The 113,535-nt window shown below is 60.2% G+C and carries 104 protein-coding genes and 6 tRNA genes (2 of these 110 only partly in view); 53 read left to right on the top strand and 57 right to left on the bottom strand.

What is annotated here, in order from left to right:
• Nucleotides 1–987 carry the 5' portion of a DUF5784 family protein gene (locus G6M89_RS06320; RefSeq protein WP_165160951.1) on the bottom strand. The gene continues 21 nt to the left of window position 1, outside the view, so the window shows 987 of its 1,008 coding nt (coding positions 1–987); it begins with the start codon at nt 985–987; the stop codon falls past the left edge of the window.
• Between the two features lie 108 nt (nt 988–1,095).
• On the opposite strand from G6M89_RS06320, the gene G6M89_RS06315 reads away from it, so the two are divergent.
• Both G6M89_RS06315 and G6M89_RS06310 read left to right on the top strand, forming a co-directional pair.
• Complete coding sequence (locus tag G6M89_RS06315; RefSeq protein WP_165160950.1) at nt 1,096–1,269, top strand: DUF5786 family protein; 174 nt, start codon at nt 1,096–1,098, stop codon at nt 1,267–1,269.
• 140 nt (nt 1,270–1,409) lie between these two features.
• Nucleotides 1,410–2,345, top strand: a complete 936-nt coding sequence (locus tag G6M89_RS06310; RefSeq protein ID WP_165160949.1) for an alpha/beta hydrolase — start codon at nt 1,410–1,412, stop codon at nt 2,343–2,345.
• 9 nt (nt 2,346–2,354) lie between these two features.
• On the opposite strand, the gene G6M89_RS06305 is transcribed toward G6M89_RS06310, so the two are convergent.
• Nucleotides 2,355–3,269: a YkgJ family cysteine cluster protein gene (locus G6M89_RS06305; RefSeq protein ID WP_165160948.1), complete on the bottom strand. Its 915-nt coding sequence runs from the start codon at nt 3,267–3,269 to the stop codon at nt 2,355–2,357.
• 118 nt (nt 3,270–3,387) lie between these two features.
• Between G6M89_RS06305 and G6M89_RS06300 the strand changes: the two genes are divergently transcribed.
• Complete coding sequence (locus G6M89_RS06300) at nt 3,388–3,633, top strand: hypothetical protein (RefSeq protein WP_165160947.1); 246 nt, start codon at nt 3,388–3,390, stop codon at nt 3,631–3,633.
• Nucleotides 3,634–3,885: 252 nt separating this feature from the next.
• On the opposite strand, the gene G6M89_RS06295 is transcribed toward G6M89_RS06300, so the two are convergent.
• Nucleotides 3,886–3,974 (bottom strand) — tRNA-Gly (locus G6M89_RS06295).
• Between the two features lie 205 nt (nt 3,975–4,179).
• Here G6M89_RS06295 and G6M89_RS06290 point away from each other — a divergent pair.
• Nucleotides 4,180–6,051: an ATP-dependent DNA helicase gene (locus G6M89_RS06290; RefSeq protein WP_165160946.1), complete on the top strand. Its 1,872-nt coding sequence runs from the start codon at nt 4,180–4,182 to the stop codon at nt 6,049–6,051.
• Nucleotides 6,052–6,252: 201 nt separating this feature from the next.
• Here G6M89_RS06290 and G6M89_RS06285 read toward each other — a convergent pair whose 3' ends face one another.
• Together G6M89_RS06285 and G6M89_RS06280 are read right to left on the bottom strand one after the other, a co-directional pair.
• Nucleotides 6,253–7,458: a class I SAM-dependent methyltransferase family protein gene (locus tag G6M89_RS06285; protein ID WP_165160945.1), complete on the bottom strand. Its 1,206-nt coding sequence runs from the start codon at nt 7,456–7,458 to the stop codon at nt 6,253–6,255.
• Nucleotides 7,451–8,647 carry a 60S ribosomal export protein NMD3 gene (locus tag G6M89_RS06280; RefSeq protein ID WP_165160944.1) on the bottom strand — a complete coding sequence of 399 codons (1,197 nt, stop codon included), beginning with the start codon at nt 8,645–8,647 and terminating at the stop codon, nt 7,451–7,453. Before G6M89_RS06280 ends, G6M89_RS06285 begins: the two co-directional genes overlap by 8 nt.
• Nucleotides 8,648–9,010: 363 nt before the next feature.
• Between G6M89_RS06280 and htpX the strand changes: the two genes are divergently transcribed.
• The 3 genes from htpX (at nt 9,011) to G6M89_RS06265 (ending at nt 10,769) form a co-directional block, all read left to right on the top strand.
• Entirely contained in the window at nt 9,011–9,901 is an 891-nt protein-coding gene (gene htpX / locus G6M89_RS06275; protein WP_165160943.1) for a zinc metalloprotease HtpX, read from the top strand.
• A 55-nt stretch (nt 9,902–9,956) separates the two neighbouring features.
• Nucleotides 9,957–10,223, top strand: a complete 267-nt coding sequence (locus G6M89_RS06270) for a hypothetical protein (protein ID WP_165160942.1) — start codon at nt 9,957–9,959, stop codon at nt 10,221–10,223.
• A 69-nt stretch (nt 10,224–10,292) separates the two neighbouring features.
• Entirely contained in the window at nt 10,293–10,769 is a 477-nt protein-coding gene (locus G6M89_RS06265; protein ID WP_165160941.1) for a hypothetical protein, read from the top strand.
• A gap of 17 nt (nt 10,770–10,786) precedes the next feature.
• Here G6M89_RS06265 and priL read toward each other — a convergent pair whose 3' ends face one another.
• Nucleotides 10,787–11,902, bottom strand: a complete 1,116-nt coding sequence (gene priL, locus G6M89_RS06260) for a DNA primase regulatory subunit PriL (protein WP_165160940.1) — start codon at nt 11,900–11,902, stop codon at nt 10,787–10,789.
• Between the two features lie 145 nt (nt 11,903–12,047).
• On the opposite strand from priL, the gene G6M89_RS06255 reads away from it, so the two are divergent.
• Nucleotides 12,048–12,962: an alpha/beta fold hydrolase gene (locus tag G6M89_RS06255; protein WP_165160939.1), complete on the top strand. Its 915-nt coding sequence runs from the start codon at nt 12,048–12,050 to the stop codon at nt 12,960–12,962.
• Nucleotides 12,963–12,973: 11 nt separating this feature from the next.
• Here G6M89_RS06255 and G6M89_RS06250 read toward each other — a convergent pair whose 3' ends face one another.
• The 7 genes from G6M89_RS06250 to G6M89_RS06220 all read right to left on the bottom strand — a co-directional run bounded on the left by G6M89_RS06250 (nt 12,974) and on the right by G6M89_RS06220 (nt 21,252).
• On the bottom strand, nt 12,974–13,273 hold the full coding sequence (locus tag G6M89_RS06250; RefSeq protein ID WP_394352360.1) for a HalOD1 output domain-containing protein: 300 nt from the start codon (nt 13,271–13,273) through the stop codon (nt 12,974–12,976).
• Nucleotides 13,274–13,447: 174 nt separating this feature from the next.
• Nucleotides 13,448–14,131 carry a helix-turn-helix domain-containing protein gene (locus tag G6M89_RS06245; protein WP_165160937.1) on the bottom strand — a complete coding sequence of 228 codons (684 nt, stop codon included), beginning with the start codon at nt 14,129–14,131 and terminating at the stop codon, nt 13,448–13,450.
• Between the two features lie 126 nt (nt 14,132–14,257).
• Nucleotides 14,258–15,001 carry a DNA polymerase sliding clamp gene (locus tag G6M89_RS06240; RefSeq protein ID WP_165160936.1) on the bottom strand — a complete coding sequence of 248 codons (744 nt, stop codon included), beginning with the start codon at nt 14,999–15,001 and terminating at the stop codon, nt 14,258–14,260.
• Between the two features lie 102 nt (nt 15,002–15,103).
• Nucleotides 15,104–16,261 (bottom strand): hybrid sensor histidine kinase/response regulator, encoded by a 1,158-nt coding sequence (locus G6M89_RS06235; protein ID WP_165160935.1) that lies wholly within the window; start codon nt 16,259–16,261, stop codon nt 15,104–15,106.
• Nucleotides 16,262–16,353: 92 nt separating this feature from the next.
• Nucleotides 16,354–16,836 (bottom strand): response regulator, encoded by a 483-nt coding sequence (locus G6M89_RS06230; protein ID WP_165160934.1) that lies wholly within the window; start codon nt 16,834–16,836, stop codon nt 16,354–16,356.
• Nucleotides 16,837–16,838: 2 nt separating this feature from the next.
• Nucleotides 16,839–17,777: a winged helix-turn-helix transcriptional regulator gene (locus G6M89_RS06225; protein ID WP_165160933.1), complete on the bottom strand. Its 939-nt coding sequence runs from the start codon at nt 17,775–17,777 to the stop codon at nt 16,839–16,841.
• 79 nt (nt 17,778–17,856) lie between these two features.
• The gene (locus tag G6M89_RS06220; RefSeq protein WP_165160932.1) at nt 17,857–21,252 is read right to left on the bottom strand and encodes a PAS domain S-box protein; all 3,396 of its coding nucleotides are present in this window, start codon (nt 21,250–21,252) and stop codon (nt 17,857–17,859) included.
• A 213-nt stretch (nt 21,253–21,465) separates the two neighbouring features.
• Here G6M89_RS06220 and G6M89_RS06215 point away from each other — a divergent pair, with 213 nt between their 5' ends.
• Entirely contained in the window at nt 21,466–22,884 is a 1,419-nt protein-coding gene (locus G6M89_RS06215) for a DUF2334 domain-containing protein (RefSeq protein ID WP_165160931.1), read from the top strand.
• On the top strand, nt 22,884–24,452 hold the full coding sequence (locus G6M89_RS06210) for a glycosyltransferase family 2 protein (RefSeq protein WP_206335482.1): 1,569 nt from the start codon (nt 22,884–22,886) through the stop codon (nt 24,450–24,452). Before G6M89_RS06215 ends, G6M89_RS06210 begins: the two co-directional genes overlap by 1 nt.
• Nucleotides 24,453–24,491: 39 nt before the next feature.
• Here the strand turns inward: G6M89_RS06210 and G6M89_RS06205 are convergent, their stop codons facing one another.
• The gene (locus G6M89_RS06205; RefSeq protein WP_165160929.1) at nt 24,492–24,794 is read right to left on the bottom strand and encodes a hypothetical protein; all 303 of its coding nucleotides are present in this window, start codon (nt 24,792–24,794) and stop codon (nt 24,492–24,494) included.
• A 201-nt stretch (nt 24,795–24,995) separates the two neighbouring features.
• Here G6M89_RS06205 and G6M89_RS06200 point away from each other — a divergent pair, with 201 nt between their 5' ends.
• From G6M89_RS06200 to G6M89_RS06185, 4 genes are all read left to right on the top strand, one after another.
• A complete protein-coding gene (locus G6M89_RS06200) occupies nt 24,996–26,012 on the top strand; it encodes a Vms1/Ankzf1 family peptidyl-tRNA hydrolase (protein ID WP_165160928.1) in 1,017 nt (338 codons plus the stop codon).
• 75 nt (nt 26,013–26,087) lie between these two features.
• A complete protein-coding gene (locus G6M89_RS06195; RefSeq protein WP_165160927.1) occupies nt 26,088–27,107 on the top strand; it encodes a DUF1611 domain-containing protein in 1,020 nt (339 codons plus the stop codon).
• 2 nt (nt 27,108–27,109) lie between these two features.
• Nucleotides 27,110–28,147, top strand: coding sequence for a dipeptide epimerase (locus G6M89_RS06190; RefSeq protein ID WP_165160926.1), 1,038 nt, complete (start codon nt 27,110–27,112; stop codon nt 28,145–28,147).
• A gap of 86 nt (nt 28,148–28,233) precedes the next feature.
• The gene (locus G6M89_RS06185; RefSeq protein WP_165160925.1) at nt 28,234–29,274 is read left to right on the top strand and encodes a hypothetical protein; all 1,041 of its coding nucleotides are present in this window, start codon (nt 28,234–28,236) and stop codon (nt 29,272–29,274) included.
• Nucleotides 29,275–29,288: 14 nt separating this feature from the next.
• Here G6M89_RS06185 and G6M89_RS06180 read toward each other — a convergent pair whose 3' ends face one another.
• Entirely contained in the window at nt 29,289–29,780 is a 492-nt protein-coding gene (locus tag G6M89_RS06180) for an AAA family ATPase (protein ID WP_165160924.1), read from the bottom strand.
• A 131-nt stretch (nt 29,781–29,911) separates the two neighbouring features.
• Between G6M89_RS06180 and G6M89_RS06175 the strand changes: the two genes are divergently transcribed.
• Nucleotides 29,912–32,704, top strand: a complete 2,793-nt coding sequence (locus G6M89_RS06175; RefSeq protein WP_165160923.1) for a bacterio-opsin activator domain-containing protein — start codon at nt 29,912–29,914, stop codon at nt 32,702–32,704.
• Nucleotides 32,705–33,200: 496 nt separating this feature from the next.
• Nucleotides 33,201–33,539, top strand: coding sequence for an ArsR family transcriptional regulator (locus tag G6M89_RS06170; RefSeq protein WP_165160922.1), 339 nt, complete (start codon nt 33,201–33,203; stop codon nt 33,537–33,539).
• Nucleotides 33,540–33,723: 184 nt separating this feature from the next.
• On the opposite strand, the gene G6M89_RS06165 is transcribed toward G6M89_RS06170, so the two are convergent.
• From G6M89_RS06165 to G6M89_RS06155, 3 genes are all read right to left on the bottom strand, one after another.
• Nucleotides 33,724–33,795, bottom strand: a tRNA-Thr gene (locus G6M89_RS06165).
• An 87-nt stretch (nt 33,796–33,882) separates the two neighbouring features.
• The gene (locus tag G6M89_RS06160) at nt 33,883–34,800 is read right to left on the bottom strand and encodes a hypothetical protein (protein WP_165160921.1); all 918 of its coding nucleotides are present in this window, start codon (nt 34,798–34,800) and stop codon (nt 33,883–33,885) included.
• A 96-nt stretch (nt 34,801–34,896) separates the two neighbouring features.
• On the bottom strand, nt 34,897–35,691 hold the full coding sequence (locus G6M89_RS06155) for an NAD+ synthase (protein ID WP_165160920.1): 795 nt from the start codon (nt 35,689–35,691) through the stop codon (nt 34,897–34,899).
• A 188-nt stretch (nt 35,692–35,879) separates the two neighbouring features.
• On the opposite strand from G6M89_RS06155, the gene G6M89_RS06150 reads away from it, so the two are divergent.
• From G6M89_RS06150 to G6M89_RS06130, 5 genes are all read left to right on the top strand, one after another.
• Nucleotides 35,880–35,950 (top strand) — tRNA-Gly (locus tag G6M89_RS06150).
• Nucleotides 35,951–36,197: 247 nt separating this feature from the next.
• Nucleotides 36,198–36,270: transfer RNA gene (locus tag G6M89_RS06145), tRNA-Asp, on the top strand.
• 344 nt (nt 36,271–36,614) lie between these two features.
• Nucleotides 36,615–39,011, top strand: coding sequence for a methyl-accepting chemotaxis protein (locus G6M89_RS06140; protein ID WP_165160919.1), 2,397 nt, complete (start codon nt 36,615–36,617; stop codon nt 39,009–39,011).
• Between the two features lie 178 nt (nt 39,012–39,189).
• Nucleotides 39,190–39,262, top strand: a tRNA-Asp gene (locus tag G6M89_RS06135).
• A gap of 406 nt (nt 39,263–39,668) precedes the next feature.
• Nucleotides 39,669–41,864, top strand: coding sequence for a bacterio-opsin activator domain-containing protein (locus tag G6M89_RS06130; RefSeq protein WP_165160918.1), 2,196 nt, complete (start codon nt 39,669–39,671; stop codon nt 41,862–41,864).
• Between the two features lie 188 nt (nt 41,865–42,052).
• On the opposite strand, the gene G6M89_RS06125 is transcribed toward G6M89_RS06130, so the two are convergent.
• The 6 genes from G6M89_RS06125 to gap all read right to left on the bottom strand — a co-directional run bounded on the left by G6M89_RS06125 (nt 42,053) and on the right by gap (nt 47,799).
• Complete coding sequence (locus tag G6M89_RS06125; protein WP_165160917.1) at nt 42,053–42,811, bottom strand: protein-L-isoaspartate O-methyltransferase; 759 nt, start codon at nt 42,809–42,811, stop codon at nt 42,053–42,055.
• A 93-nt stretch (nt 42,812–42,904) separates the two neighbouring features.
• Nucleotides 42,905–43,585, bottom strand: coding sequence for a protein-L-isoaspartate(D-aspartate) O-methyltransferase (locus G6M89_RS06120; RefSeq protein WP_165160916.1), 681 nt, complete (start codon nt 43,583–43,585; stop codon nt 42,905–42,907).
• Nucleotides 43,586–43,660: 75 nt separating this feature from the next.
• Nucleotides 43,661–44,320, bottom strand: a complete 660-nt coding sequence (locus G6M89_RS06115) for an HVO_0476 family zinc finger protein (protein ID WP_165160915.1) — start codon at nt 44,318–44,320, stop codon at nt 43,661–43,663.
• Nucleotides 44,321–44,395: 75 nt separating this feature from the next.
• The gene (locus G6M89_RS06110; RefSeq protein ID WP_165160914.1) at nt 44,396–45,343 is read right to left on the bottom strand and encodes an aminopeptidase; all 948 of its coding nucleotides are present in this window, start codon (nt 45,341–45,343) and stop codon (nt 44,396–44,398) included.
• A gap of 102 nt (nt 45,344–45,445) precedes the next feature.
• The gene (locus tag G6M89_RS06105; RefSeq protein ID WP_165160913.1) at nt 45,446–46,675 is read right to left on the bottom strand and encodes a phosphoglycerate kinase; all 1,230 of its coding nucleotides are present in this window, start codon (nt 46,673–46,675) and stop codon (nt 45,446–45,448) included.
• A gap of 50 nt (nt 46,676–46,725) precedes the next feature.
• On the bottom strand, nt 46,726–47,799 hold the full coding sequence (gene gap / locus G6M89_RS06100) for a type I glyceraldehyde-3-phosphate dehydrogenase (RefSeq protein ID WP_165160912.1): 1,074 nt from the start codon (nt 47,797–47,799) through the stop codon (nt 46,726–46,728).
• 257 nt (nt 47,800–48,056) lie between these two features.
• Here gap and G6M89_RS06095 point away from each other — a divergent pair, with 257 nt between their 5' ends.
• Nucleotides 48,057–49,124 (top strand): type II glyceraldehyde-3-phosphate dehydrogenase, encoded by a 1,068-nt coding sequence (locus G6M89_RS06095; protein ID WP_165160911.1) that lies wholly within the window; start codon nt 48,057–48,059, stop codon nt 49,122–49,124.
• A 95-nt stretch (nt 49,125–49,219) separates the two neighbouring features.
• Nucleotides 49,220–49,621, top strand: a complete 402-nt coding sequence (locus G6M89_RS06090; RefSeq protein ID WP_165160910.1) for an Hsp20/alpha crystallin family protein — start codon at nt 49,220–49,222, stop codon at nt 49,619–49,621.
• Between the two features lie 65 nt (nt 49,622–49,686).
• On the opposite strand, the gene G6M89_RS06085 is transcribed toward G6M89_RS06090, so the two are convergent.
• The gene (locus G6M89_RS06085; RefSeq protein ID WP_165160909.1) at nt 49,687–50,562 is read right to left on the bottom strand and encodes a RimK family alpha-L-glutamate ligase; all 876 of its coding nucleotides are present in this window, start codon (nt 50,560–50,562) and stop codon (nt 49,687–49,689) included.
• 120 nt (nt 50,563–50,682) lie between these two features.
• Complete coding sequence (locus tag G6M89_RS06080) at nt 50,683–51,213, bottom strand: 50S ribosomal protein L16 (RefSeq protein WP_165160908.1); 531 nt, start codon at nt 51,211–51,213, stop codon at nt 50,683–50,685.
• Between the two features lie 304 nt (nt 51,214–51,517).
• Between G6M89_RS06080 and G6M89_RS06075 the strand changes: the two genes are divergently transcribed.
• From G6M89_RS06075 to G6M89_RS06065, 3 genes are all read left to right on the top strand, one after another.
• Nucleotides 51,518–52,699 carry a CBS domain-containing protein gene (locus G6M89_RS06075; protein ID WP_165160907.1) on the top strand — a complete coding sequence of 394 codons (1,182 nt, stop codon included), beginning with the start codon at nt 51,518–51,520 and terminating at the stop codon, nt 52,697–52,699.
• 111 nt (nt 52,700–52,810) lie between these two features.
• A complete protein-coding gene (locus tag G6M89_RS06070) occupies nt 52,811–53,824 on the top strand; it encodes an ABC transporter ATP-binding protein (protein ID WP_165160906.1) in 1,014 nt (337 codons plus the stop codon).
• The gene (locus G6M89_RS06065; RefSeq protein ID WP_165160905.1) at nt 53,824–54,636 is read left to right on the top strand and encodes an ABC transporter permease; all 813 of its coding nucleotides are present in this window, start codon (nt 53,824–53,826) and stop codon (nt 54,634–54,636) included. Before G6M89_RS06070 ends, G6M89_RS06065 begins: the two co-directional genes overlap by 1 nt.
• Before the next feature lie 5 nt (nt 54,637–54,641).
• On the opposite strand, the gene G6M89_RS06060 is transcribed toward G6M89_RS06065, so the two are convergent.
• On the bottom strand, nt 54,642–55,541 hold the full coding sequence (locus G6M89_RS06060) for an alpha/beta fold hydrolase (protein WP_165160904.1): 900 nt from the start codon (nt 55,539–55,541) through the stop codon (nt 54,642–54,644).
• 130 nt (nt 55,542–55,671) lie between these two features.
• Complete coding sequence (locus G6M89_RS06055; RefSeq protein WP_165160903.1) at nt 55,672–56,688, bottom strand: NADP-dependent oxidoreductase; 1,017 nt, start codon at nt 56,686–56,688, stop codon at nt 55,672–55,674.
• Between the two features lie 128 nt (nt 56,689–56,816).
• On the opposite strand from G6M89_RS06055, the gene G6M89_RS06050 reads away from it, so the two are divergent.
• Nucleotides 56,817–57,566, top strand: a complete 750-nt coding sequence (locus tag G6M89_RS06050; RefSeq protein ID WP_165160902.1) for a carbonic anhydrase — start codon at nt 56,817–56,819, stop codon at nt 57,564–57,566.
• A gap of 74 nt (nt 57,567–57,640) precedes the next feature.
• Nucleotides 57,641–57,859, top strand: coding sequence for a hypothetical protein (locus G6M89_RS06045; RefSeq protein WP_165160901.1), 219 nt, complete (start codon nt 57,641–57,643; stop codon nt 57,857–57,859).
• A gap of 4 nt (nt 57,860–57,863) precedes the next feature.
• Here G6M89_RS06045 and G6M89_RS06040 read toward each other — a convergent pair whose 3' ends face one another.
• The 3 genes from G6M89_RS06040 to G6M89_RS06030 all read right to left on the bottom strand — a co-directional run bounded on the left by G6M89_RS06040 (nt 57,864) and on the right by G6M89_RS06030 (nt 62,768).
• A complete protein-coding gene (locus G6M89_RS06040; protein WP_165160900.1) occupies nt 57,864–60,371 on the bottom strand; it encodes a DUF2309 domain-containing protein in 2,508 nt (835 codons plus the stop codon).
• Nucleotides 60,364–61,860 (bottom strand): proton-conducting transporter membrane subunit, encoded by a 1,497-nt coding sequence (locus G6M89_RS06035; RefSeq protein WP_165160899.1) that lies wholly within the window; start codon nt 61,858–61,860, stop codon nt 60,364–60,366. The genes G6M89_RS06040 and G6M89_RS06035 overlap by 8 nt, the downstream gene beginning before the upstream one ends.
• A gap of 443 nt (nt 61,861–62,303) precedes the next feature.
• Nucleotides 62,304–62,768, bottom strand: a complete 465-nt coding sequence (locus tag G6M89_RS06030) for an Lrp/AsnC family transcriptional regulator (protein ID WP_165160898.1) — start codon at nt 62,766–62,768, stop codon at nt 62,304–62,306.
• 145 nt (nt 62,769–62,913) lie between these two features.
• On the opposite strand from G6M89_RS06030, the gene G6M89_RS06025 reads away from it, so the two are divergent.
• Nucleotides 62,914–63,108: a cold-shock protein gene (locus tag G6M89_RS06025; RefSeq protein ID WP_005554588.1), complete on the top strand. Its 195-nt coding sequence runs from the start codon at nt 62,914–62,916 to the stop codon at nt 63,106–63,108.
• A gap of 161 nt (nt 63,109–63,269) precedes the next feature.
• On the opposite strand, the gene G6M89_RS06020 is transcribed toward G6M89_RS06025, so the two are convergent.
• Nucleotides 63,270–64,598, bottom strand: coding sequence for a sensor histidine kinase KdpD (locus tag G6M89_RS06020; protein WP_165160897.1), 1,329 nt, complete (start codon nt 64,596–64,598; stop codon nt 63,270–63,272).
• Nucleotides 64,599–64,894: 296 nt separating this feature from the next.
• On the opposite strand from G6M89_RS06020, the gene G6M89_RS06015 reads away from it, so the two are divergent.
• Nucleotides 64,895–65,854 (top strand): glycosyltransferase family 2 protein, encoded by a 960-nt coding sequence (locus tag G6M89_RS06015; RefSeq protein ID WP_165160896.1) that lies wholly within the window; start codon nt 64,895–64,897, stop codon nt 65,852–65,854.
• Between the two features lie 341 nt (nt 65,855–66,195).
• Here G6M89_RS06015 and G6M89_RS06010 read toward each other — a convergent pair whose 3' ends face one another.
• Together G6M89_RS06010 and G6M89_RS06005 are read right to left on the bottom strand one after the other, a co-directional pair.
• Complete coding sequence (locus G6M89_RS06010; protein ID WP_165160895.1) at nt 66,196–66,543, bottom strand: helix-turn-helix transcriptional regulator; 348 nt, start codon at nt 66,541–66,543, stop codon at nt 66,196–66,198.
• A 446-nt stretch (nt 66,544–66,989) separates the two neighbouring features.
• Entirely contained in the window at nt 66,990–68,777 is a 1,788-nt protein-coding gene (locus tag G6M89_RS06005; RefSeq protein WP_165160894.1) for an ABC transporter ATP-binding protein, read from the bottom strand.
• A gap of 163 nt (nt 68,778–68,940) precedes the next feature.
• Between G6M89_RS06005 and G6M89_RS06000 the strand changes: the two genes are divergently transcribed.
• Nucleotides 68,941–69,849, top strand: coding sequence for a hypothetical protein (locus G6M89_RS06000; protein ID WP_206335454.1), 909 nt, complete (start codon nt 68,941–68,943; stop codon nt 69,847–69,849).
• Nucleotides 69,850–69,872: 23 nt separating this feature from the next.
• Nucleotides 69,873–70,751, top strand: a complete 879-nt coding sequence (locus G6M89_RS05995) for a hypothetical protein (protein ID WP_165160893.1) — start codon at nt 69,873–69,875, stop codon at nt 70,749–70,751.
• A gap of 49 nt (nt 70,752–70,800) precedes the next feature.
• Here G6M89_RS05995 and G6M89_RS05990 read toward each other — a convergent pair whose 3' ends face one another.
• The gene (locus G6M89_RS05990; RefSeq protein WP_165160892.1) at nt 70,801–71,784 is read right to left on the bottom strand and encodes a glycosyltransferase family A protein; all 984 of its coding nucleotides are present in this window, start codon (nt 71,782–71,784) and stop codon (nt 70,801–70,803) included.
• A 207-nt stretch (nt 71,785–71,991) separates the two neighbouring features.
• On the opposite strand from G6M89_RS05990, the gene G6M89_RS05985 reads away from it, so the two are divergent.
• Together G6M89_RS05985 and G6M89_RS05980 are read left to right on the top strand one after the other, a co-directional pair.
• Nucleotides 71,992–74,058, top strand: a complete 2,067-nt coding sequence (locus G6M89_RS05985) for a DEAD/DEAH box helicase (RefSeq protein WP_165160891.1) — start codon at nt 71,992–71,994, stop codon at nt 74,056–74,058.
• Between the two features lie 210 nt (nt 74,059–74,268).
• Entirely contained in the window at nt 74,269–74,967 is a 699-nt protein-coding gene (locus G6M89_RS05980; RefSeq protein WP_165160890.1) for a DUF2071 domain-containing protein, read from the top strand.
• Nucleotides 74,968–75,075: 108 nt separating this feature from the next.
• Here the strand turns inward: G6M89_RS05980 and G6M89_RS05975 are convergent, their stop codons facing one another.
• The gene (locus G6M89_RS05975) at nt 75,076–76,065 is read right to left on the bottom strand and encodes an ornithine cyclodeaminase family protein (RefSeq protein WP_165160889.1); all 990 of its coding nucleotides are present in this window, start codon (nt 76,063–76,065) and stop codon (nt 75,076–75,078) included.
• A 176-nt stretch (nt 76,066–76,241) separates the two neighbouring features.
• Here G6M89_RS05975 and G6M89_RS05970 point away from each other — a divergent pair, with 176 nt between their 5' ends.
• The 3 genes from G6M89_RS05970 to G6M89_RS05960 all read left to right on the top strand — a co-directional run bounded on the left by G6M89_RS05970 (nt 76,242) and on the right by G6M89_RS05960 (nt 79,812).
• Nucleotides 76,242–76,889 carry a helix-turn-helix domain-containing protein gene (locus G6M89_RS05970; protein ID WP_165160888.1) on the top strand — a complete coding sequence of 216 codons (648 nt, stop codon included), beginning with the start codon at nt 76,242–76,244 and terminating at the stop codon, nt 76,887–76,889.
• Nucleotides 76,890–77,019: 130 nt separating this feature from the next.
• Nucleotides 77,020–79,437: a bacterio-opsin activator domain-containing protein gene (locus tag G6M89_RS05965; protein ID WP_165160887.1), complete on the top strand. Its 2,418-nt coding sequence runs from the start codon at nt 77,020–77,022 to the stop codon at nt 79,435–79,437.
• Nucleotides 79,438–79,530: 93 nt separating this feature from the next.
• The gene (locus tag G6M89_RS05960) at nt 79,531–79,812 is read left to right on the top strand and encodes a HalOD1 output domain-containing protein (RefSeq protein ID WP_165160886.1); all 282 of its coding nucleotides are present in this window, start codon (nt 79,531–79,533) and stop codon (nt 79,810–79,812) included.
• 168 nt (nt 79,813–79,980) lie between these two features.
• Here the strand turns inward: G6M89_RS05960 and G6M89_RS05955 are convergent, their stop codons facing one another.
• Nucleotides 79,981–80,166, bottom strand: a complete 186-nt coding sequence (locus tag G6M89_RS05955; protein ID WP_165160885.1) for a hypothetical protein — start codon at nt 80,164–80,166, stop codon at nt 79,981–79,983.
• A gap of 221 nt (nt 80,167–80,387) precedes the next feature.
• On the opposite strand from G6M89_RS05955, the gene G6M89_RS05950 reads away from it, so the two are divergent.
• A complete protein-coding gene (locus G6M89_RS05950; protein WP_165160884.1) occupies nt 80,388–80,663 on the top strand; it encodes a HalOD1 output domain-containing protein in 276 nt (91 codons plus the stop codon).
• A 249-nt stretch (nt 80,664–80,912) separates the two neighbouring features.
• Here the strand turns inward: G6M89_RS05950 and G6M89_RS05945 are convergent.
• Nucleotides 80,913–80,985, bottom strand: a tRNA-Pro gene (locus tag G6M89_RS05945).
• Between the two features lie 242 nt (nt 80,986–81,227).
• On the opposite strand from G6M89_RS05945, the gene G6M89_RS05940 reads away from it, so the two are divergent.
• Nucleotides 81,228–81,485, top strand: a complete 258-nt coding sequence (locus G6M89_RS05940; RefSeq protein ID WP_165160883.1) for a pro-sigmaK processing inhibitor BofA family protein — start codon at nt 81,228–81,230, stop codon at nt 81,483–81,485.
• A gap of 179 nt (nt 81,486–81,664) precedes the next feature.
• Nucleotides 81,665–82,570, top strand: a complete 906-nt coding sequence (locus G6M89_RS05935) for a transcription initiation factor IIB family protein (RefSeq protein WP_165160882.1) — start codon at nt 81,665–81,667, stop codon at nt 82,568–82,570.
• Between the two features lie 67 nt (nt 82,571–82,637).
• Here the strand turns inward: G6M89_RS05935 and G6M89_RS05930 are convergent, their stop codons facing one another.
• Both G6M89_RS05930 and G6M89_RS05925 read right to left on the bottom strand, forming a co-directional pair.
• Entirely contained in the window at nt 82,638–86,666 is a 4,029-nt protein-coding gene (locus tag G6M89_RS05930; protein WP_165160881.1) for an LAGLIDADG family homing endonuclease, read from the bottom strand.
• Nucleotides 86,667–86,955: 289 nt separating this feature from the next.
• Nucleotides 86,956–87,633 (bottom strand): DUF502 domain-containing protein, encoded by a 678-nt coding sequence (locus G6M89_RS05925; protein ID WP_165160880.1) that lies wholly within the window; start codon nt 87,631–87,633, stop codon nt 86,956–86,958.
• Between the two features lie 98 nt (nt 87,634–87,731).
• Here G6M89_RS05925 and G6M89_RS05920 point away from each other — a divergent pair, with 98 nt between their 5' ends.
• Nucleotides 87,732–88,715 carry an asparaginase gene (locus G6M89_RS05920; protein ID WP_165160879.1) on the top strand — a complete coding sequence of 328 codons (984 nt, stop codon included), beginning with the start codon at nt 87,732–87,734 and terminating at the stop codon, nt 88,713–88,715.
• A 138-nt stretch (nt 88,716–88,853) separates the two neighbouring features.
• Here G6M89_RS05920 and thsA read toward each other — a convergent pair whose 3' ends face one another.
• From thsA to rio1, 7 genes are all read right to left on the bottom strand, one after another.
• On the bottom strand, nt 88,854–90,512 hold the full coding sequence (gene thsA, locus G6M89_RS05915; RefSeq protein ID WP_165161306.1) for a thermosome subunit alpha: 1,659 nt from the start codon (nt 90,510–90,512) through the stop codon (nt 88,854–88,856).
• Nucleotides 90,513–90,729: 217 nt separating this feature from the next.
• A complete protein-coding gene (locus G6M89_RS05910) occupies nt 90,730–91,296 on the bottom strand; it encodes a pre-rRNA-processing protein PNO1 (RefSeq protein ID WP_165160878.1) in 567 nt (188 codons plus the stop codon).
• Between the two features lie 118 nt (nt 91,297–91,414).
• Nucleotides 91,415–91,987, bottom strand: coding sequence for a hypothetical protein (locus tag G6M89_RS05905; RefSeq protein ID WP_165160877.1), 573 nt, complete (start codon nt 91,985–91,987; stop codon nt 91,415–91,417).
• 201 nt (nt 91,988–92,188) lie between these two features.
• Entirely contained in the window at nt 92,189–92,692 is a 504-nt protein-coding gene (locus G6M89_RS05900) for a metallophosphoesterase (RefSeq protein ID WP_165160876.1), read from the bottom strand.
• 55 nt (nt 92,693–92,747) lie between these two features.
• Complete coding sequence (locus G6M89_RS05895; protein WP_165160875.1) at nt 92,748–93,983, bottom strand: tryptophan--tRNA ligase; 1,236 nt, start codon at nt 93,981–93,983, stop codon at nt 92,748–92,750.
• Between the two features lie 225 nt (nt 93,984–94,208).
• Nucleotides 94,209–95,060: an RNA ligase family protein gene (locus tag G6M89_RS05890; RefSeq protein WP_165160874.1), complete on the bottom strand. Its 852-nt coding sequence runs from the start codon at nt 95,058–95,060 to the stop codon at nt 94,209–94,211.
• Nucleotides 95,061–95,062: 2 nt separating this feature from the next.
• Complete coding sequence (gene rio1, locus G6M89_RS05885) at nt 95,063–95,929, bottom strand: serine/threonine-protein kinase Rio1 (protein WP_165160873.1); 867 nt, start codon at nt 95,927–95,929, stop codon at nt 95,063–95,065.
• Between the two features lie 174 nt (nt 95,930–96,103).
• Between rio1 and G6M89_RS05880 the strand changes: the two genes are divergently transcribed.
• From G6M89_RS05880 to ligA, 3 genes are all read left to right on the top strand, one after another.
• Nucleotides 96,104–96,484, top strand: a complete 381-nt coding sequence (locus tag G6M89_RS05880) for a 2Fe-2S iron-sulfur cluster-binding protein (protein ID WP_165160872.1) — start codon at nt 96,104–96,106, stop codon at nt 96,482–96,484.
• Between the two features lie 215 nt (nt 96,485–96,699).
• The gene (locus tag G6M89_RS05875) at nt 96,700–98,325 is read left to right on the top strand and encodes a TrkA family potassium uptake protein (RefSeq protein ID WP_165160871.1); all 1,626 of its coding nucleotides are present in this window, start codon (nt 96,700–96,702) and stop codon (nt 98,323–98,325) included.
• A 277-nt stretch (nt 98,326–98,602) separates the two neighbouring features.
• Nucleotides 98,603–100,684 carry an NAD-dependent DNA ligase LigA gene (gene ligA, locus G6M89_RS05870; protein ID WP_165160870.1) on the top strand — a complete coding sequence of 694 codons (2,082 nt, stop codon included), beginning with the start codon at nt 98,603–98,605 and terminating at the stop codon, nt 100,682–100,684.
• A 32-nt stretch (nt 100,685–100,716) separates the two neighbouring features.
• On the opposite strand, the gene G6M89_RS05865 is transcribed toward ligA, so the two are convergent.
• The 7 genes from G6M89_RS05865 to G6M89_RS05835 form a co-directional block, all read right to left on the bottom strand.
• Nucleotides 100,717–100,968, bottom strand: coding sequence for a type II toxin-antitoxin system HicA family toxin (locus tag G6M89_RS05865; protein WP_165160869.1), 252 nt, complete (start codon nt 100,966–100,968; stop codon nt 100,717–100,719).
• A 1-nt stretch (nt 100,969) separates the two neighbouring features.
• Nucleotides 100,970–101,239 (bottom strand): type II toxin-antitoxin system HicB family antitoxin, encoded by a 270-nt coding sequence (locus tag G6M89_RS05860; protein ID WP_165160868.1) that lies wholly within the window; start codon nt 101,237–101,239, stop codon nt 100,970–100,972.
• Nucleotides 101,214–101,411 (bottom strand): hypothetical protein, encoded by a 198-nt coding sequence (locus G6M89_RS05855; RefSeq protein WP_165160867.1) that lies wholly within the window; start codon nt 101,409–101,411, stop codon nt 101,214–101,216. Before G6M89_RS05855 ends, G6M89_RS05860 begins: the two co-directional genes overlap by 26 nt.
• Before the next feature lie 25 nt (nt 101,412–101,436).
• Nucleotides 101,437–101,589 carry a hypothetical protein gene (locus tag G6M89_RS05850; RefSeq protein ID WP_165160866.1) on the bottom strand — a complete coding sequence of 51 codons (153 nt, stop codon included), beginning with the start codon at nt 101,587–101,589 and terminating at the stop codon, nt 101,437–101,439.
• 69 nt (nt 101,590–101,658) lie between these two features.
• Nucleotides 101,659–102,603 (bottom strand): ABC transporter permease, encoded by a 945-nt coding sequence (locus tag G6M89_RS05845; protein ID WP_165160865.1) that lies wholly within the window; start codon nt 102,601–102,603, stop codon nt 101,659–101,661.
• Nucleotides 102,600–103,532 (bottom strand): ABC transporter ATP-binding protein, encoded by a 933-nt coding sequence (locus G6M89_RS05840; protein WP_165160864.1) that lies wholly within the window; start codon nt 103,530–103,532, stop codon nt 102,600–102,602. The genes G6M89_RS05845 and G6M89_RS05840 overlap by 4 nt, the downstream gene beginning before the upstream one ends.
• A gap of 59 nt (nt 103,533–103,591) precedes the next feature.
• Nucleotides 103,592–103,861 carry a hypothetical protein gene (locus G6M89_RS05835; RefSeq protein ID WP_165160863.1) on the bottom strand — a complete coding sequence of 90 codons (270 nt, stop codon included), beginning with the start codon at nt 103,859–103,861 and terminating at the stop codon, nt 103,592–103,594.
• A 118-nt stretch (nt 103,862–103,979) separates the two neighbouring features.
• On the opposite strand from G6M89_RS05835, the gene G6M89_RS05830 reads away from it, so the two are divergent.
• The 7 genes from G6M89_RS05830 to G6M89_RS05800 all read left to right on the top strand — a co-directional run bounded on the left by G6M89_RS05830 (nt 103,980) and on the right by G6M89_RS05800 (nt 109,417).
• Nucleotides 103,980–104,702 carry a hypothetical protein gene (locus tag G6M89_RS05830; RefSeq protein ID WP_165160862.1) on the top strand — a complete coding sequence of 241 codons (723 nt, stop codon included), beginning with the start codon at nt 103,980–103,982 and terminating at the stop codon, nt 104,700–104,702.
• A gap of 26 nt (nt 104,703–104,728) precedes the next feature.
• Entirely contained in the window at nt 104,729–106,519 is a 1,791-nt protein-coding gene (locus G6M89_RS05825; protein ID WP_165160861.1) for an excinuclease ABC subunit C, read from the top strand.
• A gap of 319 nt (nt 106,520–106,838) precedes the next feature.
• Nucleotides 106,839–106,997: a hypothetical protein gene (locus G6M89_RS05820; RefSeq protein WP_165160860.1), complete on the top strand. Its 159-nt coding sequence runs from the start codon at nt 106,839–106,841 to the stop codon at nt 106,995–106,997.
• A 34-nt stretch (nt 106,998–107,031) separates the two neighbouring features.
• Complete coding sequence (locus G6M89_RS05815) at nt 107,032–107,151, top strand: hypothetical protein (RefSeq protein WP_165160859.1); 120 nt, start codon at nt 107,032–107,034, stop codon at nt 107,149–107,151.
• A gap of 117 nt (nt 107,152–107,268) precedes the next feature.
• Entirely contained in the window at nt 107,269–108,318 is a 1,050-nt protein-coding gene (locus tag G6M89_RS05810; protein ID WP_165160858.1) for a phosphotransferase family protein, read from the top strand.
• Nucleotides 108,319–108,442: 124 nt separating this feature from the next.
• Nucleotides 108,443–109,048, top strand: coding sequence for a DUF192 domain-containing protein (locus G6M89_RS05805; RefSeq protein WP_165160857.1), 606 nt, complete (start codon nt 108,443–108,445; stop codon nt 109,046–109,048).
• A 72-nt stretch (nt 109,049–109,120) separates the two neighbouring features.
• A complete protein-coding gene (locus G6M89_RS05800; protein ID WP_165160856.1) occupies nt 109,121–109,417 on the top strand; it encodes a translation initiation factor in 297 nt (98 codons plus the stop codon).
• Nucleotides 109,418–109,428: 11 nt separating this feature from the next.
• On the opposite strand, the gene G6M89_RS05795 is transcribed toward G6M89_RS05800, so the two are convergent.
• Together G6M89_RS05795 and uvrB are read right to left on the bottom strand one after the other, a co-directional pair.
• Nucleotides 109,429–109,968 (bottom strand): hypothetical protein, encoded by a 540-nt coding sequence (locus G6M89_RS05795; protein WP_165160855.1) that lies wholly within the window; start codon nt 109,966–109,968, stop codon nt 109,429–109,431.
• 167 nt (nt 109,969–110,135) lie between these two features.
• Complete coding sequence (gene uvrB, locus G6M89_RS05790; RefSeq protein WP_165160854.1) at nt 110,136–112,199, bottom strand: excinuclease ABC subunit UvrB; 2,064 nt, start codon at nt 112,197–112,199, stop codon at nt 110,136–110,138.
• Between the two features lie 479 nt (nt 112,200–112,678).
• Here uvrB and G6M89_RS05785 point away from each other — a divergent pair, with 479 nt between their 5' ends.
• Nucleotides 112,679–112,945, top strand: a complete 267-nt coding sequence (locus G6M89_RS05785) for a hypothetical protein (protein WP_165160853.1) — start codon at nt 112,679–112,681, stop codon at nt 112,943–112,945.
• A 64-nt stretch (nt 112,946–113,009) separates the two neighbouring features.
• A complete protein-coding gene (locus G6M89_RS05780) occupies nt 113,010–113,363 on the top strand; it encodes a hypothetical protein (RefSeq protein WP_165160852.1) in 354 nt (117 codons plus the stop codon).
• A 68-nt stretch (nt 113,364–113,431) separates the two neighbouring features.
• On the opposite strand, the gene G6M89_RS05775 is transcribed toward G6M89_RS05780, so the two are convergent.
• Nucleotides 113,432–113,535, bottom strand: the end of a protein-coding gene (locus G6M89_RS05775; protein WP_165160851.1) for a hypothetical protein. The gene runs 424 nt beyond the window's last position; only the last 104 of its 528 coding nucleotides appear in the window; its start codon lies off the right edge, out of view — the gene reads right to left on this strand; the stop codon is at nt 113,432–113,434.

Below are 113,535 nucleotides of genomic sequence, written 5' to 3'. Positions count from 1 at the left end.
GTCTCCGAACTCGAGCGGGACTGACCCCTTCCGATAGGCTTCGACGTGGCCGTTCGGACGGGCGCGGTAGACGACGGCCGGGCGGTGGCGCACGTCGGGTTGCTCGCCGCGGACGGCCGCCCAGGAGTCATCACGGAAACTCGAGCAGTCGACGAACAACACTGCGCCGCCGCCGTGGTTGGCGAGTTGGCCGTTGGCTTTCGTCTCAGCGGTGTCGCGGACGGCGGCAACCGGACCCTCGGCGGCGCGGTTCATCGGCGGCTGTGGCCGGGTAACCTCGACGAGGGTGTTCGTCTCGTCGTCTTTCGCACGATAGTCGAGTGAGTGACCCGTCGTCACCTCGATTTCGGGGACGACTTCGTAGTCGGCGTCGGTGAGGATCTTCGCGGCGATGAACTCACCCATCGTTGCGCTCATGCGAACCCGGTCGACGTGGTTGCTCGTGCCCAGTTTCCCCGACATCGTGTGTCGGTACTCATCGAGCGCACCGGTTGCGAGAAACTCTTCGAAGTACTGCGTCGTTTCACGTCGACCGGCATCCGGAAAGCCAGCGGCGTGCTGTCGGAAAAACGCGCGCGTCGATTCACGTCCATCCTTGGACATGAATACAGGCAGGAAAAACCACGAAATGTGGGGGTAGTCGGCAAGCCACGGATCGTCCTCGTGTAACGTCTCGAGGAGTTCTCGCTGGGCCCAGCGGGAGACGTGATACGGAATTTCGTCCCAGCCGTGTTTGTCAGTACGCCACAACGACGACGGGGTTTCCGTATTGCCCATCCAGTAGGCTTCCGAATCGTCGTGTGCGAACAGTGCAAGGTCGCCGTTTTGCATCTCGAAACGGTGTGTCGTCCAGTGTGCGCCAATCTCGTACGTCGGCGTCACGGCTCGAGCCCCGATATTCGACCTGAGCGGCTGTAAAATGTCCTGTCGAACTCGTTGCTCGCTCCAGGTCTCGGGCGAGTACCGAAAGCGAAGCGGCTGTGCCACATGTCTGCTATGAAGTGGCCGGACATACGTCTTACGTGCCCGTATGAAGTGTGGTATGGGTAACCGTTACATTGATGTGTGGTACTGACCTACATGTGTGTACCTACCATGTCAATGGGTGCCTATGACGAAGATGAACACGAGCGACGGGAAGCCCAATCCTCGAGAGTGGATGCCGATTTCGACGACGAGCGGACGATCTATCACGGTGAGGTGGAGTACGATTCCGGTGAGTCGACCGAGGATCTGTTGAGTCAGTTCGAACAGATCAAATCCAAATAGCAGATTCGAGCGACGCACAACTCACGCCCGCGGGCATCCTTTTCGCGGCTGTGTCGTCCCACCTGTACAGCAACTGGTCCGTGCAGTGAGCGAGCCCTCGAGTCCGGAACGCTTAGCGTCGGACCGGCGAACGATAGTGTATGCAGGCCAACGAGATCGATCCGCAGGCTACGGACGCAATGGAGCGCCAGGGGCGGTTCTCGCTGCCTCACAGCCGCTACGGACTGAAACTGCTCCGGCTGCTCAGCCGGGCGTCAATGTGGTTTCAGAATCGAACTGTTCCGAGCGTTGGCGCAACTGTCGACCGGACGATTCCCGGTCCCGCGGGCGACATCGACGCTCGGCTCTACCTTCCCAAGACGACCGGCCCGTTCCCGACGATTGTCTTCTTCCACGGTGGTGGGTTCGTGCTGGGGAGTATTGCGACGCACGACTGGCTCTGCCGGCATCTCACCCGAGAGAGCGGCTGTGCCGTCCTCTCCGTCGACTACCGACTCGCTCCCGAACACCCCTTCCCCGCGGCGGTCGACGACGCCTACACTGCTCTCGAGTGGGCGGCGTCGAACCCCGGTGCAGTCGCCGGGAACGGGCACGTCGCGGTCGCAGGCGACTCTGCCGGTGGGACGCTCGCCGCTGTGACCGCACTGATGGCTGCCGAACGCGACGGCCCCGAGATCGACTATCAGGCGCTGGTGTACCCCGCAATCGGTGTCGAGGAGGGCCAGCCCTCGGTCGAGGAACACGCAGGACTCGTCCTCGAGAAGGAGGATATGCGCTGGTTTGAGGCGTGTTACTACGGCAACGAGATCCATCGTCGCAATCCCTACGCTGATCCGTCCAACGCCTGCGATCTGTCCGGTGTCGCGCCAGCGACTGTCGTCACCGCGGGCTTCGATCCGCTTCGCGACGGTGGCCGGGCCTACGCCGAACAGCTCGTTCAGGACGGTGTCGCCACGCGCTATGAGAACTACGAGGCCATGGTTCACGGCTTCATCACGATGCGCGAGGTTGACCGCGCCCGCGAAGCCATCGCGGATATTGCTGGCGACCTCGCGGACGCACTCGAGTCCAACTAAGCGAATCGACTACTCGAGCGAATCCCAGCCCGGCGTTTCGGGTGCACCACGATCCGTTTCGACGGCATCGGCGACGGCCGCCGCTGGCACAGTTGTCGAATTTTCGTGGCGCGACTCCCACTCCTCGAGCACTCCCGTAACCCACGAATCGCTCTCCTCGAGTGCCTGCTCTCTGCCCCACTCGTAGTGGTACTCTGAAATCGCCATCGTACCGGCGCTCGAGGCCGCGGCGATGGCGAGACAGTCGGCGCGGTCCTCGCGGGTTAGCTCGCCGCTCGCGGTGCGTTCGATGACGCCCTCGAGTTTTTCGGGCTCCGGATGGCAGAACAGTTTCTCGCCGAGGGCCTGCGAGCCAAGCAGGAGGCCATCGAGATCCTCGGGAACGGAGTCATCGACGAGTCGGTCGCCGCCAAATGCCGCCTCGACGCGTTCGCATTCGGTTTCCTGCTCGAGGGCGATATTGTGCGCTGGGTACGCGCTACACTCGTCGGGAAGCAGGTCGCTGTCGTGGATGCGACACTGCAGCGTCGTCGGATTGAGAAAGACGCAGGCTGGCAGCCAGGATTCGGCCTCGAGATCGAAGGGTGCGACCGGCTTCGGTGGCTTTCGGAGGCCGACGAAAAAGACTGGCCGGTCGGCGACGGAGGCAATCTCATAGCCGTCGATTTCGACGGCTTCATGCTCGTCTGCAGCCCGCCAGAACCGCGGCGTCAGGGCGTCGGCCATCCCGGCCTCGAGAAACGCACGGACCTCGTCGCGGGTGAGCGGAACGAAGTTGGTGTCGCCATCAAGGGGCGCTCGAGTAGCGTCGTCGCGCAGTGGCGCAGCGCGTCGCTTGTTGGCGCTCTCGTCGTCGCCAGCCTCTGCGAGCAGCGGTCGCCAGTCCATACAACAGCCTGCACAGCCCTCGCAGTTGACCTCCATATGCGAGGGTATCGTGTCAGGACGGATAACCGCTCGCCCGGCGGCAGGCAGTGTGACCCCTCGAGTCGGTCTCTCCGCTTGGGGGAACGACTTTCACCGTTCGATTCCCAGGCCACGTATGGGCAAGACCTCCTGTGACGGCTGTGGCCGAACGGTCTCGGTTGCTGGCGGCATCGCCAACATCTGGACGTTCGGCGAGAACGACGGCAGCGACGGCACCGCGATGACCCTCGAGTTCGAGGACGGCACGGAGCACCTGCTCTGTTATCCCTGTATCGAGGCGCTGCCGGATAATCCGACGGCTGAAGACGTCGAGCGACTCGAGCAGGTGGACGGGGAGACCTCTCGCGTGGGTGCGTTGTAGACGGTGCTGTCTGGTGTCTGAGGTACCTTCAAAAAATTCGTCGTGGGCGGTGGCGACCGCTGAAACCTGACCATGAACTGGGGCGGTGGGGAGTCCGCCCTGTATCACAGCATCGTGATGGGGAGCCACGATGGAGCGTGTTGCGTGCTGTGATACTGCCACTGCGACCGCATCGCGACCACAACCACAATCACAACCATGACGGTGCCCGCAGCCAGTGCGGGACCGTAACCGCAAGCCGCAGACCGCAAGCGGAAGGGGTGGGATTTGAACGCCACGAGGCTGTGAGGCCGCCGCGGGCCAGATGGCACCGCGGTACTCTACCGCTGAGCGACCCTTCCGCATTGATTCCTGAAGACCGATTTCGTATTTGTAATCGGCCAGCTACCTGCTGGTAGCCGCCACCTGTGCGCTGTGATGCCCTCCCTGATCTCTCGGTAGCAGGTGATTTCTCCCCGGCTACAACCAGCCCTCGAGTGTCGAATCCGGCTCGCTGTCGGAGACGGTTCGTAGCCTTTAGGGAGTCGCCGGTCGGTGGACTGAACGGTGAACCCCGAGCGGATCTTCGAGTCGTTTCCCGCGCCGAGCTATCGTGGGAATCAGGAGCAGGCCCTCCGTGACATTCGTGACGCCTTTGCGGCCGGCAACGACGTCGTGTTAGTGCGCGCGCCGACCGGCAGCGGAAAGTCACTGCTCGCGCGCGCAATCGCGGGCTGTGCGCGCACAATTGACGAGGCCGACCCGGTCGAGGCCTCGGGCGCGTACTACACGACGCCACAGGTCTCGCAGTTAGACGACGTTGCCTCCGACGACCTGCTGTCCGATCTCAACGTGATCCGCGGGAAATCGAACTACACCTGCATTCTCCCCCAAGAGCGCAATACCCCGGTCAATCAGGCCCCCTGCGTCCGCGAGCGTGGCTACGACTGTTCCGTCAAACACCGCTGTCCGTACTTTTCCGACCGCGCAATTGCCTCGAATCGTTCGATTGCAGCGATGACGCTCGCATATTTCATGCAGACCGCGGGCAGCGAGGTGTTTCGCAAACGCGACGTCGTCGTCGTCGATGAAGCCCACGGCCTCGCCGAGTGGGCCGAAATGTATGCGACGATCCAGTTGGGGCCGCGAACGGTGCCGTTCTGGGATGACCTACGCGTTCCCGACTTCGAGGACGAAGGCATCGACCGCGCGGTTCGCTACGCAGAGAACCTCGCGGGCACCTGCGAACGACGCAAGGACGACCTGCTCGCCCAGGAGGCGTTTTCCCCCGCAGAGGTGCGCGAACGCGACCGCTTGCAGGAACTCATCGGCGAACTCGAGTGGTTTGTGTCCGATTATCGCGACCCACAGAGCCCGACGACGTGGCTGGTCGATCAGTCCGAGCCGTCGGCGAGCACCCGCGAAAACAATGACAGCGACGAACCGGCGGGCGGGCCGCTGACGATCAAGCCGATGAATCCCGAAAAGTACCTCCAGCATACGGTCTGGGACCGCGGGAACAAGTTCGCACTTCTGTCGGCGACGATTTTGAACAAAGCAGCGTTCTGCCGGCAGGTTGGACTCAATCCGGACGACGTTGCACTGGTCGATGTCGGCCACACCTTCCCCGTCGAAAATCGCCCGTTGTACGACGTGACGCAGGGGAAGATGACCTACGAGCACCGCGATGATACCACGCCGAAAATCGCACGCACAATCGTCCGTATCATGCAGGAACACCCCGACGAGAAGGGGTTAATCCACGCTCACTCCTACGCGATTCAGGAGCAACTCGCCGACCTCCTCCGGGATTTTGGCGTCGGCGAACGCATCCGTGTCCACGACCGCGACAGTCGCGACGCTGACTTAGAGGAGTGGAAAGCCTGTGACGACCCCGACGTCTTCATCTCCGTGAAAATGGAGGAAGCGCTCGACCTGAAAGGCGACCTCTGTCGCTGGCAGGTCCTCTGCAAAGCGCCGTTTCTCAACACGGGTGACTCGAGAGTCGCCCACCGACTCGAGGAGGGCCAGTGGGCGTGGTACTACCGCTCGTCTCTGCGAACCGTCATCCAGGCCTGCGGCCGGGTGATTCGTGCGCCCGAGGACTACGGCTCGACGTATATCGCCGACTCGAGTCTGGTCGATCTGTTCGACCGCGCACGGACGGATATGCCCGACTGGTTCGAAGCGCAGGTCGACCGGATGAGCGACCCCCAGTTGCCCGCCTTCGAGCCACGGGCAGCACTGACCGAGACTGCCACGACCGGCCACTCCTCGAGTGCGAGCAGTACACGTACTCAGTCATCGGAGTCGACCTCGAACTCGCACGCTTCCTCGAGCGACGGGTCATCTGGCAGTGGCGGGTCCCGTCGCTCGCGGCGGACTCGGTCGGGCGGCGACTCCTCGCCGCTTGCAGACGTCTGGGATACGGAACGGTAGGCTCGAGTCACCACGCTCGAGTCACCACGCTCGAGCGCTCGGCCGAAAAGATGTCCTAAAACGCCGCCAGTGCGCCCCAGGCGACCATCGATGTCACCATGAGGAGCGCAAAGAAAAGCGCGATAAACTGATTCTTGTCCATATATACGGATCTCACTGCGTCGGTATGAATGTCACGACCGTCGCCGGGAGACATCCTGGTTACTCGAATCGCACGTCGATCACGATGTGGGTAACCCCTGCGCTGTGGCTTTTCACCCGCCGTTTCTCGAGAATCTCGAAATCGCGACCGGCCGCTTCGCCGGCGCGTTCGAGGCGCTCGAGCGGGCGATCCCAGAGACGCGATTCGGGCGTTGCCTCGTGATAGTGGACGACACCACCGGGGACGAGCGCCTCGAGTGCGGCGGGCAGGAACTCGTGGGCTTCATCCGCACGAGACGGCGAGTTTGCTGTTTGCTCGTCGTCGCCGCGGTCGCTGTCGTCACCGCCGTTGCTGTGGCTATCGCCGCCATCGTTGTCGCCCGCAGCCATCGAACTGCCATAGTAGCCCATCACGACGCGGTCTGCGTCAACCTCTCCGGCGAGGTCTCTGCAGTCCGCCATGTAAGCCTCAAGGCGATCATCGACCTTGTTGAGCACGGCGTTCTCGAGCAAGTAGCGGAAAGCGGTCGGGTTGATCTCGGTCGCGCTGACTCGCGCGCCGGCGCGGGCCATCGGCAGGGTGAAGTAGCCGATGCCGGCGAACATATCGAAGACGTGTTCGTCTCCGTCCGTGATGCTGCCCATCCGCGCGCGTTCGGCCTGATTCCCCGGTGAAAACATGACTGTCGCGGGATCGAGTCCGTACCGGGTGCCATGTTCCGTGTGAATCGTTTCAGTGTCTGACTCGCCTGCGAGCAGTCGCGTCCGTGGCTCGCGGTACGTTCCCGCCTCGCCGGTGTTTGTGATTCCCTCGTCTGCCAGCACGCTATCTGCCTCGCCGTGAATCTCGAGGAGTGCCTCTGCGACGGCGGTTTCGTCCGGATACTCTGTTGGCATCGTCACAAGAATCACCGAGCCGATAACTGCCCACGAACTCGGAGCCATCTCGATTTCGGCCTCGCTCCAGCCGCGTTCGGCGAGGACATCCTCGAGATCCGTCGTCCGAAACTCGGGGTCGAACTGGCGGACGACCTCGAGAACGCGCGTTTCCGTCGGCGGTTCGGTGATCGGGAGCGCAATTCGCGCAGGGTCGTCGGCGTCCTCGCGTCCGGCTTCACCACGGTCCGTCCGGACGCGCCTCGAGTCGTCGTAGACGCCTTCGGCCCGCAGTGATTCGATTGCAGTTTCGGCCCGCTGTGTCTCGACGATGACTGCAAGTGGCGCATCGGCTGCCTCGAGGTCGGGGTGGTCGAACTCCTCAGGCATCAGTTTGGGAGTACGGGTCGTAGGGCTCGGCGCTTTCCTCGCCGGTGTCGGGGTCCGGATCGGGGAGGATGTGTAGCCCGGCGCGACTCTTCATAACGGGCACCGTCTCGGCCTCAGGCTCGAAGTACTCCGGGCGCGAGACCGTCGTCGCCTGAAACGTTTCGGGGTCGAGCACCTGCACGGCGTTTTCGTCTTCGACGGTGACGACCGTCGTTTTCTCGCCGTCCTCGAGTCGACCGAGCCTGCGCGCTTCAGGTGAGTTCCCTTCCTCGTAACTCGCTTCGTAGCGTTCGCCCGTCGTGATGCGGGTGCCTTTGAGGTTGCCGTGGGCGCTGCGGACGAGGACGGGGCCGCCGTCGTCGTCGGTGAGGTCGATGATGTCGCCGGGAATGTACGGCGGGAGCCGAACGGCGAAGGTCACGCGGTAGACCTCGTTGCCGTCTTCGTCTTCCGTAACGAGGGTTTCGGCGTCGTTGACCGAGCCGCCGAACTCCTCGATCATCTTGTTCGAGATTTTCTTTCCGATCTTGTTGGTCGAGACCCTGATATTCAGCCCGTCTGCGTCCTCGCTGATTTCCGTGACGAAGGCGTTGCGGTCACCCGTCGCCTCCATATCCGCGACCGTCTGGTGAGCAATTTCTTTTGCGCGCTCGAGTTCTTCACTCGTTGGTGTTCGGTCTTCGGCGCGGATCTGGACGATGCTGGCGTAGTAGTCGCCGGCGATTCGACCGCAGCGCTGGCAGGTCTGGCGGGCGATTTTGACCGGGATCATCACCTGCTCTTCGACGGGCATATCCCGGACGACACCCGTGAAATAGGCGTACATCCGGATCGTGTTCTCGCCGACCTGTTCGGGTTCGACCTGCCAGGCGACATCGTCGACGTCGACGTGCACTGATAGGGCTTCACTGACTCGCTCGATGGCAATATCGGTGTAATCTTCCGCGCCGATATCGACCCAGCGATTTCCTTTGTGAACTGCGCCACAGCGGGCACAGACCTGTACGTCGATCCGATCTGGGGCGTCGATAAAGTCGAAGTCGTCGAAGTAACACGAATCACAGAGTTCGACCTCCGCGCCGGGTCGCAACGGATCCCGTGCCGATTCCCCACCTGCTGAATCATCGCCGTCCGTTCGCTCGGGGACGGGGTCCCCACAGCGCGGACAAAATGCTCGAGAGTCACTCATTAGCCCTCCTTACGGACTGAGCGAGTTAAACGGCCCGCTCCGTTCGCCACCGATGTACAGTGCCATCAACTCGCACGAATTGAGAACTCCATGCGAAACGAGGGGGTTCCGTTGCAGATGCGTCTCTGATGCTCGAGTGGATTCGGTTGTAAGAGGTAACATGGCCACCCCTCAAACACGGAGCGCTGTGTCAGCCACCCGTCAGACACGGGTCAGATAGAGCGTGTCAGACAGCCCCGTGTCCCGTGGTCTCCATGCGAAACGAAGGGGTTGTCCATCATCGCCTCGAGAATATTCAATTATCGCACATATGAAGAGCGTTCCGTTGGTGACACTTATTCCGCCTGAGCACGTACACGAACTATGAACTGGCAGGCGGACTGGGGGCTTCGGTTCCGAATGTTTCTGACGATGTTTCTGCTGTTTGCACTGTACATCGTCTTTGCAGGTGTCCTGACGGGCTATCTGACTGGAGGTCCGAATCTGCTCGTCTTCGGCGTGCTGTTTGGCGGCATGTCCCTCGTGCAGTACTACTTCAGCGACTCGCTCGCGCTGCGCAGTATGGGCGCACAGAAGGTCTCAGCCGATGAGTACCCGCAACTGCACGGCTCGGTCGAACGCCTGTCACAGCAAGCCGATGTGCCGAAACCCCAAGTTGCAGTCATCGACTCGAACGTTCCGAACGCGTTTGCAACCGGTCGAAATCAGAAAAACGCCGTCGTCGCCGTCACCACCGGGCTGATGGATACCCTCGAGCGAGATGAACTCGACGGCGTCATCGCCCACGAACTCGCCCACGTGAAAAATCGCGATATGATGGTGATGACCATCGCGTCGTTCCTCTCGACAATTGCGTTCATGATCGTCCGCTGGGGTGCGTTCTTTGGCGGCGGTGGCAACCGTGGCGGCAAAGGCGGCGGTGGCATCGTCGTCGCCATCCTCGTCTCGCTGGTCGTCTGGATCATCAGCTACCTGCTGATCCGGGCGCTCTCCCGATACCGCGAGTACGCCGCAGACCGCGGTGCCGCAGCGATCACGGGCAACCCCGGTGCGCTCGCCTCCGCGCTCATGAAAATCTCCGGGAAGATGGATCAGGTGCCAAAAGACGACATGCGAGAGGAAGCCGAGATGAACGCCTTCTTCATCATCCCGATCAAATCTGGTATCGTCGGGCAACTGTTCAGCACGCACCCCGCGACCGAAAACCGAATCGAGCAACTGCGCGACCTCGAGAAACAGATGGCAGCGGTCTAGAACCGCTCGAGCGCTTCGAAGCGTTTTTGGCCTGGCCGACAAAAGCGACGTCATAATGCTCGACCGAGAGCAACTCATTGAAATCGTCGTCTCCGTTGGTGCCGTCCTCGGAATGCTCGGCACGATGATCTGGATCGGCACGACCTACGGCGACGAAAGCGGCGTCCTCCAGCCTGAGGGCGGCGAACTCCTCGTCTACACCATCATCGGATTTATTATTCTCATGACCGTCATCGGGATCTTGCTCGCGTTCGTCCTGAACGATCCGAGCAACGAGATCGAAGACGATAGCGACGATCTCGAGGCACAGAACGCGTACTAACTGATCCTGTTGTTTCACTGCCAGTAACGGTGCCCCGCTCTTTTTTACCATCGCTACTCGAACGTGACTATGTCACCTCCGGCGTCCGATACTGACCCTCCCGGTGAGACTCGCACTGCGGCAAGTCCTGATTCCGACGCTGACAGCGCAGCTACCGCTTCGCCACGGCGCTCGTGGTTCCGTCGCGTCGGACTCGCCGCTGTCGCCGTCTTGCTCGTTACCTCGGTGCTCATGCGCTCGTCGGTCATCGACAGCGGGTCACTAAGCGACCCTGCGTCGGTCCTGCTCGCTGGCACTGCCGTACTCGTCTTGCTTGCAGTCCTCTGGTCGTCCCGCTCGAGCAGCGACGAGACTCCGGATCAGGATCAGGGCCGCGACCGCGATGGCGACGATGGCGGCGACTCGAGCGTCTGGAACGCGATTCCGTCTTGGCAGTACGGTGGCCGCCACGTCGAATCGGGTGGCCTCGCTCGCGGCGAGCAAGAACAGGCGCTCCAGGAGATTCAAGAGCAGGCCGACGAACTCGAGGAGTCGCCTCGAGAGTAGTCGAGTTTGGGACGGTCTTACTCGCTGCTGGCCGATGCCGTCTCTTCCTCGCTGTCCTCGTCGTCACTCCCGCGCCAGTCCTCGAGTTCGTCGTCATCGGCGTCGTCGATGCGCTCTTCGTAGTAGGCCATCGGATGCGGGATCTGCTCGCAGAGGTCGTCTTTGTTCACGCAGTCGCCGTACGATTGCATCGTCGCACACGAGGGTGGTGAGTACTCCGTCGGTGACGTTTCGCCGCCGATGTGGTCGGTCTGATAACGAGTCATTTCCTCGCCGAACGAGGAGTTCACGCGGTAGAGGTCGACGATATCGTCGGTCGACATCCCGATGCTCGTCAGAAAGGCAGTGATCGCAAATCGGGAGTGATGGGGTAGGTGCTCGCCTTTCTGAATCTGGTCTAACAGTGCCTTCATACACGGCGGGAACAGGTCAGGGACGACGGTGTCAATCTCGCGCGTCAGATCGAGGTCCGCGAGCACGTCTCGAATTTCTTCGGCGTCATCCTCGAGACTGGCGGCAATCGTCTCGGGCACGTCAAAGGGAAGTCCCTCGTCAATGCGAGTTCGAATTGCTTCTCGCAGCAGTGTCAGGAGTTCTTCTTCAGTGACTGGGACGGTACCGTTCTCGAGGGGTTGATTGACGAGTCGCCAGCGGTCGTCATACAAATCTTCGGCGAGCAACAGGTACTGTCCAACGTCGATTCGATACGTCTCGTTGTCGTCGTCGATTGCGTGGACCACCTCGACTGCCTCCTCGAGGTCAAACTCCGCGAGTAGTTCGTCGAGGTCGAGACCGGTCGTCTCGACGCTTTTGAGTTCGGTCGTATCCTCGAGATCAGCGGTAAAGCGTTCGTAGGCGGTCGCGGCTTCGGCGCGGGCGTACTTGCGCACGAGGACGCGTTCGTCGACCATCGAGACGAGCACGCGAGCGACGGGATAGGAGAGGAGTTCGACCCGTGGCTCGCGATGAAAGTCGCCAACGGTCCCGTCATCGAGCGCGGCGATCACGCGCTGGCGCGCTCGGTCGACGACCGCGCGGTCCTGTTCGACGACGGTGGCCAGGTCAACCGTCTCCGTCGCCACAGTCTCGCGGGCCGCCTCGAGAAACGGATACCGAGCGTGCAGTCGCTGCATCGGTGATACGATATGACTCCGATGGGATAAACACCCTGATTGTTCGGTTCGCGTTTTATTACAGATTCAGATCCCTGTTAATATCTATTTTCCGTCACTTCGCTCGAGGGTCGACTTCAAGGGGGTTCGACACGTCGATTCAGGTATGCCACGGGCGATGCGGGACGGCGTGTCTCTGTCCTACGACCACGAACGTGCAGATAGCGACGGATCGAGCGAGACAATCGTCTTCCTGCAAGGGCTGGGATTTGGCCGCTGGATGTGGCGCTGGCAGCGCCAGGAACTCGGCGATGAGTACGATATCATCGCCCCAGATACGCGCGGGACGGGCCGGTCTGACGCCGGCCTCCCGCCGCTCGTGTCTCGGCTTCCGCGCCGGGTTCGGAACCCGCTGATTTCTCGAGTCGCTGGCTACTCGCTTGCCGGGCTGGCGGCCGACCTCGATGTCATCCTGCAGGATGCGGGTGTCCGACATGCTCACCTCGTCGGGGCCGACCTCGGCGGGCTGATCGCCCAGGAGTACGCCCTCGAGTACACGCGGGCGGCGTCACTGACGCTTATCGGGTCGACACACGGCGGACCGGACGCTGCACCGATGCCCGAGGAAACCCGCGAGCAACTGTTCGGCGCGCCCTCGGGCTCAGATCGTGAGACGCTTCGCAATCGGATGCGGCCAGCCTTCTCCGAGCGATTTACGAATCGGAACCCACACCTGATGGATCGCATCATCGAGTGGCGACGCGAACAGGATGCGACTGGTGCGGCCCGGACGGCACAGGCCGCTGCCCTGATGAGTGGCTCCGTCAGTGATCGGCTGCCACAGCTTACGACTCCAACACTCGTTATCCACGGGACTGACGACCGCGTCAGCCCGGCGACGAACGCCCGTCTCCTCGCAGAACGCATTCCGAACACACACCTGGAACTCCTCGAGGGTGGCGCTCACTGTGTCTTCATCGAAAACGACGAGCAGGTGGCGACGCTCATCCGAACCGCACTCGAGGACGGACTCGAGAGCCTCGAGTCTGAGTCAGTTGTACAGGCGGCGGACGCGAACTGAGCCGGCGTGGATCACTTCGCCTGTGTACTCGAATCGCGAACGTGGATTTCACCGTCAGTTCGGACGCCGATATCAAGGCCTTCGTAGACGAACCAGAGTTCGTGTGTGGCGGCGTCGGCAACTCGGTGGGCGTGGGCAACGAGGGCATTGAGTGCGTCCGGGTCGACAGCGTCGTACAGCGGCCCGAGACTCTTTCGATCAGTGTCGTGGACGGCAGCGACAGCGGTCACAATTGCTTCGCTCGCCCGTTCCGTGCCGGTCGGATCGAACGTTGTAACGACTGTTCCGTCCTGTGAATCTGCTGAATCCATAGAGTCGTCGGTGGAGGACATAGACACACTACTCTGAGTAGGTGGGTAGGTCCAATCCTTACTATGTAGCAGTTTTAAATACCTCATCACTGATCTGTTCGTGTTGCTGACCAGGATGTACGGACAGTCCGTCTACCATCAGTACCAACCCCAACGATGTGTGGAGTCTTCTCTTCACTCGGTTCGCGACATCGCGCCTTCCAGTCGATCGAAGCCGTTGTCGCCGTCGAACAGCCCGGTCAGCAGATTTCGATGTCCACGTCGGAGCCGCCCCGCAAGCGACTGGCGCGTAATCCCGAGTTCAGCCGCCAGGTCATCAAGCGTTGCCCGCCGCGGATCGTCGAAGTACCCACCCCGATAGGCAAGCTCGAGCGCTTCGAACTGGGCGGGCGTGATCCCGCCGCTGTGTTCGATCGGCTGTAGCGGCTGGACACGAGCGACTTCGATATCGATCTCACGGTCGCGACACCGCGTCCGGAACTCGCCGAGTGCACCGTGGTTCTCGACGCGCAGGCGAAATAGCCAGCGGTCGCGTTTGCCGGTCGCGGAGAGTAACGTCACGTCAGACTCAGCAATCGCCTTGAGGACGCCGTCTTGTGCGGGATTCCAGGCCGTTCGATACAGAATGCCGTCCGTGCCGAGGTCATCAACCTGCGTAAAGCCAGCTGTCTCCGGCGCTGCTTCGAGTGCCGCCTCAACTTCGGGCGTGCTGGCACCACGAATCCAGACGTACGGAAACAGCGATTCGGTCGTTGGTACCAGCCGCTCGAGTTCGACCGACACGCCCGGAATGGTTCCAAATAGGGTGCCAAAGGAAAACGTCTCAGTGGAGACGGAAAACTCGACGAGAGTCGCCATTACGATTCACTGACGCGACCGACCGGAATAAAGCCGGGGATCAATCGCTTCCTGGGACACTCGAGTAGCTGAGAGCGTCTGGATTACCAGTAAGAGAATCTCTGAACTGACGTCTGGGCAGTCGTTTCAGTCGCTCTGGATCCGCGGTGCGAGCATGTAGGTAACCTGTCCCTGTCCCTCGGCAAAGCCGAAGTAGATCTTGACGGGGAACTCCTCGCCGAGTGCGAGCGTCACTTCGGTGTCGGCGGGGATCGCCTTGTTCATGTCCTTGAGGTAGTCAAGCGAGAACAGTGAGTGGGCGGGGCCGAGTTGCAGGTCGATCAAATCGTCCTGCGTGAGTTCGAGGTGAACGTCGTCGGTGTCGCCTTCTGCGTTGACGTAAAAGTACTCCTCGCCTTCATCGACGCCAAGGGCGATGTGATCCGAGACCATATCGGCCGCGGTGACCGAGCGGTTGACGTCCTTGCCCTCGAGGACGACTTCTGCGGGCAGGTCCAGATCCGGAATGTCTGGTTCCTGGCGGATTGAGTCGGGATCGATCAGCGCGAGCGTGTACTCGAGTCCGTCGATCTGGATGTGGAGTTTGCGCGTCTCTTCGTCGAGTTCGAGCTGGATGAGTTGGCCGGATTCGGCCATCCCTGCAATGTCTTCGAGCCGCGAGAGGTCGACCCCGATCAGCCCGCCGTCGGCTTCGTACGATTCGAACGCAGCCGCGTCGAGCGAGAGGTCGACCATCCCGACATTTGCGGGATCGACGGCCCGAATCTCGAGTCCGTCTTCCTCGAGGTGGATCTTACACTCGTCGACCAGCACGCTGATCGAATCGAGCGCGCTGGTGAGCGTTTCTGCGCTCACGATGGCCTTGAACATATGCGTCGGGGTACGAACGGTCGACATAAAAAGCCACCCTTTACGCCCGGGAACGGCGAGACGCGTTGTCGACGGTGGCTGGCCCTCGAGTCAGCGTTCCGGTTACGCCGCCGACTCGAGCAAGATCCGAACAACCGTGCCGCGGGGCTGATTGGCCTCGATTTCGAGGTGGCCACCATAGCGCTCGACGAACGTCCGGACGAGATAGAGACCGAGTCCAGTTCCACCTTGCCGTCCGGATTCGTTGGGTTCGATAACGCGACGGCGTTCAGTCGCGGGAATCCCGGGGCCGGTGTCGGCGATCTCGAGACAGACCGTGTCGTCCTCGCCGTCTGCCCGGCGTTCGTCGCTTGGCTTCTCGAGGTCGTCTCGGCTCCGCTCAACCGTGCGAACGCGTACTGACAGTTCGGGAGCGTCTGTATCATCGTGGACGACAGCATTCGTCAACACGTTTCGGACGACGACGTTGAGGAACCGGTCGGCACACACCACCGTTGACGCCTCATGGTCACTCTCGCGGTCGACGCTGATGCCGTCGTGGCGCTCCTCGAGCCGGGTGATCTCTTCGTCGAGAACGGTCTCGAGATGGATCGACTCGAGCGCTGGTTCTGGCTCCTCGAGCGCCTGCACCATTGCGCCGACGGATTCGGTCAGTTCGACAATGTGGTCGCCGGCGCCGGCAATACGCGAGACGATCCGCTCTTCAGTGGGGCCTGCGGGCTCGAGTTCGTCGATCCACCCGAGGACGACTGCTGCATCATCTCGAATTTCGTGGCGAACCAGCCAGTTCAACACGGCGAGTTCGCGTCGTTGGCGCTCGAGTTCGAGCGTTCGGCGCTTTCGCTCGATGGCGTACGTGACGGTTCGGGTCAGCACCCGCGGCGTGACGTGGTCTTTGACCAGAAAATCCTGTGCGCCGCGTTCGACGGCCTCGAGGCCGAGTGAGCCGTCGTCAATCCCGGTTAAGACGACCACAGCAACGTTTGCTTCCACCTCGAGGACGGCCTCGAGCGTCGAAAACGCGACTGAGTCGGCGAGGTTCAAATCGAGCAGGACGACATCGATTCCGTCTGCGTCGTCGTGGAGCGTTGACAGTGCCGCCTCGAGGGTTTCGACGTGTTCGACGGCGACAGAGGGAGCAGTCATCGCCTCGAGCGAATCTGCCTGTAGCTGCTGGAGCATCGTCTGGTACAGCTGTGCATCGGCGGGGTCGTCCTCGACGAGTAAGACCCGCTGTGTCGCCTGTCGGTCCGCGACCATACAGTTGAGACGTGATACAGCCTCTAATGTTCGAGGGGTGGACGAGTACGAGCGGCAATCGGCGGCCGTCGGCCATCGGACGGCCCGTCAAATTAGGTTTCGATCACACTGTTGTCTGTCGCGGCGAGGAATCGACACGCACTGACCAGTCGCCGGCGAAACTCCCGAAAGCGCATTGCTTTGACGACGTACAGATTCGCCCCCGCAGCGTACGCGTGTTCGATATCCGTCTCTGAGTCGGAGCCGCTGAAGACGACGATTGGTAGTGTCGCTCTCGAGAACGTCTCTCTGGCGCGGCGGACCACTCGAAAGCCCGTGCCATCGCCGAGGTTGATATCGACGAGCAACGCGTTTGGCTGCTCGCGCTCGCCGGCTTCGATCGCCTCGAGTATCTCGAGTGCGGCCGCGACGCTGTGAGCACGCTCGAGAGTGGCGGCGCAACCAGTCTGCGTGGCAACCGTTTCGATCATCATTGCATCGTCGTCACTATCTTCGACGTAGACGACGGCCGGGAGCGTTTCTCGTCGACTCGAGCGTGCAGTGTCGTCTCCTGTCGCGTCGGTTTGTCCTCGCATGGTTATCCAGTGTCTATGTCAGTGTCGCTGTCGCTACTCTCACCGCTGCGTTCGTCATCGTCGCCGTCGGTCTCCACGCTGCGAGCGATGCCGGCCGCCAGGTATCGCCGCCACGGCTGGCGCGTTTCGAGGTCGGCGGCTCGCTGTTCTTCGAGTGCCTCGAGTGCTTCCTGTGCGCGTTCGTAGGCGTCGGTCCTCGTTGCACTCGAACCGAGAAAACGCTCGACGAACTCGAGGCGGTGTCGGCGCGCGTCGACCGCTCGGGCGATGGGTGCGATGTCGGTGACGGCGCGGACCTCGGCGACTGCGGCCTGTAGTTCGTCTCTGGTCACCGGCTTTCGAAGCAATCGGTCTGCCGGCAGTGCGACATCTTCGGGAGCGACCTGTGCGGACGTGAGAAACGCGATTGGTGTCTGTTGGCCACTCTCTGCGACGGCTTCGGCGACCTCATCGCCGGTTAGTTCGGGCATACTTCGATCGAGTACTGCGGCGGCAATCGAGTCGTCGAGGTGCGCCAGCGCTTCCCGGCCGTTGCGTGCGGTTACCACGTCGTAGTCCGCTGACAGCCATAGCGAGTACATCTCGAGCAACCGGGGGTCGTCGTCGGCCAGCAACACACGCGGCAGCCCGTCACCCGTGACGTAACGGTCGTCCCACTCGGCCATCGACTCGAGGATGGCGTCTAATTCGTGGCCGGCGGCGGTGAGTTCGTACTCGACCCGTCGGGGATTCTCGCGGACCACGTCGCGCGTGATGACCCCGTAGCCGAGCAAGTCCTCAAGATTGGCTGAGAGAACCTTACTCGAGATGCCCTCGAGTTCGTGCTGGAGATCACCAAAGCCCAGCCTCGAGTTGGTTGCGAGGGCGCGGATGACACGGGGTTTCCACTTGGTGCCGAGTAGCGATCGCGCGACCGATTCTGCGGGGTCCGTCTCGCTCATGGCTCTGTTCGCGCTCCAGTTGCCATACGATTCCAATGGCAATAAGTGTTGGACCGGTCTGCTTTGGTCGGGATGGGATTCACGAGTCTGCGGCCGGCAACCAGAGGTTTACCGCCGTTCCGACGCCCAGTTCCGAGTCGATCGAGAGTGCGCCGCCGTGGTGCTCGACGATGCGTTGACACAGTGGTAGTCCCATACCGGTGCCGTCGTCGTCTCGTCGACCGTGGCGCTCGAATACGTCGAACGCCCGCGAGACGGCATCTGGGTCCATTCCCTTACCGTTGTCCTCGACGCGAACGTGGTAGCAGTCGGTCTCAGGTCGAGTGCCGCCGGTCGCGTCGGCAACGTCATCCGGCGAGACTGGCTCGTCCGCAGCGAGTGCGACGTGGACTTGCGGGTGGTCACCGCCGTGGTACTTCAACCCGTTATCGAGCAGATTCTGTACAAGTTGGACCAACAGCCTGTTGTCGCCGCGGACGGTCGGAAGCGCATCTCGGGTCACCGTCCCGTCGGTCTCGTCCAGCCGAACGGCAAGGTTGAGCGTGGCCTGATCGACCACCGAATCAAACTCGACGGGGTCGGTCGGCTCTGCGACGGATTCGATCCGCGAGTACTGTAACAGTCCGTCGATCATCGAGCGCAGACGTTGGGTTCCAGCGGTTGCCTGTTCGAGGAGGGCAAACGCATCCTCGTCAAGCGTATCGCCAGGCTCGTAGAGTTCCTCGAACAGCGTGAGGTAGTTCGCCGCCGAACGAAGCGGCTCTTTGATGTCGTGAGAGGCTGCGTACGCGAACTGCTCGAGTTGTTGATTCGAGCGCTCGAGGTCGGCTCGAGCCGTTCGCAGGAGTTGCTCGTGTTCGGCGCGGTCGAGTGCGGCTTCGACCGTCGCTGCGAGAATCTCGAGGAGGTTACGGTCGGTTTCGGAGAACGTCGTGTCTTCCGTCGAGCCGGCGATCAGGAGGCCATGCGTGCCAAGTGGGAGCAGGAGTTTGGAGTGTATCGCCATCGTTTCGCTCTCCGTCGCCAACACGGTGGTGCTCTCGCCGCGGACGAGTCGCTCGCCGGTCTCGAAGACCTCCCAGACGATACCGTCGTGTCCGTTTGTCGCGGCGCTTTCGTCTCGTTCTCGCTCGAACGTCGGTAACTCATCGACACCTGTCTGTTCGCCGGCAGCCATCGCTCGAGGGACAAGCGCGTCTCGTTGTTCGTTGTAGTCCCAGATCCCGGTGACGGGAATCTCGAGGATGTCGTCTGCGCTCTCGGTAGCCACAGCGGCGATTTCGGCCGGCGTTTCGGCGGCCATTAGGTGTCGTGCCGTCTCGTTGAGTTCCCGGAGTCGGTGCTCGACTTGCTGTCCGGTGAGTTCGTAGCCAAGCCACTGGACGAGCAGTTCGACGAACGCTCGCTCGCTGCGTGTGAACTCGGCCGCTCGCGGTGAGTCGTCGGCAAAACAGAGCGTCCCATAAGACTCGCCGTCAACGAGGACGGTAGAGCCGAGGTAACACTCGAACGATGGCTGTGTAGTGCCCGCGGCGATGGTTTCGTCGGTCTGGATATCCTCGATTGCGACGATACTCTTCGGGCTGCGAGAACACTGGCGACAGGGACGAGCGGCCGGTGATGGACCGCCAATCTGCAGTTCAGGATGTGTCCCCACCGCATCGACGAGCACCCACTCGTCACCGTCGTCTCGATTCAAGAATCCGTAGGGAAGCCCGAGGTGGTCACAGCCGAGTGCGAGCAACTGCGAGCGCTTCTGTTCGAACGACAGCTTCGTATCCGAGGCGATTTCGACGAGTCGACGCAGTGACTGCTCGCTCGCCCGAAGTTCGTCTTCGAGGCGCCGCCGCTCGGTGATGTCGACCGTCACGCTCGCGAGGTGGGCCACCGATCCGTCATCATCCAGCACTGCATGCGAGCGGATCAACAACCACCGGTAGCCGTTGTCGGAGTGGTCGATCCGAAACTCGAGGCTTTGCGTCCCATCGAGTGTCGCTGGCTCGTCCGTTTCGAAGGCGTTTGCCACCCGCTCTCTGTCGTCGGGATGGACGCGCTCAAGCCACGCCAGCGGGTCGTCGCGAAGGTCGGCCGCAGAAACGCCATACATCTCAGCGGCTGCAGGGTTCTGATACAGCATTTCGGAGTAGTCCGGTCGGATCAGGGTGAAACCGTATCTGACGGCCCCAGCGAAGCGCTCGAATCGCTCTTTCAACTGCTCGAGTTCGAGTTCGCGCGCTTTGCGCTCGTGAATGTCCTGGACGATCCCTCGTGCGCCAATATACGTTCCCTCGTCGTCGTGTCGTGGATCGGCTCGAATGCGAACCCAGCGAACGTCGTCGGTTGCCGTAGTGATACGTACCTCGCGGTCGAACGATGTTCCTTCGGCCATGAGCGTCTCGAACGCTGTCTCGATCATCGAGCGATCATCGGGATGGATTACCGCGAGTGCCTCTTTGACAGTCGCTTCGTACTCGGGAGAACGGCCAATGATCCGTGACACTTCGTCTTCCCAGCGGAGTGTCTCCCCAGCGTCGTCGACTTCCCAGGCACCGATCGAGGCACTTTCCTGTACTTTCTCGAGGAAGTCGCGGCTTCGCTCGAGTTCTCGCTCGCGTTCGCGGCGCTCGGTCACGTCGTTTGCGACGGCAAGGATTGCGCGGCGACCGTCGTCGAGGGTGTCGTAGGGGACTTTCGTTGTATCGAAGACGCGCCGTTTGCCCGCCGCATCCGTGACGCGTTCGCCCGTAATCTCGATTGGCTTGTTCGCCTCGATGACGGCCATATCGTGTGCCTGAACCCGGCTCACTTCGGTTCGCGAGGCGATCACTTCGTCATCCGTCGCCCCCTCAATATCCTCGATAGTCATGCCGAACATATCCGCGAGAGCGTCGTTCGCTACCAGATACCGCCCCGTTTCGTCCTTGACGAATACGGGTTGGGGAAACAGGTCGATGATCCAGCGCAACTGGTCATAGCTCTCCGGTTCGTGGCGCTGTCCCGGCTGTCCCACAGGTTCGAACTCACTCGCCACCTGTCCGGCCGAGTGCGTGATGAATGTGCCAACGCGTTCGTTCAGTGGCTCGAGTGCATCAACCGTCTCGGCCGACAATGCGGCTGGTTCGAGCAACACCAACACGCCCACGTCAGGAATCTCGAGGAGCCAGTACTCCATCCCGTCGACGGTGTCGACGATGGGCAGTGACGCCCGAAAGTCCTCGTCACCGTCTGCATCAGCCGGAAGGTGCTCGAGTGCGGCTCGGAACGGCTCGCTGTCCGGAACGGACGGTACTGCTGCCCGGCGTCGGTAGCTCACGGTCCCGTCCGGGGTCGCCGTCCGTGCGTACACGGCAACAGCGTCACACTCGAGATGATCGCGATAGGTCGCCAGCACGTCGGCCGTGGTCGCGGAGCCGTCGACCACAGTTCCGATCGAGAACGCGAGTTCGGAGAGTGGGTGTGTCGGAATCGGGCGCATTACTGACGATACGCTTTCACAGACGATATGAGTGTTGGGGAACAGACATGTTCGGCTGACTGTCCGCTCAGCGCGACGGTCTCCAACTGACGTGCAGTCACTGTCATTGGCTGTCGGGACGCCACGCCTGGGGTCGGTTTCCTCAAGGTACCCTTGTCGACTCACCTCGAGGTCGCACCCCCCATTGGACCCCTGCTGGCCTCTGTTTTATCTATGAGTGAGTCCTCGAACAGCGCGTGCGAGCGGTGTCAATCCGACTCGGTCGCGCCCGAACACATCGTCGAACACGACTGCGGACACGTCGCCCCCAGCGATGCGTTTACAGACCGCTGTGTCAAGTGTGGCCGCGAACCTGCCGACGACACGCTCCGATCCGTCGGGACTGCCGCCCACTGTCACGCTTGTGGCCACCGAACGGTAACTGGCCTCGAGTCGGGCGATCCGACCGTTGCGGAGGGTCCAGCGCCGGTGACGTTCCCGAAACTCCCCTCGCCGGATGACCACTGGGCGTGGGTACCAGAGCGTCTGCTCCCCCAATCCGGTGCGACCAGACAGGTGCTGACCTCGATACTGGTCGTGATGGTGCTCATCGCGGGCATCGCCGGCGCTGTCTCGGTCACGCCCTTCCTCGAGGGCGAACCCGAACCCGTCGCGGTCGATCAATCCTGGGAGGAGTACGACTCGGTCGTTATCTTCCGAAACGACGACATACAGCCATGGTACCTTTCCGATGAGCTTCGAGCGGTCAATGACGTATTCATCGACGAGGAGGTGCCGGTCACGCTCGGAATCATCCCAATGGTGGAGGGGGAAGCGCCCCTGACCGATGACGAGCAAACCTGTGAGTACCTCCGGTCGCTCGAGGCGGACTATCCCGGGCAGTTCGAGATGGCGTTGCACGGCTACACGCACCAACCCGTCACGGACTTCTACGGCGCGAGTGAGTTCGGCGACCTCCCGGCTGATGAGCAACGCGAGCGACTCGCCGCTGGTGAAGAGATTCTCGCTGACTGCGTGGAGTCACCTTCCTCGACGTTCATCCCGCCGATGAACACCTACGACGAGGACACTGTCGATGCCCTCGCGGACGCCAACTACACCACGGTGTCCGGCGGCGAGTGGTTCACCGCTGACTACTACGACGAACCCGGCCGATTCGATGAGGGCGGGCTGCTCCACGTCCCCGAAAACACGGCGATGGAGAACTGGAGCGCCTACGCAGATGAGGGCGCCGCAGCCGACTCCGGCGACACCGAGTCGGCGGAGAACGCAACCGACGTGCCACTCGAGAATCTCGAGACCCTGACTGACCAGTTCGACGCGTCTCACGCGGACAACGACGTCCAGGTCGTGATGTTTCACTACCAGTACTTCACGACCGACGAGGACCTCGAGCTGCTCGAGTCGCTCATCGAGCACATGAACGGCGAAGACGTCGCCTTCCTCACGCTCGAGCAGTTCTCCCTCGGCCTCGAAGAAGGTGTTGTCGAAGAAACTGACGACGGCTGGCGCGTTCTCGAGCCGCTTTCGGACTCGCTCGAGGGCAGTTCGACGGAGGTTGCGGCTGATGCGCGCACGCAGTCTATCGTCACCGACGCGATTGGGGCGATCCTGCGAGGTGTGAGCCGATGATGCCGGTCGTTCCGTGGCTCGTCGGGAAGAGTGGGTCCGCCCGACTCGCTCGCGTCGGTCGCGGCCTGCAAGCAGTCAAGTGGCGACCGCTCGCGTTGTTCCTCTCGGCGTTGATCCCCTTTGGGCTGCTACTCGACGTGATGGGGCCGGGCGTCATCGCGGCGATTGTGGTCCTCACCGGACTGATCGGGGCCTACCTGCTCTGGTCGTACGTCGCTGTCGAGCGCATTCCGAAATACATGAGCCTGTTCGGTCCACGGGCGCTCGCTGTCTCGCTCGTCGCCTACGGCGTCCTGATCGTCGCACTCGGCTGGCTCGAGCCCTCGCCAATGGCGTTCGTCCACCTCGGCGCGGTCGTGTTGATCTTTATCTACTACTGGTTCATCGCGTTCATCGCGTTCTTTCACGACCAAATTGGGCACTCGACGTTTGAGGCTGGCCCACCCTACCCCGACGTGACCGTCCTGATTCCCGCGTACAACGAGGAAGGCTACGTCGGCCGAACGATTCAGGCACTGCTGGACGCGGAGTACCCAACCGAGCGCCTCGAGATCATCGCCATCGACGACGGCAGCACTGACGACACTTACGCCGAAGCCAGCACCTACGCGGCCGTCTTCGAGCAGGTGCGTGTCGTCAGCAAGGAAAACGGCGGCAAGTACTCTGCACTGAACTACGGCCTGCTGTTCGCCTCGAGCGAGATCATCGTCACGGTCGACGCTGACAGCATCGTCGCTGCAAACGCCCTGAAACGCATCGTCGCGCCGTTTCGCGACGACGCCGATATCGGCGCGGTCGCAAGCAACGTCACGATCTGGAATCGCGATTCGCTGGTCACGCGCTGTCAGCAACTCGAGTACACGATTGGAGTGAACATCTACCGCCGAGCGCTCGATTACTTCGGCATCGTGATGGTCGTGCCCGGCTGTCTCGGTGCGTACCGCCGCGATGCCTTGGACGAGGTGTTTGCCTACGACCCTGACACGCTCACCGAGGACTTCGACGTGACGATGAAGGTGCTTCGGGCGGGCTACCGCGTTACGGTCAGCGACGCCCGCGTCTACACCGAAGCGCCCTCGACCTGGGCGGACCTCCATCGCCAGCGTCTGCGCTGGTACCGCGGCAACTACATGACGATCCTCAAACACTGGCCGGTCGTCACCGACGGCTCCTACGGCTACCTCAACCGAGTTGCCCTGCCGTTCCGACTGGTCGAGATGTTCTTCGTTCCGGCCGCGAGCTTCGTCGTCCTTGCCTACATCGTCTGGCTCGCGCTCACAGGGCATCTGGTGACCGTCCTCGCGGTGTTCGTCTTCTTTACGAGCATCGTGCTCCTGATCGCTGCACTCGGCATCCAGATCGAAGGCGAAGACTGGCGCTTGCTCGTCTACTCACCGCTGCTCGTTGTCGGCTACAAACAGTTCCACGACGCGCTCAACCTCCGATGTATGGTTGACGTCCTCACCGACCGCGACCTCGACTGGACCAGCGCGAAACGCGTTGAGCAGACGCGCTCGCAGGACGCTGAGCGCACCTCGGTCTCCACGCAGGTCCTCGAGTCGGAGTGAGTTGCAGTTGGTACGATCTCTGTGTCCGTTACCCGAGCGTCACTTGGCCGCTGTGATCGTCAACACACTGTTGTTAACCACCACAGCAGTCGCATCCGCAGGGATTGCAAACTCGAACTGCTCGCTCACATCGGCTGTCGATGCGGTTGGAGGAGGCTCCGCCTGGTCGCCTGCGCGTTCGACGACGACGATGGCCATCCCGTCGGCGATGTCGAGTGAGGGCTCACCGACAGCGGGACCGAAATCAACCGCGATGACGTGTTCGTCATCGTACTCGCGATCCGTGATGCGGATATCGTCATTATCTCCGGCGACGGCTTCGAGTTCAGGTGGGGTTTCCATACGAGAGATGGGGTGGCGAGCCTTCTAAACGATGTGCACGCTCCTGCCGAACCGCCAGTAGTGGCCGCCTCAGCGCCGGATACCGGGCGATGAAGAACAACGTCCTGTCGCGGTCCAAACTCGAATCGGCGTCCAACTGGCTTCGAGCACTCTGCGACAAGCCCGAACTTAGAAGTACCCGCGCAGCGCGTTTTCGGCCGAATGTTCGACCTCGACGAGTTGCTGGGACGCGCCGCCCTCAAAGAGCGCATCGACGAGCTCGAGGACGAACTCGAGCACATGGAGAGCCGCTACGAGGCTGAAGCGGATCGTCGATCCGAGGCGGCGACGGCCCGTCAGGACGCCGAAGCACAGGTCAACCGTCTCGAGGACCGAATCGCCCAACTCGAGGGCGAACTCGACCGCGTCGAGGGGGACGACACCAGTCTCGAGGTGCGACGGCGCGAACAGCTTCGCGGCGGTCGCCTCGAGCACGTTCTCGATCGCCTGGAGTCGGTTCGAACCGACTCTGAGGGGGCGCTGACAGCCGTCCTCGATGGAGACGATACTCGTGAGACGCTCGAGCAAGTCGGTGCCGATGAGATCCTCGGCGAGCGAGTCACACTTCTCGAGGATGTTTCGCCGTGCGTTTGCTGTCTCGATGATGCCGGTCTCGTGTCGGTCGCGCTCGAGCCACCCGCAATGCCGTCGGACCACGAAACGGGCTGGAACGATCGATTCACGCTCGAGCGCGAGTGGTTCCTGCCGACCGGGCGCTATGCGATTGCACTGGTTCGAACCGACCTGTTCGCGCTGGGGATTTACGACGGCGACGAGCGCCTCGAGTATCACGGCTTCGAGAGCGACGTGAAAGGCAGTCACTCGAAAGGCGGCTTCTCGCAGGCTCGGTTCGAACGCATTCGCAACGAGCAGATCGACAGCCATCTCGATCGGTGTGAGGAGGCGCTTGCAGAACACGTCGAACCAGCGCTCGAGCCCGCAGGCCGTCGAACCGGATCGGAGACATCCTCAGCGACGACCGCTGGCGATGGGGCTGGCGAGACTGCCGGACTCGATCGGCTCTTTCTCGTCGGCCAGCGTGGTGTCGTCGACACGCTCGCCGAGGAAATCGACCTCGAGCCTGCAGCGACGGCTGCCGTCGATGCGACCGGCAGTCCGAAATCGGCACTCGAGGACGCCGTTCACTCGTTCTGGACGACTGACCTGCATGTGATCTGATCGCCCCCGGCTGGCAAACGTTCACCAGCGTCCGCGAAACTCTGTTTTAAGTCCCCTGTTGTCCATATCGCGAGTATGAAGGTCGCGCTCCTCGCTCACGAGAAGTTTCCGACGCGGGCGAAGACCGCACTCGGTGTGCTTCGCTACGGAACCGACGATGTCGTCGCCGTGCTCGACCGCGACAACGCCGGAACGACCGTCTCTGAGTTCGTTCCGGACGTACAGGAGGCCCCCATCGTTGCCGGCATGGACAACCTCGAGGCTGATGCAGTCGATGCGCTGTATATTGGCATCTCGCCGATCGGCGGCGAGTTCGACGAGTCCTGGCGAGACGACGTCCGTACGGCCCTTGAGGACGGTTGTGACGTCATTTCGGGGCTCCACTATTTTCTCAGCGAGGACGACGAGTTCGCCAGCCTCGCCGCGGCAAACGACTGCGAACTGTGGGACGTTCGCAAGCCAGATAACGATCTGGCGGTCGCAGACGGTGTTGCCGGCGATGTCGACGCCGACGTCATCCTCACCGTCGGGACGGACTGCTCGGTCGGCAAGATGACGACCACGATGGAACTTGCTCGAGACGCTCGCGAGGCGGGCTACGACGCTGCAGTCGTGCCGACCGGCCAGACGGGAATCATGATCGAGGGGTGGGGAAATCCAATCGACCGCGTCGTCGCCGACTTCGCCGCGGGTGCCGTCGAGGAGATGGTTACAGAAATCGGTGACGAGTACGACTATCTCTTCGTCGAAGGGCAAGGCAGCATTGCGCATCCCGCCTACTCTGGCGTGACCTGTAGCATCCTCCACGGCGCGATGCCCGACAAACTGGTGCTGTGTCATAGGGCCGGCCAGGAGGTCATCCACGGCTACGAATCGTTCGCGCTCCCTCCGCTCCCGACCTACATCGACCTCTACGAACAACTGGCTGCGCCCGTCTGTAACGCCGAGGTCGTCGCTGGCGCGCTCAACACGTCCGATCTGGACAGCGACGACGCTGCCGCAGACGCCGTCGACGCCTATGGCGATACCCTTGGCATCCCCACAACAGATGTGATCCGCTTCGAGACCGATCACGTCCTCGAGAACCTGCTCTAACCATGCTCAGCACTGAGTTCCAGCGCCGAACGATCCCGCTCGAGTATGCCTTTGGCATCGCACGCGAGACACAGACCGAAACGGAGGTCGTGACAGTGCACATCGAAGACGAGGACGGCCGAGTCGGCATCGGGGCTGCCACGCCGTCGGCTCACTACGGCGAGACGGCAGCAACGGTCGAAGCAGTCCTTCCTGACCTGCTCGCAGTCGTCGAGGACGTCGGCGACCCACTCCACCTCGAGCGCATCGAGCGCCGCATGCGCGAGACAGTCAGGCGAAACCCGGCTGCACGGGCCGCGGTCAGCATCGCCTGTCACGACCTCGTCGCGAAACAACTCGATATCCCACTGTATCGCTACTGGGGACTCGACCCGACGAACACGCTCGAGACGTCCTACACCATCGGCCTCGACGACCTCGAGACGATGCGCGAGAAAACCACCGCGGCACTCGAGCGCGGTCACGAGACGCTGAAGATCAAACTCGGCACTGATCGCGACCTCGAGATCATCGAGATGATTCGAGACGTTGCCCCCGATGTGCGCCTCTATGCCGACGCAAACGAAGCGTGGACGCCACGCGAAGCCGTCAGCCGGATCGACCGCCTCGCCGCGTACGACCTCGAATTCATCGAACAGCCCGTTCCCGCCGACGACCCAGCAGGCCTCCAGTTCGTCTACGAGCGTTCTGTGCTCCCCATCGCCGTCGACGAGTCATGCAGTACGCTCCCAGATATCCCGCGAGTCGCAGACCGCTGTGACATCGTGAACCTGAAACTGATGAAATGTGGCGGCCTTCGGGAGGCAGTCCGGATGATCCATACTGCCCGCGCACACGGCCTCGAGGTCATGTGTGGCTGTATGACTGAATCACACGCCTCGATTGCGGCTGCCTGTCACCTCGCCCCGATGCTCGACTACGCCGACCTCGATGGCCCGCTGTTGCTCGCCGACGACCCCTACGCGGGTGTTGCCATGCCCAGCGGCCGAATCGACCTTGCCAGCCTCGAGCGAGCGGGCACCGGTGCCCGACTCGAGTAGGGCGTCCGCGAAGTCGTCACGCGGCCACACTGTCGCCTCGAGCGCCAACATGGTTTACATCAGTCGAGGATGTGCCAAACCGTGCCATGACTGATGAGATGGATGGGGGGCGGATCTCTCGACGAACACTCCTGCACGCAACGGGCGGGGCGCTTGCCGTTCCGGCAGTCGCGACAGGACAGGTCGCAGCGACCAGCAACGACTCGAGTCATGCGGGTGCAGCCACGCTCAATCGGTGTCCCGACGCGACGTTGCGGCCGAGTATGGGCTACTGTGCAGGTGCAAGTACCGTCGGCTGTGACGACGACCACCCGGTAACCCAAGAGCTTCAGACGTCTGTCCGCGAAACACTCACAGACCAGTACGACGACGTCGGCGCGCTACTTTCGGCTGGCTTCAAGCCGTATTTCGACACGCTCGATGTCGGCGACGAAGACGGCTGGTCACACTGGCTCAATCCGGACTACATCGGCGACGACACCGTACTCGACCCCGGGCGCCCAGAATCCGTACTGGTCGATAACACGTCGTGGCGCTCGATTGGTGTCATGTTCATCGCAACGCGAGATGGCGACCCAGTCGACCCACCCGCCGTCTACGAAGACGACGAGGCAGTCTGGGACGACCGGAACGAGCGCCGCACGGACGGCGATGACGACTACGAGTACGATCATCACGAGGACGAATACGGCGGTCACGCCGCCCACGACGAGCACGAGCACGATGGCCATGACCACGATAGCGACAATAGCGACGACGACCACGACCACGGCCCCGTCGGCCACGAAGACCGCTGTTCACCCTGGCACTACCACGCCGGCCTCCCTGGACGCTTCGCCTGGTGGTACTACCGTCAGGCCTACGAACAAGACTTCGCCGACGGCGACCTCGAGGCCCCGTGTCGAACCCCCTGCATGATGCACGTCTGGGCAGTTGACCACCCCGACGGCGTCTACGCACACGGCGGCCCGCCACCGGACGCTCGCGAGCGTCCACCGGCCGACAACGCGGGCTTCGAAACCAATGCGGAACCCGGCACCGATGAACTCGGCTGGGACATCCTGCCCGACGAACTCGTTCCGGACGAACGACCGGAGGATCTCACCATCCCCGGCGTCAGAAAATAACAGCGCCCGCCCGCCTACACGCCGGTCTCAGAAACCACGGAACACTCGCTATCGCACTCGAGCCAGCCCCACTCCTCGAGTGCAGCCACGAGTTGTTCGACCGCCGCCGAGACGGATTCCTCGTCAGTGTCGATCCGCACGTCGGCCGCCGGCGTCGAAAACTCCCGATACACAACGTGGACCCCCTGCTCGTCGATAGACTCCGCACGCGCTCGATTTCGCTCGAGACATGTCTCGAGTGCCGCCGTCACGTGCACGAACCGAACCGGCTCGAACGCCCGAAACTGAGTCTGCCAACGCTTGCGATAGAACGTGCCATCGACAATCGTAATCGCGCTCGCTGGCGTCTCCCGTACCCGCTCGGACAACTGGTCGTACGTCCGACTCGAGAACGAATCCGAGTGCAACGTTCGAACAGCCTCGCCACGGCGCTCGAGGCGACGACGGAGGGCAGTCGTTATAGTCGTCTTGCCAGCACCCGGCGGGCCACAGATCACGACGAGCACAGACGGCCATTATCGTGAGCAGTACTAGTAGTCGCCGTTCGAAGACCACTGCTTCTCGCAAAAGCCCCAGAGCAATTGATCGGCCGTTCTGTTGACCGAATGCTTTTCCACGTCTCTCAATAACGTTGTGTATGAGTCCTGTGCCCACGCCGGATGAGGTCTTCGACGTGTTCGTCACACTCGGACCGCCCGGTACACCGTTCACGACGCCAGAGGTCGCCGAGGAGTTCGACTGTACTGATCGAACGATTTACAATCGGCTCGAGACGCTCGTCGAGGGCGACAGGATACAGACGAAGAAGGTCGGTGCCAAAGGGCGCGTCTGGTGGCAACCCGTTGAAAGCGAGCAGTCAGGAAGCGTGGGCTTGAACGGAGACATCGAACAACTCCGCTCTCTTCCCGTGTTCGACTCTAACCTGATCGGCGTTATCGTTTGGGGCGAAGACATCACGATCACTGACGCGAACGACGCCTTCCTCGAAATGGCCGGGCTCGACTACCAGGAGGCACTCGGCACGTCGTGGCGAGACCTCACGCCAGAGGCGTTCTACTCGACCTCGGAGCGACATCTACAGGAGGTTGAGGAGACTGGCAGCGGCGTCCCCTACGAAAAGCAGTACTATCACGCGGATGGGTCGCGCTGGTGGGGGTTGTTCGAATCGCGGCGACTGAACGAGAGTGAGAAAGTGGAGTTCGTCGTGGACATCACCGAGCGCAAGCAACGAGAACGATTGCTGAAAGCCCAAAAAGAGTTGCTCGAACTGATCGCCACGGATGCGCCACTCGAGACGTGCCTCTCCGCGCTGTGCGCTGCTGTCCCCCGGCTTGGGACTGGTGTCCGGGCCAGTATCATGCTCGCTGACGACGAGCGCGACTCGTTCCAGCGCCCCATTGCTCCAGACTTGCAGCCGTCGTGGGGAGACGGACTCGAGGACGCACCGATCAACGACCTCATGATCGGCACCTGCGGAGAAGCGGTGTTCCGCGGCGATGGTATCACCTGCGAGGATGTCACGACCGACGACAGATGGTCAGAGGAGTGGCGTGAACTCTGCGTCGCGAACGACGTCCTCGCTGGGCGTTCAGAACCCATTCGGAATGCATCAGGCGAGCCCCTGGGATCGTTCATGCTCTGCTTTGACGAACCTCGAGGGCCGACCGAGTGGGAACGCCAAGTGACGGACTTCGGCACCTATATCGCCGGTATCGCGGTGGAGCGCGAACACTCTCGCCGAGCACTACTGGAAGTCAACAACGCCCTCGAACGCCTCAACGAGGCGACTCGAGAGCTTATCGACGCCGATACCGAGACTATCGCAGATCGCGTCGCACCGCTCGCACGGGAGGTGCTCGATGTCGAGTGCGCTGCCCTCTGGCGCTACGACGACCGGAACGGAGAGCTCGAAGAACACGCCGTCGACACGGCCGGAACCGTCGACGTCGATACAGTCGAGGTCACGACCGAGGTATCCGATGCGGTCTGGCAGACGTTTGTCGGTACCAGCGGCGTCCACGTGGAACCCGACCTCGACGGCCAGGACGACGGGTCGTCGCCGTTAGGAAGCTTCGTGACCGTTCCGCTGGGCCGACATGGTGTCCTGTGGTTTGGCTCGCCTGGAGCGGACTCTTTCGATGATCGAATGGGTGACCTCGCGAAGGCGACCGCCGCGTCCGTCGAGACTGCGTGGAACCGCGCCGAAGGCGAGCAGCGACTCGCAGAGCGCAACGAGGAACTCAAGCGCCTCGACAGGTTGAACGCGCTCATTCGAGGCGTCCATCAGCAGCTGGTCGACGCAGACAGTCGTGAGGTCATCGAACGGGCTGTGGTAGACCAATTCGCCGACTCGGACCTCTACGAGTTCGCATGGGTCGGTACGCGTGAGCCCGGCACGGACACCATCATCCCTCGAGCGTGGGCCGGCGTCGACGACGGATATCTCGAGACCCTCTCGATTCGGACCAACGGAACGACCCCCGACGAAGACCCCATGGCTGCCGCCATCCGAACCGGCGACCTACAGGTTGTGGGAGACGTAGCTATCGATCCACGAGCCGCCAGCTGGCGGGAACCCACGCTCGAACGCGGTGTTCGTTCGTGTATCGCCGTCCCGCTGCGGTATAATGGAACGGCCTACGGGGTCTTGGCGGTGTACACTGCTCGCCTCCAGCCTGACGAGCGCGACAACCCAGTGCTCGCGGAACTGGGGGAAACGATCGCCCACGCAATCGACGCCGTCGAAACCAAGCGGACGCTCCTGACTGACAGCGTCACCGAACTCACGCTCGAGATCTACGAGGGAGATACTGTCCTTGTCAAACTCGCCCAAGAGATTGACTCCGAAATTACATTCGACGGGCTCGTCCCTCTGAACGGCGGCGCAGCCCGTCTGTTCTTTACGGCACATGATGTGACTGCGAAGCAGGTACGAGACGTAGCTCACTGCCTCCCTGGTGTCGCAGCGGTGACGCTCCTTCGGGAAGCGGAAACCGAGAGTGAATTCAAGCTGAAAGCCACCGAACCGACAGTCGCGTCACACGTCGTCAAGAACGGCGGGATCGTCCGCTCGCTTACTGTCACCGGCCAAGCGATCACTGTTGTCGTCGATCAGCCCGCTAACGCGACCGTACGGGAGTTCGTCGAGACGATACAAGCCGAGTACCCAAGCGCTGACCTCGTGGCACGCCACTCACGCGACCGTTCGATCAAGACGCCTGAGGATCTGCGAGTGGTTCTCTCCGAACGACTCACCGCCCGACAACGCGAAATCCTCGAGATGGCATACCGAAGTGGATACTTTGAATCCCCACGTATCAGAACCGGCAGGGATCTTTCGGAGGCGCTCGATGTCACGCAGTCAACGTTCTCCCATCACCTTCGAGAGGGAGAGCGGCGGCTGTGTGAGTTGGTATTTGATCGGTTATGACGAGCTAGCAGGACCAGTGGATCGACACGGGGTCTAACCATTACGCATTTCAGACCGTCAATCAGAACCGTCTCAGTTAGCTGTATTCCTCTCAAGGCACCTGTTGAACGTCATTGCAGCTGTACTGAGGAGTCTATCGACTAGTTATTTTTGACGCGGTTCTAGATAATACGCCCCCTATTTCTAATTAGCACAAAAGATTCGAACGCAGATTTACCCAACTACGGGTTAAGAAGCAACCAATGTCACCCGATCACGCCAGAAGCAACAGCGGGGCAGCGACGAGTAGGCTTCACGCCCGGACGCCACCGTTGGATGACTTCTGCCGCCGTCCCAACGACAGGACCACACCCCATATTCTATCCCAACTGTTCGATGACGAAACTGCGCTGCTAGTCGACGAGTTCACGAGCCAAGTCGCGGCGCGAAAGACGAATCAACCGGGAAATGGTGCCCCAGAAACAGAACCGTCGTCAAGGAGATCGAGTTGATGAATATGAGTCACTGTCAACCTGAAGAGAGACCTCTGGACGAGTACTTTAGCACCTTAGCGAGTGGGTACCGACGTCGGTTACTCGTTGTATTACTCACGCACAATCCACACGATGACGATGACCCACAGATCCCCACTGATCTCGAGACGGACAGCGAGGAGCGACACACTCCAAAGGTAGAAATTGTCCACACCCATCTCCCAAAACTCGAGGACGCCGGATTCATCAAATGGGATCAAGAGGCACACGTCGTGCGAAAGGGACCACGGTTCGACGAACTCCGTCCGCTACTGGAGTTGCTGGTCACTCACGTGGATGAGCTTCCCACTGACTATCGCTGATTGCGTTCGACTATGATCTCCGAAGCTAGCTTCGCTGCTAACAGGCCCGCACATGAGTGAAATTTCGAAGTCTCGAGTGTACCTGTCCGTCCGTACAAATGATCGGACGAAAACACGAATTGGGCCAAACAAGCACCGATCACATGCCAATATCAACCAAAAGTGGCGCTGAAGCCCTGTTAGAAGCCTAGGCCGGGATTTGAACCCGGGCTCTCGTCCTTACCAAGGACGCGCTTTACCGCTAAGCTACCCAGGCGCGCAACTCAGTGTTGACTCGAGTCGTCTTTATGGGTTTCGATTCGCCATCGGGCGTGCGTATCGGTGACACCGCTACGGCTGACGGTCACGGATCAGTTGCGGATGTCGCGTGATCCGCTGGCTGGTCCTCGAGTGAGCCATCTTCGTGGTTGAATTCGATCGGTTCGGCAGTGTCTGCAAACGTCGCCTCGAGGTCGATAACCCACTGCGGTACCGGTGGGAACGACGCGCCGGTCGTCGCGACCAGTGTCGTCGCGGCTGCTGTCAGTCGCTCAGCGGGTGTCTCGTCGACGGCGACGGCTCCTGTTTCGACTGCCAGTGCGAGAATATCGCGCTCGAGGTTTGCATCGATGGTGTCCGATGCTGTCCCGTCTGCCTTGCCAGTCGCTGTCCCATCGTGTCGATGCGTCTGATCGCGACCGAACGACTGGACCGTCTCGACGGCCGTTTCCGCCGCGTCGGTACGTGCAAGCAGGTAGAACCCGCGAGCGACGAGAATATCGGCTGCGAGAATCTCGAGGTCGCCATCGGTGTCGGCGTGTGGAGCGACCGGCGTTGTCCCTTCAGCGCCGGCTGTGGCCGGCGTCTCAGCAGCAGAGGCGGCCTCGAGCCACGGTTCGGTGTGTGCCAGTGTTCGCGTGAGCCGAAGCCCTTCGTAGATGAGTTGCACGCCAGCCGCACGGGTGAGCAGTGCCTCGGTGACTCCCTCGAGAGTGACGACGCTGTCGTCGTCAGTAACGTTTCCGAGAGCCGTTTCGCTGGGTGGCTCGCGATCTGTGCTCTCGCCGGCAGCAACAGCTGACGCCCACTGTGTGAGGACGGCGTCGTCGCTCGAGTCGGCTGCGGCCGCTTTCGTCGCGAGCAGGGCACTCGTCACGGTGAGTACACCGGGGACCATCGAGGCCTCCTCGAGAACAGTTTCAACGAGGTCGTGCAACTGCGGTGGTTCGACGTCCGCAACGGCTTCGTAGGCGGCGCGCCGACAGTTGTCGGCCGGTTCCATTAGCAGAGAGTTACGACGGAGAAGGCAAAGACCTTTGGAAACGCCGTTCGGGCGGACTCTAGGCGACCATGACAGACACACTCGGTGAGTAGTTTCTCACTCGAGTGGCGACGGTGCCGGCGGGACGGTCCGCTTGTGCTCGCTTTGCTCGTACAGCGTCCGCACCTGTTCGACAGTGTCCGCGTCAACCTCGAGCAGCCGACATGTCGCGCCGGCAGACAGCGGCCCATCGATGTACGTCGCGAGAATCGAATCGAGCGTCTCGTAGCTGAGCCCCAGTTCACCTTCATCGGTCTGGTCGGCCCACAGCTCTGCAGTCGCGGTTTTCGCCGCCAGATCCTCGGGGACGCCGACGTGGCGTGCGAGCTGGCGAACCTGCCCTTTGTAGAGGTTCCCGATTGGGTGACAGTCCACCGCACCGTCCCCGTACTTGGTGAAGTAGCCAACGGCGGCCTCGCTACGGTTGCCCGTCCCGAGCACGAGGCGATGCTCGTGATTCGCCACTAGATAGTTCAACACGCCGCGAACGCGTGCACGAGCGTTTCCAACCGCTTCCCGATCCCCTTCAGCGTCGGGATACACCTCGAGTAGCGAGTCGACGAGCGGCTCGATTTCGATTACGTCGTAGCTAATCTTGAGGTCCTGTGCGACCCGTTCGGCATCACTCATGTTGTCTTCGCTACTGACGGTCGCCGGCAAGACGAGTCCGTGAACATTCTCGGCACCGAGTGCGTCGACAGCGAGATACGCCGTCAGCGTGCTGTCAATGCCTCCGGAAAGTCCCAGTACGGCCCCGTCGACACCCGCCGCAGCAACTTGGTCCTGAATAAAGGCCAGAATGTGATTGCGTCGCTGGTCCAATTCTGCGTCCGAAAACCGAAGGTCGATCATATCCGGACTATAGGGACAGCAGCGTCTAATAAACTCCCCTCGAGGCGAAAAACTGGACAACTGCCAACTTCTCGAGGAGACTCGAGCGCTACGTTCAAGTGTCAACATCGACTACGCCAAAGTGCGCGCCGGTGGTGAGCAGTTTCGCTGGAACTGCGAGTCGTGGCGCGAGTAATCGAAGTGAGTGCGCGCCGGTGGTCCAGTGGTAGGACAGAGCCTTCCCAAGGCTCTAGCCCGGGTTCAATTCCCGGTCGGCGCACTTCTCGAGGCGACACTCGCACACCGTTGAATCCAATAATGGAGCCACAAAACCGGCGCCGTAACTGGTTCCGGCCGACTGGTCCTCATAAGCGTGCAAATGAGTAACAATCTGGTTCAAGCACAGTCCCTGTGAACCTCGCTCGAGTTCGGGACTGATTCACTCGCATTCATGGCTCGATTCGCCGTACCACACGGCGGTTGATTGGAAAGCCTTAATACCGTCACCGGGGAACAAAGAGTTGCAAGCCCGGATGGTGTAGTGGCCCATCATACAACCCTGTCACGGTTGTGACGCGGGTTCAAATCCCGCTCCGGGCGCTTTCTCGAAATTTAACCCCTGAGCAACCAGCTTGCTGTGTTGCGACCATCCTCGAATTTCGAGAAACGCTGACAAGGGATTTGAATCAGGGAGCTGCTTTGCTGCGACCGTGGTTCAAATCCCGCTCCGGGTGCTTTCCGTCGCAAACACGTTCGTGAGCGACGCCACTGCCTCGAGTGCGTTTGAGCAGCCGTCCATAGCGACGAGACGGTAACGTGGCAACTGAGTGCGTGCGGCATGCATTGTCACTCAAGAGACAATCATCCCAATATATAATGATAGAGGGTCTGTGTCACAGTATTTGGGCCACTAAGCTTAACAATTGTTTCTGACATGAGTGTGTATGGAGACCGCAGACGGCGACGGGGACGGCGATCCGTTCCATCGTCGAGTATACGACAAGGTTCGGAGTCGATATTTTCTCAAAATTGGAATCGCGATTCTCGTCGTCACTGTTACGCTGCTTGGGGCGGGGTACGTCGCGCTCGCACAGGCGGAAGCGAGCGTCGAGGCCGATGCCGAAGAAACGATGATCAACGCCGCTGACCGGGAGGCACAGGCAATCGACGACTTCGTGCGCGACCGCGGTGAGCATGCCCAGCGAATCTCTGATGATCAGTTCCTTTCGGACATGGATACCAGGCCGCTCCGGGTGGATCTCCAGTCGAACGTTCAGATCCTTCCTGAGGACGTACAGACGATCCACTACTTCGACATGGACAACGAAACCATCGAGGTCAGTTCAGACCATGAACGAGAGGGTGAGACGGTTGACGAATCTGATCGACCGTGGGCGGTCGACTACGATTCATTCGCACACCCGAACGACATCCGCTCGTTCGAGCCGTACGAGACTGATGACGGCCAGCAGATGGGATTTATTAGTCCAGTCAGTCGCCACACAAGCCATGCGATTGTCATCGAGGTTGATCTCTCCGAACAGAGTGACCTCCTCACAGCGCCGATGAACGGGAGCGCTATGCAGGTGGTGTCTACGGAAAGCGGTCAGGTAACCCTCGCTGAGGACCCGGACACAGTTCTCGAGGAGTACGCCCTTCTCGAGGAACTTCCACACCTCCAGTCGAACGTAACGGAGCCACAACTTGATCGCGTGACGACCGACCTCGAGGCACTCGAGGACAACGATGTCGCCGTCGCGACGGTTCCGCTCGAGGAGAAACCGTGGGCGGTGACCGTCGCCGCACCAGAGAGTACCGTCTTCGGGACGGTCGGTGAGGTAACACAGGCAATCGGCGTATTGATCGGGATCGCCGTCCTCGGTTTCGTCGTCGTTGGCGGCGTCATCTCGCGGGACGTCAACAACTCGCTCGAGAGGATGACCGGGTACGCCGAGGAGATCGAAAACGGAAATCTCGACGTCGAGATTAGCCAGTCCAGAACCGACGAATTCGGTGATCTCTCGACGCTGTTTGCTCGGATTCGCGATACGCTCGAGAATCAACTCTCGGAAGTCGAACAACGGGCCCAAGAAGCAGAGGCTGCCAAAGAGCAGGCCGAACAGGCCAAAGCCGAGGCTGAGACGGCGGAAGCGGACGCCGAACAGGCAAAGGCCGATGCGGAGGCACTCAGCCAACACTTAGAGCAGAAAGCCGAGCAGTACCGCGGGTCGATTGAGGCTGCCGCTGACGGTGATCTCACCCGTCGCCTCGAGACGGACAGCGAGAGTCAGGCGATGACCGAGATCGGCGAGGCACTCAACGAGATGCTGGCCGACATCGAGGCGATGGTCGTGCAGATTCAGGACGTCGCCGAACAGGTCGACGAGCGGAGCGAGGACGTCACCGCCTCGACCGCGGAGATCGAAGCCTCGAGCGGAGAGGTCGCCGAGAGTATCGAGGAGATTTCGGCGGGTGCGGAAACCCAAAGCGAGAAGCTCAATACGGCCGCGGCGGCGATGAGCGACCTTTCGGCGACGATAGAAGAGGTCGCGTCCTCCTCGGAGACGGTTGCCGAACAGTCCGGCCACGCGGCCGAGCTGGGCCAGGAGGGCGCAGTCGCGGCGAGCGACGCCGTCGAACGGATGGACCGGATCGAGTCAAAGGCTGTCGATACGGCTGCGGAGATGGACTCGTTGCAAGAAGAGGTCGAGCGAATCGGCGAAGTCGTCGAGTTGATTGATCGAATTGCTGAGGAAACCAATATGCTGGCCCTGAACGCCTCCATCGAGGCGGCGACGGCCGGCGAGGCTGGTGATGGGTTCGCTGTCGTCGCGAGCGAGGTCAAGTCGCTCGCAGAGGAAACCGCCGACGCGACTGACGAGGTCGACTCCCTCGTTCGGACGGTCGAAGCATCGACGGAATCCGTCGCTGCGGACATGAGTGAGATGGAGACGGAGATCGAGGATGGCCGCGAGACGATTGACAGAACGCTCACGACGCTTGAGTCGATCGTCGAGAGCGTCGAGGATGCGAACGCTGGCGTCCAGTCGATTGACGAAGCGACCGACGATCAGGCGGCGTCAGCACAGGAAGTCTCGACGATGGTTGACGAGATCTCGAGCGTCGGCGAGGAGACTGCTGACGGGGCACAGAACGTCTCAGCTGCGGCGGAAGAGCAGACAAGCGCGGTGACCGAAATCGCTGGTAACGCGGCGTCACTTTCGGATCGTGCGACGGAGTTGCAGTCGCTGGTTGGTCGCTTCGAAACGGATGCGGATGCGAACGCGGACGTGAGTGGGAGCCAGTCCGGCGACGTGAGGATTGTCGCCGACGACGACTGAAACGGAGTGCTGTCTACGTTTCCGGTGTGGCCAGACACGTATCGCAGTCTTCTCGGTGCTGACATTGGTCCGTCTGATAGCTAGGACCCGTGGCGCACAACGAGTTGACAATTCCACTCTCGTCCGGCGGTATGAAACAGAACCCTTAAGTCTCTCACCGGGAAACGAAGAGTTGTAAGCCCGGATGGTGTAGTGGCCCATCATACAACCCTGTCACGGTTGTGACGCGGGTTCAAATCCCGCTCCGGGCGTCTTCTTTCGCGAACAACTCCGACGAGCACCGCGGAGCGTGTGCTCGTACTTCGTGAGCAAAAAAGACGAAAAGAGGGATTTGAATGACGGAACGGGCGAACGGAGTGAGCAACGTTCAGGTGGTTCAAATCCCGCCTCGAGCGTCTTCTTCAGCGGACAACACCAGCGAGCACCGCGGAGTGTGTGCTCATATTTTGTGAGTGAGACGGTTGTCACTCGAGGGCAATAGCAACGAAAAGACGGCCCACTCAGACGCGTTCTACGACGGCGCTCCGGCGTACTGCGGAACGTCACTGTACGTGTGGGCACGCACGCGAGGATAGCAGTGGAAAGTCAGCAGATGGAACGACTTACGTAGCGGTCGCGTCATTGTTCGAACAGCAAACACAACCGAGTATAACTGTTATGACGAACTCGATAACCGTTCTCGTCGTTGATAACGAGCCGGGATTCGCGGATATCGCCGCCCAGATGCTCGAGCACGAAGCGGATGCGATTACTGCGAAACCGGCGACGAGCTCTACGAGGGCACTCGAGATACTCGCAAATCACGATATCGACTGTATCGTCAGCGACTACGAGATGCCCCAGTTGAGCGGTCTCGAGTTGTTAGCCGAGGTTCGCGAAGACGATCCGAATCTTCCGTTTATCCTCTTTACCGGCCGCGGTTCCGAGGAAGTCGCAAGCGAGGCCATCGCAGCCGGTGTGACCCAGTATCTCCAGAAGGGGACTGGTGACGAGCAGTACACATTGCTTGCGAATCAGATTGTGAATGCTGTTTCACAGTATCGAACCGAAACGGAGTTGCGAGAGAGCGAGCGACGCTACGAGCGGACGCTTGCAACGCTTCACGAAACGACGCGGGATCTGATGCGCGCCGATAACAAAGCTGAAATCTACCGGCTGGCAGTCGAGACGGCCGGTGACATTTTCGATGTGCCAGTCGCTGCCGCGTACGCGTTCGAACCAACAGAGGGGGCACTCGAGCACGTCGCCTCGCGAACGGACCCCCAGACAATTACCGATCCGGAGCGACGGTATCACCGCGGATCGGGCGTCGTCTGGGATGTCTTTTCGGAAGGCAAGAGCGCCTATTACGAGAATCTTCGCAGCGGCGAGTCAGCTGATAATTCAGACGCAGCGGACCAGAGCGCCGATTCACCAGCCACAGCGGCGACCGACGCTGACCTCGAGGCGACACCGAGCGAAGACACTGCAGCACCGCTCTGTCAGAACGAACTGATTGTGCCACTTGGCACTCACGGCGTGTTAATCGCGGGAACGGATGCGCTCGCGGGCTTCGATGAGACCACGACCGAACCGGTTCAGATTCTGGCGGCAAATACGGAAGCCGCACTCGACCGTGCCGAGCGCGAACAGCTGCTGCGCGAACACGATCGGACGCTGACGCGCAAGAACGAGGAACTCACACGCCTCAATCACATCAACGAAATCGTTCGCGAGATCAATCACGGCACCGCACAGGCGACGACGCGCGAAGAGATCATCTCCATCGTCTGTGAGCGACTTGCGGATACGGATCGCTACCGGTTCGCTTGGATCGCGACGACTGATGAAACGCCGCCTGAACCAACCGACTGGGCTGGCATCGACGCTGCCTACATCGATCAAGTGACCGACGACGGCTCGCGTGCACCCGAAATAGCGCTCGTTGAAGCGGTGATCGAGACCGGCACCATTCAAGAAATAAAAAATGTACTTGAGGCGAGCGACTGGGAACGCCGCCGGAAAGAAGCGTTGACGTACGGCTTCCAGACGGTGCTTGCGGTTCCACTGGCTGATGACGAGCGGCGGTATGGCGTTTTGCTCGTCCATCTGGGTGGCGTCAACGCGATCAGCGAGAGCGAACGCGACGTATTGGGTGAACTCGGAGAGACCATTGGCTACGCCATCCGGTCGGTCGAGCGAACGCGAGCAATGCTTACCGACAGCCGTCTCGAGCTCGAACTCAGTTGCGGGGACGAGCGCCTCTTGCTCAACCGGCTCTCGAGTTCGCTCGATGAGCCGCTCGTTCTCGAGGGCGCAATCGACCGAGGCGACGAGATCGTCATCTTTCTCAGCACGGCAGCGGAGACAAATCTCCTCGAGGTAGCCGCGGATCAGGCGGCGGTCGAGACGATTTCTGCGGTGTCCGAAGGCGACGATGAGACGCTGTTTGAGGTGACGGTAGGCGTCACGCCGTTTCTGGAGGTGTTGCGAAGCTACGACGTGACGCTCCGGACAGCACGCGCTGAAGACGGCGTCTCGACGCTCGTTCTCGAGGTTCCCCAGCAAGTTGAAGCGCGCTCACTGATCGATGCAGTCACTGCTGCCTATCCAGATACCGAACTCGAGGCTCGCCGAGAGCGGACGACACGTTCAGCACGTCAACTCGATACCTATCTCGAGGAGCGACTGACGGAGAAACAACACGAGGCGTTGCAAGCGGCCCACTACGGCGGCTTCTTCGAGTGGCCGCGGGAGGGAACTGGCGAGGATTTAGCGGCGACGCTGTCGGTCTCTGCACCGACATATCATTACCATCTCCGTGCAGCACAGCGAAAGCTGGTCGAACTCGCGTTCGAGGGTGACTCTAAATAATTAGTACCGCCCCCAATCAACCACTAAACAGATAGAAATTATATTTAACCCCTCACACTGCATACGATTAGTTGGCGATTTGCGATAGGCTATCGCCACCCCCAATCCCCCACCCCCACTTTCCGTAGCACTATACTTTTGAGCGATGGCTCTGTGAGGCAGTCCGTACAATGGTACCGACCGGCAGATCACTGTCTCGAGGGTGAGTCAATTGCGTCGTCCCACTCGATCCACTCTTGTTCCCAGCCGCGGCGAGATTCGGCGCGCTGGCGGGCGTGCTCGCGGTCTTCGCGTGCCATTCGATTTCGCTCGATGGTACCAACCTGTTCGCCATCGACCAGTAGCGGGTCGAACGCGACCGCACCGTGGTGGGTTCGCTCTCCACGTGCGGTGACAGTCTCGAGTTGCTGTGGCTGTGCACCGCGGGGGAACACCAGCGTTCCGTCGGGAGCCAGTTGCTCGAGCAGGGCTTGTGGTGGGTCAAACGCAGCGGCCTCGAGAAAAATCCGGTCGAACGGCGCGTACTCGGGGAGTCCGTTCGCGCCGTCACGGCAGTCGACAAGCACGCCGTCGTAGCCAGCGGCCTCGAGATTATGTCGGGCGTCGATGACGAGCGGGCGGGCAATATCGATGGCGTGGACGTTCGTCTCACCGACGAGTTCAGCGGCGACCGCAGCCGTATAGCCGACGCCGACGCCGACGAGTAGGACGGAGTGGCCTGCCTCGAGATCACCGGCTTGCAGGAGTTTGGCTGCCGTACTCGGTGCGAGCACGCGGGTGCCGAGGGTTTCGTGTTCGCGGTCCTCGTAGGCCGCTCGCGCTTCATCGACGAACTCGTGGCGGGGGACATCTCGCATGGCAACGGCGACAGCCTCGTCCTTGAGAACGTTCTTGGCCTCGGACTCGAGGCTGTCGACCATGTCCTCCCGAAGTACCGCGGGGTCCATGGGCGGGGTAGCCGGTCGGGGAGTATCAATGCCGCGCTTGCGCGGACTCGGGGCAATACCGAACGCAGTGTTGTATGTCCGTTCTGCGCCTCGTTATCCGCGCATCCGCACGAACCGAACCCCGCCGTGTTCGCTGCGCTCGAGTGTCCCGTCTTCGTGTTTGTCGATTTGGATGAGTGTCTGGCGGTTAGTTCCGATGGGCGCGAGCACACGGCCGCCGGGAGCGACCTGCTCGAGAACGGCGTCGGGAACGGTTTCCATCGCGCAGGTGGCGTAGGCGGCGTCATAAGGTGCGTGTTCGGGCCAGCCTTCGCGTCCGTCGCCAGCTCGGACTGCGATCTCACCGTAGCCCAGTTCAGCGAGTCGCTCGCGCGCCTGCTCGGCCAACTCGTCGCTGTACTCGACGCTGTAGACGTGTTCCGGGCCGACGAGTTCGGCTGTGACGGCGGCGTGATACCCACAGCCAGTGCCAATCTCGAGGACGGAGTCGCCGGGTTCGAGACGCAATTTGTCGGCCATAATCACGACCATGTGTGGCGCGCTAATCGTTTGACCGTCGCCGATCGGCAGCGGACGATCTGCGTAGGCATTGTTGCGGCGATTCGGTGGGACAAACTCATGGCGCGGGACGGCCGCGAGCGCCTCGAGAACGCGTTCGTCGGTAACGCGGTTGGAAACAGCTTGGACTAACCGCTCTCGAGCGACTTCATACTCGCCGGTGTCGGTGTCGGCGTCCGTGTCGCCATCGCCGCCCGACCTGAAGCGATCGAACATACCCACCTCTAGGGCGTCCAACGGAATAGAGTCGCCACTGCATGTTACGGTAGAAGACAGGACAGAACCCTGGTCTTACCAGGCAGACCAGGCGCTGGTCTGTTCGTCGTAGGCGTAGACGCGCTTTGCGTCCTTTGCGAGGACAGTGTCGCCTTCCATCTCGTAGCGGTCGCGGTGGTAGCCCGAGGCATCGTCGCGGACAACGTACGCATCGATTTCGAACTCGTCTTCGCCGAAGCTCTCGGTTGTGCCAACTTCGAACTCGTAGTCGCCGGGAACGTGAACCGTGATCCCGCGGCTATCGTCTCGAGAGCCATCCTGTGGGTGGATCGTGACGTTGACCGCCACGTTGTCGACCTCGCGACTCCAGACAGTCTCGATTTCGTCTGCCGGCGCTTCCTCGCGTCGACGGTGCCCGGTGAGTTCGACACTAGTGACGCGAACGGTCGAGAGGACTTCATCCGTCTCGAGAATAAACTCGTCGCCGACTTCGATCAGTTCGTCCTCGGGTGCGGTGACATTCGCTGTGAATGATTCGCCGTCCTGAGAGACGACAACATCGAGGGTGACCTCGCGTTCTTGTTCTGGCTGTACCTTGTGGACGTGTGCGCACTCGCTGCAGCGGACGGTGACGGTTCCGCCACCCTCGCTCGTCGTCAGCACCTCGTGGACCGTCTCGAGGTCCGGCGAGCACGACGGACAGGGCGTTGGAACGCGGTCCGGAATATCGTTCATAGCATCGTGTAGACGCCACACATTGAAAAGGCGATTGGACCGGGCCTACGACGTGAAACACTCTCGCTGGCGGCCCTACGCTTCGGGTAACTCGAGTTCCTCGCCATCCACGTAGACCGTCGGGTCGCGGACGATACCGTCCAGATGCAGCGGCGCTTCCGTCTCGCCGCCGATACCGGCGTTGTCGCCGATTGCGATGTGGACGGTTCCGGCGGCTTTCTCATCAAGCAGAACCGAGCCGATGAGTTCCGTCACGCCGACGTTCGTTCCAATACCGAGTTCCGCGAGATTGTATGCTGCATCGCCGACTTCGGTAGCGCCTTCTTCGACCTGCTGTCGAATCTCGTCGTCTGAAATCTCTGTTACGTAGCCGTCCTCGACGACGAACTCGAGTTCGTGGCCGTCCTCGAGCAGGCCGTGGGGGCGCATCGTACCGTCGACAATGTAGGTTCCCTCGGCGGATTCGGGACTGATGAACACCTCGCCGGCGGGGAGATTCGAAAACGAGCCTGCTGCGCTCACGTCGCCGGTGTCGTCGAACCATTCCCGGTTGCCAAGTTCGAACGTGATGTCGGTGCCACGATCGGTCGTGACGCGGATCTCGTCGGCACCGGAGACGCGTTCGATGGTGCGTTCACACTCCGTGCGGATTCGGTCGTAATCGGCGTCGAGGCCGGTAATAAAGACTTCCTCAGTGATTCCCGGCAGGGTCGCTCCGCGGGCACCCGCGTCGGTTGCATCGGAGCGAGCGCGGGTGTGGCTCAGGCTCTTCGTCGTCGGTGCGAGGAACGTATCGGCTCTCTGCATCGCCGCGGCGACGGGCGCGGATGGCTCGGCACCGTGTTGGTCGCCCGGTGGAAATCGAAGCAACGACACGTCGTCGGTGATCTCGCGTGCGACCTCGTACAGCGCCTCACCAATCGGTTCGCGCTTGTCGTCGGTCACGATCACACAGGATTCGTCGGCTACAAGGTCCAGACACTGTCGTACGGCAGTTTCGGCACCAGCACGGAGTTCTGACATACCTGTATGTGTGTCGAGCACGCCGATAGATGTTATCCCCGATTCGGACGCCGTAGTGTGATTCTCACCCATCCATGACGGTCCTCGAGAACGCTGGGATTGTTAGGCCTGCTCGAGGACCTCGACGCCGACCAGTCCCTCGCCAGTCAGCGCACGGACGTAGGCACCGCCGGCGACAGAGACGTGGCCGAAGTCCGCTTCCTCGAGGCCGTACATCGAAATCGAGCGGGAGGTGTCGCCGCCGCCGACGACGGAGAAGCAGTCGGTTTCGGCGATAGCCGAGAGGACGGAAACGGTGCCGTCGGCAAAGCGCTCGTCTTCGAAGACGCCGAGTGCGCCTTTGACGAAGACGGCGTCGGAGTCGCGGACGAGGTCGGCATACTCACCAGCGGTCTCGCTCCCCACATCGAGATACGACGTCTCCTTCTCGATGTCCGCAACAGCGGCCTCGGCGCGCTCGCCGGCGTCGTCATCGGACGACGCCTCGCTGCTCTCGTACGCGAGGTCACTCGCGAGATGCAGGCGATCGCCGTACTCGGAGAGGACGCGCTCGATAGTCTCCTGATGCTCGTCCCACTGGTGGTCGAAAAAGTCGGTGCCCTCGACATCGTACCCGACGTCGTAGCCGTCGGCGCGCAGGAAGAGTTCACCGACGATGCCACCGAGACAGAACCGGTCGACGGTGTCGTCGACCTGCTCGATAACGGGAATCAGGTCCTCGGCTTTCGTCCCGCCGAGTACCATCGTGACGGGACCGTCGAACTCCCGCTCCTGAATCGCCGAGTTTGCGGTGTACTCGGCTTCCATCACGCGACCCGCGTAGGCGTCCATGACGCGCGGGAAGCCCACGAGCGAGGCATGCGAGCGGTGGGCCGCGGAATACGCGTCGTTGACGTAGGCGTCGAACTCGGGCGCGAGCGTCTGGACGAACTCCGTCTCGGCTTTCACGTCTGGCTCTTCCTCGGGTAACTCCTCATCGCACATCCGCGCGTTCTCGAGGACGAGTGCCTCGCCGCCCTCGAGTGTCGAAATCGCCTCGAGTGCGTCCTCGCCGAAGGTGTCGGCAACGAAGCCGACCTCCTGCTCGAGGTGATCAGCGAGGATGTCGGCGTGTTGCTCGAGCGAGACGAACGTATCCCGGCCCGGTCGGCCTTGATGGGCGAGGATGGCGACGGCGTGGTCGTCACTGAGTAGTTCGGCGATGGTCTCGGCGTGGCGTTCGAACCGGCGGTTGTCCTGGACGTCCCCGTCCTCGACGGGGGCGTTGATGTCGATGCGGATTAGTACACGCTGTCCTGGATCGAGGTCGTCGATGGTCTGAAATGTCGTCATAGGTACTATCAGTCGGCGAAGTTGCTTAAAAGTTCAAAGAACGGCGGCGATCAGTGGGTTGCAGCCTCTTCGGCGGTGACATCGTCGGCTTCAGCGACGACGTACTCGGCCAGATCGAGCATCCGGTTCGAGAAGCCGTACTCGTTGTCGTACCAGGTGATGACCTTCACGAGGCCGCCTTCGAGCACCATCGAGCCCTCGAGGTCGACATAGGACGAGAACGGCAGGCCAACGATATCACGGGAAACGATCTCTTCGTCGGTGTAGCCAAGAATGCCAGCGAGTTCGTCGTCAGCTGCGTCGCGGATGGCGTCTGCGAGTTCGTCTTTCGTCACATCAGCCTCGAGATCAACGGTGAGGTCGGTGATCGAGCCGTTTGGCACGGGTACGCGCATTGCCATCCCGTCGAGTTTGCCCTCGAGCTGGGGCAGGACTTCGGTGGTGGCGATGGCAGCGCCAGTCGAGGTTGGGATGATGTTTTCGGCGGCGGCACGGCCACGGCGGCGCTTGCCAAGCGGGCCGTCGATGAGGTTCTGCGTGCCGGTGTAGGCGTGGACGGTCGTCAGCAGGCCGGATTCGATGCCGAACTCCTCGTCGAGAACTTTGACGACGGGTGCGACGGAGTTCGTGGTACAGGAGGCGTTCGAGACGACGTCCTCGCCGTCGTAATCGTCATGGTTGACGCCGTAGACGACGGTCTGGACTTCCTTCTCGCCTTTCGGTGGCGCGGAGATAAGGACCTTGTCTGCGCCGGCCTCGAGATGTTGTGCGGCCTCGTCGTGTGTCCGAAACAGGCCGGTTGCCTCGAAGGCGACATCGACATCGAGGTCGTCCCACGGCAGCGTCGAGGGGTCACGCTCAGAGAGCAGTTGCACGTCGTGGTCACCGACCGAGAGCACGTCACCGTCGCGGGAGACGTCCTCGAGGCGGCCGTGGACGGAGTCGTACTCGAGCAGATACGCCATATCGTCGTTGTCCATTACGTCGTTGATAGCGACGATTTCGACGGCGTCGTTCTCGAGTGAGGCGCGCAACACGTTCCGCCCGATTCGGCCAAACCCGTTGAGCCCGATTCGGAGCGTTCCGTCTCGCTCCGCGTCCCCGGTGTACGAATGTTCACTCATAACTGAGTAGTAGGAGTTCCGTGGTTAAAGTTGTTGTCCCACGCGAAACGAAAGTGTATTGTGAACGTACTTCAACAACGAAGTAATTAGGTTCCTACGGGGACACCTACCATAGTTCAAACACATCCTACTATGTGGGTGTGTACACAGTACCACACCAAGGCGTCCCATTCGGCTCCAGACTACTCAATTATGAGTTAAGATCTATCAATTACCTGCAAAACAGTTATGAGTGTTCGCGGTGGAGTGCGACCCGTATGATACGGGTCGGAATTAACGGGTACGGAACCATCGGCAAACGTGTTGCGGATGCAGTCCGGGCACAGCCCGACATGACGGTCCACGGCGTCGCAAAACGAAGTCCGGATTACGTCGCAGTCGGCGCTGCCGAGGCGGAGTACCCCGTCTACGCCGCCGACGAGGATCGCGCTGATGGCTTTCGCGACATCGGTATCGACCTCGCAGGCACGGTTGATGACCTGGTCGCCGAAAGCGATGTTATCGTCGATGCAACGCCCTCCGGAATCGGCGCACAGAACCGCCCACTGTACGAACGCCACGAGACGCCGGCGCTGTTTCAGGGCGGTGAGGATGCGACCGTCGCCGAAGTGAGTTTCAACGCGCGCGTCAACTACGACGAGGCCGAAGACGCCGATTACGTCCGCGTCGTCTCTTGTAATACGACCGGTCTGTCGCGCTTTCTTGCGCCCCTCTACGAGAACTACGGTATCGAGAAGGCCCGCGTGACGCTGGTCCGTCGCGGTGGCGACCCCGACCAAACCGGCCGCGGTCCGATCAACGACGCAGTCCCGGACCCAGTGTCGATCCCGTCGCACCACGGTCCCGATGTCCAGACCGTCTTCCCCGAACTCGACATTGACACCATCGGCCTGAAGGTGCCGACGACGATGATGCACCTTCACACTGTCAACGTCACTCTCGAGAACGCGCCCGAGGATATTGCGGCCGTTCGCGAGCACTTTCAGGATGAGGACCGACTCCTCACTATCCCCGAGTATGCCGGCATCGACGGCGCTGGCACGCTCAAGGACTTCGCCCTCGATGCCGGACGCCCGCGTGGTGACATCTGGGAGAACTGCATCTGGGAGGAGTCGCTCACACTCGAGGGCAACGACCTCTACTGTATGCAGGCGATTCACCAGGAATCCGACGTCGTGCCCGAAAACGTCGATGCGATCCGTGCGCTCTCAGGACATCTCACCGGCCCGGAAAGCAGAGCACTCACGAACGAAACACTCGGGATCGGCAGCACTCGATTGAGCGACCGCAAAGAGATTACTGCGGATCGGCAGACTGCGGACTAGTCGCTGCCTATTCGGGTCGTCACAGATCATCGTCTCTCCTCACGAACGTCAGACGGCGGGGAAAGTTTTTGGACCTCCCTTCCCTATGGACACCCATGCGCCGAGACGACCGCGACGAACCCTTCGACGACCTGTTTCGCGAAATTGAACGTATGATGAACGACATGATGAACGGAGCCGATGCGAACGTTGACTTCGATTCATCGACCGCTACCGACAACGGATTCGGCATGGACACCCACGTGGACATCCACGAAACCGACGAGGAACTCCGCGTCGTCGCCGACCTCCCCGGTGTCGAAAAAGACAACATCGAACTCGAGTGCGACGGCAAAACACTGACAATCTCTGCCGGCAGCGAGCACCGTCAGTACGACGAGCGCGTCTCACTGCCGACCCGCGTCAACGAACACACGGCCTCCGCCACGTACAACAACGGCGTCCTCGAGGTCGTCTTTGACCCGGCCGAGGAATCGTCGGACATCAGCCTCGAGTAAGACAGGGCATCGCGGTCGCTTCGGTCTCGTTTTCTGTCGACCCCACGCTGAGACGCACTCGTAAGCTACGTCGACGCGGGGGGAAGCGACCGAATCGTCGCCGCCAGCCGGTCATAAAACCCCGGCTCGTACTTCGTCTCCTCATCAATCGTCGGCCGAGCGTTCGTCTCGTTGACCACCAGCCGCTCTCCAGTCTCGAGGAGATCGACGCCGAGAAACGGAATCTCGAGTTCTGCAGCAACGGCTTCGGCGAGTTCGCGATGCCGGTCCGGCAGCGAAACGCCTGTGGCCTCGGCTCCGCGGTGGACGTTGTGCTTCCACTGGCCGTCTGAAACGGCTGACTCGGGAAGTCGACGCTCGACCGCGCCGACGTACTCGCCCTCGAGTACCATCACCCGGTAGTCGACCGCATCCGGCAGGTACTCCTGAACCAGAAACGAGCGATCACCCGTTGCCTTGTAGTTGTGAACCAGCGAGAGGTAGTCACAGATGCCCAGAAACGAGTCGACATCGTGGGCTTTCGCAACGCCGGTCCCTCGCGTCGTCGAGTTCGGCTTGACAACAACGGGTGGCTCGAACCGCTCGAATACGTCGGCCAGCGTCGCCTCACTCACGTCGTTCGAGACATAGACTGATCGCGGCACCGGCAGATCAGCGCGCTCGAGTCGTGCGATTACTTCAGCCTTATTTCGCGAGGTCAACACCGCCTCGTGGTCGTTGAGCCACGGCACCTCGAGAAATGCATCCGCAACGCCACCCTCCATGATCCGGCCGGGATAGACGTAGCCGGCGTCGTACTCATCAGGGCTCCACGGTGGGTCTGCGAGGTCGACAGTCCGTTCACTCGCGGGCACATGATGGACCTGCACACCGCGTTCGGCAAGCGGGTCGCGCATCCGCTGGAACGTCTCCGTGTCGTTGGCGACCGCGAGATCGATCATACCGAAACTCGGGATGGAAGCGATAAAAAGGTGCCTCGAGACGGGTTGCTCGAGTGACGGCGAATCAAACAGCGGCTCCGCTCTTGGTGATGCAGAACGAACGGAGCGAAAAAGGTGGCGTTATGCGATCAGTTCTTCTTCGCCTTTCTCGATGACGATACGGCACGGCGGCGAGATCTTGTTGTAGGCGCGGCGGAACGCTTCTTTCGCGAACTCGGCGTCTTCAACGTCACACCAGACGGTGAAGATGCGCTCGCCCTCGTCGATCCGGGCTGCGGTGCCGACGATTTTCCCGAATGCCTGACGCATCCCGTCGGACACACGGTCTGCACCCGCACCGGTTGCCTGCTTGTTCTCACGGATGACGTGGTGTGGGAACTTGCGCAGGATCATCTTGTACTGGAACTCGCCTGCGTTTTTCAGCATGTGGCGGTTTGCCGACAGACGCGAGGCCTCGAGCGATCCGTGACGGATCTGGACCTCTTCCTCGGTGACGAGGCTGATCTGAATCGGGTAATCTTCGGGGTCCTTGGTGAGGTCGCCCATCTTGTGCTGTGCAATCTTCGAACCCGGAATCCCAGTAATGTACTCGCGGCGCGTGTAGGCCGGCTTACTGATCTCCCGGTACATGGAGGCAGGTTTGTCGGACATGGTGGTTACTTACGAAAACGGAAGCCTACCGAGCGGATAAAGCCTTCGAACCGCGGTCTCGAGTTTGGCTGGCTCAAATCGGCAGCCTCGAGCACCGAATACGTCGGGCTCAAGTGACGAGAGAGTCCTTCCCGAGGCTGTATAGGGTATATTTGGCTGGCTCGCACTGGAGTGACGTCCGACAGCTATCCGCAACTACTGTATGGACACTCGCCGCGACGCCATCTGAAGCCGGCACTCGAGTGCGGTGACGCGAAACCTCTTACTGCCGGCGCCGCTAAGACAGAGACAGGTAGCATATCGCATGATGAGGAGTTTCCGGATTGGATCGCTGTTTGGTATTCCTATTAAGCTAGATATTACGTTTTTACTCGTGTTGCCGTTTTTTGCGTATCTCATTGGCTTTCAGATCGATATCGTCTCCGAGTTGTTGAATACGGCACTCGGGGCGGGAATTGATACTGAGGCGATTACTGGTGGCATGACACCCTGGATTCTGGGCTTTATTGCCGCCGTTGGGTTGTTCGTCGGCGTCATTTTACACGAACTGGGCCACTCACTGACTGCCCAGCGATACGGCTTCCCAATCGATTCGATCACGCTCTGGTTGTTCGGCGGCGTTGCTGCACTCTCCGAAATGCCCGAAGACTGGCGCAAGGAGTTCAACATCGCCATCGCCGGCCCAATCGTCTCGATTCTCGTCGGCATCGCTTCGTTCGGGCTCTTTTACATCACGCCTGCCAGTTTCGATGGTGCACGGTTCGTGCTTGGCTATCTTGCAATATTGAACATCGCACTCGCCGGGTTCAACATGCTTCCGGCGTTTCCGATGGACGGCGGCCGCGTCCTCCGGGCCTTTCTCGCCCGGTCGCGGCCCTACCCGCAGGCAACGCAGCAGGCCGCAAGCGTCGGCAAGATATTCGCAGTACTGATGGGGATTTTCGGCCTTATTCCACCGTTCAACATCGTCCTCATCGGTGTCGCCTTCTTCGTCTACATCGCGGCCTCGAGCGAGGCTCAACAGGTGACGATGAAAGCGGCGTTTCAGGACGTCACTGTCGCCGACATCATGACGCCAGCGGGTGATCTTCACACGGTTGCACCCGAGACGACGGTTGCAACACTAATCCAGCGCATGTTCACCGAACGCCACACCGGCTATCCCGTTATCGAAAGCAGCGGCTGGGAAGACGATCGACTGATCGGCCTCGTCACGCTCACTGACGCCCGTTCGATTGATCCCGTCGAGCGCGAGGCCTACACGGTCGAAGAGGTAATGACGACCGACCTCGAGACGATTACGCCCGAATCGAACGCGATGGAGGCAATCGAGAAAATGCGCGACAACGATATCGGTCGCCTGCTCGTCGTCGACAACGGCGATCTCATCGGACTGATCTCGCGTTCGGACCTGATGACAGCGTTCGACATCGTCCAGAAAAGCGGCGCAATCGACCCGTCACAGCAGCCCCGAACGGCAGACTGATCGGGAGTTCGAACAACTAATTCTCGAGTCGATACCGGCCAGAATCACCGCCTCGAGCGACGAGGACCAACATCGTTAACCGCAGTCGGGGCCGACGATTCGGCGATACTGATGCCACCGGCCATCGAGACCGAGAATCTCGTCAAGGAGTATGGGGAGTTGCGCGCGTTACAGGGGTTGTCACTCACAGTCGAGGAAGGCGAGTTCTTCGGCCTGCTCGGCCCCAACGGCGCGGGCAAGACGACGTTCATCAATACGCTGGTCGGCCTCGTCCGCAAGAGCGGTGGCGATGCCCGCGTATTTGGGTACGATGTCGAAGACGACTACCGACAGGCTCGAGACGCGATTGGCCTCGCGCCACAGGAGTTCAACGTCGACCGCTTTTTCCCCATCAAGGAAGTGCTCCAGCATAAGGCGGGCTATCACGGATTGCCCGAAGACGAGGCTGCCGAGCGTGCAGATGAGGTGCTCAAACGCGTCGGCATCTACGACAAGCGTGACGAGCGCTTCGATTGGCTGTCGGGCGGGATGAAACGCCGATTGCTCCTCGCGCGTGCGCTCGTCACTGATCCCGACCTGCTGATTCTGGACGAACCGACGGCGGGCGTCGACGTGCAACTGCGCCACGATCTCTGGGAGCTCGTCACCGAACTCAACGAGGAAGGGACTACCGTCCTGTTGACGACACACTACATCGAGGAGGCCGAACGCCTCTGTGATCGCGTCGCGATCATGAACGAAGGGCAAAAAATCACCGTCGCGACGCCGGACGAACTCAAGACGCGCGGGACGGACACCATCTCGGTCCGCCTCGAGTCGCCGCCGGCGACTGCGCCTGCCCTCGACGGCTACGCGCACGAGACGACGCTCGAGGGCAACCATCTCGAGGTGCGCGTCGATGACGGCGGCTCGACCGCGCCGCAGTTACTCAACGACCTGGAAGCGATGGGCCACGAGATCGGCGATCTCGAGATCAGTCGGACGTCACTCGAGGAGATTTTCGTCGATCTCACGAGAAGCGAGGATCGGACGGTGACCCGGTCGTCAGCCTCGAGCGACGAGGGATCCGACGAGGAACGCGACGGCGATGAACGAGCGAAGCGCGAACAGGAGAGTGTCGCCTGATGCTCTCGGTTGGCTTTCGCGCGCTATTCAAGCGCGAGATTCTGCGATTCGTCCGCCGCCCCAAGAACACGTTCATGCCGCCGGCGATCACGAACGTGCTCTACTTCGCGGTCTTCGGTATCATCCTCGGCGGCCGGATCGAAAGCCCAGTCGAAGGGGTTCCCGGCGCTGACTTCGGCTACATCCTCTTTCTGATCCCCGGACTCGTCGTCCTCGGCACGATTTCGAACGCCTTCGAGAACGCCTCATTCTCGATCTTCCATGGGCGATGGAACGAGTACATTCACGAGACGCTGACCTCGCCGCTGTCGTACCTCGAGATGGTCGTCGCCTACGTCGCCGCCAGCGCAGTTCGCGGGCTGATCGTCGGCGTGATCGTTGCCATCATCGGCGCGCTGTTCGTCCCAATTACGGTCGCGAATGCCTTCTTCCTCGTCGCGACGATGATCGTCATCTCGGCGCTGTTCGCCGGCTTCGGGATCATCGGCGGGCTGGTCGCCAGAGACTTTGACGACCTGACGGTGATGAACCAGTTCATCCTCCGGCCGCTGGTCTTCTTCGGCGCAGTCTTTTACTCGTTGACCATGCTCGAGCCCCTCTGGCAGGCGGTCTCCCTGCTGAATCCGATGGTCTACATGGTCGACAGCGTCCGGTACGGATTGCTTGGCTACTCCGACCTGCATCAGGTCGCGCCAGCAGCCTACGCCGATATTGCGCCGTGGCTCTCGCTTGGCGTGTTGACGGCGCTAACGGCAGTCGTGCTCGCAATTGATGTCTATCTGTTCAAGATCGGCTACGGACTGACGGACTAGTTGTCTTATTCTGCGATTGCGACGATGTCTTTTCGAACCGAAATCAGGGTCCCTAGATGGTCGTTCTCGACGGTGTGAACCGTCGTGTGCTCTCGTTCCGCGTAGGCATCCTGCACGGCCTCGAGCGCCACATTCGTGTCACCGGCGCCATGCCAGACGGTCGTCTCGACTGCAGGGCCTGGATCTGACAGTGACCAGTCACCCGCGAGCAGGCGACTCTCGCGCACCGCGCCCGCGGGGCCGTTCTCGAGTGCGGTTCGGAAGTCCTGGCCGACGATTTCGATGGTGATTTTGTGCAGTGAGCGCTCGGTGAGTCGGTCCACGACGAACTGGTCGCCGCGGTAGCGTGCGAGGGCGTTGCCCGCACGGAAGGCGAGCCCAAGTAGTCGCGGAAATCGGGCGAGACGTCCGAAGACGCCCGCGCTCTCGGGGACCGGCGGGCTCACGATGCCTGCCGCCGTGACACGCTCGGGGAGGGCGTCAGCGACAGCCAGCGCATACGGCCCGCCGCCGGAAAACCCCGCGACGGCAAAGGTCTCGAGGCCGAGTGCGTCAGCTAGCTCCTCGCAGTCCTCGGCCCACGTCTCGAGCGTTCCCGCTGGATACGGATCGGAGCGGCCGTAGCCGGGCCTGGTCGGTGCGATCAGGTGCACGCCCTGTCCGCGGGCGGCGTACGAGAGGACCGCGCCGAGGACGCCAGAGCCGGGTGTGCCGTGATGGAAAATCAGCGGTGTGCCGTCGTCAGGACCGAACGTGGCGTAGGCAAGCTGGCGGCCGTCCGCGAGCGTGTGCGTGTCTCTGTCGATACCAAGTCCTGGTGCCGAGACGTTCGCCTCCCGCGGGTCGTCATCGGACTCGCTGCTCGAGTCGGGGATTGAGTCCGCGTGGGTGTCCGTTCGGTCCATCGTGGTCTGGCTGTACGATAGCAGAATCGGCGCAAAAAGCTTCGGGACTGTGCGGTGCTATGCGGTGGTGTGTTGTGCGGTGCTGCGGTATGCTGTGCTGCCGAGCGGACCGCAGTGCTGTGGGCGACGATCAGACGTCGCGCTCAGCCACCTGCACGAGCTGTTTGCCGATGTTCTCGCCCTCGAACAGCCCGAGGAAGGCATCGGGTGCGTCCTCGAAGCCCTCGACGACGTGTTCGCGGTACTGTAACTCGTCCTCGTGGATGAACCCCGAAAGGCGCTCGAGTGCTTCGCCCCACCGACCTTCGTAGTCGCCCACGAGGAACCCTTCCACGCGGGCGCGAGACTGGATTAGTTTGCCGAGCTTTCGCGGTCCGGTCGGCTGTTCGGTTGCGTTGTACTGCGAGATTTGCCCACAGACGGCTACCCGGGCGCGAACGTTCAACAGTGGCCAGACGGCGTCCGTAATCGGTCCGCCGACGTTGTCGAAGTAGGCGTCGATGCCATCCGGGCAGGCCTCGGCTATCGCGCCTGCGAGGTCCTCCGTTTCCTTGTAGTTGATCGCGGCGTCGAATCCCAACTCGTCGGAGAGCCAGTCGGTCTTCTCGTCGCTGCCGGCAGTTCCAACGACTCGAGCACCTGAGAGACGCGCCAGTTGTCCCGCGACGGAGCCGACTGCGCCCGCTGCGCCGGAGACGACAACGGTGTCACCGGGGCCAGGATCGGCTACCTCGAGCATGCCGAAGTAGGCCGTGACGCCGGGCATTCCGAGCACGCCGAGTGCGGTCGAGACGGGACCGAGATCGGGGTTGACTTGCCGGAGTTCGTCAGCATCTGCGACGGCGTGTTCGGCCCACAGCAGGTTGCCCGTGACAACGTCGCCCGCCTCGAAGGCGTCGGCCTCGGATTCGAGGACTTCGCCGACGACGCCGGCCTGCATCGGTTCGCCAACGTCCCACGGTTCGGCGTAGGATTCGGCGTCGCGCATCCGCCCGCGCATGTATGGATCGACGGACTGGTACAGCGTTCGGACGAGTACCTCACCTGGACCGAGGTCGGGTCGCTCGATGGTGACGAGGTCGAAGTTCTCCGCTGTCGGTGTTCCGGTTGGGCGGCTCGCGAGTCGCCACTGTCTGGTGTCAGCCATGTGCGTCTGTAACAGAGCTTGCGTGAAGAGACACAGGATTGCGGAAAGTAGCTGGCAGGTCACAGCTGGCTTGCACTCGAGCCGGGATCGCCGGAGAAGCTTTTCACCGCCGCCGAGATAGGGTACCTATGGGAACCGATAGCGAACCGAGCGGTAGAGGCGGCCGCGATTCCGACGCCGACAGCGAGTACGGAATCCTTGCGGAACTGCTCGTGGGCAATCGCCACCACGTCAACTCTCTGCCGGAAGACTACTTCGCGGACGTGCAGGTTGAACAGCACCCAGACATCGTCGCCATCTCCTGCTCGGACTCGCGGGTGCCACAGGAGGACATGTGGGGCGTCGATCATGCAGGACAGGTCTTTACACCGAGCAACATCGGCAATCAGGTCTGGGACGAAGACGACGGCGAGCGGATCGTCGACGGCGGGTTGCTCTACCCGATCCACCACACGGACACCGAGGTCGCGGCTGTCGTCGGCCACACCGGCTGTGGAGCCATCACTGCAGCCTATCGCGTCGCAACGGGCGACTCACTACCCGGGCCCCAGGGCGTCGACAAGTGGATCCGCATGCTTGTACCCGTCGTTGAGGACGCCCTCGAGAGCGACCTGATCGACGCTAACGCGGACGACGATTTAGTGATCAACCAACTCGTCGAATACAACGTTGACCATCAGGCGGAGTTCCTCCGTAACTCCCCGAACGTCCCGGACGGCATCGACATCTACGGCTTTGTCTATGACTTTCAAGGCGTCTACGGGGATGACCACGGCTGTGCATATCTGGTCAACGTCAACGGCACGATGGAGCCGGACGCAATTGCTGAGCAACTTCCCGAGGAGTACGAGCCGATAACCCAGAGTCTACTGTACTGACTTCGATTCCCGTGGCCCGGGGCGAAATCCAACTGTCGGTACTGTTTTCATGACTCGAAGCGGATTTTCAACCGATGAAAGAGCGCTTTGGCTCCGATGTTGGTTTCTACTATGCCATCGGCGCGTTCACGATCGTAATCTTCGTCGTCGCCCTGACAGCCCTGGCCGTGCTCTCGCCCGCTGGGATCGGGACGGTCGAACTCGGCGGCCTCGTCGTTGGATTCTTGTTGTTCATGCTGGTCTATTTCGTCTCCGTAACCGTCCACCGACTCGAGGACGGCGACGGACTCTAACAAATCAGTGCGCTGGCGCCGGTCCAATCTCAGGTTCCCACTCGAGGCCGTCCTGATAATGGAACGCTTGATTGTCTTGCTCGGGATCGATAACCGTTAGCCCGCCAATCCAATCGTTGTCGAGCAACTGCGTGACCTCGTCGTGACGGTTGAGAATGTCGGTCACGCGCTCGAGCGGTGCGTGGATTACCGTCGAGAGACGCAGCGGCTGATGGTACGGCTGGTCGTCATCGACCTTGAGCGACTGCAGCGGCAGGCCAGTCATCAGGTCACCGCCGTTGCCTTGCACGACGCCGACGTTGCCGACTGGGTTCTGTGTGACCTTCGAGCCGCTCCCGTAGACGCCGTTGTCGACGGTCGCGAAGTAGTACTGGCTGTTGATCCACTGGGTGACCACGAGCGGTCCCGTCAGAATGGCCTCGAGCGCATCGCCCTCGGGATCGGTCGTCCAGTCGTAGGAGTGGAGGAACGCGCGGCCATCCAGGTTCTCGTCCTCGGTGAGTTCGCGCGGGCCGATGACAAACGAGGCGTTGCCGGCCAGTCCCCACTCGGGACGCGTTTCGGCCCAGTCGACTGCCTTGCGCTCGACTTCCTCGACAGCTGCCTCAGGGTCGATTTCGTCGGCATCGGCGTCAGTCATCGATTCGAGCCGTTCGGCCGCCGCACCAGCACGAGCACGCTCGAGATCGGCGTAGAGTTGCTCGAGGTCTTCCTGGTGGCTCTCGGGCACGTCACCGTCGAACAGGGTAATTTCGTCGGTCGTCGTATTGTGTTCGCCCGCGAGGAAGACGGTGTCTTCAGGAATGTGGAAGCCGCGCTCGCGCAGTTCGGCTTTGACGTTCTCGTCGTTGCAAATTGTCGCGAGCACGCGAGCGTTCGGGCCACCAGCGTTGCCAGCACAGGCGCCACAGTCGAGACTCGAGTCGAACGGGTTGTTCGTCGTATGACTCGCATGGCCCGTAAAGACGACCAGACGGGCGAAGTCTGTCCAGCCCATGAGGTCGAAGGCGGTCTCGGCGGCGGAGACTTTCTCCTCGAAGGTCATCCCCTGCGGGAGGGCGTGATCCGCGTGCGTGTGGTCGTCGTGTTCGTGGGCCTCGAGCGTCGGCGAACAGAACTCGCCGGAACTCGGGATGCGTTCGTCGACGGCGCGGCGGAGTTTCGTGACCGTTGAGGGGAACAGGGTTCGCGTGGTCATCGCTGAGCCGTACGCGCCGCCGGCACCCTCAACGAACGGGAAGGCAGCGACGACGTCAGTCTTGAGCCGCTTGAAGTGTTTCCGGGTTGCGGTCGTCAGGTCGGTCCAGCGTTCGTGAGAGGCGATAGCTGTGTCGTCCGTTTCGGCAGGCCGGTCGACGATGCGGTGTTGGGCATCGACGATGGGCGGACACGCGTCGGTTTCGGTGGCCGAGTCGTAGCCCTGGTAGCGCATCGGAACGCCGAAAAAGCCCGCATAGCCGTGTGTCTCGTAGTGTCCCTGCTCCTCGAGGTGGCGGCGAATAATCTCCGAGCGGGTGTCGATACAGAACACGAGTTGGGCGGCCGGCCGCGCGTTATTGTTGACCTGTGAGGGATTAGTGACCGACGTATCGATATCCGAGAGCAGGCGCTCGCGGTAGCTGCGCTCCCAGGCAGTCAGCCAGATTTCTGCGATCGGTTCCGTCTCGAGCGCTGTTCCGTCCGCCGAACTGGACGTGGTATCGGGCTCGAGGGGCGCGTCCAGCAACTCAACGAGCGTCAGGCGCACTGCAAGGTACTCGCGTAGAGTAATCGCATACTCGGTCTGCCAGGGATCAGCGTCGTCATCAGCGCGTTGCTTGATGAGTCCGGTCCAGCCCGGCAACGCGGCGAGGTGGTGTTCAACGATATCAACCCAGCGGCTTTCCGGGGAACCGCTGAGGGCGTCCTCGAGCGCCTCGGGCGCGGTTTCGGGAAGCGCGTCGGAATCACTGCAGGGCACGTCGCTATCGACGGGAGCAACCGCACGCCAGGCTGCGTAAAACCCCTCGTCGCGGTCAGGCATCGGCCACGCGGCCTTCCCTTTGTCGACGAACGCGGCGAGCCACTTCGAGAGTACGCAATCGACAGTTTCGGTTGCGGGATCGATGTCGGCGTCCGCCGCGTGTGCTGCTTCAGCGTCGGCCAGTTCGTCGAGCAGCGTCTCTGGCTTGCGGTCGATACCACGTGACTCGAGTTCGTTGGCCAGAATCTCGGGATCGATCTGTCCGGTCTCCCAGGCTTGCTGGAAGACAGAGGGTCTTGGATAGCCGCGGCCGCCGAACAGCCGTTGGGCCTCGGCGACGGCCTCGTGAAATGGTTGGTCTTCGAATCCTGAGAGCGGGTTGGCCGTGACGAACGAGTGGATCGGCCAGACGGAGCCGATTCGCTCGGCCGCGCGGTCAATGTTCTCGGAGATGTGGTCACCGAGTTGCGGTGTCTGTGATTGCTCGGCCAGTTGCTGTGCGGATTGTGACTCGGACTCGAGGTGAGTCTGGGATTGGTGACTAGACATCGTTGTACTCCGCTTTGGTGGTGAGGACGGTCGACGAATCGGGTTGAGAGCGATTCAACAGGAAGACGTAAAGGCGGGTGCTCGAGCGGTGCCAACCGAATTCCGTCGCCAGGTAAGCAACGACGAACAGGGCGAGCGCAAGGAAGTGTGCGGCCGTTAACTCCGTTGGCGCGTCGGTCATCGGCACGCCCGAAAGGGCCGTGGAGATCGCGTTGTACAGCAGGGCGTAACCAGTGATCGCGCTCAGCACGACGATCGGCACGGCGGCGACTCTGAGCGTCGCCGGCAGGACGGCCCGCCGGAGGATATCTCGCGTGGCAGTCAGTGTCGTCAGAACCACGACGAGGACGAGGATCGTCCCGCTATCGAACGCCAGCAGCGATTTGCCGGTGAGTGTAGCAAACACCACTCCGGCACCGACAGCCGTGACGGCGCCGATGGCGACGCTCGAGACGCCGGTGTCGGTCGATTTGGCGTCTTTGGGAACGGTCTGCTCGACTGAAGCGCCGGCGGAGAGAAAGAGATAGGCCTTGTAGAAGCCGTGAAGGATGAGGTGGGCGATTGCGGCGGCGAAAAAGCCGAGGCCACACTGCATGATCATAAAGCCCATCTGGGCGATGGTCGAACTGCCGAGTTTGCGCTTGACGTTGGGTTGGACGAGTCCCATCGCCTGACCCAGCAGCGCACTGACCGCACCAATGAGGACCACCGCAGACATGACGGCGACCTCGAGGGTGACGACCGGCGCGAATCGGGTCAGCAGGATGCCACCGGCGTTGACAAACCCGGCGTGCATCAGCGCGGAGGCCGGCGTTGGGGCTGTCATCGAGGAAAGCAGCCAGTTGTGGAAGGGAAACAGCGCGGATTGGATCAGCGCCGCAAGGACAATAGCGCTGACGGCGACGAGCGCAACGGACGTCGAAATCTCGTCTGCCTGCGCGAGAATTCCGCTGATCGAGGTGGTTCCAGTCGCCCAGGCTAACAGGCTCAAACTGCCGGCAAGCAGCGCGCTGCTGGCGAGGAAGTAGCGACGAGCCAGCGTGGCCGCGGCCTGTGCCTGTTCCCAGTCACGAACGTGGCCGATGAGGCCGGCCATCAACAGTCCCATCGCGAGCCACGCTGCCGCGAGCAATGCGACGTGGTTGGCCGCCGTCATCGTCATCACGACGAGCGTGAACCCGAACACACGGGCGTAAAACCGCTCGATATCACGGTCGCCCGCCATGTAGCGCCGCGAGTAGCTGTGGACGATACCGCTGAAGAAGGTGACGACGACCCACATGACTGCGGTCAAGCCGTCGACGATCAGGATGTCCGAAACGATCCACTGGGTCCCTCGCAGCGCTGTGAGTGCAAGTGCCCCGACGCTGAGACAAAAGAGTGCCCAGACTGACCAGGTCGACGTTCGCGCGACGACCGAAGACGGCTGCGTCGTCGTTTCGGCGAGTTGTACGGCATCAGATGCGCGTGAGTCTTGTTCCGTGGTCATTTCCTTGGCGTCTCCTCCAACCAGTAAGGCGCGTTTCCCAGATAGACGGCCTGTTGCCGGGAAACAAGGGCACAGACTGATCTTCGATACTACCATGTTGAACAAAGTGGTTATTATATCCTTCTATTCGAACAAACTGTTCGATATCGGGTGTTTAAAGAACATTATGGTCCTTATATGAGGAATGTGTGAAAATCACATGGGAGAGATAGTGGGGGTGGAACGAAAATACGGCAATCGAATCCGCCGATCAGCTGTACTGCCTACCCTGTGACAGCGACAGACGGCCTCGAGTGGATCGTTACCCCGAACAATCCGTTCGATATACTGATAGTATCGTCCAAACTGAGACGAACTGGCGACTCGAGCACTAGTTTTCTCGGGACAGATGCGATCGCGAATTACGGGTCATCGAAACCGTTCTCGCAGGCGCGAATCTACCTTCACTTGCTGGAAAACTCGTCGAACGTCGTTGTTTCGTGGCTCCGAACGAGCACTTCGTCAGTGATCGTCAGCCCCAGGTCCGAGAGTTCCTGTGCGACGGGCGTAATATCCCTGTCTGTCTCACCAACGGCCGTCACGAGCAGGTTCTCCTCACCGGTGACGAGTTCTTGCACCGAGATGACCCGTGGGATGTCCAGGATCTGCTCACGATACTCGCCACGCTCCGGAATCGGTGCCGTACAGAACAGCAACATCCGGATCGGATGGCCGGACATCGTGTAATCGATCTCCGCGCTGTAGCGTTTGATGATCCCCTCCGACTCGAGGCGCTGGATTCGCTTTCGGACCGTACTCGAGGAGGCGTCGGTTCGTTGCGCGATCTCGCTCGAGGAGAGATTGCGCGCTTCCGCTTGAAGCGCATAGAGAATCTCCCGATCAATCGCGTCGAGTTCGTACTTCGTCATGGCCGATGGTTTCGCCGGGAGAATATAAGGGGCTTCGGCTGCCGGACCTGCCGAATACAGCCCGTCCACGCGTAGTGGGGCGATTGTTCATCGTCCGATTCGAGTCGTAGCGTTTATACGCATCCAGCAACTCTCTTTAGAAGCAATGGCGAAAGGAACCGTTGATTTCTTCAACGACACTGGCGGCTACGGATTCATCGAGACTGAGGACGCGGACGACGACGTGTTCTTCCACATGGAAGACATCGGCGGCCCGGACCTTGAGGAAGGACAGGAGCTTGAGTTCGACATCGAGCAGGCCCCAAAAGGCCCACGCGCGACGAACGTCGAGCGCCTGTAAGGTAGACGCAACTGAACGACCGGGCGCCGCAGTCTCTGTGGCCGTCTGTTCCCGTTTCAGTTGGGCTATCAATTCGTACTAGTATCGGCACTTGATTGCAGTATTTTACATTTCTGAGCGATCGCTCGAGCGGTCTGTCCTACTGCTGTCTTCCAGCCTACTCAACGCGTCGCCGACGGCATCGGATCGTGCTGGTCAGTCGTGGCTGTCGACTCAGTTGCGGCTGTTTCATCGGACGACTCTGCGTTGAGTGTCGCGCCGTCAGCGCCATCAGCATCGTCTGCCGACTGTATCGTCTGTGAGATATCGACGGCAGGAGCGCGGTCAGCTGTCGATGTCGACTCGTGCGTCAGTGCCGTTCCCGACGCCGTCGGCAGTTCAACGCGAACGCTGGTTCCGCGTGGCTCGGCATCCGACACCAAAATCGAACCGTCATAGCGATCAACCAGCGTCTCGACGATTGCGAGTCCGATCCCTGCGTCTGTGTCCTCCTCGCGCTTTGTCTCCCACTCGAGGATGGAGGCCCGTTGCTCCTCGGGTAGTCCGGGGCCGTTGTCGACAATGGTGACACTGACCGTGTCCGTGTCCGGGTGTTCTGTCACGGTAACGTCGACTCGAGGGGTCGCCTGATCGTTGTGCACGATTGCGTTCGTCAGGAGATTCTCGAACACCTGATCGAGCATCTCGTCTGCAAGTACCGTGACGCCATCTGGAATCTCTGCCTGAATCGTCGCCTGTTCGTGGGCCTGGGCAGTGATCGTGATTCGGCGGGATAAGGTGCCTGAAAGGTCTCGAGGCCCGCGTTCTGTCTCGCCGACTAACGCCTGTGTGAGGTAGCGAAACTTTCGGACGACATCGGCGACGTCCTCGCTCTGGTCATGGATGACATCCAGATGCTCGCGGCCGTCTGATTCAGGTGTCCGTTTGAGCATTCCGACGTGCCCTGTGATGATGTTGACACCGTTTAATACGTAGTGGCGAAGCATCCGATTGAGAAACGCGAGTTTTGCCCGTTCGTCCGATAGCTTCGACCGTTCGCGCTCGAGTTGGCGTCGATACTGCTGGCCTTGTACGTCGTAGAGGCCGATTGCAATCCCGATGACGCTGCCCGCGGCGAGCGTGTTCGCGAGAACGAAATGCGCCTGTGGCATCGTTCCGCCGTAGGCAAGTTGGTGCGTAAGCGTCCACAGAAACAGCGTTCCAAGGCCGGCCATTCCGATCACCATCCAGCCGGCGACCCGGAGCACGCCCCAGCCCGACATGGATCGGTGCCACAGCCAACCGCCAGCGCCAACGACGACGAGCGCTAACAGCACGGATAGCAGCGCCGTTACCGCCATAAGGCTGCTTGAGGCCATACGAAAGAGATAGACCATGGAGACGGCCACGAGCACGAGCCCACACCCACAGATGGTGCTCACACCGGTCACCCGCTGGGCCGCTGGCGAGAGCCACGGCCGTTCGCCGAGTCCACCCCATCTCCCCGACATTACTGCTGTAGTTTCGATTACCAATACATAATCGTGCTGGCCAGTTTACGAATGGCCGGTCGTGAGACAGTCTGCGATGCCGGTTCGCCAGCCGACCACAGAACGGTTCGGGGGTAGAGGAGAACTAGCGGACAGTCGTCGCCTGATGCGGTGCTGTGGGTCTTCCCGCCCTCGAGACCCCCACCCAGTGGACCCATCTGGATGGCCTCGATAGAGCACACCGGCCCTGCGGGACACAAACAGCCTGGAATTGACCCGCTAACTAATTGGCTATCCCATGAGGGTGGAGACGAGCTATGTCTTCGCTCGGCCACGACCCACCATCCGTGTCGGTCATCATCCCCGTCTACAACGATCCGGAAGGGATTCGAACGACCCTCGAGTCCCTCCTCGAGCAGACCTATCCAACCAACGCAACTGAGATCGTTGTCGTCGACAACGGCTCTGACGACGAAACACGGTCAGTCGTTCGCACGATTGCAGCCGACCACCCCGACCGCATCCGCCTCGAGACGGAGTTCGATACGCAAGGATCCTACGCAGCCAGAAACACGGGGATTCGCGAAAGTGACGGTGACTATCTCGCGTTTATCGACGCCGATGTCGTCGCCGATTCGGACTGGCTCGAGGCCGCCGTAGCGGCGACACAGAACCACGGCGTCGACTACGTCGGCTCTCGAGTCGAAATTGAACGCAACGGCGAGACGTTCGCGGGGCTGTACAACGAACTCACTGGCTTTCCGGTCGAACGCTACATCGAGCGAAACGAATTCGCGCCGACGTGTGCGCTGGTCGTCGCTCGAGACGTGATTTCCGACGTTGGCGAGTTCGACGCCGAACTCGTTTCCGGCGGTGATACGGAGTTCGGCCAGCGCGTCGCCGCGGCTGGCTACGACCTCCACTACGAGCCGACTGCACGGGTCATCCATCCTGCACGGACGTCGCTTCGCTCGCTACTCGAGAAGTATGTCCGGATCGGTCGCGGCATCGCCCAACGCCAGCAGAAGTATCCTGAACGCTACGAGACGCTCTCGCTCTGGAATCCGCTGACGTACGTGCCGCCCCACCCCCTCAGATTTCACCGGAACTTCGGTGATGAGTGGGACGATCTCTCGTACACTGACAAACTCGGCCTCTACGGCGTTGGCTCCCTGCGCCGACTCGCAAGCGCCGCCGGTCGGCTGGCGACCCACCTCGAGTCGGACAGTTCCTCGAGTGCGGACGACCTCGGGCGGACAGACGAACGCGCGACGTAAGCGCGACCGCGAGCGACTGCGAATTCGATTTTCCGATAATCCGTGGCACCCGCGTTCAGTACAGGCGGCGGTGGTATCATCTAGTTCCGATCATCTGGCATGCGGTGGCGTGTGCTGTCGGCCGGCCGAACACCAGTGAGGCCGGCTGACAAAACCACGCGAGGGATGAGCGAACATCGTGAGCGAATCGGCTGGGGAGGACGTGGTAATCCCTTGTGTCCACGAGAGCAGCGTCCTTTCTATAGCAGTAGATAATAGCACGGTTTCTTTATTCAGAACCATGTTTGAAACTGAATCAGGGTGATTCGGCAACTACAGATGCGAACTGATCAAGGGAGTTGTTATGGCCACCCGTCAGGCAGTTCATCTTGATTTTCTTGCATCAATTTGATTAGAGGCTGGATTTCCTTGAAGCGTGGCCCACGTGTAACTGTGTTTGTCTCACGATCCCAATTGATGAACTCTGCGTCAGCCAGTTTCGGTAGATGTAGATGGGTGAGTTGAAGGAGAAATTGTTCAAGATCATCATCAGCATCGGACGAGGAGGTCTCTGTCTGGAACTCGTCTTCGTCACGGGGGTTACGCGTCGCAAGTGTTGAGAGGATGCGTCGTCGCGTGGGGTGGCTAAGTATCTCGAACAGTTCGTTGAGGGTGGCGTCTGGTTTGATTTCGATTGTGTTAGAATTCATTGGTTGCGTGGCTCGTGTTGCGGAATCTACTGTGTCCCGCGTGACTGCCACGCGAAGAGAACAAGGTGTGAGTGATCGACCGGCGCAAACCGGTTCAAGCGCCCTCTCTATAATTGGGGGCTGGGCACAGTGAGTGGATTGGTTCCGTAATAGAATATCGACCCACAGACGGATAAGTGTACCCTCACTGGAAAGAGAGAGTCGGTCTTGATCAGTGTACTACCTATACTCTCCGCGAGTTTCACACCTCCCTCTGAATAAAGAAACCGTACTCCCAACTACTGATAGTCACAACTGCACCGAGTGACACAGTGCCCGCACTGTCTACGGTTCTCGCTCGTTTCACTCGCTCACGCCAGCCTGCGTGAATCGACGACAAACGGAACTGCAAGCGCTTCGACAGCTGCTGCGACAACTCGAAGGAAACGCAGCGTCCACATCCGACCTTACTGCGCTGCGTACAACTCCGCGTACGCCCCGTCCTGCTCGACGAGACTGCCGTGGCGGCCGCGTTCGACGATGTTGCCGTCCTCGAGCGCGTAGATGCGATCCGCGTCTCTCACCGTTGACAGGCGATGGGCGATGGCGATCACGGTTCGATCCTGCTCCATCGACTCGAGTTCGTTCTGGACGCGCTGTTCGATAGTCGCATCGAGTGCGCTCGTCGCCTCATCGAGGACGAGAATTGGCGCATCCTCGAGTAAGCCGCGTGCGAGTGCTACCCGCTGGCGCTGGCCACCCGACAGGCGAACGCCGTCATCCCCGAGGTCGGTATCGTAGCCGTTCTCGAGGTCAGCGGCGAACTCTGTGACCTGGGCGGTTTTGCAGGCCCACTCAAACTCCTCCTCGCTCGCATCGGGATTGCCCATCAGCACGTTTTCTCGCAGTGTGTCGTTGAAGATGAACGGGTCCTGGCGGACGAACGCGACGTTGTCGCGCCACTCGTCGACGTCGTACTCGCCCACTGGGGTTCGCCCGGCCCGAATCTCACCGGAGTCAGGCGTGTACAGGCGGGCGAGCAATGCCGCAATCGTTGACTTGCCAGCGCCGGACTGGCCGACGAAGGCGACGAACTCGTTGCGCTCGACGGCAAAGGAGAGGTCCTCAAGCACCTGTTCGTCCTCACCGTAGGCGAACGACACCGAGTCGAACTCAATTGGTGTCGGATCCGCCGGAACCGGTCGGTCACCACCCTCGACGTCCTGGTTTGCCTCGAGTTCCGCGATGAACTGCTGGGTGCGAAGCAGGTGCGGGAGTCGCCCCTCGACCTTGTAGAAGTACTTGTTCGCCTGGCTGACGCTCGGGCCGACCTGGAACATGGCAAAGAGGAAGACACCGAGTGTTGCAAGCGACATGTCCGCGATAGCAATCGAGACGTAGATGAGCGCGAAGACAAGGACGGCAATCGAGAGGTTGTAGACGTTGTTGATCACTTCCTCGTTGCGTCCGAGCGCAATCGTCGCCTCGGTGAATCGGTCGAGCGAACTCGAGAATTCGTTGTAGATGGTGTCGTCGACGCCGAGCAAGCGCACGTCACGAATGCCCTGCGTGCCTGCCTGAACGCGTTGTTGAATCTGTTCGTTCGCATCTGCAACGCGGTCGCCGACGGTGTAGCCGGCAGCAGGGAGTCCACGGATGACGACTGTGAGGATAGCGATGGAACCGCCAGCAAGCAGCGTCAGCATCGGCGAGATGTAGAACGCAACCGAGAGATATGCGAGTGTGAGCAAGAGCGCACCGAAGAGGCGAACGGTATCCCGGATCACTTTCCCGGCGTACTCCGCTTGCGTCACGATTGCGTTGATGATGTCGTCTGACCCTTCCTGATCGAAGTAGGCCGTATGGGCGTTGAGCGCGTTTTCGAACGCCTGTTGCTGGAGTTCCCGAACGTACCACGTCTGGAGCATGACGCGCAACCACGCGAGGACGATACTCGAGAGGAAGCGAACAGCCATGACGGCGCTGACTGCGACGACGATGTACCCGAGGGAGAACGGGATGTTGAGCAGGTCGAACGCGGAGACGAACAGCCCGGCGATGCCGTCGGCCTGTGATGCTGCGTCTGGGTCCTGCGTGAGTTCGACAATTGGGACGATGAAGCTGATCCCAATCCCTTCCAATATGGCAACGACCCCGCTAAAGAGGACAATCAGGGCCGTTAGCCACGGACGGAAGGTTGCGATGAGATACAACCCGCGCAGTTTTTCACGTAACGACAGATCCTCCGTAGACATCTGAGTGGTGTCACAAACACGTCGCCCACGCCTTGTTATGGAGATTCTACCCAGAAACCACGCTGACAGGACTGCAGTCGACGCATGGAATGGCCACCTTTCCAACCGACGCCAGCACGGAACAGAGTGACTAGTTTAGCGTCTGGTTCTCGAGCGTTTGTCTATGAGCACCGACGGGGACAGTCCCACCACAGAAACAGGACTGACTCGAGCGCACGTGCGCCGTCCATCGATCGCAGACCTCTCCAACCGGCTCCCAGTCCCCATCCCACCGACCGTCAAAAACGCCTATCACCGACTCGCACTCGAGGACGAGTTCGACACCTACGACCACCCACCGGACCCGTTCGCGGTTCGGCAGGTCGACCCCGCTCGAGTCGAGTCCTTTACCGGACGGGCGTATCCGCCGTATCACGAAAAGAGCGCGCAGTTGGGAACCGTCCGCGGCGGCGACTGGGATCGGCGTGCTGAGGCTCCGATCACTGATCCAGACTATCGCGAACGCTACGACCTGTATCGTGCCGATGGCTTCACTGAGAGTACGTTCTTCCGCTCGCTACAGGCACACTTCGACGACGGCGTCGACTGGGAAGACACACCGTTCGTCGCGCGCTGTCTCACCCTCGCCGAGCGCGGTGAGCCATCCTGGCGCAGCCTCACCTCGAGCGACGCCATTCTCGAGCGCTGTGCGAAAATCGACGCCCTCTACGAGCAGATTCGCTCGTCGGGCTATCACTCACAGCAGGCCCTCGGCGAGCCCTCTATCCAGCGCGTGACCGACGAGGTCGTCGTCGATATCGCCCGCGACGGACAACTGCTGTTCGTCAACGGCCGCCACCGCCTCGCCATTTCGAAACTGCTCGGCCTCGAGTCGATCCCAGTCGGCGTGCTCGTGCGCCACGTGGAATGGATGGAAACGCGAGATGCCTACGCACGCGATGGCCCACTTACGGGCGCGGATGCACCGCCATGTGACCACCCCGATCTGTGCGACCTCGAGGACTCCTCGAGACACAGCCGATGGCTTCCCCTCCCCAATACAGACAGTAATGGATACATACCTTTCCGCTGAGGGCGGCTGTCTCGAACAAACTGATGGGACTGGGAGTTGGACCGACAACGCGCTCAGCTGTTGAAAACGCCCGCATGGCTCGAGACGTGTGCGAGACTGCCGGGCTAACTGCACTGGCTCGGACGGCCCTCGAGTACGCGATTAGCCGCCCGCGGCTTCACCCAACACTCCACTGGCGCGTTGCTGAGACCTATTATCGCCGTCGCTGTGCGAACGATGTCGCGTCGTTCCCGGACGCTGTCGCACCGGACCCGTTCAAACTCGAGTGGGTATCGCCCGAGCGGATCGTGCGTCACACTCGGCGGGAGTACCCGCCTTACCGGGACCGCCTCGAGCAGTTCGGCGCGGTGCAAGGTGGTGACTGGGACCAGCGCGAGGACCCGCCGATCGACCCCGACTATGAGGGGCCACCAGCGCACCTCTTTCTTGCCAATCGATTCGAACATTCGGTTCTCTATCGCTCGCTCGAGGCTCATTTCGAGGACGATGTTCCGTGGGACGAAACGGAACTCGTGCAGCGAGCGAAGGCGCTCGTTCCGAAATCGACGCCTGAACGCGTCTGGCACGAGTGCGAGACAAACGCGGCAATCGATCAGCGCTGTCGCCAGCTCGATACGTTGTACGAGCTGATTCGCGATGACGGGTATCGCTCCCAGCGCGAGCGACTGGGACGTGATCCGTCGGTTGGCTTCCGGCACTGTCTACGCCACGAAATCACGGTCGACATCGGCCGTGACGGCGACTTGCTGCTTGTCTCCGGCAAACACCGACTGGCGATTGTAAAACTGCTCGGCCTCGAGGCAGTGCCGGTCGTTTTTCTCGTCAGACATCAGGGATGGATGGACCGGTGTGTGGCGGCGTCAGCATCCGAGTCCACACATCCCGATCTCCGCGGGTGTTGAGACAACGCAAAAACGTCTGAGAGGCTTGTGTCGATCGCCTCGAGCGTATTCAGGTACTTCGGCCCAGTCGATACGTTACGGATTCGCCAAGGCGAGAGAGATTGCGTCCGAGCCGAGTGAGCCCGTGTTTGCATCGGGTTGCGATTTCGTACAGATAGGGGCCACCGACCGCGAGCGTGAGATACAGATACGCTGGGAGGAATCGTGGCTTTGTCCGCACTGCTTTCACCGCAAACGAGCGTGCATCGCTGTAGTGACCATTCGTGATTCCGGCAGCCGCAACACCTGTTGCAAGTTGTGCTTCAAAAAGCCGTTCGCGGTCGTGTTCGGCCGCCAGCTCCTGATGTTTCTCGAGATAGAGCGGATAGGACGTATCGCGTTTTCCTTCGAAGTCGTTGCCGATCTGCTCGTAATCGCCGTAGCGACGGATCACGAGCGGCTGGCGTACTGAGGCGAACTCACAGTGACAGGAGAGTCGCAACAGCCACTCACGGTCCTGCCAGGCGGGAAATCGTTCGTCAGGCGTGCCGGCGTCTTCGATTGCAGATCGGCGAACCGCGATCGTCGAAAACGGCCCCGCCGTTGCATCGCCAATCAGTGCCGCCGTTGCATCGCCCTCGACACTGGGGAGGTTCGTCGCCGTCTGTGTGTCTCGAGAGATGTATCGCTGGCCGACGACGACCACACCAACGTCGTCATCGTCGAACGCGTTGATTTGCAATTCGATCTTGTCGGGCTCCCACCGATCGTCGTCGTCGAGAAATGCGATACATTCACCCACAGATTCACGGATGCCTGTGTTCCGTGCCGTGTTCGCCCCTCGGTTTTCCTCGTGTCTGTAACAGCGCCATTCGAGGTCATCCGGGCCCCGCTCCTCGAGGACGTCCGCCGCTGGCGTCGGTGAGCAGTCGTCGACGACAATCAACTCGATTGATGGATAGGTCTGGTTGGCAACGCTGTCGACCGCCTCGATGAGCATGTCTGGTCGGTCATATGTAGGCAACACGACACTCACCAGTGGTTGGTCACTCATGGCTCCCATTCGGTGGTCACTATTCGGAGTTGGGACCAGTCGCTGGTTACTAATGACTTGCTACTGTGACTGTCGTCTGAATTCGATTGCCAGCGGTGGTTCACCACAGGCCAGACCCACCGCTAGCCGCACCATACGGGGGAGGGTACAGCACCAAGTGGACTCGAGTCCGAATCGCTCAAGTACGCTACCATAGTAGGAGTAGTCGTGTCGAAGCAGGTCCAGCAGGTCGAGACAATCTTTTGCCACGAAACGGGCAACGACTATCTTGTCGTTGTCCAGCGGGACGGACAACGACTGTTTCGGGCAAAGCTTGGGCTCTCGGATACCAACGCCGGCCCACGCCCCGCGAAGTTCCGACTCAAGGATGGCTCGAGCGAGGAACCACGCCAACCCGACGAGTTCGTCGAACTCGCCCGGCGCGCCAAACGCATTCGCATCTCCGAGCAAACCTCTCGAACAGGGCGGGAGGAACTGCTCGAAATGTTCGAGGGATACCAACTCGAGGACAAGGCAAAGGCCGTCCGGACCTGTCGGTACTGCGCCTCCGCGGGTCGGTACTCGCCGATAACCACCGAAACGGCCGTCAAAGACGATCAGGACTGGATCTGCAAGGACTGTGCGCGTCAGGAACTCGAGCGCCAACTATCGTATTCGGGCGGCGGGCAGGTGACGGGTGCAGCGAAAGAGCGACTCGAGGATCTCATGATGGAGGTCCAGGACTTAGAACGGATCGTCAACCTGCTCAAGGGACGACTCGATCCCGATCTGACGAAGTTCGATACGATTTCGGCGACGACCGACGAGGTCGACCCCGTTCGAATCGACTCGCTCAGTCTTCATCCGGGCTTGCAGGGACTGCTTGAGGATCGATTCGAAACGCTGCTGCCGGTCCAGAGCCTCGCCGTCGAGAACGGACTCTTTGATGGGGAAGACCAGATGGTCGTCTCCGCGACGGCGACGGGGAAAACGCTGGTCGGCGAGATGACCGGCCTCAATCGCGTACTCAACGGCAAGGGGAAGATGCTCTTTCTCGTCCCGCTCGTCGCGCTCGCGAATCAGAAGTACGAGGACTTTCAGGACGAGTACGGCCACCTCGTCGACGTCTCGATCCGCGTCGGCGCGAGTCGAATCACGGATGACGGCAACCAGTTCGACCCGAACGCCGACGTTATCGTCGGCACCTACGAAGGGATCGACCACGCCCTGCGGACAGGCAAGGACATGGGCGACATCGGTACCGTCGTCATCGACGAGGTCCACACGCTGAAAGAAGACGAGCGCGGCCACCGACTCGACGGACTCATCTCGAGACTTAAATACACCTGCGAGCAGCGGGCAAAACGACGAGACGACTACGGTGGCGCACAGTGGGTCTACCTCTCTGCAACCGTTGGCAACCCCGAACAGTTGGCAGGAACGCTCGAGTCGACGCTTATCGAGTTCGAGGAGCGCCCGGTTCCGATCGAGCGCCACGTGACGTTTGCCGACGGCCAAGAAAAGCTCCGCATCGAGAACAAACTCGTCAGACGCGAGTTCGATACCGAATCCTCGAAAGGATATCGCGGCCAGACGATTATCTTCACCAACTCCCGGAGACGGTGTCACGAAATTTCCCGCAAACTCGAGTACTCCTCAGCACCGTATCACGCGGGACTCGACTACAAACGCCGCAAGCGCGTCGAACGGCAGTTCGGCGAGCAAGACCTCGCCGCCGTCGTGACGACCGCCGCACTCGCCGCTGGTGTCGACTTCCCGGCCTCACAGGTCGTCTTCGACTCGCTGGCGATGGGGATCGAGTGGCTCTCTGTCCAGGAGTTCCACCAGATGCTCGGGCGAGCAGGTCGGCCAGACTATCACGATAAAGGGACCGTCTACGTGCTGGTCGAACCTGACTGCGCGTATCACAACTCGATGGAGATGAGCGAGGACGAAGTCGCGTTCAAACTCCTGAAAGGCGATATGGAGTCCGTGATGACCCACTACGATGAAGATGCTGCCATCGAGGAAACGCTGGCCAACGTCACCGTCGGCGGCAAAGCCGCGAAGGCACTCAACGACCGGATGCTCGGACAGGTTCCAACGAAACATGCCGTCGGCAAACTCCTGCAGTACGAGTTCATCGACGGCCTCGAGCCAACGCCGCTCGGAGAGGTTGTCACCCGTCATTTCCTGAATCCGGGCGAGGCGTTCACGCTTATCGACGGGATCCGTAAGGACGCCCATCCGTACGAACTCATCGCAGATATCGAACTTCGAGACGACGAATTATAATTGTCCTGCCACTATCGTCGGAACTCGTTCAAGGTGTCCAGACAGCCATCAGAAACCGATCTCAACTGTATCTGACAGACAGCTATCCGTTTTATGTCGGCTCCCGCCGTATTGAGATGATAGCGACACGTTGGAATGAACACACACCGTCCGCACCCGGATCCACACCGAGTCAGAGCGACGACTTCGCGAGAACCACATGTTGCGTCAATGACGTGGCGCCACGGGCTGTTTCTCCACTGGCCCGTCGACCCTGCACAGCTCCGTCCGCACGTTCCCGCCCCGTTGACGCTCGAGACGTGGGAGGGATCGGCCTGGGTGAGCGTGTTGCCGTTCGTATTGACGAACGTCGGCCTTCGCGGCTTACCAGCAGCGACACGGTTTGCCGTTGCCGAACTCAACGTGCGGACGTACGTTTCCTATCGCGGTCGATCGGGACTGTACTTTTTCAGCATCGATCTGAACAGGCCGCTACTTGCCACGCTCGCCGATCACACGCGACTCTCGGTGACGGCAGCGAACATGCGTGTCAGCGGTAGCGAAGATGGAATTGCCTTCTCGAGCCGTCGGGAACCACTCCAGTCACCGACAGTTGTCGATCGAACCACTGTTGAACCTGGCTGGTTTGCAGCGACGTATCGTCCGGACGGTCCCGTCGAGCTTCCCGAGCCAGGATCGTTCGAACACTGGAGTATGGAGCGCCGGCGATTCTACGCACCAGGTGAACACACCGTATTAACAGGTGAAATTGCCCACGATCCGTGGCCGATCCAGCCGGCGTCGGTCGCGATACACGAACAGACGATGCTTGCGGCCAATGGGCTTCCGGAGCCAACTGACTCGCCGCGAGCGTACTACTGTGATGAACTGCAGATGACGGGGTCACTACCACGCTGGCAACGCCGATAGGTGTCGAAACGTACCTTCTCGAGCCTCAATCAGACACCTGCCCGTCAGCTTTGGTCAGACTGCGACCTGTCCTCCAACCGGGCCGACAACCCGACCTCGAAGCGTGTTTCAGGCGCTGTTGAGTAGTCCGAATTCATAGCCGGAACCGGTTCCTCGAGCGTTCTCGTAGACGACGTGTGCGGCGGCAACATCCTGAATCGCCAGGCCGGTCGAATCGAAAACAGTCACACCGGTTGCTTCGGTACGACCCTCAATCGAACCGACGACCAGTTCTCCAATTTCGCCATGAATGTCTGTATCAGTTATGACGCCCTCGCTGTAGGGGACGTTGATCTCGCCCGAGTGGGTACACTGTTCGTGGTCGTCGATCACGATTCGTGCCGCCTCGAGCAGAGAATCAGCGAGTTCGTGTTTGCCCTCGGCGTCGGCGCCGATCGCGTTGATGTGGGTCTGTTCGCCGACATCCTCGCGAGAGATAATCGGGTCGTCGACCGGGGTCACCGTCGAGAGGACGTCGCAGTGGCCCGCTTCGGTGATCGAACCGGTACGGATGTCGAACTCCGCGTCGAACGTCTCGACGAGTCGCGTGGCGCGCTCGTCGTCTTGATCGGAGACGATGACAGTCTCGATCTGGCGGACCTCACTGATTGCACGTAACTGGGTGTACGACTGAACACCGGCACCGACGATCCCAAGGCTTGTTGCGTCCTCGCGTGCGAGGTAGTCCGTTGCGACGGCGGCGGCAGCGCCGGTTCGTTTCATTGTCAGACTCGTCCCGTCCATAATCGCGAGCGGAAACGCGGTTTCGGGATCGGAATAGATCATCGTCCCGATAACGGTTGGCAGGTCATGGTCAGTCGGATTGTTTGGATGAACGTTTACCCACTTGAGACCGGCAGCGTCCCAGTCGCCGGCATCGAGGTACGCCGGCATCGAGCGAAAATCGCCGTTGTACTGCGGAAGATCAATGTAGGACTTCGCTGGCATCTGTGTCGTTCCACGTTCAAACGCCGCGAACGCATCTTCGACAGCATCGATCACTGCAGGGAGGGTAGCATACTCGTCGACATCGTTACTGTCTAATAATAGCGTGTTCATATTGGGAAATATTGGTGTGTGTACTTAACTCGTTGTACTTCGTGACTCTCGATCACTCTGAATGCAATGAAACACCACTTTCTTCGACTACGTCAACGACGCTGAGAGTCGCTTATTAGTATAACTATCCGATTCGACAAACCTATTCGTATAGGCTCTAGTTGTCGGGGTAGCCGATGGGGATCATAGCCGAGTTCGAACTAGAACCCGAATCTTTTGTTCTCGAGGAAGCGCTTGTGCTTCCGAGCGTTGATCGCGTCGAGTTCGAACGTATCGTGCCAACCCAGCTGTCAACAATGGCGCTTTTTTGGGTCTGGGGAACTAAATTCGACGAATTCGAGCGGCTTGCGCGCTCAGATCCCGCTCTCGAGACACTCGAGTCGCTGATGACTGAGAGTGATAGTCGACTGTACCATGCAACGTGGACAGATCGGGTGACTGATTTGTGCGACGGATTGCAAGCGAGCGATGCCGTTTTGCTCGGTGCCTGTGGGCGTGAGACTGGTTGGGAGTTCGAGATTCGATTTCCCAGTGATGATCGGTTGTCGACGTTTAGCAGTCAGTGTCTCGACTGCGGGTTACACTTCGTGCTTCGACACCTGTACTCATTGTCAGCGTTGGATTCCTCGCTTGGCTATGGGCTGACACCGCGTCAGCGAGAACTGCTTGTCAGTGCCGTGGAAACGGGCTACTTCGAGGAACCACGCGACGTTTCGTTACAGGAACTGGCGGATGAGTTCGGTATTTCGGCACCCTCAGCAAGCGGCCTCCTCCGGCGAGGAACCCAGCATTTAGTGCGATCGACACTGGTGTCGGACGACTAACATACAAATATATTTGGTTCTGTTCTTTTATAAAGTCCTAATCCGTTACCCTTTACGCGGTTGAACCAGTACCGTACCTCGACTTCCCAGACCGGCAGGAACGGAAGGTTGGTCACCTCGACGATTCACTATGGATGATACGAACGCGCGAATCGACTCACGACAGGACGGTGACCACCGACGACACTACCGCACGGCACCGCTTGGGTCACCCGGTGACCAAGACTCGGCCCACAGCATCGCTGTTTGTGAGACGCTGCAAGAAACACTTGCGACTGCGACGGCGTCGCTCTCTCGTGGACTTCACATCGGCGAAACTTGCATTGCAACCGGCACATCGTCGTTTCTAACCGACCTCGAGGCCGCGCTCAAAGCCCGCGGCATCGACGTCTCGGCGGCGACCGATCGCGGTGATCTCTTATTGGTTCCACTCGAGGAGACGTATCTGGCCAGTGAACCGGTGACCGCCGACTCGATGGCTCGCTGGCTGCTTGAGTATATTGATGACTTGAACGGCGACCCGATCCGAGTCGTCGGTCGACTTTCCGAACCTATTTCGGCCGCACTCGAGCCAGCCATTCTCGAGGAATATGAACGCCGGGTTGAGACGCTGGTCGAGCAACACGCCGTACACGCGTTGTGTCTCTATGATCGGGCAGCGTTTTCGGACGCAATGCTTCAAACAGCGCTCACACAGCATCCGACGTACCGAACGCCGATAGGTGCGTATTCGAACGTCGCCATTGATGAGTTAGCCGATACCGCTTTGTCTACACCCGCTGGTGAGACCGATCTCGATCACCTCATCCAGGTGCTAAAAACGCTCAGCAACCACATCGCACGGTCCAGACAACTGGACGTCCTCACCGGATTTGCCGAATCGATCACGCGGACCCAGACTGACTGTCGCTCACGGGTCCTCGAGTCTACCATCTCGCTGCTCGAAACACTGTTTTCCCCGACGCTGTCGACCGGTTGGCTCTATGACAACGCAGCAGGTCAACTCAAACCAGAGACCGACTCACAGCCGGCGCTTGCCACACTTGAGTCGCTCCCGTCTGCTGTCTCTGAGCACGCATGGGACGCGTACTCCGGTGATAACGTAATTTCGACGATCCCGCTCCCATCAGCAGCCGTCTCCGATGCCGTTTGTGACCTCCCCATCGACAGTCTCACCTTCGTTCCGCTTGGCCGCCACGGCGTGTTGATGCTTGTTCATCCCGCATACGTTTCACTGACCGACACCGACGAGGCATTCTTGCAGACGATACAGACGACGGTACAGGCAATCTTCGATACGACCACACATCGTGACACGATTGACACACAGGCATCGACACTCGAGCGCCAGCAACACCAGATTCAGGAACTCGAGGAGCTCATCTCCTTGCTTCAGCGAGCGACACAGGAACTGGTTGATGCCACATCGCGGGCCGACATCGAACGCATGGTCTGTACGCAACTCGCCCGAACGTCGTTCCTCGAGTTCGCCTGGTTCGGACGGCCGTCCGATGGTGCGACGACACTCTCACCGACTCACTCGGGCCCGTCCGGCGAGACCTACCTCGAGTCAGTGACTGCCAACGAGACGCAGTCTGCACTCGAGCCGGCAGTGACGACGTATGAGACGGGGCAAACAACGATCATCAACGAGATAGTCAGTGAACCACCGTTCGAACCGTGGCGAAGTCATGCACTCCGGCGTGGCTATCGCTCAATCGCCAGCGTTCCCGTTATCTACCAGGAATCGACGTATGGTGTTCTCACAATGTATTCCGCACGTCTGAATGCGTTCGATGAGCAGGTGACGGCGGCGATCGAAACTATCGGCGAAAGCGTCGGTCACGCGATCAACGCACGCGAGAAACAACAGGCACTGATCAGCGGCGAACTCACCGTGTTAGAGCTACAAATCGAGGATCGCTCACTTCCGAGTATCGGCCTCGCTGCAGAACTTGGCACGTCAATCCACTTTGAGGAGATCGTTTCTCAGGAAAATGGGCTGCCACAGACGTACTTTACCGTTCGAGACCGTGATCGCGAAACGGTCGAAGCCGCAGCAACACGTTGCTACGGCATTGACGACGTCTCACACGTCGTCGAACGGGAGAACGGCCATCTGTACACCAGCCTCATCGACAACCCATGTCTGTTCCAACATGTCCTCGAGCGCGGCGGTGTTCCCGATACGATGGACGTCTCCGCCGAGCGAGCGAACATCACGGTTGAACTCCCCAAAAGCATCTCGACCCGCTCGTTTATTTCGATGCTCGAGCAGCGATTCGAGACGGTCTCTATCACCGCACAGGAGTCTCGAGAGCGTGACTTTCACGTTCGTGATGAATTTAAGCAGGCGTTTGAGGAGACGTTGAGCGACAGGCAAAAGGAAGTGTTGCGAGCAGCCTACTACAGTGGGTATTTTGACAAACCTCGAGAGAGCACCGGCCAGGATATCGCTGACCAACTCGGCGTCTCCCAGCCAACGGTGACCGAGAACATTCGCGCCGCCGAGCGAAAACTGGTGACGCTGCTTTTCGAAGCCAACTGAGCGGATTTATCAACATTAACCGCTGTCCCCGCTAGCAGTTATTCATACAGGGTAAACGACTATCCGCGTCTCTCTGGTTCTGTTTGTACAGCCATGAGTGGATCTGGTGCCCGCGAAGAGCCTGTTGTCGATCATGTACAAGCCGATGAATCGTTGTCCCACGCCATCCTTCGCGTCGTCGCCGACGCCCGTGAAGAATCTGTGCTCGAGTTATCTGACCCACTTTTCGACGCAATCGATCCTGACGCACTCGAGACCATCTTCCAGGAGCACTCGAATGGGTACATCGAATTCTCCTATCTCGATTGTACTGTCCGGGTTACCGCCACGGGCAAAATACGGGCCACCCAGGAACCCGCCGACGGTGAAGGCTAACCGTTAGACGGACTACTGTGTGTTACTCTGACACAACCGAAAACTGTTCTGCAACCGCGCTGATGGCTCGTCACCTCTATAGTAACAACTGAACCTGTGAACACACGACTCACACAGCCATCGTGCGAGTAGGTGTGCACTGACTTGCAGTGACTATTATAAACGGTCCTACGCGTTGGGAGTCGTCGCCAGCAGTAATGGGATGAGTACAGCACCAATAATGACGAGTAGTACCGAGAGACTAGCCCAGAGCGTCCCAATGTAGCCGTCGGGGATGAGTCCTGCAGTGTTGACCGCCCAGATACTGGCGTACGCAAGCGTCACGACCACAGCACTTACGTACAGACGCCCCATCCACCGCGCGGTGTGATACAATCGTAGTTTTGTCCGCGGAGTGGTGGCATGATCACTGACGGCCATTCGATGCTCTTGTTTACTGTACCTCGGCTAACAGAACTTAACTATTCCTACTCCTGCAAGACACGACCAGCAACTGTGGCTCGTCTGACGGGCGTCATACACTTGTCACGGTACAATCACTGATATTTATATATTGACTTGTGGCACCGAAGCATATGGATGGGGAGCAGTCGATCTGTTACAACGTCGTTGCAACAGTCGCCGAACACGAGGGGGTCGCACCCGAAACGATGCAGCCACCACTGCATACCGCAGTCGATACTGACGCACTCGAGGCCCTCTTTCGAAACACGACCGGTAGTTGGGAGACTCCAACGGTTGAATTCACCTACTGTGGATACAGCATCCGTGTCGACGGTCCAGACGCGATCAGCGTGACCGAGGCTGGCGTCACCGGGACCCAGACTGAACCCGTTTCTACCGGCCACTGATACGATTTCGTCGCGGCCACAGTACCTCCAGTTTCCGCCGCTGAACCCCCTCTCTTCGAGTGGAACACTCTCGTATAGCCGCTCTTTTCAGACACGACACACCCGATTTCAGGCGACGTTACGATAGGGTGTGTATCGCTTACGTTCGGATCCGCCTCAAGACTCGTGACTCACGAGGTGCTATCAAGCAAGCATTCAGAACCATGTTTTCGATCGCTGGCACTCAGTGAGTTACGTACAGCAGAAATATGGGATCGCCCGGATTTGAACCGGGGTCACGGGCACCCAAGGCCCGAAGTATACCAGGCTAACCCACGATCCCGTACATCTTGATTGCGTGCGGAGATTATAAAGGGTTTCGTTCTGCGCCGATAAACAGTATCCATCCGACAGATGTCGTCTCTGATCGACTGGGCCATCCTCTCGGTATCGTAGACAGTTCGCGAAAGAGTGGGTGTGAGACGAACATGATTCACTAATCAGCACACAGCGGGTGGCTGTGATGCAACCTCTGCAGTCGTGCGAACGGCGTAAGTAGTTGCAGTTGGTAGTATCGTGTCGCCCATGGTCACCGGACTCGAGATCCTCCTCTTGATCGTCGTGTTGGTTGTCGTCCTCGGCGCGTCGACGATTATCCAGACAGTCCGTCCGTTTATCGTGAACGCTGCAGTTGGACTCCTCGTTTTATTCCTTGCACAGGCGATGTTCGGATTACAAGTTGCCGTCACACCGATCGCCCTCGCAATCGTCGCCATCGGTGGCTTTCCTGGCTCCCTGCTGGTGATCTTACTCTCACTGTTCGGAGTCGCGTTCGTTCCGTAGGTCTCCTCAACCGTCTATACCTTCCGTAGTTACTTCGAACGACTGTGTCTAGGGGATGTCGCCAATACCTATTCACGCCCGCTACACCAGTCATTCCATGCCAAAACACTATTATTTTAGATATTACCGTGTAATTTAAATACTGTTGGAAAACAACCATTAACTAAGAGACATTTAGTATGTCCAAATCTGATTCGAACGGGAACTGCCCCGAATGCAATGGTAGACTACGACGGTTGAATACAGAAATTGTCTGTGAGAATTGCGGCCTTGTTTCCGACGAAGATGCAATTGATCGCGGCCCTGAGTGGCGATCATTCGATGATTCGTCGTCCAATCGTCGCCGAACTGGTGCCCCCCTTACCCGATCACGACACGACCGCGGCCTCTCGACCGAAATCGGCTACGGCAACAGCACAAACTCGAGCTATCAGACACGACTCACTGGACGGAAACGACGACAGATCGCTCGACTACGACGCGAACACAATCGCGCACGCGTCTCCTCGAAAACCGAACGCAATCAGGTGTTTGGCAATTCCGAGATCCGACGCCTCATAACCCGTCTCTCGTTGCCAACGTACGTTCGTGACCAAGCCTGTGCACTGTTTAAATCCGCACAATCTGCCGGACTCTTTCAGGGCCGCTCACTCGAGGGCTTTGCCGCAGCTGCCGTCTACGCGACCGCACGAACGCGTTCGAATCCTCGGACTATCGGCGAAGTGACGGCCATCGCCTACGCTGACGAACGCGAACTCAACGCCGCCTACAGCGCGTTGAATCGTGAACTCGGACTCGAGACCGGACCGATTAATCCAGTCAATTATCTACCCCGGTATGCCTCGGAACTCGATGTGGGTTCGACTGTCGAACGACGTGCTCACGGATATGCAAACGCCTTAGTCGATGCTGAACGCGTCAGCGGACGCAATCCCAGCGGTATCGCGGGTGGGTGTCTCTACAAAGCAGCCCAGGACTGCGACGACGCGCCCTCGCTCACGCAGGCAGCCGTTGCCGACGTTGCCGATGTTGCACCAGTAACGATTCGCTCCACAGTCGAACTGATACAGTCACTTTCTGCCTAATTCGAGACGATACACAACGTTCCACGACGGACCCGTGTTGCACCGGTATTGACTGCCAATCGTCCGCTTATGTCGTCCGCAAATTGTCCGTACTCGGCTCGTAGACCTCTCCTTTCTGTTTGAGCTTGTCAATTTCGTGCTCGGCTTTCGAGTGGTCCATCCCAACCTCTTCTGCGCGCTCGAGGACGATATCGACTGGCGCGCCCTCGTCGTACTCCTCTTCGATATCGCTAATCAGCTGTTTCAGGTTCTTGATCCGGTCGCGCTGTGACTTTGAGGTCCCCGCTTCGACGATATCCGCGTCGAACTCGCCCGTTTCGGGGTCGACACCGATATCTTGGAGACAGGAGTGGACGATCTCGATCACCCGTTCGGCATCGTGATACTCGACTGTATCCGAAAGACGAACCCGAGCGCTGGCTTCCGACAACCGAACCAGCGCCTCGAGTTTACGGGCTGTCACCGGCACCGCCGCATCTTCGTCGGTTCCCTTCGAACGAAGATCAACGTAGAAGTCTCGAATGGCTTCGCGGGCTTCCTCGGTCATCCGCGGGTGGCAGTTCTGCTTCGAGAATGCAATGTACTTTCGGAGGAGTTCAGCATCGATGACCGGATCGACCTGCTCGGTCATCTCCTCGATTTCGGCCTCGCTGACCTCGAGATTCGTCATCTGCTCGCGCTGGGTGGTCAACTCACCGGCGTAGTTCGTTGTCAGAATGTGGTCCGCCAGATTCTTGTCTTTTTCCTCATCGGGGTCGTCTGTCACCGTAAAGATCAGGTCGAAACGAGAGATAAGCGCTGGCTCGAGATCGATCTGCTCGCTAATCGGCTCGTAGTGGTCGAAGCGGCCGTATTTGGGGTTTGCCGCCCCAAGCAGCGAACAGCGCGATTTGAGCGTGGCATTGATCCCTGCCTTCGAAACCGAGATTTTCTGTTGCTCGAGCGCTTCGTGCATGGCACTGCGATCTTCGGAGTTGTGAACGACCATACCGTTCGCGATGAAATTATGAGTGCCTTCGACCGTGAGGTCATACACCCGCGGTTGGTCACGTCGTTCAATTTTCTCGAGAAGATCCGTAATTTGTCGTCGCTTTGTTTCGAGCAGTTCCTCACAGACGGATTGGACAGTCTCAAAGTTCCCGATGTCGACAGCTCCAGAGAACCACCGCGAGACGGTCGAGCCTGCGACATTCATCTCCGAAGCGACCTGCTGGAACGAGATTCCATACTGTTCAAGTTGCTCTCGGAGTTCGTTCCACGTTTCGGTGTGGTTGTCGTTCTCAATCAGTGATCGTGCCTGCTCTCTGACTGAATTAACGGTTTTCGTGCCAATTGTATCTGCGAGGTGTTGCTCGAGAACCTGCACCCTAGTGTCAGTATGCTCTCGCGAATTGATCTGTCGAACGGTTTCCACCCGTCGCCACTTCACGTCGCCTTCAATTAGCTTTTGAAGTGGGTCAAGATCGACTGAAGCTGGTGTTTCGAGTAGTTCACGAAGCCGATGTCGAACCTGCTCTCGAAGATCAGAATCCGTTCCCCAGCGACTCGAGAGTTGCTGCTGGGAGACAGCCATTTCTGTGGCTAACTCTCGCTGAGAGACGTGGTATCGCTCTCGAAGTTCAGCAAGTTGTTCCCATGATGTCTCCGTGCTGAGTTCAGCATAATGGACGTCTGCTTTTGCTTTCCGTTCTTTGAATTCGTTGAGTATCGTTTTTGAGAGTCGCAGTGATGCGTTCGCATCTCCATTTTCGAAGTTACAGTAGGTCGAATCATTTTCAAGGCCACATTCTGACTGGTGAAGACGAAGAGCTCCGCGGGCTTGTTCGAAGAGTTCACCACATTCTGGGAGTACATCAATGATAGTACGATCTCCTGTCGTTCGTTCGCAGGCGTGTTCTAACGCGCGCTGCTTTCGACCAAGTGTAAATCCGATGTGTCGTTCGAACGCATCGAGTGAGTGATTCGATGTAATCGCAAGTATGTACAGATTACGTCCTTCATCTCGAGTTCGAGTTTGAATCTGACTGGAAATTCCGAACTCGAGCAACAGCATTTTTGTTCCGAGCAGCAACTCGTAACTTGAAGAGTATATTTTGACGGCACGGTCATCGACTGTCCCTTCTGAATCTGAAAGCGCCCGAATAAAGGCAGCTTTTGTCTCCCGTGATGAGTTAGTTACTGCGTCTGGGAGTCGTTTTCCATCATAGATCTCGAGATTCGCTCCCAACTCAAGGAGTTCATCAACATATTGTTTTCCATGGACCCGTACTGTTTCGACACCATCATCTCGCTGTTCGCTTGGATGGCGAACGGCTTGTGTGTCAAACGCGCTTGTGCACGCATCTTCGAAGTCACGTAGCAACTCTGTTTCCTTGTTCGTAAAGCGGAATCCGTAGACACCTTCGGTTCGGTCATAGAAAATGTTACCATCTCCGGCAATATATCCTAAAATTGCACCGTGGGAGTGGGATAGTTGGTTTGTGTCTGTTTCGCCTGCGTTCGAAGGCAATACACTGGCTCCACCGTCCGTAATCCCGGTAGGTATCGTATTAGGTACGAAGATCCAGTCATCGTCGTTCAGATCTTGTGCCTGTCGTTCCTTCCGCTTTCCATCGTCTAAAACGAAGAATGGGTGATCGGCGGTTGTAGTCAGTTGTTCTCCACTTTCTAGTGTGATTTCGTGAAGTTCCTCAGGCGCATCGTACTCATGCACCGCCAATACGTCGCGTTTGGTGATGCGTCCGTCTTCGGTCATCGTCCAGACATCCATATCGATGTCCCGAATTGTCCGCCCAGTTTCGAGTTCTTCGACTGACCCATCAACTACTGCTTCGTGGGCGAACTCTCGTATTGGTTTAATCCCACTCCCAGTATGAAATAGTGTGTCTCCCGTGACACACCGCATCTTATCTAGCTCGTCAACTGCTGCGATCCCTTGATCAGCAAGAACGAGCGCGCCGGCCTCGAGCGTCCACTGCTGGCCGTCACCAAAGTCGTCCCGCACGGCCGCAGCGGTAAGTCCCGCCGAGGACGACCCCTTCCCGGACGTATAGACGGATCGTGGTGCAATATTCTGGATATAGCCGAGCATCTGGCTCTTTCCGGTACCAGGATCACCGATGAGAAGCATATGGAGGTCCCCACGAATCCTCGAGCCGTCGGGTAACTGCTTTGTAACGCCCGAGAACAACTGGAGGATCATCGCGAGTTTTTCTTGGTCGTAGCCGTAGATCGATGGTGCGATGGAGCCGACCATCTGCTCGTAGACGTCGTCCTGATTGGAGATTTCGTATATTTCCTGTTTGTCCTCCTCGGTGATGTCCATGTCTTCGAACTGTTCTTCGTCGATGTCGACGGACATGCCTTCCATGTAGAAGTCGAAGACGGGCGATTTGTCCTGTTCGTTGCCCTGTTGCTCGAGCCGGAGGACACCAGCGGCGGAGACGTGGTCGCCGGGGGTGACTTCGCCTGTGATGTCGTCTTCGACGTGGACGTCGAGGGCCTGTGGGGTTTCGCCGCCGCGCAGGCCTTCGGGGCTTTCCTGAATACGCAGTTTCTGGGAGTCGACGAACTCGGATTGGTCGAAGTTGACCTGGAAGGGGCCCTGTCGTTCACAGCCCTGGCACTCGTGGGGTTCCTGGAAGTTCCCGCTGGATTGGGGGACGCGAGTGAGGGTGCCACAGAGTTGGCACTCGAAGGCGGCGTCTTCGATTTTTGGGCGCACGTCAGTTGCCTTCCGGACGATGCCATGCACTTCGACGAGCGAGTTCATGTCCAGCGCGCGAATCTCCCGGATTTCGGGTGACTCCGTGTCGGGGAGGTTTCGGACGCGGACGTGTGCCTGTCCGAGGCTGACGTCGATTGGCAGGTCGTACAGTCGCAGCGCTTCTTCGGCGTAGCGCTGGAGTTGCTCTGGCTGGTTCAGAAAGTCATCGGCCAGATCCGGGTCGTACCGATAGAGTTCCTGCCAGTCGACGTGGAGCGACCGCTGTTCGTTGGGGTATCGCTGCGCAAGCTGCTTGATCTCGTTGTCGTAGTAGTTGCGGAAGAACTGCTCGAAGGAGTCGACGAGTTCTGTATTTCCCGCTTGCGCCATTGCACTGTTATAGGGTCGCCATGGCGTATAAATGGTCGCAAAGCAGGCTGAAACTGAACGCAGGCGATCACGACTGGCAGGCAGCGCTCAACGAGTCGCGACTGGCGAGAATAGACTGCGTACTCGGCAGTGACACCGGCCACAGCGAACACCAGTTGAACTCCTGTTCCGACCGACGGAACACACACGCCGCACGCTGTCCCTGTTGGTGTCTTCGTGGCCAGTTGCTATGTTCCACTGCATAGGTTATGTATCTGAGGCCAATTTATTTTGGTATTCGCCGATGAAACTATTGTTTGTTGTCGTTTATAGTGGTCTCTGAAGGATCCTCGCTCGAGTCCGTAAGATCGTCGGTCGCGACGCCGAGCGTTGCGATGGAGCGAATCGCTTCCTCAACGGTGATGTCGATATCATGGATGTTCTCGCGGGGGACGTGCATGACGAAGCCGTTGGTCGTCGGATTCGGCCCGAGCGGGACCATGATGGTCTCGAGCGAGCCGTTCGAGACGGTAGCTTCGATTCGGGGTGGCGTATCGGCAGTGAGAAAGCCGAGCATGTAGGCGTTCTCGTGGGGGAATTCGACGAGTTTGACTTCCTGGAACTGGGTGGTGTCGTCGTCGACGAGCATGTTCGCTGCGCGGCGGACGCTCTCGTAGACGGTTCGGATGCCGGGAATCGTCTCCATCGCGCGGTGGACGCGCTGGGAGAGATAGCGACCGGGCGTATACTCTGCAACAGCCCCGACGACGAGGAAGAAGGCAACGAGCGAGGCAAGCGTCACCGACTGGACGACCACTCGAGGTGGGTCGGTCGGCCAGAGATAGATAATCCCCTCGATGAGCGGCGAAAGGACACCAAGCACGACGTCGACGACGACAATGAGGACGAGCAGCGTCACGACCAGCGGAATCGTAATGGCGACTCCGTTTATCAACCACTGCTTGAGCTGGCTCCGAACACCCGCCATGCGTACGATATAACCACCGAGACGCTGGAAGGCGTTCGGCTTGCAGGCCCATCTCGAGCGAGGCGATACTCGAAGTAGCTGGATCGAGAAGAGGACGTATGCCACACGTTCGCGTGCTGAGTACCGGCGGGACGATTGCATCGACAGCAGGCCCAGGCGGTGCGACACCCGGCAAAAGCGGAACTGACCTCGTCGAGGCGGTCCCCGAACTCGAGGAACTAGCACCCATAGACGTCGAGTCGGTCTGTGACGAACTGAGCTTTCATCTCTCGATGGCGAACGTTCGCTCAATGCTCGAGGGGGTTGAGCAGGCGGCTGCCGACGGCGTCGATGGCGTGGTCATCACCCACGGCACGGACACCATGGAAGAGTCGGCATACTATCTCGATCTGGTGCTCGAGGAGTCACTTCCCGTCGTGTTCACCGGCGCACAGCGACCGGCCGACGCACCCGGTGCGGATGGGCCGGCAAACCTCCTCGCCGCCGTTCAAACGGCGGCCGACGACCGCTTCGACTCCGGTGTGTACGTCGCGTTCGCCGACCAGATCCACGCCGCCCGGTGGGTGACGAAAGCACGCTCGAGTCGGCCGAACGCGTACGCCTCGCCTGATTCAGGCCCCGTCGCGGAACTGACTGCTGATGGACTCTCCCTCACACGCGAGCCAAAAAGCGAGTCCGTCTCGCTGCCGGCCGTTGAACCGACTGCTCGAGTCGAGATCCATAACACCGGGTTAGGTGTCGATAGTCGCGCACTCGAGCGCGCTCGCGAGGATGACGTTGATGGAATCGTGTTGGCCGCGAGCGGCATCGGGAACACGACGCCCGAAATCGGCGATGCAGTTGGTGACCTCGTTGATTCGGGTATCCCTGTCGTCGTTGCGACGCGCTGTTTCGAAGGTGGTGTCGCCGCGCGATACGGCGGCTCCGGCGGCGGCCAGACGCTGCGCGATCACGGCGCGATTCCGGCTGGCGATCTCCCGCCCTGGAAAGCGCGGATCAAACTCATGCTGGCGCTGTCGGCAGCCGACGGTCCCGACGTACAGACGGCGTTCGAGCGCCAGCGCGGTGTCGCGGCTGAGTAAGTCGGTAGCCACGGCTCGAGGGGCAGTCACGCTGGCGGGAAAAACGGCAAAACATCGCTTCGACAGGTGGATCGACCCCCTGTCGTCTCGAGTCAGCCAAATCGGTGTCGGTGGGGCGTATGTTGCTGGCCGGACCAGTTACATCATGCCGCCCATGCCGCCACCCATACCGCCCATGCCGCCCATGCCACCGCCGCCTGGTGGCATCTCATCCTCGTCGTCGTTGTCTTGGACGGCGAGGTCGCCGGCTGCGATGACGTCGTCGATGCGAAGCAGCATGACTGCGGCTTCGGTTGCGGACTCGATTGCCTGGGTCTTCACGCGAAGCGGCTCGTAGACGCCTTCCTCGGACATATCAATCGTGTCGCCGGTGAACGCGTCGAGACCTGCGGCCTCGTTGCCGCCGTCGTGGTCGGCGCGCAGTTCGACGAGCGAGTCGATTGGATCGAGACCGGCGTTCTCGGCGAGCGTGCGTGGGATGACCTCGAGTGCGTCGGCGAAGGCTTCGACGGCGAGCTGTTCGCGGCCGCCAACGGAGTCAGCGTAGTCACGCAGTGCAAGCGAGAGTTCGACTTCGGGGGCACCGCCGCCGGCGAGGACCTTGCCGTCCTCGAGCGTGGTGCGGACAACGCCCAGCGAGTCTTCGATTGCGCGGTCGACCTCGTCGATGACGTGCTCGGTGCCACCGCGGAGGATCATCGTGACAGCCTGTGCGTCCTCGACATCCTCGACGAAGATGCGCTGGTCGCCGGCGATTTCTTTCTGGGCGACGCTGCCGGCGAAGCCGAGGTTCTCCTCGCTCAGGTCGTCAACGGACGTGACTGGCGTTGCGCCGGTTGCACGGGCCAGCTGCGTGACGTCGCTGGATTTGACGCGACGGACTGCGAGAATGCCTTCCTGTGCGAGGTAGTGCTGGGCCATGTCGTCGATACCGCTGCTGACGAACAGTACGTCGGCACCGGCGTCTGCGACCTGCTCGGCCATCTCCTTGAGCTGTGCCTCTTCCTGTTCGAGGAACTGCTCGAGCTGGTCTGGGTCGGTGACGTTAACTTCGGCGTCGATTTCGGTCTCCTGAATCTCGAGGGCCCCGTCGACGACGGCGACGTTGGCGTCCTCGGCGAAGTACGGCATGTTCTCGGAGACGCGCTCCTTGTCGACGATGACACCTTCGACGAGTTCGGAGTTCTCGATGGAGCCGCCGACAACTTTCTCGACTTTGATGTTGTCCGTGTCGATGCCGTCGTCGTCCGCGACGGTCTGGACGGACTGAACGACCAGATCCGAAAGCAGGTCTCGAGCGTTCTCTGCGCCCTTGCCAGTCATCGCCGTCGCGGCAATCTGGTGGAGGATTTCGTCATCGTCTTCGTCGACGTCGATGGCGATTTCCTCGAGTGCTTCCGTGGCTTCCTCGGCGGCCTGTCGGTATCCCTGTGCGAGCGTGGTTGCGTGGATATCCTGCTCGAGGAGCTCTTCGGCCTGACTGAGGAGTTCACCGGAGATGACGACGGCGCTCGTCGTGCCGTCGCCGACTTCGTCTTCCTGCGTTTCGGCGACTTCGACGATCATGTCTGCAGCAGGGTGGTCGATATCCATCTCCGAGAGGAGCGTGACACCGTCGTTCGTGACGATGACGTTCCCCGTCGAATCGACGAGCATCTTGTCCATCCCCTTGGGTCCGAGCGTGGTTCGGACGGACTCGGCAACGGCCTTTCCGGCCTGAATGTTCATCGACTGCGCATCTTTACCGGATGTCCGCTGACTGTCATCCGAGAGAACGATGAGGGGCTGGTTGCCCATCTGCTGTTGTGCCATAGTCAGCCGAAGGATTGTTTGTGATTCTATATAAATCTTTTGAGTCCGAGCGTCAGAAATCCCACGACGACAGTGTAGAACGGGGGTTCCCTCCAAGCCCTGTCAGTGGCATTTATACTCAGTTCCCGTGTGATGTGCGATGAAAGAGCGACTACACTTCTTGACATCCCGAAAGACCGCAAAAACAGCGTTAGTTCGTGGCTTAGGCCTCTTCGGAGCCCGAGCCAGGGAAGCGGTGGTAGTTGAGTCCCTGGTGTTTCATGTCGTTGTGCCGTTCCTCGAGGAATGAGTAGACGGTGCCGTGTGGGGCACCATCCAGCAGCATCTCGGCGGCCGTTCGGGCGGCGTCGACCTGCTCCGGCGTACCAATAATCCCGAGTGTCGTCCCGTAGATGACGATGTCGGCACCCGCGAGTTCTTCCATCAGTTCGCGCGTTCGACCGTCCTCACCGATGAGGCGACCTTTCTGTCGCTGCAGATCGTTCTTGTTTCTCGAGGCGGCGTCGATGTCGACGACGTCGAACATCATCATCTCGTCCTCGAGCAGTCGCAGTGCCGCGTCGGGGGCGAAGCCACGTCCAATCGCCTGGACGATTTCTGGCCCTTTGAGGCCGAGAACGGGATCGCCGACGGTTTCGACGGCAACGGAGCCGTTCTCCGAGTCGATATCGAGTCGCACCTCCGCTTCGGCTTCGATTTCGCGCATCGTCTCACCGCCTTGGCCGATAAGAACCCCAATCCGGTCCTGCGGAATCTTCACGTGTTGCATAGAAGACGCTACTGGCTGGGAGGGGTTAAGACCTTGGTCCTCACGACAGACTGTTGTTTTCGCTCGAAAAAACAGACGTAGAACGAGTGTCTTCGAACTTCTCGTTCGATCGACTCGATTACTCTTGGTTCCGAACGAGGTAGACTGCAACGACGCTTGCAAGTGCAGCACCGACAGCAGCCAGTACTGTATCAACAATCATTTCGCCAAACTCGAAGCCGCTTCCCTCACCCAACTGTTGAGTGATAATGAACGACGCGAGAATAAATGCGAGGACGTGACCAACGAAAGCGCCGGCACCGACGGTCGCAAACACTTGGTTATCTGGCTCAGACTGGAGAACACTCGACGCTCGAACAGCCAGTAAGGCACCGAGAATCGGCGTCGCGATTGCAACACCCATGAACGCAGCAATACCGATTATCGCTCCCGTCATTGCATCGACTCCTTCCTCCCCACTGGCGAACATATCGAAGGTGAAATAGCCAGTTATGCCCATACCGATCCCAACACCGGCGAACACACCGACGATAACCATCAACTGCGTCTTCGTTGATTCCTTGTTGATTATGTCGGTGACGCTTTCATCAGGTGTCTCTGTAACTGGCTGTTGGGACTCCTGTGCCACTCCGCCATCGGCGACGGATTCTGTTGACGTTGCCCCTTCCGATTGGCCGTCGTGTTCAGACATCGTCTCTCCATTAAAACTCATATGACTAAAAGCTATACAATCTCGAGCGCTTACGTAAGTAGTCGATAGAGTTCAGCTAGACCAGCTCAAAAAGGCGATTATTGGCCACAATAGCTAAATACAAAGGATATTAGCTACCATCTGATAGTTACATTAACAGTATACATAGTTGCTTTTAATCCCAATATAATATATCGACCATTACTCGAGGACCGACCGGAATCGAACTGACGCCTCGAGCGTGTCGACGAGTGCAACCGTCCGGTGCTCTGGCGGAATCGTCGGGAAGTGTCCGCCGGGATTGACGATCGTCGTTCGCCCCGTTTCCGTCACCTCGCGCTCGTGATGATGCCCATAGCAGACGAAATCGTACGTTTCCGCAGCCGCAAGCGCGTCGACTTCGCTCTTTGACTCGCCGTGTAACACCGCAAAGGAGAGGCCGTCGAACTCGAGTGTGGCAAATCGGCCGTGGAGTTCGCTTTCGTTCCCCAAAGCGTCGAACGCCGCCTCGAGCCCCGAAATCTCGCCGTCGTTGTTTCCGAGGACACCGTGGACCTCGAAGCCCTCGAGAGTAGAAAGCAGCGGCGGGGCGACGAAATCGCCGCAGTGGATGACGATCTCGACGCCCGCTTCGGTGAAGATCTCGGCCGCTCGCTCGGCCGCCTCGACGTTGTCGTGCGTATCGGCAATGATCCCGATGTTCATACGTCAACGCCCGCGGGCGAGCTACTAATTCGTTCGGACGGTGAGACTCAGCGAGTCAGAACGGCGACGGCGGAACGCCAGCACGCTCGAGTGCCTGTCTGCACTCCTCGTCAGTGAGTCGATAGGGCTCGAGTTCGTCCTCGAGGTCGCCCAGTTCTGCCCGGCGGCGCTGATGTGCCCCCAGAAAGTCCGTGATCCGCTCGATTGCAATCTCTTTCAACTCGCCGCTCAGGAGGTTGCCCGAGCGATACTGTTCTGCAATGCGCTCGAGTTCCTCGTCATCCGCCTCGAAGAAGAATCGCAGGTACTGGAACGGCACGTCGACGCTCGGGTCGCCACCCTGCTCGCGGTGGGCCTCAAGCGACGCCTGTCCGCCCGTGTAGGCGTGCGTGCGGATCGTCTCGGCAACGGTGTCAGGATCGTCAGTCAGGTCAATCGACGCCGCCTCGTCGGAGGCGCTCATCTTCCCCGGCCCCTCGAGACTCGGGAGAAAGCGTCCAAGCAACGCGCCGGGTTTGTCGACGGGCAGCGCCTCCTTGGCGGCCACGTCGCGACAGACGCGAACGTGGGGGTCCTGATCGATGGCGATGGGAACGAGCGTCGGCTGTCGGCCAGCCACAAGCTGCGGGAGCAGGAGGTGCGTTGCCTGCACGGCAGGATAGAACTGCAAGCCGACAGTGCCTTGCTCGCCGTAGACTGCTTCGACAGTTGCGGGCGTGAGGTGCTTCGCGAGGCGAACCGCAATCGGGTAGATCACATCTGCGTCGGCAGTGTCGACCACGATTCGCGTTCGCTCCGGGTCGAACCCGACCGCGAGGATATCGCGGAGGTTGTCGCGCGTGTGCTCGCCGATGGAGTCGAACGACTGCTCCTTTGCGAGGAGCTTCTCGTCGTCCGAGAGTGGGATGTAGACCGTCGCACCCGTCTCTCGCTGGAAGCACTTCGCGAGATATAGCGGCAGGACGTGGCCCAAGTGCATCGGCCCCGAGGGACCGCGGCCGGTCACGAGTGCGTGTGACTCGCCGGATTCAGAAGCCTCGAGATACCGATCTATGTCTCGGCCGGCGTAGAACGTCCGCCGACGGAGCATTGGGTGGTCGGGAAAGCGCTCGATCTGGCTGTCCGTAAGGGGATCGGCACCGAAGCGCTCGAGCAGTTTCTCGTAGTCGACCTCGCCGGAAACGGAGTAGGGCGTGACGATGAAGTCGTCATCGTCGCTCGAGTTTCCGTTCGCGGTATCGACATGTTGGTTCGAATTCGATTCGTCGTCGTGGGGTGGGTTCTCAGACATTCGTCTCGAGTGACTGGGGCTGCAGTGGCTGGCGCACAATACGGCAGAAAACGAACGGAGGGAGCAGCCGTCGCCGCGGTGACGGGTTAGGCCGCGTCGCCCGCCGCAACGATACTATCCGCTCTCGAGGATGGGGGCCAGCGCCACTGCCACTCGAGAGCGGCCGTCATCAAGTCGGTATCAGTTCGGACCAATAAAGAGTGTTTTGCCCCTGCTCGAGCGCTGTTAGGAGCCGGCTGTTCGGTCGTCGAGAAACGCTCGCGTGAGTGCGCCGACCTCGGCGCGAAACTCGCTCATCTCGAGGGTGCTCTCGCCGTGGGACAGCCGTCCATGAGCCTCCCGAAGGATGTCCTCGAGAACGCGCTCGTAGTGCGTCTCAAACGTCACTGGTCGACCGTTGTCCTCGAGTTGCGTTGCAAGGCGCTCGAGTCGTTCCCGGGTCGCGTACTGCGCCGCCAACTTCTCAGCGGGTGCATCGACTGGCGTCGGTGTGTCAGCGTCTCCGGCATCGGGATGAAGAAGTTTCGCACGCTGGCCTCGTTTGTCCCGGATCACGACGCCTTCGGCTGGTCCATCGTTCCACTCCGACTGCGGGATCGTGTACGACTCAGGGTCGAAATCCCGTGCGCGCCGTTCCCGTTCGAAGACGGTCACCGACTCGAGTCCAATCCCGTCGAAAATCGCATGCACTGCGTCCGGCGGGCGGAATGTTTCCGTGTCGGCCGACCAGATGTCGAACCCGAGAAACGACGGGATACGATCCCACTCGTAATCGATCGTCTGGTAGCTGGTCACCTCGCCAAAGAAGACGACGTCCTCGACGTCGTCGACTGCGTTCCGGAGCGCCTCGCGGTCGAGGTGTTCCCGGACGTATCGAACGGCGTGCTGGGAGGGATCGGGCACATCGTCGGCATCGTCGTAGACACTGTGTCGATCACCGAACCGGATAAGCCCTGACTGCTGGAGTTGAAATCGAAGGTGTACGCCGTCGATCTTCTCGAGCAGCCACAGGTGTCCGTCGTCGACGAGCCCGTCTGGAGCGGCCTCGACCGATGGAATGGTCGGATACTCCTTCATCGTCAGTCTCGAGAGGGATCAGGCTCCGGACTCGTGACGAACTCGAGCAGTTCGTCGGGATCGGTCTCGAGGCCCTGCCGCGAGAAGAAACTCGCGACGTTCTCACAATCGCGCTCGAGGAAGTCGCGGCTGTTGGGGTGGTGGACGGTGACGGCTTGGCCGACGTCGATGATGACGAGTTGGCCGTCGTCGAAGACGACGTTGTACTCGCTCAGGTCGCCGTGGATGATGCCCGCGGAGTAGAGTCGGCGCATGTACTCGCGCATGACCTCGTAGGCAGTTTCGGGATTCTCGATGTGGACCTCACCGAGGCGCTTTGCACGACCCTCCTCGTTGCCGATGTACTCCATGACGAGGACGTTGCGCTCGGCGGCGAGTGGCTCCGGAACGCGGACGCCTGCGTTCTGAGCGCGTCGGAGATTTGCTAGTTCTTTTCTCGTCCAGGCGAGGACGACGTCTTTCTTTTTGCCGCCAAGACCCTCGAATCGTGGGTCGCCCTCGAGATAGTCGCGCATCTGACGGAAGTTCGAGGCGTTGATCCGGTACACTTTGACGGCGACCTCGCGGTCGTCGCCCTGTGCGTGGTAGACGTTCGCCTCTTTGCCTGTCGAGAGCGGCCCGCCGAAGGCCTCGACGTAGCCATCTTGGACGAGTTTATACAGCGCCGCCAGTGTCGCGTCGTCGAACACCGATTGTTCAACTTTGAACTGATCGGCGTCTTTGATCCGCTCCTCGAACTGCTCGAACTTGCGGTCGCGCTTGCGGGCGATCCTGTCCGCTTCGGTTTCTGAAACGTCGATCTCTTCCCATTCGTCGCCTGGCGTGTCGACCTCCTCGAGATCGACCAGTCCGAATTGTCCCTCTCCCATTCTCTGCACGTACGGGGTGGGTGCGGGTAAAGACTGGGTATCTGGCGCTCGAACGCATCCTCTCGCTACCGACAGCTATGACGGCTGCAATCGCCACCTTCAGGCTTTTGCCTCCCGCTTCCAAAGTGGTGCTATGGACACCCACCTCGAGCGTCTCGCACTCGGAGGCGACCAATGACCGAGCACGAGCTCACCCTCGAGTGGCCGGACGGCCGCAGCGAACCGATCTCGGTCTCGCCTCGAGAGTCGGTGCTCGAGGCCGCCGGTCGCGAGGGTGTGCGATTGCCTGCAGACTGTCGGAAAGGGACGTGTATCACGTGTGTCGGGCAGGTAGTTGGACTCGAGGATGGCGATGAGAACGAGCGCGGCGACGATGACTCCGAATCCGCCGACGCGGCAGCAGCATTCGATTACCGACGCCGACCCGCAGCCCTGACGGAGCGCGAACGCGGCGCTGGCTACGTTCTCTTATGCATCGCTATGCCACAGACAGATTGTCGCGTTCGGGTCGGGCCGATGGTTCGGTCGGAAGTCGGCGATAGTCCGTGGAGTTAATCGAGAGTGGATAGTCGTCGGTCAGTGTCAACATAGCTTCTGCAGTTATATAGAGTAATCCAATACCATGATCACATGGATCAGTGGAAGAATACTGCGGTTCATCTGGCCAACAAAATATCAAACTTCCTGCTACAATTCGGTATCTGTTAGTAATATGGTGTTATAGTTCGTTTTCGAAAGTTCTATTGACCTTTCTTTGGTATTGAGTAGGCATGGAAGGTTGGCGACGCCGAAGTGCGGTTGCACTCTTTGTAATCTCTGCTATCGTCGTCACGTATTCGACGCTCTATCAATGGGCGATGGCCACGTTTGAGGGCCAAGAGGTTCCGTTCTACGAGGCTATCCAGGTCGTTATTGAATCACTCACTACTGCCGGATTCGGCGGTCATGCACCGTGGGAAAGCGCAGTGCTGAATCTCATGGTGATAGGGATGAACATCTCTGGTGTTCTGCTTGTCTTTCTTGGACTCCCACTGTTTGCTCTCCCACTTATCCGACAAGCGCTTGAATCTGGCCCACCAACGACGAGCGACCTGACCGATCACGTCATCATCTGTGGCCATTCCGCTCGAGATGATGTCTTACGAAAGGAACTCGGTGAAGTCGGGATCCCTTATCTCTTCGTTGAACAGGATCCAGACCTGGTGACGGAACTTACGAACGACGGTATCAACGCCATCTATGGTGATCCAGAAGAGATCGAAACACTTCGTGCAGCGAACGTCTCTGCTGCTCGCTCACTCGTTGCAGATGTAAGTGACGAAGCAAACCCAACGGTAATCCTTTCGGCACTTCGTGTGAACTCCTCGCTGAAAATCGTTAGCGTCGTTCGGGATTACAACAATGCATCCTATCACCGGTATTCTGGTGCTGACGAAGTCGTCCTTGCCCGCCAGCAACTCGGTGAAGCGTTTGGAATGCGAGCCATGACTTCGTTTGCTGAGCAACTTCGCAGTGTAATCCACGTCGAGAATTCTCACGAGATAACGGAACTGCTGATCGAAGAGGAAAGCGATTTCATCGGACAGACGATCAGAGAGGCAAATATCTTCGGTGGCGGAGACATGACGATTGTCGGCGTGTGGCTCGGTGGCAAATTTGTTGTCTCACCCGACCCAGATACAGTCCTCGAGGAAAATACGATTTTCCTCGTTTTGGGTGAACATGAAGATTTCGAACAGGTGACTGCTCGTTCGATTCCAACACATCACCACCCATCACACGTCATTGTCTGTGGATATGGTACAGTGGGGTGGTCAGTTACCGAAACTCTCCGAGAAGAAGGAATCACGGTAAGCGTAATGGACTATAACGATCGAGACGGCGTTGACGTTGTTGGTGATGCGACTAATCCACAAACGTATTCTGCTGTTGACCTTGATACTGCTGAAACAATCGTACTGTCACTTGATGACGATACGACAACCATCTTCGCGGCATTGGTCATTAAACAATTAGATCCAGACATCGAGATCATTGCTCGCGCAGATGATCCAGGTACCGTCTGGAAATTATACAATGCCGGTGCCGACTACGTCTTATCGCTTCCAACGATCACCGGTGAAATTCTCGCCTCATATTTAATCGATGAAATTGAAATTATCACTCCACAGGACGAGTTTGATTTTGTCCGAACAGAGGCCCCGCCGCTCACTGGGAAAAGTCTCAGTGACATAGACCTACGAGCGAAGACAGGATGTACAGTAATCGCTATTGAGCGAGGTGAGGAATTATTAACAAACCTTGATTCAGATGTTGTCGTCCAACAAGGAGATATTCTCATTGTAGGAGGGAGTGAGGAAGCAATCGAACGACTTGCAGCGTTTATCTCTGTGTGAGTGTACAGAAATCGTCATGCCTACATTCCTCAATATTGAGAGAATTACTCGTTCATTGACTCCTGGCGGTGTTTCTCTTGCTCGTTTCACTGTTTGGACCCCTCGTCTGTCTACCGCAGAATCGACGTCCGACAGTGGCGAGCGCAGCAGTTGACTCCCCCATGTCCTAGCGGCCCGTGGTATTGTGTCTGTAAACGGATGCCGGGAGACCACCACAAGCCAGGCCAGCCGACGACAGTAAGGTTAACCAGCCGGCAGCGAAATCCTCGAGCAACGAATGTCTCTCGCCGACGAAAACGCGGACGAGAATCCGTACCTGCGAGATCCGCCGACTGACTTCGACCCGGTCACCGAACTCGCTGACGAGGCGGCCCGCGAGCAGGTCGACCTGCTTCGGGCTGCTATCTGCGAACACGACCGCCGGTACTACGTCGAAAGCGACCCGCTCATCGCGGATCGAGCCTACGACGCACTCTTTGCCCGCCTGCAGGAACTCGAGGACGCCTTCGATCTTTCCCATCCGGATAGCCCAACCCGAAGCGTCGGGGGCGAGCCACTCGAGGCGTTCGACACCGTCGAGCACGTCGCGCCGATGCTCTCAATTGATCAGAGCGGCGAGGCCGCGGACGTCCGAGAGTTCGATGAGCGCGTGCGCCGAGAAGTCGGCGAGGTGCAGTACGTCTGTGAACCCAAATTCGACGGCGTCTCGATGGAGTTCGTCTACGAGGACGGCTCCCTCAAGCGCGCGGTCACCCGCGGCGATGGCCGTGAGGGTGACGACGTGACACAGAACGCCCGCACCATTGGCTCCGTCCCGCAGAAATTGCACGGCGACTACCCCGAGTTCCTCGCGGTCCGTGGCGAGGTCTACATGCCCAAAGACGCCTTCCAGGCGTACAACCGCGAGCGCATCGAACGCGGCGAGGAACCCTTTGCGAACCCCCGGAACGCGACCGCCGGAACGATCCGCCAACTCGACCCCGCCGTCGTCGCCGACCGCCCACTCGAGGTCTTTTATTTCGACGTGCTCGAGGCGAGCGACTTAGAAGAGAGCCACAGCGCCGAACTCGAGCGATTCCCCGAGTGGGGGCTGCGGGTGACTGATTACATCGAGGACGCAGACGAAATTGAAGATGCGATTGACTACCGCGACCGCATGCTCGAACTGCGCGATGACCTGAACTACGAAATCGACGGCACGGTCATCAAAGTCGACGACCGCGCGGCCCGCGAGGAACTGGGTCGAACCGCACGCCACGACCGCTACGCGTTCGCCTACAAGTTCCCCGCTCGCGCCGAAGTGACTCCAATCGCAGACGTGGCCGTCCAGATCGGCCGCACGGGTCGCGTCACACCGGTCGCCCTGCTCGAGCCGGTCGATGTCGGCGGCGTCACGGTCTCGAGAGCGAGTCTCCACAACCCCGAGGAGATCGCCGAAAAGAACGTCAACGTCGGCGATACGGTCCGCGTCCAGCGCGCGGGCGACGTAATTCCCTACGTCGAGGAGGTCGTCGAAAAAGGCAGCGAGGGCCATTACGAACTTCCCGAGCACTGCCCCGTCTGTGACAGCGCCATCGAACGCGACGGGCCGATGGCGTTCTGTACCGGCGGACTGGCTTGTGACGCCCAACTGCGACGGTCAATCGAGTATTACGCGAGCGACGGCGGCCTCGATCTCGAGGGACTGGGCGAGAAAAGCGTCCGCCAACTCGTCGATGCCGGCCTGCTCGAGTCGGTCGCAGACCTCTACGACCTCGAGCGGGAGGCACTCACCGCACTCGAGGGCTGGGGCGAGACGAGCGCCGACAACCTCGCGAGCGAACTCGAGGATGCTCGTGACCCGCCGCTGCCGGACTTCCTCTCGGCACTTGGCATTCCCCACGTCGGTCCCGCGACGGCCCGCGAACTCGCTCGCGAATTCGGCTCCTTCGAGGCGGTTCGCGAGGTCGCCGAAACCGAGCCTGAATCACTCGAGGGCGTCGACGACGTCGGCGAAACCGTCGCCCAGCAGATTCACGACTTTTTCACGAGCGAGGCCAACGCAGCGGCCGTCGACGACATCCTCGAGCACGTCTCACCCCAAAAGACTGAGATGGACGCGGGCGGCGACGAACTCGAGGGGCTGACGTTCGTCTTTACGGGCTCGCTCGAGGACGTGACTCGCAGTGAGGCCCAAGAGACGATCGAGGCCCACGGCGCGAACGCGACGGGCAGTGTCTCAGGCAACACGGACTACCTCGTGGTCGGCGCGAATCCAGGCCAGTCGAAACGCGATGATGCCGACGATAACGACGTCCCGATTATCGACGAAGACGAGTTTTGGGAGTTGTTAGGAGAAGAGGGGATCGAACTCGAGTAGCAAAGAACGGTTCCGTTTCGCACGAACGAGCACTACGAATTGCGCTCAATCCACGCACAGAACTCCTCGAAATCCCGCGCACCGGCACTGTCAGCGACTGATCTGAGGGTCCCCGTCCGAAGTTCGTCGTGCAGCGGAACCGTTACCCGTCGACGGTCGTCCTCGTTCGTTGGGTGTTCGTAGTACAGTTGCGCGTGATCGCCGGTTGTTTGACGCCACTCGAAGCCCCCGGCGTTGACCAATACTTTCACGACTTCCGCACCCGAGAACGTCCGTCGTGCCATCCTACTCGAGGACGTCGGGCGGTTCTTCGTCGCCGGTCGTATTGTCCGCAGGATCGATTCCCAGTTCGCGGAGGTCGTCCTTCGTCGGCTCTCGGCCTCGCTCGCCGTTGTGGAGCGCGAGCGCCTTGTCGAGGTTTTCCAGGGCGACATCGCGAGACGACCCCTGACTCGTCACGCCAGTCTCGAGATCTGTGGCGATCCACTGGTCGTCCTCTCGCCAGAGACGGATCTCGCTGTCTTGAACGTCACCGTCGCTCGCTGAACTGGCCATTACATCCCGTTCTTGGAGGACGATTTGCATAAGCGTTCGGCTCCCAATCCAGACACCGCGTAAACGCGACGATGCCGACGATAATGACGTTTCGATCATCGATGAGGGCGAGTTTCGGGAGTTTCTCGCATAGTGGGGAGTTGCTCTCGAGTAGCCGTTCTGCGCTAGTCATTACTCGCTCGCGTGAGAGCGTTCGGTTACGAAAACAAACTATCCTGTACAAGAAATTGGCCTAACCAGCCGATTCCGGCGACGACGAACGTAAAGAGCAGTAACGTTGGCTCGAGCCAGACTAACAGTGTCCCTACACCGACTGCGATAAACCAGTCGATGAACCGAGGAGTTCCCATACGATGGGTACAGAGTATGGTATTGAATAGTCTTTGAAAAAAGAGGCCTGCTCGAGTGGCTTCGGCTCGTTACAGGTCGACGCGATTGAACCGATAGATCGCGAGGCCAATTGGGACGACAATCCAGAACAAGAGGACAATAAACGCGAACCAGTCCTGCAGATAGAACGGAAGCGAGCCGTCGAAGAACATCTCGAGCATGGGGGCACCCTGATCCTCGAGATCGGGAGCCGACGTGACGAACGAGAGCGCGTTCCCGTATGCTGCATTTGGATTGACGCTTTGATAGAACATCGCGGCTTCAACGAGCGTGTCACTCTCGGGAAGGTAGTCATACGAGATCAGCATACCGACGACGCCGACGACGGTTCCCCAGAAGACGTAAAAGAGGGCGAAGACACCGAAGGCTGCGGCGGCTGCGAACGTCGTCGAACGAAGCAGCGAGGAGACGGCGATAGTGACGCTCGTGTAGGCAATGCCGTACAGGACCGAGATCAACAGCAAGCCGAGATAGTCGGTCACGTCGAACGTGCCGAGCAAGACGGCGACCGGAATCGCCGCGAGGACAAAGCCGATGATGAGCGAGAGCGAGAGGACGCTCGCCCGCCCAACGAGTTTCCCGAGAAGTACGTCGGTCCGGGAGTGAGGCAGCGCGAGCAGAATCTTGATGCTGCCGGACTCGCGTTCGCCGACGATTGCTTTCCAGCCAAGCACGATTGCGATTGCGGGGATGATGAACGAACCGGCGCTGAAGACCAGACTGACGAGCACGTCCGTCGTTGCTCCCTCGGCCAGAACTGCATCTCCATCGAAGTACGCAATTGTGCCCGTCAGCGTGACTAGCAGGATAAAGAAGAAGGCGCTGAGGACCCAGAACAGCCACGATCGAACCGAGTCCTGGAAGTCCTTTCGCGCCACGGCAAGGACGCTTTCAGGATTGATGTCAAGCGCGCTCGAGGACTGTGCTGGCTCCGTCTCAGCTGTTTCCGCGCCCGTTTCCGTTTCGGTACTCATCGTGCGTGCACCTCCGTTCCTGCGTCCGTTGTATATGACTGGAACACGTCCTCGAGGCTCGCCTCTCGCGTCGAGAAGTCTTGCACGTCGATTCCCCGGTCCTCGAGTTCACCGAGAACGGCGGTTTTCGAGCCCTCCACTTGGACGGTGAGCGTCGGCGGCTCATCGCGGTCAGCGGTGGCATCGGTCACGTCGGGCAGGCTTCGAACCGCTCCCAATGCGTCGTCATCGATCCGGTCGACGACGATCTCGAGTGCCGTCCCACCGCTAATCGAGTCGCGCAGTCCGGACACGGAGTCGACGGCGACCATCTCACCCTCGCGCAGGATGCCGACCCGATCACAGACGGCTTCGACCTGTTCCATGCTGTGACTCGAGAAGAAGACGGTCGCGCCGCGGGCGTTTTCCTCGCGGACGATCTCGCGCATCTCGCGTGCGCCGTTTGGGTCGAGACCGGTCGAGGGCTCGTCCAGGATCAGCAGGTCGGGGTCGCCGACGAGTGCCATCGCGAGCATCAGTCGCTGGGCCATCCCTTTCGAGTAGCCGCCGGCCTTCTTGTCGATGGCGTCGGCGAGACCGACCCGCTCGAGGAGTTCTTCGGGGTCGTCGTCCGCGCCTTTCGAGTCGATAGCGAACTCGAGGTGCTGGCGCGCGGTGAGGCGGTCGTAGGCCTCGACGCCTTCGGGGAGGACGCCGGTCCGCGAGCGAATCTCGCGGCTGCTGGTCTGGGCGTCCATCCCGAGAACGGACACCTGACCGTGTGTGGGGCGGATGAAATCGAGCAGGATGTTGATCGTCGTCGATTTGCCGGCCCCGTTCGGTCCCAGGAATCCAAACACTTCGCCCTCACGAACCTCGAACGACAACGCCTCGAGCGCGAGGGTTTGACCGTAGGTTTTCGTCACGTCATCGACCGTGATCGCGGGCATGGCTGTGTACTCTGGCCGTTCGCCGATAAGACTTACCACTTTTGGAGTCCGCTTGACTCTCAGATTGAGTCGTCAGGGTCGTACTGCTCGGCGGTCCGCTGTGCTTCTGTTGCGTACCGTTCACGAGTTTCGTGGTCCGTCACGTCCTCGAGTTCGCTTGCTGGAACCTCGACGGCGGCGGTGACTGGTGATCCAGTTCGTAGCGACGTGGATGAGCGCTCGCGCTGTTGGTACTGCGAGCCATCCGGCGTTGCGTAGATGATCGTCACGATATTGCGCGCCCCGAACTCTCGCTCGACGAGCCAGCACTGCTGCGTCGACTCACTCATAGCCAGTGCTTCGCCCTCGAGCACCGAGAAAGTACCGCGTGTCGTCGGTCTCTCCTTGCGAAACCCACCCGGACGTACTTAGCCGTCGCCGGTGAGCCACACAGCAGGACCGAACCCAATGGCTTGGACCAGTCACGTCGACGAACTGTTGTACGATGGTGAGACCGAGCGCCATCGCCTCGAGTTCGCATACGCGACAGCGGCCGTCACGAACCACCGGGTGTTCGTCTTTACTGACGGCGACGGGCCGGCATATCGCCACGTCGACCGCCCGAACGTCGGCCGCGTCGTTGTTGACGTGGGTGGTGAGCCACGGCACCTGCTTCACGCGCTCGTTCCTGGCCTGATCGGTGCGCTCTTGCTCGCCGTCAGCGCACTCGCCGCGTCGATCGATCTCGGTCTCCGGTCGGCCGCAGAGTCAGTGAGTGACGGCGGCAGCGAGACAACCGGTTTGCCATCCGCACTCGACAGCGTCTTCGAGGCGGCAGAAATGCTGCTTTCAGCGTTCGAACTCGGGCTTCTCTCACTCGGCGCGCTCGCACTCTGTGGCGGACTGTTCTTCTGTGCGCGCTACGCCCGCTCGAGGTCTCGAGCCGTCCGCCTCACTGTCCACGGTGACGACGACATTACCTTTCCTGTGAGCGATATCGACATCGAGAACGGGCGTGTAACCGCACTAACCGCCGCGATTGAACCGGGCGGCCAGAACCACGCACTGCTCGAGGAGCAACCGGACGGCCTCGAGAGCCGACGTGCCACACATGCAACTGAGCGCGACTCCGCTGGCGACCACGCGGATACGTTCGGGCCGGGTGAGCGCGGGCGCGAGGAGTCAGGCTAAACTTCGCGCACGCCCTAGGCCCGCCGATGAATGCCGACGGGGTTCGCGACCGAGCCAGCTCGTTGCCGCGAGAGCCCGGCGTCTACCAGTTTCAGGAGAACGGAACGACGCTGTACGTCGGGAAGGCGGTCGACCTGCGGAGTCGAGTCGGCTCTTACGCCGATCCGCGAAGCGCTCGCATTCGCCGCATGGTCGAACGCGCCGAAACGATTGACATCGCGGTCACAGACACCGAAACACAGGCGCTCTTGCTCGAGGCGAACCTGATCAAGCGCCACCAGCCCCGCTACAACGTCCGGCTGAAAGACGACAAGTCCTACCCGATGGTGCAACTGACGAGCCACGAGGCCCCGCGGATCGAGATTACTCGTGATCCGGACGGCGAGGCCAAGGGTGACTCGAGTACGGGCGGGCCGACCGTTTTCGGTCCCTACACGAACAAAGGGCAGGTCGAGACCGTCGTGAAAGCCCTGCGGGAAACGTACGGCGTGCGTGGCTGTTCGGACCACAAGTACTCGGGACGAGATCGGCCGTGTCTCGACTACGAAATGGGGCTGTGTACGGCCCCCTGTACCCGCGAAATCGACCTCGAGAGCTACACAGAGGACGTGACTGCGGTCGAGCGCTTTCTCGAGGGCGAGACGGGAATCCTCGCCGATCCGTTGCGCCGCGAGATGGAGGCCGCTGCCGAAGACAAAAACTTCGAGCGCGCTGCAAATTTACGGGATCGCCTCGAGACCGTCGAAGCGTTCCACGGCGAGGGCGGCGAGGCGGTCCAGTCGGTCGGCGACGAACGCGCAGTCGACGTGCTCGGCGTCGCCATCGAAGGCGAAGACGCAACCGTCGCCCGCCTGCGTGCGGAGGATGGCAAACTCGTGGATCGCGAGCGACACACGCTCGAGGCACCAACGGAGGATGCAAGCGAGGAGTCGACACCAACACAGACAGGCGGCGTGCCCGCGGTTCTCGCCGCGTTTATCGTCCAGTACTACGCCGAGCGCCAGTTGCCAGACGCCCTGCTCTTGCCCGAACGCCACGGCGACGACGAAGTAGCGGCGTGGCTCGAGGCCGAAGGCGTCTCCGTCCGCATTCCCGGTGCCGGTCGCGAGGCGAAACTCGTCGAACTCGCGCTCAAGAACGCCCGGCGAAACGTGGGTCGGCGCGACGAGTGTGGGATGCTCGCAGACGCCCTCGAGATCGACTCGGCTCGGCGGATTGAGGGCTTCGACGTGAGCCACGCCCAGGGGAAATCCGCAGTCGGCAGCAACGTTACGTTCGTGGATGGCAGCGCCGAAACGGCCGACTACCGCCGGAAGAAGTTGACGGATCAGAACGACGACTACGATAACATGCACGCGCTCCTCGAGTGGCGTGCCCGTCGCGCCGTCGAGGGCCGAGACGATCGGCCGGACCCCGGCCTGCTGTTGATCGACGGCGGTGAGGGCCAACTCGAGGCCGCTCGAGACGCACTCGCGGCGGTTGGGTGGGACGTGCCCGCGGTCGCGCTTGCGAAAGCCGAAGAGCGCGTCGTGACTCCCGACCGGGAATACTCGTGGCCGAGCGACGCACCCCACCTGCATCTGCTCCAGCGCGTGCGCGACGAATCCCATCGCTTTGCGGTCCAGTACCATCAGACGATTCGTGACGACGTGAAAACCGTCCTCGACGACGTTCCCGGTATCGGCCCCGAAACCCGCAGCCAACTGCTCGGCCGGTTTGGGAGCATCGAGAACGTTCGAGAAGCGAGCCTCGAGGATCTCCAGAGCGTGTCCGGCGTGGGTGAGAAGACGGCAGAGACGATCAAGTCGCGATTGTAACACCTCCTTACAGTGGCGACTATAGTATCTCGACCGCGACCGAGTGCTCGCCTCGAGCGAGTGTTCCCACCCCGCACCTGCCACAGCGCCCGAATTACCATCCACACCAGTAGATATAAGTCACAACAAGTCAACAAATTACACGGAAGCCGGTCTCCGCGGGGGCACGCAAATGCCCCGGGTGTCAGAGCACCCGAGGCGGGCTTCCAGCCGAACGGCTTGAAGCCATGAATCCGTACATTCTACCGGGATATAAACATCCCGCACGAGTGACGTATCGACACCAATCAACAGCGGCAGCTATCGCACTCGAGGAGCGATGACGACTGAGAACGACCAGGAGTCAGGACAGTCGTTCCCCAAGTGTCCCACCTGCGGCGAATCGGTCGTCGTCACCGTCGTCTCCGAGCCAGCGGTTGGCACCGCCAGACCGTGTGGCTGTCGCGTCGTTCCGCCCGCTCTCGAGTTCGACGAGTAGAGGCCGGCGGACCTGTGGGAGTCGGGATTGGACGGTGGCAATTTTTTCGGTTGGGTTGTTTTATCGGTTACTCGCTAACGGCTTCCTCGAGGATCTCCAGAGCGTTTCCGGTATCGGCGAAAAGACGGCCGAGACGATCAAGTCGCGATTGTGAGTGTCGTTGGTGAATGGATTCTACTTCCAATTCGTGAAGTCCTAGTGAGTGCAGGGTACACAGTTACTCCGATGGCAGGGAGGGATTTTTGTGTCACTCGATTATTGTTACCGATCAATGGTCGAACACTTCCGGTCACTGCGTCTCACCGAATCTGCGGTTCGCCGAGTCGTCTCCGACTGCAGAGACGAGTGGACGGTGACAGGCGTAGACGGCATTCCAGGGAGCGCGAACAGCCTCTATGCCGTCGACCTCTCGAGTGCGAACCGTGAGCGGACGGTGATCTGCAAGTGCAGCCAGAACACCGCTCCAGTGGCTTTCCGACCCGAGCCGTATCTCCTCGAGGCAATCAGCCGTCGCACGACCGTCCCCGTTCCAGCGGTGCTCGCCGTGGTCGAAGACGACTCTGAGGACGCTGGTCCCCTGTTCGTGATGGAGCAGTGCGATGGAGAGGGCGTCGCGACGCGGGCTCGAGAACTCGAGCCCGCCATCCGCGAGCGGATCGCCCGCGACGCTGGTCGGTATCTCGGTCAAATCCATGACCTTGGCTCGTTCGACCGGTTCGGCGCTGTCAGGCTCGGACGGGACGTCGACCACAACGGGAGCGGACTCGAGACGCCCAACGTGACGCTCACTGTGGCCGAAAACGCCCACGACGAGTGGGCTGATGCCTTGGTCGGGCTGGCGACGTTCTTTCTTTCGAATCTCGACGACCGGTTTGTCGATCTCGAGGGTCCAATTCGAAAGACGCTCGACGAACGATGCGACGTCCTCAATGACCCGAACCCGGTATTGATGCACGACGAGTACACCTACTGGAATACGCTCGTGGACCCAAATACCGGCGAGACGACTGCCGTCCTCGACTTCGAGGACCAGCAGGTCGGCTGTGCGGAATACGACCTCGCGGCGGCAATTGACAGTCTCAGCGCGCTTGCACCGCTCGGTTCGGCCCGACGCCGCCGTGTCCGGGACGCTGTGTACGAGGGGTACGAAGAGACGAACGGACTGATCCGCGACAGCGCATTTGCGGCGCGGCGGGACCTATACCGTCTGGTCGCTCGACTGCCGATGCTTGCGTTTTTCAAGAGCGGGATGGTCGTCGGCCCGGACAGCCCCGAAACCCTCGTTCGCGAACACAGGGCGTTTCTCAGTGAACTCCTCTGACCGCACCACGAATAGGGACGTACTGCTTGACTGTTCGATATGAACTGCTGGGACAGTCCAGCTCTCGTGACACTCGCGGTTTGCCTGCAGAACTGATTTACTGTCGATCAATGCAGTGACCGATATGGTAGAGACGTGGTCTCGACGACACGTTCTCGGTCTCGCTGGGACAGTCGCACTTGCTGGCTGTGCGAATCTGGATGACTCGCGCGATGAGTCTATCGGCGACCCGGGCGCTGATGGGGCGGTCGATGACACGAGCGACGAGAGTGCAAGCGAGGGTGACGGAGACGGTGACGACGACGCTGAGACAGACGATGAGGACCTGCACGCCGAGTACGATACGACCGAGGTGCAGGCGGTTTCAGCCGACGGCGACGACCTCGAGTCCGTGACCGCAGCGATTGCCGAAACCGACGAGGAACTGGTGCGAGGATTGAGCGAGACTGAGGACTTGCCCGACGACCGTGGCATGCTGTTCGTCTACGACGAGGCGGACGAACGCCAGTTCGTCATGCGCGACATGGACTTCGGCATCGACATCATCTACGCCGATTCAGATGGGACGATCACCGGCATCCACCACGCGCCCGCGCCCAGAGAACGTGAGGAGGGAAGCTATCAGGTCTACGTCGGCTACGGCCAGTACGTCCTCGAGACCGTCTACGACTGGACCGTCGACCACGACGTCCACGTCGGCGATACGCTCGAGTTCGATCTCGAGTCGTGATCACTGTCTGCAGCGGTGACACCGGCACGCGCAAGGACAGCCCTATCGACGTGTCCAATCTAATGCTAGCACGTGTCAAACGACGACGACCTCGACGACTTGCTCGATGAACTCGACAGCCAGGGCGACCTCGAGACCTCCCAGCAGGTCCTGTCCATCCGAACCGAGAGCCGACGCTACAACAAGCCGGTGACGATCATCGAGGGCTTTGACCTGTCGAAATCGGAGCTCAAATCAACCGCCTCCGAACTCAAAAGTTCGCTTGGTACCGGCGGCACGGTTGGCGACAACCGAATCGAACTGCAAGGCGATCATCGCGACCGTGTGCCCGACTTACTCCGCGAACGGGGATTCGACGTTCGCGAATAACGACGACTCCCTCACTCGCAGCCGTCAGCACACATCGTGAGTTTCCAGTCGATTCGTCCGGCAAAATCGATCGCGTGAGCGTCGTAGTACTCAATTTCACGCCGCTCGAGAAACTGCTCGAGTGCGCGTGTTGCGTGCTTGTAGGCCGATCGATTCCCCCAGTGCAGTTGTGTCTCAAAATCCAGTCTGGCAAAGAGGTTTGCTGCCCGCTCGTAGTGTACTCGAGCGTCGGCGTTGTCGGTCATCACCAGCGCATCGGCGAGCCATTCACAACCGAGTCCGCGCACGATTGCAGTATGGCCTTCTGAGATGATCGAGCGACACCGATCGCAGACGAATCCTGCTGTTCGGGTCGCGCGTTGTTCGTTTCCCGCCCGGTCATCGAGTTCGATCGAGCGCAGTAGGTTCCCGACGCCGTTGCGGTACGTTCGGGTGTTCCGGTACATCTCAGTGGCGAACTGATACATCCCGAGTGTGAAAAACGACGCCGCGGCATCGGTGTAGTTACCGTCTGATTCAGCAGTGTGTGCTCGAGTGTGAAGTACATTCATTGCATCCCCCAGTGGTGCGTTAGTGTTAGTACGCTGAATAACACATAAATATTTACTGTAAAAGTAGTTAGATTTTTCGCACACTCGAGTGTCTCGTTGACGCTCCCGCTTCGGGGCAATGGTGTAGGAACCTATACACCGGATCGCGAAAACGCCGCCTCGAGTAGCTAGAACTCCTCTGACGGCGGCACCACGCCCTCATCCTCGTCGCCAGCAACGTCGAACTCCTCGCGAACCTCGCGAATTCGATCTCGAATATCTGCTGCCAACTCGAACTCGAGGTTGCTCGCGGCCTCCTCCATGCGGTCCTCGAGTTCGGCGATGTAGCGGGCGGCTTCCTCGTCGTCCTCGAGTTCGCGGCCAGAGACCTGCGTGGTCTCAGTCTTGGAACCGGGGAGGTTGGTCTCGCCGACGGCTTTCTCGATGGTCGTCGGTTCGAAGCCGTGTTCTTCGTTGTACTCCTGTTGGATCTCGCGGCGGCGCTTGGTTTCCTCGATGGCCGACTCCATCGCATTCGAGGGGTCGTCGGCGTAGAGGACGACCTCGCCGTTGACGTTGCGGGCCGCTCGGCCCATGGTCTGGACGAGCGTCGTCTCGCTGCGCAGGAAGCCCTCTTGGTCAGCGTCGAGAATGCCGACGAGCGAGACTTCCGGAATGTCCAGGCCCTCCCGGAGGAGGTTGATCCCCACGAGCACGTCGATTTCCCCGAGGCGAAGCGAGCGGATGATCTCGTGGCGCTCGAGCGTGTCGGTCTCGTCGTGCATGTACTCGACGTTGACGCCCGCCTCCTCGAGATACTCGGTGAGGTCCTCGGCCATGCGCTTGGTGAGCGTCGTCACGAGCGTTCGCTCGTCGCGCTCAATGCGCTCGTCAATTCGGGCCATCAGGTCGTCGATCTGGCCGGTGGCCTCTGACACCTCGATTTCGGGGTCGACGAGGTGCGTGGGCCGAACGATCTGTTCGACGATCTGGTCGCTCTCGTCGCGTTCGTAGTCGCTCGGCGTTGCCGAGACGTACAGCGTCTGGTCGGTCTTTTCCTGAAACTCCTCGAACGTGAGTGGTCGGTTGTCGTACGCTGTCGGCAGGCGAAAGCCGTTCTCGACCAGTGAGTCCTTGCGCGATTTGTCGCCGGCGTACTGCCCGCGGATCTGGGGCAGCGTCTGGTGAGACTCGTCGACGACGGTCAGGAAATCCTCGGGGAAGTAATCCAGCAGCGTGTACGGCGCGTCGCCGGAGTCGCGATCCGAGAGATAGACTGAGTAGTTCTCGATCCCCGAACAGTAGCCCGTTTCCTGCATCATCTCGAGGTCGAACGTCGTCCGTTCCTCGATGCGCTGGGCGGCGATCATGTCGCCTGCGCGCTCAAAATAGGAGATTCGACTATCGAGGTCGGTGCGAATCTCGTCCATCGCCCGCTCGAGTTTGGTTTCCGGAATCGAATAGTGCTCTGCGGGGTGGATCAAGACTGCTTGCTGGTCACCCTGCGTTTTCCCCTCGAGCGGGTCGACTTTGACCATGCGGTCGATTTCGTCGCCCCAGAGTTCGACGCGGACGGCATAGCGGCCGTACATCGGGTAGATCTCGACTGTGTCGCCCCGGACGCGGAACGTGCCCTGCGTGAAGTCGACGTCGTTGCGCTCGTAATTGAGGTCCACGAGTTGCGCGAGCAACTCGTCGCGGCCGATTTCCTCGCCGACCTCGAGTCGCAGCGACATGTCGATGTAGTTTCGCGGGTCACCGAGGCCGTAGATCGCGGAGACGCTCGCGACGACGATGACATCCTCGCGGGTCAGCAGCGAGCGCGTCGCGGAGTGGCGCAGCCGGTCGATTTCGTCGTTGATCGAGGCGTCTTTGTCGATGTAGGTGTCGCTCTGTTCGACGTAGGCCTCGGGCTGGTAGTAGTCGTAGTAGGAGACGAAGTACTCGACGGCGTTGTCCGGGAAGAGATTCCGAAACTCCTCGTACAACTGCGCCGCAAGCGTCTTGTTGTGGGCGATGACGAGCGTCGGCTTCTGGACCTCCTCGAGTGCCCACGAGACGGTGTTGGTCTTTCCCGATCCGGTGACACCGAGCAGCGTCTGGGTGTCCATTCCCTGCTGGAACCCGTCGGCTAACTGCTCGATTGCCTCGGGCTGATCGCCCGCCGGCTCGAAGGGCGCATCCACCGCAAACGGCTGGGCAGCATCGGGACGATCCGGCTGCAGCGGGCCTCGAGAATCGGAGTCGCTCATTATCCATAGCAGGGACTCGAGACACTTGACGCGCTCGCATTACTCGACGGAATGTTTGGAATCGATGTCGGAAGATGCGGGACGACCACCAACACCCCGAAAGCCCCTGACACTCTCGAGTCAGGCGACTCGCTGCGCGCTTCGTTCACTTCGTTCGCTCCAGTGCTTGCGTCGTCGGCCTTCCTCGAGAGTGCCAGCCCCTTTCAGTCCCACCCTGCAGTGGCTCGACCGGCCAGCCGACACGGGTGGGACTGAAAGGGGCTGCCGTGGTCGATCCATCCCGGGCGATGTAAGCACCGCAACGGAGTGAGGAGCGCAGCGAGACCCGGATGGTTGAGCACGGCAGGGGCTTTCGTGGTGATATTGGCTAGTACAGACTCGAGAAGAAGCCAGTAAACGACATCTCCAGTAGAGCCACACGAGCGAACGTAGACAATGCCCGCCCAACCGTTATGGGTCGCCTCGTGATGCATTCGACCATGACAAAGCACCTGCAACAGGCTCGAGACGACTTAGAGGAAGCCGCGAAATCGGCGGACGACGACGTTCGCGACGATATCCGCGAGACGACTGACGCGTTCGCTGATTACGTCATGGGCGACACGACACCGGATCACGCGATGCTCGACGAGCGACTCAATACGCTTCGACAGGTGAGCCAGCAGGCGGAGGGCAACACCGAGCGAAAAGTCGAGTCGGCCATCGAGACAATCGAGGACTATCGCGAGCAGGTTGATCAGGCCTGAGAACGGTGGAACCGGAGTCGTGTGGGATCCAAGGTATTTTTCGCCAGTACGACGTACGAGGCGTATGCTCAACAGCCTCGTCGTCTTCATCGCCAGTTTTCTGATCGGTGGACTCGGGATTCACATCGGCGCAGTCGTCATCGCCGACGTGAGCGACTACACATACGCCTTTTTCACCGCGCTCATTGGTGCAATCGTCTGGAGCGTCGTCGGCTTCCTGTTCGGATGGATTCCACTCCTTGGGCCAGCGATTGTCCTGCTCGCGTACCTCGCGGTGATCAAGCGACGCTATCCCGGCGGCTGGATCGATGCTGCCGGCATCACGCTCGTCGCGTGGATTGCCGTCCTCGTCGTCCTGTACGCCCTCGCTGCCGCCGACATTACGACGTTCGACGCAGCGGGCGTCCCCGGGACGTAATCAAAGCTGGTGCTCGAATGAAACGCTGTAGATGAGACGAATTGGCTGCGGTCCATATAGGAGGAGTGTCAGTTACGAAATTTGGCTTTAAGTTTCTTGTTCTGATTTCTTGTTTCGAGGTCTGACTCGATGAGTTCGCCGCATGCCTCAACGAATTCTGTGTGTTTTATTC

Origin of the sequence: Natronolimnobius sp. AArcel1 (assembly GCF_011043775.1) — an archaeon.
In the GTDB taxonomy this organism is placed as follows: domain Archaea; phylum Halobacteriota; class Halobacteria; order Halobacteriales; family Natrialbaceae; genus Natronolimnobius.
The sequence above is the reverse complement of the archived record's forward strand: the minus strand, read 5'-3'. Positions and strand labels throughout refer to the sequence as shown.

Excerpts from the sequence above, each read along its gene's own strand:
- G6M89_RS05940 (WP_165160883.1), top strand. The coding sequence starts at position 81,228 with ATGGTCACCGGACTCGAGATCCTCCTCTTGATCGTCGTGTTGGTTGTC.
- G6M89_RS05990 (WP_165160892.1), bottom strand. The coding sequence starts at position 71,784 with ATGAGTGACCAACCACTGGTGAGTGTCGTGTTGCCTACATATGACCGA.
- G6M89_RS06050 (WP_165160902.1), top strand. The coding sequence starts at position 56,817 with ATGGGAACCGATAGCGAACCGAGCGGTAGAGGCGGCCGCGATTCCGAC.
- G6M89_RS05860 (WP_165160868.1), bottom strand. The coding sequence starts at position 101,239 with ATGGCCAGTTCAGCGAGCGACGGTGACGTTCAAGACAGCGAGATCCGT.
- G6M89_RS05875 (WP_165160871.1), top strand. The coding sequence starts at position 96,700 with ATGGAAGGTTGGCGACGCCGAAGTGCGGTTGCACTCTTTGTAATCTCT.
- priL (WP_165160940.1), bottom strand. The coding sequence starts at position 11,902 with ATGCAGCGACTGCACGCTCGGTATCCGTTTCTCGAGGCGGCCCGCGAG.
- G6M89_RS06225 (WP_165160933.1), bottom strand. The coding sequence starts at position 17,777 with ATGAGCGAGACGGACCCCGCAGAATCGGTCGCGCGATCGCTACTCGGC.
- thsA (WP_165161306.1), bottom strand. The coding sequence starts at position 90,512 with ATGGGCAACCAGCCCCTCATCGTTCTCTCGGATGACAGTCAGCGGACA.
- G6M89_RS06035 (WP_165160899.1), bottom strand. The coding sequence starts at position 61,860 with ATGACCACGGAACAAGACTCACGCGCATCTGATGCCGTACAACTCGCC.
- G6M89_RS06030 (WP_165160898.1), bottom strand. The coding sequence starts at position 62,768 with ATGACGAAGTACGAACTCGACGCGATTGATCGGGAGATTCTCTATGCG.
- G6M89_RS05880 (WP_165160872.1), top strand. The coding sequence starts at position 96,104 with ATGACCGAGCACGAGCTCACCCTCGAGTGGCCGGACGGCCGCAGCGAA.
- G6M89_RS06170 (WP_165160922.1), top strand. The coding sequence starts at position 33,201 with ATGAGTCACTGTCAACCTGAAGAGAGACCTCTGGACGAGTACTTTAGC.
- G6M89_RS05825 (WP_165160861.1), top strand. The coding sequence starts at position 104,729 with ATGAATGCCGACGGGGTTCGCGACCGAGCCAGCTCGTTGCCGCGAGAG.
- G6M89_RS05820 (WP_165160860.1), top strand. The coding sequence starts at position 106,839 with ATGACGACTGAGAACGACCAGGAGTCAGGACAGTCGTTCCCCAAGTGT.
- G6M89_RS06210 (WP_206335482.1), top strand. The coding sequence starts at position 22,884 with ATGCCGGTCGTTCCGTGGCTCGTCGGGAAGAGTGGGTCCGCCCGACTC.
- G6M89_RS06040 (WP_165160900.1), bottom strand. The coding sequence starts at position 60,371 with ATGTCTAGTCACCAATCCCAGACTCACCTCGAGTCCGAGTCACAATCC.
- G6M89_RS05935 (WP_165160882.1), top strand. The coding sequence starts at position 81,665 with ATGTCCAAATCTGATTCGAACGGGAACTGCCCCGAATGCAATGGTAGA.
- gap (WP_165160912.1), bottom strand. The coding sequence starts at position 47,799 with ATGAGTGAACATTCGTACACCGGGGACGCGGAGCGAGACGGAACGCTC.
- G6M89_RS06000 (WP_206335454.1), top strand. The coding sequence starts at position 68,941 with ATGAGCACCGACGGGGACAGTCCCACCACAGAAACAGGACTGACTCGA.
- G6M89_RS05950 (WP_165160884.1), top strand. The coding sequence starts at position 80,388 with ATGGATGGGGAGCAGTCGATCTGTTACAACGTCGTTGCAACAGTCGCC.
- G6M89_RS05910 (WP_165160878.1), bottom strand. The coding sequence starts at position 91,296 with ATGCAACACGTGAAGATTCCGCAGGACCGGATTGGGGTTCTTATCGGC.
- G6M89_RS06285 (WP_165160945.1), bottom strand. The coding sequence starts at position 7,458 with ATGCCTGAGGAGTTCGACCACCCCGACCTCGAGGCAGCCGATGCGCCA.
- G6M89_RS06065 (WP_165160905.1), top strand. The coding sequence starts at position 53,824 with ATGCTCTCGGTTGGCTTTCGCGCGCTATTCAAGCGCGAGATTCTGCGA.
- G6M89_RS05835 (WP_165160863.1), bottom strand. The coding sequence starts at position 103,861 with ATGAGTGAGTCGACGCAGCAGTGCTGGCTCGTCGAGCGAGAGTTCGGG.
- G6M89_RS06300 (WP_165160947.1), top strand. The coding sequence starts at position 3,388 with ATGGGCAAGACCTCCTGTGACGGCTGTGGCCGAACGGTCTCGGTTGCT.
- G6M89_RS06245 (WP_165160937.1), bottom strand. The coding sequence starts at position 14,131 with ATGGCGACTCTCGTCGAGTTTTCCGTCTCCACTGAGACGTTTTCCTTT.
- G6M89_RS05920 (WP_165160879.1), top strand. The coding sequence starts at position 87,732 with ATGCCACACGTTCGCGTGCTGAGTACCGGCGGGACGATTGCATCGACA.
- htpX (WP_165160943.1), top strand. The coding sequence starts at position 9,011 with ATGAACTGGCAGGCGGACTGGGGGCTTCGGTTCCGAATGTTTCTGACG.
- G6M89_RS06020 (WP_165160897.1), bottom strand. The coding sequence starts at position 64,598 with ATGTCGGGGAGATGGGGTGGACTCGGCGAACGGCCGTGGCTCTCGCCA.
- G6M89_RS06110 (WP_165160914.1), bottom strand. The coding sequence starts at position 45,343 with ATGTCAGAACTCCGTGCTGGTGCCGAAACTGCCGTACGACAGTGTCTG.
- G6M89_RS06205 (WP_165160929.1), bottom strand. The coding sequence starts at position 24,794 with ATGGAAACCCCACCTGAACTCGAAGCCGTCGCCGGAGATAATGACGAT.
- G6M89_RS06250 (WP_394352360.1), bottom strand. The coding sequence starts at position 13,273 with ATGGATTCAGCAGATTCACAGGACGGAACAGTCGTTACAACGTTCGAT.
- G6M89_RS06315 (WP_165160950.1), top strand. The coding sequence starts at position 1,096 with ATGTCAATGGGTGCCTATGACGAAGATGAACACGAGCGACGGGAAGCC.
- G6M89_RS06200 (WP_165160928.1), top strand. The coding sequence starts at position 24,996 with ATGTTCGACCTCGACGAGTTGCTGGGACGCGCCGCCCTCAAAGAGCGC.
- G6M89_RS06120 (WP_165160916.1), bottom strand. The coding sequence starts at position 43,585 with ATGTTCGATCGCTTCAGGTCGGGCGGCGATGGCGACACGGACGCCGAC.
- G6M89_RS06255 (WP_165160939.1), top strand. The coding sequence starts at position 12,048 with ATGCCACGGGCGATGCGGGACGGCGTGTCTCTGTCCTACGACCACGAA.
- G6M89_RS06060 (WP_165160904.1), bottom strand. The coding sequence starts at position 55,541 with ATGGACCGAACGGACACCCACGCGGACTCAATCCCCGACTCGAGCAGC.
- G6M89_RS06130 (WP_165160918.1), top strand. The coding sequence starts at position 39,669 with ATGACGAACTCGATAACCGTTCTCGTCGTTGATAACGAGCCGGGATTC.
- G6M89_RS06115 (WP_165160915.1), bottom strand. The coding sequence starts at position 44,320 with ATGAACGATATTCCGGACCGCGTTCCAACGCCCTGTCCGTCGTGCTCG.
- G6M89_RS05965 (WP_165160887.1), top strand. The coding sequence starts at position 77,020 with ATGGATGATACGAACGCGCGAATCGACTCACGACAGGACGGTGACCAC.
- G6M89_RS05855 (WP_165160867.1), bottom strand. The coding sequence starts at position 101,411 with ATGACTAGCGCAGAACGGCTACTCGAGAGCAACTCCCCACTATGCGAG.
- G6M89_RS06160 (WP_165160921.1), bottom strand. The coding sequence starts at position 34,800 with ATGGAACCGGCCGACAACTGTCGGCGCGCCGCCTACGAAGCCGTTGCG.
- G6M89_RS06055 (WP_165160903.1), bottom strand. The coding sequence starts at position 56,688 with ATGGCTGACACCAGACAGTGGCGACTCGCGAGCCGCCCAACCGGAACA.
- G6M89_RS06085 (WP_165160909.1), bottom strand. The coding sequence starts at position 50,562 with ATGATCGATCTCGCGGTCGCCAACGACACGGAGACGTTCCAGCGGATG.
- G6M89_RS06190 (WP_165160926.1), top strand. The coding sequence starts at position 27,110 with ATGCTCAGCACTGAGTTCCAGCGCCGAACGATCCCGCTCGAGTATGCC.
- G6M89_RS05900 (WP_165160876.1), bottom strand. The coding sequence starts at position 92,692 with ATGAACATCGGGATCATTGCCGATACGCACGACAACGTCGAGGCGGCC.
- G6M89_RS06305 (WP_165160948.1), bottom strand. The coding sequence starts at position 3,269 with ATGGAGGTCAACTGCGAGGGCTGTGCAGGCTGTTGTATGGACTGGCGA.
- G6M89_RS06080 (WP_165160908.1), bottom strand. The coding sequence starts at position 51,213 with ATGTCCGACAAACCTGCCTCCATGTACCGGGAGATCAGTAAGCCGGCC.
- G6M89_RS05995 (WP_165160893.1), top strand. The coding sequence starts at position 69,873 with ATGGGACTGGGAGTTGGACCGACAACGCGCTCAGCTGTTGAAAACGCC.
- uvrB (WP_165160854.1), bottom strand. The coding sequence starts at position 112,199 with ATGAGCGACTCCGATTCTCGAGGCCCGCTGCAGCCGGATCGTCCCGAT.
- G6M89_RS06010 (WP_165160895.1), bottom strand. The coding sequence starts at position 66,543 with ATGAATTCTAACACAATCGAAATCAAACCAGACGCCACCCTCAACGAA.
- G6M89_RS05785 (WP_165160853.1), top strand. The coding sequence starts at position 112,679 with ATGACAAAGCACCTGCAACAGGCTCGAGACGACTTAGAGGAAGCCGCG.
- G6M89_RS06140 (WP_165160919.1), top strand. The coding sequence starts at position 36,615 with ATGGAGACCGCAGACGGCGACGGGGACGGCGATCCGTTCCATCGTCGA.
- G6M89_RS05925 (WP_165160880.1), bottom strand. The coding sequence starts at position 87,633 with ATGGCGGGTGTTCGGAGCCAGCTCAAGCAGTGGTTGATAAACGGAGTC.
- G6M89_RS05810 (WP_165160858.1), top strand. The coding sequence starts at position 107,269 with ATGGTCGAACACTTCCGGTCACTGCGTCTCACCGAATCTGCGGTTCGC.
- G6M89_RS06280 (WP_165160944.1), bottom strand. The coding sequence starts at position 8,647 with ATGAGTGACTCTCGAGCATTTTGTCCGCGCTGTGGGGACCCCGTCCCC.
- G6M89_RS06090 (WP_165160910.1), top strand. The coding sequence starts at position 49,220 with ATGCGCCGAGACGACCGCGACGAACCCTTCGACGACCTGTTTCGCGAA.
- G6M89_RS06240 (WP_165160936.1), bottom strand. The coding sequence starts at position 15,001 with ATGTTCAAGGCCATCGTGAGCGCAGAAACGCTCACCAGCGCGCTCGAT.
- G6M89_RS06095 (WP_165160911.1), top strand. The coding sequence starts at position 48,057 with ATGATACGGGTCGGAATTAACGGGTACGGAACCATCGGCAAACGTGTT.
- G6M89_RS05905 (WP_165160877.1), bottom strand. The coding sequence starts at position 91,987 with ATGTCTGAACACGACGGCCAATCGGAAGGGGCAACGTCAACAGAATCC.
- G6M89_RS05980 (WP_165160890.1), top strand. The coding sequence starts at position 74,269 with ATGACGTGGCGCCACGGGCTGTTTCTCCACTGGCCCGTCGACCCTGCA.
- G6M89_RS06125 (WP_165160917.1), bottom strand. The coding sequence starts at position 42,811 with ATGGACCCCGCGGTACTTCGGGAGGACATGGTCGACAGCCTCGAGTCC.
- G6M89_RS06195 (WP_165160927.1), top strand. The coding sequence starts at position 26,088 with ATGAAGGTCGCGCTCCTCGCTCACGAGAAGTTTCCGACGCGGGCGAAG.
- G6M89_RS06230 (WP_165160934.1), bottom strand. The coding sequence starts at position 16,836 with ATGCGAGGACAAACCGACGCGACAGGAGACGACACTGCACGCTCGAGT.
- G6M89_RS05780 (WP_165160852.1), top strand. The coding sequence starts at position 113,010 with ATGCTCAACAGCCTCGTCGTCTTCATCGCCAGTTTTCTGATCGGTGGA.
- G6M89_RS06270 (WP_165160942.1), top strand. The coding sequence starts at position 9,957 with ATGCTCGACCGAGAGCAACTCATTGAAATCGTCGTCTCCGTTGGTGCC.
- G6M89_RS05975 (WP_165160889.1), bottom strand. The coding sequence starts at position 76,065 with ATGAACACGCTATTATTAGACAGTAACGATGTCGACGAGTATGCTACC.
- G6M89_RS06070 (WP_165160906.1), top strand. The coding sequence starts at position 52,811 with ATGCCACCGGCCATCGAGACCGAGAATCTCGTCAAGGAGTATGGGGAG.
- G6M89_RS05895 (WP_165160875.1), bottom strand. The coding sequence starts at position 93,983 with ATGTCTGAGAACCCACCCCACGACGACGAATCGAATTCGAACCAACAT.
- G6M89_RS06235 (WP_165160935.1), bottom strand. The coding sequence starts at position 16,261 with ATGGTCGCGGACCGACAGGCGACACAGCGGGTCTTACTCGTCGAGGAC.
- G6M89_RS06025 (WP_005554588.1), top strand. The coding sequence starts at position 62,914 with ATGGCGAAAGGAACCGTTGATTTCTTCAACGACACTGGCGGCTACGGA.
- G6M89_RS05805 (WP_165160857.1), top strand. The coding sequence starts at position 108,443 with ATGGTAGAGACGTGGTCTCGACGACACGTTCTCGGTCTCGCTGGGACA.
- G6M89_RS05970 (WP_165160888.1), top strand. The coding sequence starts at position 76,242 with ATGGGGATCATAGCCGAGTTCGAACTAGAACCCGAATCTTTTGTTCTC.
- G6M89_RS06310 (WP_165160949.1), top strand. The coding sequence starts at position 1,410 with ATGCAGGCCAACGAGATCGATCCGCAGGCTACGGACGCAATGGAGCGC.
- rio1 (WP_165160873.1), bottom strand. The coding sequence starts at position 95,929 with ATGGGAGAGGGACAATTCGGACTGGTCGATCTCGAGGAGGTCGACACG.
- G6M89_RS05955 (WP_165160885.1), bottom strand. The coding sequence starts at position 80,166 with ATGGGGCGTCTGTACGTAAGTGCTGTGGTCGTGACGCTTGCGTACGCC.
- G6M89_RS06220 (WP_165160932.1), bottom strand. The coding sequence starts at position 21,252 with ATGCGCCCGATTCCGACACACCCACTCTCCGAACTCGCGTTCTCGATC.
- G6M89_RS05890 (WP_165160874.1), bottom strand. The coding sequence starts at position 95,060 with ATGAAGGAGTATCCGACCATTCCATCGGTCGAGGCCGCTCCAGACGGG.
- G6M89_RS06265 (WP_165160941.1), top strand. The coding sequence starts at position 10,293 with ATGTCACCTCCGGCGTCCGATACTGACCCTCCCGGTGAGACTCGCACT.
- G6M89_RS05960 (WP_165160886.1), top strand. The coding sequence starts at position 79,531 with ATGAGTGGATCTGGTGCCCGCGAAGAGCCTGTTGTCGATCATGTACAA.
- G6M89_RS06005 (WP_165160894.1), bottom strand. The coding sequence starts at position 68,777 with ATGTCTACGGAGGATCTGTCGTTACGTGAAAAACTGCGCGGGTTGTAT.
- G6M89_RS05795 (WP_165160855.1), bottom strand. The coding sequence starts at position 109,968 with ATGAATGTACTTCACACTCGAGCACACACTGCTGAATCAGACGGTAAC.
- G6M89_RS06075 (WP_165160907.1), top strand. The coding sequence starts at position 51,518 with ATGATGAGGAGTTTCCGGATTGGATCGCTGTTTGGTATTCCTATTAAG.
- G6M89_RS05930 (WP_165160881.1), bottom strand. The coding sequence starts at position 86,666 with ATGGCGCAAGCGGGAAATACAGAACTCGTCGACTCCTTCGAGCAGTTC.
- ligA (WP_165160870.1), top strand. The coding sequence starts at position 98,603 with ATGTCTCTCGCCGACGAAAACGCGGACGAGAATCCGTACCTGCGAGAT.
- G6M89_RS05840 (WP_165160864.1), bottom strand. The coding sequence starts at position 103,532 with ATGCCCGCGATCACGGTCGATGACGTGACGAAAACCTACGGTCAAACC.
- G6M89_RS05850 (WP_165160866.1), bottom strand. The coding sequence starts at position 101,589 with ATGGGAACTCCTCGGTTCATCGACTGGTTTATCGCAGTCGGTGTAGGG.
- G6M89_RS06015 (WP_165160896.1), top strand. The coding sequence starts at position 64,895 with ATGTCTTCGCTCGGCCACGACCCACCATCCGTGTCGGTCATCATCCCC.
- G6M89_RS06155 (WP_165160920.1), bottom strand. The coding sequence starts at position 35,691 with ATGATCGACCTTCGGTTTTCGGACGCAGAATTGGACCAGCGACGCAAT.
- G6M89_RS06175 (WP_165160923.1), top strand. The coding sequence starts at position 29,912 with ATGAGTCCTGTGCCCACGCCGGATGAGGTCTTCGACGTGTTCGTCACA.
- G6M89_RS05830 (WP_165160862.1), top strand. The coding sequence starts at position 103,980 with ATGGCTTGGACCAGTCACGTCGACGAACTGTTGTACGATGGTGAGACC.
- G6M89_RS06045 (WP_165160901.1), top strand. The coding sequence starts at position 57,641 with ATGAAAGAGCGCTTTGGCTCCGATGTTGGTTTCTACTATGCCATCGGC.
- G6M89_RS06105 (WP_165160913.1), bottom strand. The coding sequence starts at position 46,675 with ATGACGACATTTCAGACCATCGACGACCTCGATCCAGGACAGCGTGTA.
- G6M89_RS05865 (WP_165160869.1), bottom strand. The coding sequence starts at position 100,968 with ATGGCACGACGGACGTTCTCGGGTGCGGAAGTCGTGAAAGTATTGGTC.
- G6M89_RS06215 (WP_165160931.1), top strand. The coding sequence starts at position 21,466 with ATGAGTGAGTCCTCGAACAGCGCGTGCGAGCGGTGTCAATCCGACTCG.
- G6M89_RS05845 (WP_165160865.1), bottom strand. The coding sequence starts at position 102,603 with ATGAGTACCGAAACGGAAACGGGCGCGGAAACAGCTGAGACGGAGCCA.
- G6M89_RS06185 (WP_165160925.1), top strand. The coding sequence starts at position 28,234 with ATGACTGATGAGATGGATGGGGGGCGGATCTCTCGACGAACACTCCTG.